Annotated in this window: 100 protein-coding genes, 2 tRNA genes and 1 riboswitch (2 of these 103 only partly in view); of the genes, 57 read left to right on the forward strand and 45 right to left on the reverse strand. The window is 73.2% G+C overall.

Annotated features, from left to right (window positions below):
* The 5 genes from ACFZAU_RS11420 to ACFZAU_RS11440 all read left to right on the forward strand — a co-directional run.
* On the forward strand, positions 1-184 hold the 3' portion of the coding sequence (locus ACFZAU_RS11420) for a DEAD/DEAH box helicase (protein WP_500551947.1). The gene continues 1,892 nt to the left of window position 1, outside the view; only the last 184 of its 2,076 coding nucleotides appear in the window; its start codon lies off the left edge, out of view; the stop codon is at positions 182-184.
* A 202-nt stretch (positions 185-386) separates the two neighbouring features.
* Entirely contained in the window at positions 387-1,934 is a 1,548-nt protein-coding gene (locus ACFZAU_RS11425) for an amino acid permease (protein WP_500551948.1), read from the forward strand.
* Between the two features lie 90 nt (positions 1,935-2,024).
* Positions 2,025-2,097 (forward strand) — tRNA-Lys (locus ACFZAU_RS11430).
* A 1,191-nt stretch (positions 2,098-3,288) separates the two neighbouring features.
* Positions 3,289-3,450, forward strand: a complete 162-nt coding sequence (locus ACFZAU_RS11435; RefSeq protein WP_500551949.1) for a hypothetical protein — start codon at positions 3,289-3,291, stop codon at positions 3,448-3,450.
* A gap of 602 nt (positions 3,451-4,052) precedes the next feature.
* Complete coding sequence (locus ACFZAU_RS11440; RefSeq protein ID WP_500551950.1) at positions 4,053-4,301, forward strand: GntR family transcriptional regulator; 249 nt, start codon at positions 4,053-4,055, stop codon at positions 4,299-4,301.
* A 218-nt stretch (positions 4,302-4,519) separates the two neighbouring features.
* Here the strand turns inward: ACFZAU_RS11440 and ACFZAU_RS11445 are convergent, their stop codons facing one another.
* The 5 genes from ACFZAU_RS11445 to ACFZAU_RS11465 all read right to left on the reverse strand — a co-directional run bounded on the left by ACFZAU_RS11445 (position 4,520) and on the right by ACFZAU_RS11465 (position 9,571).
* The gene (locus ACFZAU_RS11445) at positions 4,520-4,837 is read right to left on the reverse strand and encodes a hypothetical protein (protein WP_500551951.1); all 318 of its coding nucleotides are present in this window, start codon (positions 4,835-4,837) and stop codon (positions 4,520-4,522) included.
* Positions 4,838-5,675: 838 nt separating this feature from the next.
* Positions 5,676-6,107 carry a DUF7144 family membrane protein gene (locus ACFZAU_RS11450; RefSeq protein ID WP_500551952.1) on the reverse strand — a complete coding sequence of 144 codons (432 nt, stop codon included), beginning with the start codon at positions 6,105-6,107 and terminating at the stop codon, positions 5,676-5,678.
* A 230-nt stretch (positions 6,108-6,337) separates the two neighbouring features.
* Positions 6,338-6,790 (reverse strand): hypothetical protein, encoded by a 453-nt coding sequence (locus ACFZAU_RS11455; protein WP_500551953.1) that lies wholly within the window; start codon positions 6,788-6,790, stop codon positions 6,338-6,340.
* Between the two features lie 170 nt (positions 6,791-6,960).
* Positions 6,961-8,871, reverse strand: a complete 1,911-nt coding sequence (locus ACFZAU_RS11460) for a SpoIIE family protein phosphatase (protein ID WP_500551954.1) — start codon at positions 8,869-8,871, stop codon at positions 6,961-6,963.
* Between the two features lie 19 nt (positions 8,872-8,890).
* Positions 8,891-9,571, reverse strand: coding sequence for a class I SAM-dependent DNA methyltransferase (locus ACFZAU_RS11465; protein WP_499599654.1), 681 nt, complete (start codon positions 9,569-9,571; stop codon positions 8,891-8,893).
* A gap of 307 nt (positions 9,572-9,878) precedes the next feature.
* Between ACFZAU_RS11465 and ACFZAU_RS11470 the strand changes: the two genes are divergently transcribed.
* The gene (locus tag ACFZAU_RS11470; RefSeq protein ID WP_500551955.1) at positions 9,879-11,819 is read left to right on the forward strand and encodes a hypothetical protein; all 1,941 of its coding nucleotides are present in this window, start codon (positions 9,879-9,881) and stop codon (positions 11,817-11,819) included.
* 12 nt (positions 11,820-11,831) lie between these two features.
* Here the strand turns inward: ACFZAU_RS11470 and ACFZAU_RS11475 are convergent, their stop codons facing one another.
* A complete protein-coding gene (locus ACFZAU_RS11475) occupies positions 11,832-12,998 on the reverse strand; it encodes an Ig-like domain-containing protein (protein WP_500551956.1) in 1,167 nt (388 codons plus the stop codon).
* Positions 12,999-13,457: 459 nt separating this feature from the next.
* Here ACFZAU_RS11475 and ACFZAU_RS11480 point away from each other — a divergent pair, with 459 nt between their 5' ends.
* The gene (locus tag ACFZAU_RS11480) at positions 13,458-15,836 is read left to right on the forward strand and encodes a DUF8508 domain-containing protein (RefSeq protein WP_500552083.1); all 2,379 of its coding nucleotides are present in this window, start codon (positions 13,458-13,460) and stop codon (positions 15,834-15,836) included.
* 57 nt (positions 15,837-15,893) lie between these two features.
* On the opposite strand, the gene ACFZAU_RS11485 is transcribed toward ACFZAU_RS11480, so the two are convergent.
* From ACFZAU_RS11485 to ACFZAU_RS11495, 3 genes are all read right to left on the reverse strand, one after another.
* A complete protein-coding gene (locus tag ACFZAU_RS11485; RefSeq protein ID WP_500551957.1) occupies positions 15,894-16,778 on the reverse strand; it encodes a helix-turn-helix transcriptional regulator in 885 nt (294 codons plus the stop codon).
* A 107-nt stretch (positions 16,779-16,885) separates the two neighbouring features.
* Entirely contained in the window at positions 16,886-17,590 is a 705-nt protein-coding gene (locus tag ACFZAU_RS11490; protein ID WP_500551958.1) for a hypothetical protein, read from the reverse strand.
* Between the two features lie 35 nt (positions 17,591-17,625).
* The gene (locus ACFZAU_RS11495; RefSeq protein ID WP_500463870.1) at positions 17,626-17,787 is read right to left on the reverse strand and encodes a hypothetical protein; all 162 of its coding nucleotides are present in this window, start codon (positions 17,785-17,787) and stop codon (positions 17,626-17,628) included.
* A 193-nt stretch (positions 17,788-17,980) separates the two neighbouring features.
* Here ACFZAU_RS11495 and ACFZAU_RS11500 point away from each other — a divergent pair, with 193 nt between their 5' ends.
* The 4 genes from ACFZAU_RS11500 (at position 17,981) to ACFZAU_RS11515 (ending at position 23,949) form a co-directional block, all read left to right on the forward strand.
* A complete protein-coding gene (locus ACFZAU_RS11500; protein WP_500551959.1) occupies positions 17,981-18,349 on the forward strand; it encodes an effector-associated constant component EACC1 in 369 nt (122 codons plus the stop codon).
* A gap of 37 nt (positions 18,350-18,386) precedes the next feature.
* Positions 18,387-20,870, forward strand: coding sequence for a caspase, EACC1-associated type (locus ACFZAU_RS11505; protein WP_500551960.1), 2,484 nt, complete (start codon positions 18,387-18,389; stop codon positions 20,868-20,870).
* A complete protein-coding gene (locus tag ACFZAU_RS11510) occupies positions 20,867-22,300 on the forward strand; it encodes an extracellular solute-binding protein (RefSeq protein ID WP_500551961.1) in 1,434 nt (477 codons plus the stop codon). Before ACFZAU_RS11505 ends, ACFZAU_RS11510 begins: the two co-directional genes overlap by 4 nt.
* A 217-nt stretch (positions 22,301-22,517) precedes the next feature.
* Positions 22,518-22,657: riboswitch (cyclic di-AMP (ydaO/yuaA leader) on the forward strand.
* Positions 22,658-22,842: 185 nt separating this feature from the next.
* Positions 22,843-23,949, forward strand: coding sequence for a M23 family metallopeptidase (locus ACFZAU_RS11515; protein WP_500552084.1), 1,107 nt, complete (start codon positions 22,843-22,845; stop codon positions 23,947-23,949).
* 121 nt (positions 23,950-24,070) lie between these two features.
* Here the strand turns inward: ACFZAU_RS11515 and ACFZAU_RS11520 are convergent, their stop codons facing one another.
* Positions 24,071-24,352: a hypothetical protein gene (locus tag ACFZAU_RS11520; protein ID WP_500551962.1), complete on the reverse strand. Its 282-nt coding sequence runs from the start codon at positions 24,350-24,352 to the stop codon at positions 24,071-24,073.
* Between the two features lie 123 nt (positions 24,353-24,475).
* Positions 24,476-25,240, reverse strand: a complete 765-nt coding sequence (locus ACFZAU_RS11525; RefSeq protein WP_499599667.1) for a DUF6227 family protein — start codon at positions 25,238-25,240, stop codon at positions 24,476-24,478.
* Positions 25,241-25,401: 161 nt separating this feature from the next.
* On the opposite strand from ACFZAU_RS11525, the gene ACFZAU_RS11530 reads away from it, so the two are divergent.
* Positions 25,402-26,271 (forward strand): PfkB family carbohydrate kinase, encoded by an 870-nt coding sequence (locus ACFZAU_RS11530; protein ID WP_500551963.1) that lies wholly within the window; start codon positions 25,402-25,404, stop codon positions 26,269-26,271.
* Between the two features lie 41 nt (positions 26,272-26,312).
* Here the strand turns inward: ACFZAU_RS11530 and ACFZAU_RS11535 are convergent, their stop codons facing one another.
* The 3 genes from ACFZAU_RS11535 to ACFZAU_RS11545 all read right to left on the reverse strand — a co-directional run bounded on the left by ACFZAU_RS11535 (position 26,313) and on the right by ACFZAU_RS11545 (position 30,361).
* Positions 26,313-26,543, reverse strand: coding sequence for a hypothetical protein (locus ACFZAU_RS11535; protein ID WP_500551964.1), 231 nt, complete (start codon positions 26,541-26,543; stop codon positions 26,313-26,315).
* 15 nt (positions 26,544-26,558) lie between these two features.
* A complete protein-coding gene (locus tag ACFZAU_RS11540; RefSeq protein WP_500551965.1) occupies positions 26,559-27,071 on the reverse strand; it encodes a hypothetical protein in 513 nt (170 codons plus the stop codon).
* Between the two features lie 152 nt (positions 27,072-27,223).
* Positions 27,224-30,361, reverse strand: a complete 3,138-nt coding sequence (locus ACFZAU_RS11545; RefSeq protein WP_500551966.1) for a DEAD/DEAH box helicase — start codon at positions 30,359-30,361, stop codon at positions 27,224-27,226.
* Between the two features lie 107 nt (positions 30,362-30,468).
* Here ACFZAU_RS11545 and ACFZAU_RS11550 point away from each other — a divergent pair, with 107 nt between their 5' ends.
* Together ACFZAU_RS11550 and ACFZAU_RS11555 are read left to right on the forward strand one after the other, a co-directional pair.
* Positions 30,469-30,852 (forward strand): hypothetical protein, encoded by a 384-nt coding sequence (locus ACFZAU_RS11550; protein WP_500551967.1) that lies wholly within the window; start codon positions 30,469-30,471, stop codon positions 30,850-30,852.
* Positions 30,853-30,877: 25 nt separating this feature from the next.
* Positions 30,878-31,096: a DUF2277 domain-containing protein gene (locus tag ACFZAU_RS11555; RefSeq protein ID WP_499599676.1), complete on the forward strand. Its 219-nt coding sequence runs from the start codon at positions 30,878-30,880 to the stop codon at positions 31,094-31,096.
* A 189-nt stretch (positions 31,097-31,285) separates the two neighbouring features.
* On the opposite strand, the gene ACFZAU_RS11560 is transcribed toward ACFZAU_RS11555, so the two are convergent.
* The 7 genes from ACFZAU_RS11560 to ACFZAU_RS11590 all read right to left on the reverse strand — a co-directional run bounded on the left by ACFZAU_RS11560 (position 31,286) and on the right by ACFZAU_RS11590 (position 40,131).
* Positions 31,286-33,301: a DUF6114 domain-containing protein gene (locus tag ACFZAU_RS11560; RefSeq protein WP_500551968.1), complete on the reverse strand. Its 2,016-nt coding sequence runs from the start codon at positions 33,299-33,301 to the stop codon at positions 31,286-31,288.
* A 20-nt stretch (positions 33,302-33,321) separates the two neighbouring features.
* Entirely contained in the window at positions 33,322-33,978 is a 657-nt protein-coding gene (locus tag ACFZAU_RS11565) for a DUF6230 family protein (RefSeq protein ID WP_500551969.1), read from the reverse strand.
* 86 nt (positions 33,979-34,064) lie between these two features.
* The gene (locus tag ACFZAU_RS11570) at positions 34,065-34,718 is read right to left on the reverse strand and encodes a DUF6230 family protein (RefSeq protein WP_500551970.1); all 654 of its coding nucleotides are present in this window, start codon (positions 34,716-34,718) and stop codon (positions 34,065-34,067) included.
* A 41-nt stretch (positions 34,719-34,759) separates the two neighbouring features.
* Positions 34,760-36,334: a PrsW family intramembrane metalloprotease gene (locus tag ACFZAU_RS11575; protein ID WP_500551971.1), complete on the reverse strand. Its 1,575-nt coding sequence runs from the start codon at positions 36,332-36,334 to the stop codon at positions 34,760-34,762.
* 67 nt (positions 36,335-36,401) lie between these two features.
* Positions 36,402-37,160, reverse strand: a complete 759-nt coding sequence (trmB, locus tag ACFZAU_RS11580) for a tRNA (guanosine(46)-N7)-methyltransferase TrmB (protein WP_499599681.1) — start codon at positions 37,158-37,160, stop codon at positions 36,402-36,404.
* A 12-nt stretch (positions 37,161-37,172) separates the two neighbouring features.
* A complete protein-coding gene (gene lhgD / locus ACFZAU_RS11585; protein ID WP_500551972.1) occupies positions 37,173-38,402 on the reverse strand; it encodes an L-2-hydroxyglutarate dehydrogenase in 1,230 nt (409 codons plus the stop codon).
* A 316-nt stretch (positions 38,403-38,718) separates the two neighbouring features.
* On the reverse strand, positions 38,719-40,131 hold the full coding sequence (locus ACFZAU_RS11590) for an NsdA family TPR-like regulatory protein (RefSeq protein WP_018558441.1): 1,413 nt from the start codon (positions 40,129-40,131) through the stop codon (positions 38,719-38,721).
* A gap of 773 nt (positions 40,132-40,904) precedes the next feature.
* Between ACFZAU_RS11590 and ACFZAU_RS11595 the strand changes: the two genes are divergently transcribed.
* From ACFZAU_RS11595 to ACFZAU_RS11620, 6 genes are all read left to right on the forward strand, one after another.
* Positions 40,905-42,938 carry an asparagine synthase-related protein gene (locus tag ACFZAU_RS11595; RefSeq protein WP_500551973.1) on the forward strand — a complete coding sequence of 678 codons (2,034 nt, stop codon included), beginning with the start codon at positions 40,905-40,907 and terminating at the stop codon, positions 42,936-42,938.
* 171 nt (positions 42,939-43,109) lie between these two features.
* Positions 43,110-43,754 carry a hypothetical protein gene (locus ACFZAU_RS11600; RefSeq protein WP_500551974.1) on the forward strand — a complete coding sequence of 215 codons (645 nt, stop codon included), beginning with the start codon at positions 43,110-43,112 and terminating at the stop codon, positions 43,752-43,754.
* Positions 43,755-43,966: 212 nt separating this feature from the next.
* Positions 43,967-45,178 (forward strand): DNA polymerase III subunit delta', encoded by a 1,212-nt coding sequence (locus ACFZAU_RS11605; RefSeq protein ID WP_499599687.1) that lies wholly within the window; start codon positions 43,967-43,969, stop codon positions 45,176-45,178.
* A gap of 277 nt (positions 45,179-45,455) precedes the next feature.
* Entirely contained in the window at positions 45,456-46,481 is a 1,026-nt protein-coding gene (locus ACFZAU_RS11610; RefSeq protein WP_500551975.1) for an alpha/beta hydrolase, read from the forward strand.
* Positions 46,482-46,583: 102 nt separating this feature from the next.
* Positions 46,584-48,155 (forward strand): alpha/beta hydrolase, encoded by a 1,572-nt coding sequence (locus ACFZAU_RS11615; protein WP_499599689.1) that lies wholly within the window; start codon positions 46,584-46,586, stop codon positions 48,153-48,155.
* Positions 48,156-48,279: 124 nt separating this feature from the next.
* Positions 48,280-48,353, forward strand: a tRNA-Thr gene (locus ACFZAU_RS11620).
* Between the two features lie 60 nt (positions 48,354-48,413).
* Here ACFZAU_RS11620 and ACFZAU_RS11625 read toward each other — a convergent pair.
* A complete protein-coding gene (locus ACFZAU_RS11625; protein ID WP_500551976.1) occupies positions 48,414-48,716 on the reverse strand; it encodes a hypothetical protein in 303 nt (100 codons plus the stop codon).
* Between the two features lie 103 nt (positions 48,717-48,819).
* Here ACFZAU_RS11625 and ACFZAU_RS11630 point away from each other — a divergent pair, with 103 nt between their 5' ends.
* Complete coding sequence (locus tag ACFZAU_RS11630) at positions 48,820-48,987, forward strand: hypothetical protein (RefSeq protein ID WP_500551977.1); 168 nt, start codon at positions 48,820-48,822, stop codon at positions 48,985-48,987.
* Between the two features lie 175 nt (positions 48,988-49,162).
* On the opposite strand, the gene ACFZAU_RS11635 is transcribed toward ACFZAU_RS11630, so the two are convergent.
* Together ACFZAU_RS11635 and ACFZAU_RS11640 are read right to left on the reverse strand one after the other, a co-directional pair.
* Positions 49,163-49,885 (reverse strand): hypothetical protein, encoded by a 723-nt coding sequence (locus ACFZAU_RS11635; protein WP_500551978.1) that lies wholly within the window; start codon positions 49,883-49,885, stop codon positions 49,163-49,165.
* 1,328 nt (positions 49,886-51,213) lie between these two features.
* Positions 51,214-51,684, reverse strand: coding sequence for a GNAT family N-acetyltransferase (locus tag ACFZAU_RS11640; RefSeq protein WP_500551979.1), 471 nt, complete (start codon positions 51,682-51,684; stop codon positions 51,214-51,216).
* 128 nt (positions 51,685-51,812) lie between these two features.
* Here ACFZAU_RS11640 and ACFZAU_RS11645 point away from each other — a divergent pair, with 128 nt between their 5' ends.
* From ACFZAU_RS11645 to gdhA, 5 genes are all read left to right on the forward strand, one after another.
* Positions 51,813-52,550 carry an SDR family NAD(P)-dependent oxidoreductase gene (locus ACFZAU_RS11645; RefSeq protein WP_500551980.1) on the forward strand — a complete coding sequence of 246 codons (738 nt, stop codon included), beginning with the start codon at positions 51,813-51,815 and terminating at the stop codon, positions 52,548-52,550.
* A 62-nt stretch (positions 52,551-52,612) separates the two neighbouring features.
* A complete protein-coding gene (locus ACFZAU_RS11650) occupies positions 52,613-53,455 on the forward strand; it encodes a class I SAM-dependent methyltransferase (protein WP_500551981.1) in 843 nt (280 codons plus the stop codon).
* 127 nt (positions 53,456-53,582) lie between these two features.
* Positions 53,583-54,125 carry an RNA polymerase sigma factor gene (locus ACFZAU_RS11655; RefSeq protein ID WP_500551982.1) on the forward strand — a complete coding sequence of 181 codons (543 nt, stop codon included), beginning with the start codon at positions 53,583-53,585 and terminating at the stop codon, positions 54,123-54,125.
* Entirely contained in the window at positions 54,122-54,634 is a 513-nt protein-coding gene (locus ACFZAU_RS11660) for a hypothetical protein (protein WP_500551983.1), read from the forward strand. The genes ACFZAU_RS11655 and ACFZAU_RS11660 overlap by 4 nt, the downstream gene beginning before the upstream one ends.
* 277 nt (positions 54,635-54,911) lie before the next feature.
* The gene (gene gdhA / locus ACFZAU_RS11665) at positions 54,912-56,258 is read left to right on the forward strand and encodes an NADP-specific glutamate dehydrogenase (protein ID WP_500551984.1); all 1,347 of its coding nucleotides are present in this window, start codon (positions 54,912-54,914) and stop codon (positions 56,256-56,258) included.
* Positions 56,259-56,342: 84 nt separating this feature from the next.
* On the opposite strand, the gene ACFZAU_RS11670 is transcribed toward gdhA, so the two are convergent.
* On the reverse strand, positions 56,343-56,873 hold the full coding sequence (locus ACFZAU_RS11670) for a TerD family protein (RefSeq protein ID WP_500551985.1): 531 nt from the start codon (positions 56,871-56,873) through the stop codon (positions 56,343-56,345).
* A gap of 224 nt (positions 56,874-57,097) precedes the next feature.
* Here ACFZAU_RS11670 and ACFZAU_RS11675 point away from each other — a divergent pair, with 224 nt between their 5' ends.
* The 5 genes from ACFZAU_RS11675 (at position 57,098) to ACFZAU_RS11695 (ending at position 62,314) form a co-directional block, all read left to right on the forward strand.
* Complete coding sequence (locus ACFZAU_RS11675) at positions 57,098-57,616, forward strand: SigE family RNA polymerase sigma factor (protein ID WP_500551986.1); 519 nt, start codon at positions 57,098-57,100, stop codon at positions 57,614-57,616.
* A gap of 68 nt (positions 57,617-57,684) precedes the next feature.
* Positions 57,685-58,518 (forward strand): hypothetical protein, encoded by an 834-nt coding sequence (locus tag ACFZAU_RS11680; RefSeq protein WP_500551987.1) that lies wholly within the window; start codon positions 57,685-57,687, stop codon positions 58,516-58,518.
* A 1,452-nt stretch (positions 58,519-59,970) separates the two neighbouring features.
* Complete coding sequence (gene rho / locus ACFZAU_RS11685; RefSeq protein WP_500551988.1) at positions 59,971-61,110, forward strand: transcription termination factor Rho; 1,140 nt, start codon at positions 59,971-59,973, stop codon at positions 61,108-61,110.
* Between the two features lie 26 nt (positions 61,111-61,136).
* On the forward strand, positions 61,137-61,802 hold the full coding sequence (locus tag ACFZAU_RS11690; RefSeq protein ID WP_500551989.1) for a histone deacetylase: 666 nt from the start codon (positions 61,137-61,139) through the stop codon (positions 61,800-61,802).
* 104 nt (positions 61,803-61,906) lie between these two features.
* Positions 61,907-62,314 carry an STAS domain-containing protein gene (locus tag ACFZAU_RS11695; protein ID WP_500551990.1) on the forward strand — a complete coding sequence of 136 codons (408 nt, stop codon included), beginning with the start codon at positions 61,907-61,909 and terminating at the stop codon, positions 62,312-62,314.
* Here the strand turns inward: ACFZAU_RS11695 and ACFZAU_RS11700 are convergent.
* On the reverse strand, positions 62,216-63,202 hold the full coding sequence (locus ACFZAU_RS11700; protein ID WP_500551991.1) for a sigma-70 family RNA polymerase sigma factor: 987 nt from the start codon (positions 63,200-63,202) through the stop codon (positions 62,216-62,218). The two genes, ACFZAU_RS11695 and ACFZAU_RS11700, sit on opposite strands and share 99 nt — an antisense overlap.
* A gap of 94 nt (positions 63,203-63,296) precedes the next feature.
* On the opposite strand from ACFZAU_RS11700, the gene ACFZAU_RS11705 reads away from it, so the two are divergent.
* Positions 63,297-63,701, forward strand: coding sequence for a VOC family protein (locus ACFZAU_RS11705; RefSeq protein ID WP_500461212.1), 405 nt, complete (start codon positions 63,297-63,299; stop codon positions 63,699-63,701).
* A gap of 45 nt (positions 63,702-63,746) precedes the next feature.
* Here the strand turns inward: ACFZAU_RS11705 and ACFZAU_RS11710 are convergent, their stop codons facing one another.
* Both ACFZAU_RS11710 and ACFZAU_RS11715 read right to left on the reverse strand, forming a co-directional pair.
* Positions 63,747-66,194 (reverse strand): SpoIIE family protein phosphatase, encoded by a 2,448-nt coding sequence (locus ACFZAU_RS11710; RefSeq protein ID WP_500551992.1) that lies wholly within the window; start codon positions 66,192-66,194, stop codon positions 63,747-63,749.
* A gap of 132 nt (positions 66,195-66,326) precedes the next feature.
* A complete protein-coding gene (locus ACFZAU_RS11715; RefSeq protein ID WP_500551993.1) occupies positions 66,327-67,106 on the reverse strand; it encodes an SDR family NAD(P)-dependent oxidoreductase in 780 nt (259 codons plus the stop codon).
* An 822-nt stretch (positions 67,107-67,928) separates the two neighbouring features.
* Between ACFZAU_RS11715 and ACFZAU_RS11720 the strand changes: the two genes are divergently transcribed.
* The 6 genes from ACFZAU_RS11720 (at position 67,929) to ACFZAU_RS11745 (ending at position 73,936) form a co-directional block, all read left to right on the forward strand.
* Positions 67,929-69,503 (forward strand): ATP-binding protein, encoded by a 1,575-nt coding sequence (locus ACFZAU_RS11720; protein WP_500551994.1) that lies wholly within the window; start codon positions 67,929-67,931, stop codon positions 69,501-69,503.
* Positions 69,504-69,526: 23 nt separating this feature from the next.
* On the forward strand, positions 69,527-69,913 hold the full coding sequence (locus ACFZAU_RS11725) for a roadblock/LC7 domain-containing protein (protein WP_499600269.1): 387 nt from the start codon (positions 69,527-69,529) through the stop codon (positions 69,911-69,913).
* Positions 69,910-70,269 carry a DUF742 domain-containing protein gene (locus ACFZAU_RS11730; RefSeq protein ID WP_499599721.1) on the forward strand — a complete coding sequence of 120 codons (360 nt, stop codon included), beginning with the start codon at positions 69,910-69,912 and terminating at the stop codon, positions 70,267-70,269. The genes ACFZAU_RS11725 and ACFZAU_RS11730 overlap by 4 nt, the downstream gene beginning before the upstream one ends.
* Entirely contained in the window at positions 70,250-70,873 is a 624-nt protein-coding gene (locus ACFZAU_RS11735; protein ID WP_499599722.1) for a GTP-binding protein, read from the forward strand. The genes ACFZAU_RS11730 and ACFZAU_RS11735 overlap by 20 nt, the downstream gene beginning before the upstream one ends.
* 30 nt (positions 70,874-70,903) lie before the next feature.
* Positions 70,904-72,367, forward strand: coding sequence for a cytochrome P450 (locus ACFZAU_RS11740; RefSeq protein WP_500551995.1), 1,464 nt, complete (start codon positions 70,904-70,906; stop codon positions 72,365-72,367).
* A 498-nt stretch (positions 72,368-72,865) separates the two neighbouring features.
* Entirely contained in the window at positions 72,866-73,936 is a 1,071-nt protein-coding gene (locus ACFZAU_RS11745) for a terpene synthase family protein (protein WP_500551996.1), read from the forward strand.
* 48 nt (positions 73,937-73,984) lie between these two features.
* Here ACFZAU_RS11745 and ACFZAU_RS11750 read toward each other — a convergent pair whose 3' ends face one another.
* Positions 73,985-74,158, reverse strand: a complete 174-nt coding sequence (locus tag ACFZAU_RS11750; RefSeq protein ID WP_500551997.1) for a hypothetical protein — start codon at positions 74,156-74,158, stop codon at positions 73,985-73,987.
* A 238-nt stretch (positions 74,159-74,396) separates the two neighbouring features.
* On the opposite strand from ACFZAU_RS11750, the gene ACFZAU_RS11755 reads away from it, so the two are divergent.
* A complete protein-coding gene (locus tag ACFZAU_RS11755) occupies positions 74,397-74,831 on the forward strand; it encodes a GNAT family N-acetyltransferase (protein WP_500551998.1) in 435 nt (144 codons plus the stop codon).
* A gap of 27 nt (positions 74,832-74,858) precedes the next feature.
* On the opposite strand, the gene ACFZAU_RS11760 is transcribed toward ACFZAU_RS11755, so the two are convergent.
* The 4 genes from ACFZAU_RS11760 to ACFZAU_RS11775 form a co-directional block, all read right to left on the reverse strand.
* Positions 74,859-76,091 (reverse strand): S8 family peptidase, encoded by a 1,233-nt coding sequence (locus tag ACFZAU_RS11760; protein WP_500551999.1) that lies wholly within the window; start codon positions 76,089-76,091, stop codon positions 74,859-74,861.
* Between the two features lie 46 nt (positions 76,092-76,137).
* Entirely contained in the window at positions 76,138-77,298 is a 1,161-nt protein-coding gene (locus tag ACFZAU_RS11765; RefSeq protein WP_500461197.1) for a glycosyltransferase 87 family protein, read from the reverse strand.
* Positions 77,295-78,608 (reverse strand): polyprenol phosphomannose-dependent alpha 1,6 mannosyltransferase MptB, encoded by a 1,314-nt coding sequence (mptB, locus tag ACFZAU_RS11770; protein ID WP_500552085.1) that lies wholly within the window; start codon positions 78,606-78,608, stop codon positions 77,295-77,297. Before mptB ends, ACFZAU_RS11765 begins: the two co-directional genes overlap by 4 nt.
* A gap of 162 nt (positions 78,609-78,770) precedes the next feature.
* Positions 78,771-79,577, reverse strand: a complete 807-nt coding sequence (locus ACFZAU_RS11775; RefSeq protein ID WP_500552000.1) for an alpha/beta fold hydrolase — start codon at positions 79,575-79,577, stop codon at positions 78,771-78,773.
* Between the two features lie 79 nt (positions 79,578-79,656).
* On the opposite strand from ACFZAU_RS11775, the gene ACFZAU_RS11780 reads away from it, so the two are divergent.
* The gene (locus ACFZAU_RS11780; protein WP_500552001.1) at positions 79,657-80,841 is read left to right on the forward strand and encodes a DUF2786 domain-containing protein; all 1,185 of its coding nucleotides are present in this window, start codon (positions 79,657-79,659) and stop codon (positions 80,839-80,841) included.
* Between the two features lie 671 nt (positions 80,842-81,512).
* Here the strand turns inward: ACFZAU_RS11780 and ACFZAU_RS11785 are convergent.
* The 4 genes from ACFZAU_RS11785 to ACFZAU_RS11800 all read right to left on the reverse strand — a co-directional run bounded on the left by ACFZAU_RS11785 (position 81,513) and on the right by ACFZAU_RS11800 (position 85,522).
* Positions 81,513-82,025: a pyridoxamine 5'-phosphate oxidase family protein gene (locus tag ACFZAU_RS11785; protein ID WP_500552002.1), complete on the reverse strand. Its 513-nt coding sequence runs from the start codon at positions 82,023-82,025 to the stop codon at positions 81,513-81,515.
* Between the two features lie 18 nt (positions 82,026-82,043).
* Complete coding sequence (locus ACFZAU_RS11790) at positions 82,044-83,570, reverse strand: vWA domain-containing protein (RefSeq protein ID WP_500552003.1); 1,527 nt, start codon at positions 83,568-83,570, stop codon at positions 82,044-82,046.
* Between the two features lie 98 nt (positions 83,571-83,668).
* Positions 83,669-84,271 carry a DinB family protein gene (locus tag ACFZAU_RS11795; protein ID WP_500552004.1) on the reverse strand — a complete coding sequence of 201 codons (603 nt, stop codon included), beginning with the start codon at positions 84,269-84,271 and terminating at the stop codon, positions 83,669-83,671.
* A 30-nt stretch (positions 84,272-84,301) separates the two neighbouring features.
* Positions 84,302-85,522 carry an APC family permease gene (locus tag ACFZAU_RS11800; protein ID WP_500552005.1) on the reverse strand — a complete coding sequence of 407 codons (1,221 nt, stop codon included), beginning with the start codon at positions 85,520-85,522 and terminating at the stop codon, positions 84,302-84,304.
* A 154-nt stretch (positions 85,523-85,676) separates the two neighbouring features.
* Here ACFZAU_RS11800 and ACFZAU_RS11805 point away from each other — a divergent pair, with 154 nt between their 5' ends.
* Positions 85,677-86,576, forward strand: a complete 900-nt coding sequence (locus tag ACFZAU_RS11805) for an alpha/beta fold hydrolase (protein ID WP_500552006.1) — start codon at positions 85,677-85,679, stop codon at positions 86,574-86,576.
* A gap of 103 nt (positions 86,577-86,679) precedes the next feature.
* Here the strand turns inward: ACFZAU_RS11805 and ACFZAU_RS11810 are convergent, their stop codons facing one another.
* Both ACFZAU_RS11810 and ACFZAU_RS11815 read right to left on the reverse strand, forming a co-directional pair.
* Positions 86,680-87,708 carry a rod shape-determining protein gene (locus ACFZAU_RS11810; protein ID WP_499599746.1) on the reverse strand — a complete coding sequence of 343 codons (1,029 nt, stop codon included), beginning with the start codon at positions 87,706-87,708 and terminating at the stop codon, positions 86,680-86,682.
* Positions 87,709-87,824: 116 nt separating this feature from the next.
* A complete protein-coding gene (locus ACFZAU_RS11815; RefSeq protein WP_500552007.1) occupies positions 87,825-89,552 on the reverse strand; it encodes a SpoIIE family protein phosphatase in 1,728 nt (575 codons plus the stop codon).
* Between the two features lie 118 nt (positions 89,553-89,670).
* Here ACFZAU_RS11815 and ACFZAU_RS11820 point away from each other — a divergent pair, with 118 nt between their 5' ends.
* Positions 89,671-90,729 carry a M23 family metallopeptidase gene (locus tag ACFZAU_RS11820; RefSeq protein WP_500552008.1) on the forward strand — a complete coding sequence of 353 codons (1,059 nt, stop codon included), beginning with the start codon at positions 89,671-89,673 and terminating at the stop codon, positions 90,727-90,729.
* Between the two features lie 4 nt (positions 90,730-90,733).
* Here the strand turns inward: ACFZAU_RS11820 and ACFZAU_RS11825 are convergent, their stop codons facing one another.
* The 3 genes from ACFZAU_RS11825 to leuE form a co-directional block, all read right to left on the reverse strand.
* Positions 90,734-91,732: a cation diffusion facilitator family transporter gene (locus ACFZAU_RS11825; protein ID WP_500552009.1), complete on the reverse strand. Its 999-nt coding sequence runs from the start codon at positions 91,730-91,732 to the stop codon at positions 90,734-90,736.
* Between the two features lie 28 nt (positions 91,733-91,760).
* On the reverse strand, positions 91,761-93,215 hold the full coding sequence (gene gad / locus ACFZAU_RS11830; protein ID WP_500552010.1) for a glutamate decarboxylase: 1,455 nt from the start codon (positions 93,213-93,215) through the stop codon (positions 91,761-91,763).
* Positions 93,216-93,318: 103 nt separating this feature from the next.
* Positions 93,319-93,978 carry a leucine efflux protein LeuE gene (gene leuE, locus ACFZAU_RS11835; protein WP_500552011.1) on the reverse strand — a complete coding sequence of 220 codons (660 nt, stop codon included), beginning with the start codon at positions 93,976-93,978 and terminating at the stop codon, positions 93,319-93,321.
* Positions 93,979-94,032: 54 nt separating this feature from the next.
* Between leuE and ACFZAU_RS11840 the strand changes: the two genes are divergently transcribed.
* Positions 94,033-94,806, forward strand: a complete 774-nt coding sequence (locus ACFZAU_RS11840; protein ID WP_500552012.1) for a MerR family transcriptional regulator — start codon at positions 94,033-94,035, stop codon at positions 94,804-94,806.
* Here the strand turns inward: ACFZAU_RS11840 and ACFZAU_RS11845 are convergent.
* Both ACFZAU_RS11845 and ACFZAU_RS11850 read right to left on the reverse strand, forming a co-directional pair.
* Complete coding sequence (locus ACFZAU_RS11845) at positions 94,787-95,158, reverse strand: YbjQ family protein (protein ID WP_499599758.1); 372 nt, start codon at positions 95,156-95,158, stop codon at positions 94,787-94,789. The genes ACFZAU_RS11840 and ACFZAU_RS11845 overlap by 20 nt on opposite strands.
* A gap of 38 nt (positions 95,159-95,196) precedes the next feature.
* Positions 95,197-96,543 carry an ABC transporter ATP-binding protein gene (locus tag ACFZAU_RS11850; RefSeq protein ID WP_500552013.1) on the reverse strand — a complete coding sequence of 449 codons (1,347 nt, stop codon included), beginning with the start codon at positions 96,541-96,543 and terminating at the stop codon, positions 95,197-95,199.
* A 139-nt stretch (positions 96,544-96,682) separates the two neighbouring features.
* On the opposite strand from ACFZAU_RS11850, the gene ACFZAU_RS11855 reads away from it, so the two are divergent.
* From ACFZAU_RS11855 to ACFZAU_RS11865, 3 genes are all read left to right on the forward strand, one after another.
* Entirely contained in the window at positions 96,683-97,426 is a 744-nt protein-coding gene (locus tag ACFZAU_RS11855; RefSeq protein WP_500552014.1) for a DedA family protein, read from the forward strand.
* A gap of 289 nt (positions 97,427-97,715) precedes the next feature.
* Positions 97,716-99,323: a threonine/serine exporter family protein gene (locus tag ACFZAU_RS11860; RefSeq protein ID WP_500552015.1), complete on the forward strand. Its 1,608-nt coding sequence runs from the start codon at positions 97,716-97,718 to the stop codon at positions 99,321-99,323.
* A gap of 163 nt (positions 99,324-99,486) precedes the next feature.
* Positions 99,487-100,860 (forward strand): wax ester/triacylglycerol synthase family O-acyltransferase, encoded by a 1,374-nt coding sequence (locus tag ACFZAU_RS11865; protein ID WP_500552016.1) that lies wholly within the window; start codon positions 99,487-99,489, stop codon positions 100,858-100,860.
* Between the two features lie 75 nt (positions 100,861-100,935).
* Here ACFZAU_RS11865 and ACFZAU_RS11870 read toward each other — a convergent pair whose 3' ends face one another.
* Positions 100,936-101,430 (reverse strand): inorganic diphosphatase, encoded by a 495-nt coding sequence (locus ACFZAU_RS11870; protein ID WP_431959297.1) that lies wholly within the window; start codon positions 101,428-101,430, stop codon positions 100,936-100,938.
* 142 nt (positions 101,431-101,572) lie between these two features.
* Here ACFZAU_RS11870 and dacB point away from each other — a divergent pair, with 142 nt between their 5' ends.
* The 11 genes from dacB to folK form a co-directional block, all read left to right on the forward strand.
* The gene (gene dacB, locus ACFZAU_RS11875) at positions 101,573-102,982 is read left to right on the forward strand and encodes a D-alanyl-D-alanine carboxypeptidase/D-alanyl-D-alanine endopeptidase (protein ID WP_500552017.1); all 1,410 of its coding nucleotides are present in this window, start codon (positions 101,573-101,575) and stop codon (positions 102,980-102,982) included.
* 79 nt (positions 102,983-103,061) lie between these two features.
* On the forward strand, positions 103,062-104,240 hold the full coding sequence (locus ACFZAU_RS11880; RefSeq protein WP_500552018.1) for a zinc-dependent metalloprotease: 1,179 nt from the start codon (positions 103,062-103,064) through the stop codon (positions 104,238-104,240).
* 178 nt (positions 104,241-104,418) lie between these two features.
* Positions 104,419-105,405, forward strand: a complete 987-nt coding sequence (tilS, locus tag ACFZAU_RS11885; RefSeq protein WP_499599771.1) for a tRNA lysidine(34) synthetase TilS — start codon at positions 104,419-104,421, stop codon at positions 105,403-105,405.
* Positions 105,406-105,441: 36 nt separating this feature from the next.
* Positions 105,442-105,981 carry a phosphoribosyltransferase gene (hpt, locus tag ACFZAU_RS11890; protein WP_499516875.1) on the forward strand — a complete coding sequence of 180 codons (540 nt, stop codon included), beginning with the start codon at positions 105,442-105,444 and terminating at the stop codon, positions 105,979-105,981.
* A gap of 192 nt (positions 105,982-106,173) precedes the next feature.
* Complete coding sequence (gene ftsH, locus ACFZAU_RS11895) at positions 106,174-108,225, forward strand: ATP-dependent zinc metalloprotease FtsH (RefSeq protein ID WP_499599772.1); 2,052 nt, start codon at positions 106,174-106,176, stop codon at positions 108,223-108,225.
* 133 nt (positions 108,226-108,358) lie between these two features.
* The gene (gene folE, locus ACFZAU_RS11900; protein WP_500552019.1) at positions 108,359-108,967 is read left to right on the forward strand and encodes a GTP cyclohydrolase I FolE; all 609 of its coding nucleotides are present in this window, start codon (positions 108,359-108,361) and stop codon (positions 108,965-108,967) included.
* Between the two features lie 225 nt (positions 108,968-109,192).
* Entirely contained in the window at positions 109,193-110,878 is a 1,686-nt protein-coding gene (locus ACFZAU_RS11905) for a phosphatidylglycerol lysyltransferase domain-containing protein (RefSeq protein WP_500552086.1), read from the forward strand.
* 23 nt (positions 110,879-110,901) lie between these two features.
* The gene (gene folP, locus ACFZAU_RS11910; protein ID WP_500552020.1) at positions 110,902-111,756 is read left to right on the forward strand and encodes a dihydropteroate synthase; all 855 of its coding nucleotides are present in this window, start codon (positions 110,902-110,904) and stop codon (positions 111,754-111,756) included.
* Positions 111,753-112,238 (forward strand): nuclear transport factor 2 family protein, encoded by a 486-nt coding sequence (locus ACFZAU_RS11915; protein ID WP_499599779.1) that lies wholly within the window; start codon positions 111,753-111,755, stop codon positions 112,236-112,238. The genes folP and ACFZAU_RS11915 overlap by 4 nt, the downstream gene beginning before the upstream one ends.
* Before the next feature lie 226 nt (positions 112,239-112,464).
* Positions 112,465-112,824: a dihydroneopterin aldolase gene (gene folB, locus ACFZAU_RS11920; protein ID WP_500461164.1), complete on the forward strand. Its 360-nt coding sequence runs from the start codon at positions 112,465-112,467 to the stop codon at positions 112,822-112,824.
* Positions 112,821-113,200, forward strand: the 5' portion of a protein-coding gene (folK, locus tag ACFZAU_RS11925) for a 2-amino-4-hydroxy-6-hydroxymethyldihydropteridine diphosphokinase (protein WP_500552021.1). It continues 211 nt past the right edge of the window; 380 of the gene's 591 nt are visible here — the first part of the coding sequence; it begins with the start codon at positions 112,821-112,823; its stop codon lies off the right edge, out of view. The genes folB and folK overlap by 4 nt, the downstream gene beginning before the upstream one ends.

The raw sequence follows: 113,200 nt of genomic DNA on the forward strand, positions 1-113,200 counted from the left end.
CCGCGACCGTCACTTCGGTGGCGACCGCCCCGTCAACCGGGACCGCCGCGACGACCGCCCGGCGTTCAACCGTGACCGCGACGCCAACGACCGCCGCCCGTACGGCCGTCGTGACGACCACCGCCCCAGCGGCGGCGGCTTCGACCGCCGCACGGACAAGCCGCGCTGGAAGCGCAACGGCTGACGCCCGCTGAACAGTTGAACGACCCGGAGCCCGGCAGCACTTCGCTGCCGGGCTCCCGTCGTTCCTCAGCCCGCCGCACGCCGGGCCGGGGGCGTCCGTTCCGGCCAACGAGTTCCCTGTGACCCCGGTCACGGGAGTTTCCGTCCACTTCCGGACAGGACGTGACGCATGCCGTGCCCTCCGCGGGGGAATCGCTGGGGGCATGACAATTCCAAAAGAACCGGGTGAGGCCGCGGGGCCCCCGGGCGAGGTCTCCGACGAGGAACGCCTCCGCCAACTCGGCTACACCCAGGTGCTGGCCCGCCGGATGTCCGCGTTCTCCAACTTCGCGGTCTCCTTCACCATCATCTCGGTCCTCTCCGGCTGCCTGACCCTCTACGCGTTCGGCATGAACACCGGCGGCCCCGCCGTGATCACCTGGGGGTGGCTGGCCGTCGGCCTCATGACGCTGGTCGTCGGTCTGGCGATGGCCGAGATCTGCTCCTCGTACCCCACCTCCGCCGGCCTGTACTACTGGGCCCACCGGCTCGCCCCGCCGCGCAGTGCCGCCGCCTGGGCCTGGTTCGCGGGCTGGTTCAACGTGCTCGGCCAGGTCGCCGTGACCGCCGGCATCGACTTCGGCGCCGCCAGCTTCCTCAACGCCTACCTGGACCTGCAGTTCGGCTTCAGCAGCACCCCGGGCCACACGATCGTGCTCTTCGCGGCGATCCTGGTGCTGCACGGACTGCTCAACACCTTCGGCGTCCGCATCGTCGCGCTCCTCAACGACATCAGCGTCTGGTGGCACGTGCTCGGCGTCGGCCTGATCGTCGGCGCGCTCGCGTTCGTGCCGGACCGGCACCAGTCGACGTCGTTCGTCTTCACCCACTTCGTCAACAACACCGGCTGGGGCAGCAGCTTCTACGTGGTCCTGCTCGGCCTGCTGATGGCGCAGTACACCTTCACCGGCTACGACGCCTCCGCGCACATGACCGAGGAGACCCACGACGCCGCCACCGCCGGGCCGCGCGGCATCGTCCGCTCCATCTGGATCTCCTGGATCGCCGGCTTCGTGCTGCTGCTCGGCTTCACGTACGCGATCCGCTCCTACGACCAGGTCCTCGACACGCCGACAGGTGTCCCCCCGGCGCAGATCCTCATCGACGGCCTCGGCGACGTCGGCGGCAAGCTCCTGCTGCTCGTCGTCATCGGCGCCCAGCTCTTCTGCGGGATGGCCTCCGTCACCGCCAACAGCCGCATGATCTACGCCTTCTCGCGGGACGGGGCGCTGCCCCTCTCCTCGGTCTGGCACCGCATCAACCCGCGCACCAAGACCCCCACCAACGCCGTCTGGCTGGCCGCCCTGGGCGCGCTCGTCCTCGGCCTGCCGTACCTGATCAACCTGACCGCGTACGCCGCCGTGACCTCCATCGCGGTCATCGGCCTCTACATCGCGTACGTCATCCCGACCTTCCTGCGGCTGGGCAAGGGCGACGACTTCGAGCGCGGCCCCTGGCACCTCGGCCGTTGGTCCCGCCCGATCGGGGTGGTCGCCGTGTCCTGGGTCGTCTTCATCACCGTGCTCTTCATGCTGCCCCAGGTGAGCCCGGTCACGGTCGACACGTTCAACTACGCGCCGATCGCCGTCCTGGTCGTCCTCGGCTTCGCGGCGACGTGGTGGTTCGTCTCCGCCCGCCACTGGTTCCTCCGCGACCGGGGTCCCGCCTCCGCCGAGGTTCCCGTACCCGCCCCGGCCGACACCCCCGGCTGACCGGTCCCGCCCGCCCGCCGGCGCCGGCCGCGCCGCACGGGCCGAATGCGCTCGGAGCCACGGCCGCCGTCCGGCTATGCTGCGGGGTGCGGGCCGTTAGCTCAATTGGCAGAGCAGTGGACTTTTAATCCATTGGTTGTGGGTTCGAGTCCCACACGGCCTACCCGCAGGCGGTTGGTCTCGCCACCGCTGTCCTGCGTGAATGCGGCCCCACCGGTCTCGACCGATGGGGCCGCAGCCCGTTCTTCGGCCTCGAAGATCGAGTGCTGGCCCGCTGCCGGCCCGAAGTGCCGACGATCACGTCTTGCCCAACTCGCTTCACCCGGGACATGGGTGAGCCCCCACCGCGGGGGACGGTGGGGGCTCGACCGTCACCGTTTGCGACTCCGCCGGGAAGCGTCGCAACCTGAGAGTGCGACCCCGTCAAAGCGGAACGAGATTCAGCCCTCACCCGGGCGGGGCCGCTCATGCGCCCGCCCGGCCGTCCAGGGCCATCTTCGGCTGGGCGGCCTCACGGACGCGGCCCCGTCGATCCTGCCGCACACAGACGACGGGGCCGCTTGGCGCAGGGAAGGGCCCCGCGTCGCCAGCGGGGCCCGGTGCTGTGAGCTGACAGCGGCACGAGCCTAGGTGCGCGCAGGCGTCACCGGGGAGCGACGCGCCACAAAGCGCCGGAGTGGCGCGCCCGTCACCCGGCTGCTCGGTTCGACTGGTAGTCGCTGCATCGGTCGGGGCACGCTAGACGGCGCGCTTGTGGTCGTCCACCCCCCGAGACACCGCGAGCAAGAGAAGGGCCCCTGTCGCGGCGAAGCGACAGAGGCCCTTCTCATTTCGACCGCTCACCGGAGGCGGTCTGGAGGACCATCCGACTCACAGCCTCAGAGTGCGCGTGCGCCATCCAAGACCGGCACGCATCCTGAGACAGCGGTCCCGCCCAGGGCACTCCCGCCCGCCCCGTGGCGGGACCGTCCGGCTGGCTTCCGCTCTCTGGCTGGTGGTGGGGCCTCGCCAGGACCTGGCCGCAGGCGCATGCTGGGGGTGTGGCCCTGTCGACCGCTCGCCCGAAAGCTGCCCCCAGGGCAGGGCCGCACATGCGCCCGCCCGGCCATGCGAGATGGTCCACGCGGCTGGCCGGACGGGCTCGGAGTCGTGGTCCTGCCGAACGTCCTCCCCCTCATCTCGGCGGGACCGCACAAGCGTCCGCCCGGCTGGGCGTGTGTGTAATCCGTGAGGCCCGGGCCTCAGTCGGGCGGGCTCCAGACTTGGGGAGCGCCAGACATTGTCATGCTCACGGGTTGCCCGTTGCCCCCGCCTGGGAAGTGTGTACTGAGCAGCCATCGACAGGGGAGGGCTAGTGACCGACGAGCAGAAGATCCGCGCCGCGGCATTACAGGCGGCGGCCACGGCCATGGCTGGCACCCGGGCCAAGGACGACAAGGAATCGCCCACTACCTACGCCAATCGCGTCAAGACCCTCGCCAAGGCTTTCGAGCCGTACATCAAGGGAAGGGCCTAAGCGAGCGGCCGCTCAAGGGCATGATGAAGCCCCCACCGCCGGGGTGCGGTGGGGGCCCAAGCCATCGACCTCCCGAGTCGCTTCGCCGTCGGAGGCCGGCGGCAGCTCTACAGGGAGTACATGCGTGCACGCGCGGTGCCCTCCCGGCGTCGGCACGCCCTGGTGTCTGCGCACAGGACGAAGATGCCGCCCGGGCCGGAGCCGGACTCAACCAGGTAGGACCGGCCGTCCACGGTCTCCTTCTGGCAACGGGCGCAGGTGCCGGAGACGCGCTCCTCAGGGGCCCCGCTCACGGCCTGCCAGCCCGGGCAGCGCATTGAGCCTGTCGGGAGGCGCACGCGGGGCACGCTGCGAGGTGATCCAGGTAGGCGCGGTGGGTGGTGTGGACAACCCCTTCAAGCCGTCGTAGTTGGGCGGCTACGCGCGGGGCGTGCTGTGCGGCACCGTGAGCCATGTCGACCCCTTCCCGGTCGGCCACGCCTCGGGGCCGTTGACGCGGCCGCCGAAGGCTTTCTCGTCCTTCGACCTTACCGCGCCTTACCGCGCCTTGCTGAGGGTTGCTGCGGTCGCGCGGCATGGCGCGGGAACCTACGGTCGCGAGCATGGGACCGGATCTTGATCGCACGCGCGCGGTGTGGAAGCAGGTCGTGGCGCTCGTCATCGACCGCATCAAGGACGGCACCTATCCGCCCGGCAGTCGCGTCCCGTCCACGCTGGAGCTGGCGACCGAGCTGGGCATCGCCACGTCGACGAGCCAGAAGGCGCTCGCTCACCTGCGCAACGAGGGCTGGCTACGCGGCGAGACCGGCATCGGAACGTTCGTCGCCGATCAGCCGCCGGCCGATGGCTGATCGTCTGGCCGAATGCGATCCAGTCGCCCCGGCATGATCCCCATAGCGTTGCCCCGACCCAGAACCGCACACAACGGGAGGGCGCATGAGCGACATCGGATGGCCGTCGGCCGACATTCAGTGGGGCTACGACATTCAGTGGTAGACCCCTGAACGCACGAGAGCGCCCCCTGCCCGACCCGTGATGGGCCAGGCAGGGGGCGCTTCGTTGTGGGGGGTCAGGCGATGCGGTGCAGGCGGAGCCAGGATCCGGCGCGCAGGATGGTCGGGGTGGCGGACAGGACGGTCTGTGCCCAGCGGAGGCGGAGCGTTCCGGCTGTGCCGCTGGTGCGAACGACGCCGCGGTCGGCGTCCGCATCCACGTACATGTCGAGGGCGTGCACGGCGTTCGTCGCCATGGACAGCGCCAGGTGCTCGTCATCCTGCAGCGCGGTCACGCTGATGGCCTGCTCGTCCGCGGTCTTGTGGACGGCGCGGGTGCGGCCGACGACGTCCGCCGTACTGGACAGAAAGTTGTTCGTGGGCGCGCTGCGCACGATTGAGCTGTTGAAGGAACTCAGTTGAGGGGGACGGCTTGTACCCCCACAGTTGCGTGGGTCAGGGTGACCCCCCGCAAACGGCAAGTCCGTACCAAGGCTGGCGTGAGATCATCCGCCGATGTCAGCAACTCACTGGATGGGTTCGGCGGTCTACTCCGCGGGCGGGATTCTCGGTCTCGTCGTTGCGGCCGCCGAGGTGAAGCGACGCCAATGGCTCCCTGCTATTCGGTCCCTGCTTGTCGTAGCAGGTGCGGCCTGCATGGCTGCCAGTGATAGGGACCATGCGAGCCCTGGCACGCTTGCCGCGACCATTCTCTTCGCAGCGGGCATCGGCCTCACGGTGTATCTCCCGTGAACCGACCGCGACTTCACAGGCTGATCGGGCAGTCCTCGCACAGGCGGCGGCGCCCCCTCGAACGGTGAGGGCCGGCGCTCGCCACAAGCGCCGGCCCTCTGCTCTCCGCACCCAAGAAGCCACTGATGGATGGGACCTTCAGCGTAGCGGCGGGCGGTGACAACGGGGCGTCTCGGCGTAGCGTCGTGGTGTTGGTGAAGGCCACCTGACCTGCGGGTTCGGGGCCTTTCTACTGGCCCACTGCCGGCCCGAACGCCAACCAAGGGGAGCCGACGGCAGCCCACTGGGGCGTGACGAAGGGTGGTTATCCACCCCTCCGGAACTGGGCTTACGGCAAGTCCGGTCTACGGGAGCCGATCCGGACGTCATCCGGACAGGGCCGCTCGGTCTTCCGCCCGGTGGGCGAGGCGTCGGCCGGCCCGAGGGGCGGGCGATCACGTACGTGGCGAGCGGCGGCCCTCGCAGGGTCCGGCTCCCGGTTCACACGCCGCCGCTGGTCCCGACGTGGAACCTCGTCAGCGCGAACACGATGATGAGGTCGAGCACCATCACGGGAATGGCCCATGCGGGGTAGTAGGGAACGAACATGAACTGGGTGATCAGGCTGATCCCGGCCGCTGCCGCACCCGCCCCGCGACCCCAGCTCTTGTTCGTCAGGGCTCCCGCGGCGGCGGCGACGAGCACCACGCCGACGACGAGGTGGATCACGCCCCACGTGGTCAGGTCGAACCGGTAGGCGTACCGGGACGAGGAGAAGAACAGCGAATCCTTCGCGATGCCGCATGCGCCCATGAGGACGCTGAGCGTTCCGCTGAGCAGGAGCAGGGCCCCGGCGACCTGGGACGCCGTGTTCGGCGTCCCGCTGCCGCCGGGCCTCCCAGGACCTCGCTGTGCGTCGGGTGTCGCTGTCATGGCCGCTGCCTGCCTTCCTGTGCGGCGCGGTCACCGGCGCACCCTGTCCGTGCGGAGGCGGCCGCGCTTCTCCGTCAGCATCGCCACAACTCTTCGATGCCGCGACCGCAGCCGCTCGCCGGTGGGGCGCCCGTCACCCGTATGCCGCGCCCCGTGCGGCATGGCGGGGCCCCCGTCCGGAGTACGTCCGGACGGGGGCCCGTGGTGTTCCGGGAGGCCCGGCGGCGGGGTCAGGCGCCGCAGAACTTCAGGCTCTTCAGGGCGTCGTTGATGGCCTTGCCCTGGGCCTCGGTGAGCTCGTTGCCGTGGTACGTGAAGCGCCGGCTCGCCTCGGCGTCCGCCTGGGGGTCGTTGCTGTTGATGGCCGCGCACTGCTGGCGGGCGGCCTCGACGGCCTTGTCGGGGTCCTTGGCGAAGTCGGGGTTGATGGCCTGCAGGGCCGCGATGAGGGCGGTCCGCTCGGCTCCCGTGGGAGCGGACGGGATGCCGCTGGCGGTCAGGGCGTCGCCCTGGTCGGTCAGGGTGTGGTCCTCGTCCGTCTGGTCGGTCTTGGCCACCGGGGACTGCGAGGACGCGGCGGTCTCGGGTGCGGTGGCGGTGGTGTCGGCGGAGGAGCCGCATCCGCTGAGGGTCAGGCTGGTGACGGCGATCAGCAGGGCGCTTGCGGCGATGTGAGTGCGCATGCCCGGATTATTACGGTTCGCCCCGCCTTATGTGGCGGAGGCGGTACGCGGCACGGCTGTGACATCCGCGCGGCCCGCCCGGATGGGTGTGCCGCCGCGCGACGTACGGCCACCGGACCCAAGTCGTCCGCTCCGGAGCGGTGATGACGGGCCGCCACCGCCGCCCGCCGCTACGCCGGGTTCGTGCCCCGTCGGCGGGCCTCGTCGGGGATGGGGAGTTCGAACCAGACGACCTTGCCCGTGCCCAGGCGGCGGGCACCCCAGTGGTCGGCGAGGTGGTCGACGACGTACAGGCCGCGGCCGTTCTCCTCCTCCGCTCCGGCCCGGCGCACCCGGGGGACCAGGGGCGAGTCGTCGCCGACCTCGCAGCGCAGCACGTCGGTGCGGAGCAGGCGCAGGGTGATGGGTCGGGAGGCGAAGCGGACGGCGTTGGTGACCACCTCGCTGACGAGCAGTTCGGTCGTCTCCAGCATCGGGTCCAGGCCCCAGCGGTGCAGGGCGCGGCGGGTCAGCCGGCGGGCCCGGCAGGCGGTCTCGGGCTGCGGGGCGAGGTACCAGTAGGCGACGCTGTGCGTGGGGAAGCCGTCGAAGCGGGCGGCGAGCAGGGCGATGTCGTCGTCGCGGGAACCCCCGGGCCCGAGGTCGCCGAGCGCCTGGTCGCACAGCGCCTCCAGGGGCGGCGGGACGAGGTCGCGGCCGGGGGTCTGGACGCGGGCGAGCAGGTTCTCGACCCCGGTCCAGATGTCGTGGCCGCGGGACTCCACCAGGCCGTCGGTGTAGAGGAACAGCGTGGCCCCGGTGGGCGCGGGCATCTCCACCGTCTCGAAGTCGACCCCGCCGACGCCGATCGGCGCGCCCGCGGGCACGGGCAGCACCTCGCCCTTGCCGCCGGGGAGCAGGACGACCGGCGGCAGATGGCCGGCGTTGGCGATCAGCAGCCGGTGCGAGATGGGGTCGTAGACCGCGTACAGGCAGGTGGCGATGTGCTCGATGCCCAGGCGCTGCGCCTGTTCGTCGAGGTGGTGCAGGACCTCGTCCGGCGGCAGGTCGAGCCCGGCGAGGGCCTGCACGCTGGTGCGCAGCTGGCCCATGATCGCGGCGGAGGTCATCGAGTGGCCCATCACGTCGCCGACGACGAGCGCGACGCGGCTGCCGGGCAGCGGGATGGCGTCGTACCAGTCGCCGCCCACCCGCGCGGTCTCCGAGGCGGGCAGGTAGCGGGTGGCCAGCCGCACCCCGGTGGGCTCGGGGAGGGAGGCCGGGAGCATGGTGCGCTGCAGCGCGTCGGCGACGGACGCCTCGTGCCCGTACATCAGCGCCTTGTGGGCGCCGAGCGCGGTGTGGGTCGCCAGTTGCGAGGCGACCAGCAGGTCGTCGGCGGTGAAGGGGGGCCGCTCCGGGCGGCGCAGCAGGGTGAGGGTGCCCATGAGGCGGTTGCGGCCGTGCAGCGGGGCGATGATCAGACGGCGGCCGGGCGGCAGCGTCCCGGGCGGGCCGGACACCGGGCCGAGCAGCTCCCTGACGGCGGGGGCGATGCCCGGGGCGTCGCCGAAGACCGGGCGGCCTTCCCTGAGCAGCCGGGTGAGCCGGCCGGTGGTGCTGAGCCGCACGCACTCCGACACCCCGTTCCGGCCCGGGCGGTTGACGCACCGCAGCGCGATCTGCGGCGGCTCCGGCGCCGCGGCCTCCGCGTCCGGCGACGGCAGCGGCGGGTGCGCCGGGGGCGGCGGCTCCGGGGTGCGCCGCTGCGTGGGGTGCAGGTGCAGGACCACGGCGTCCGCCGGGTCCGGGCCGCCCTCCAGCCCCTCCCCGGTCAGCAAGGGATCGTGCAGATGGACGAAGATCACGTCGGCGAAGGCCGGTACGGCCGCCGCGTCCAGCTCGCGCAGCGTCTCGTCCAGGTCCATGCCTGCGGCGATGCGCCGCGTCGCCGCGTCGAGGTAGCGCAGCCGGTCGGTCTGCGGCTGCCCGGGCGCGCGCGGCGCGTCCGCGTCGCGGGGCCAGGTGGCGTGCCGCGCGGGCGGTTCCGCCCCGCCCCCGGCCGGGCCGGGGTCCTCGCCGGGGGTGCGGTGCGGCGCCACGTCCCGGTCCCGTCCCGACTCAGCCGATCCGCCGGCAGCACAGGAAGACCTGTTCCTCCGGCGGTACGTCGCTGAAGGCCGGGGCGTAGGTGTACGAGAACTCCTTGACGATCTCGAAGCCGCCCGACTCGATGACGTGCAGCAACTCCTCCCGGAGGTAGCCGGAGACGCGGATGGTGCAGCCGAGGAACGGGATGGAGAAGTCGTCCACGTCGGCCTCCACCATCGACAGCGCGAACAGCCCGCCCGGGAGCAGGAGATGGTGGATCGTGCGGAGGGCGTGCGGGATCTCGGCGCGCGGCAGCATCAGCAGGGAGAAGAAGGCCGCGACGGCGTCGAAGCGCCCGAGTGCGACCGGGCCGCCGGGGTAGAGGTCGGCGACGTCCAGCTGGTGGAAGGTGGCGTCCGGGACGTACGTACGGGCGAGTTCGATCATGCCCTCGGAGAGGTCGACGCCGACGACGTCGAACGCCGCGTCGCTGAGCTGCCGGGCGGTCGGGAGTCCGGTGCCGCAGCCGAGGTCCAGCACCCGGGACCCGGGCGGCAGGGTGTCCACGAGCCACAGTCCGGCGGAGAACTGCCCCTCCTTGTGCGGGAACGCCTCGTCGTAACGGTCACCGATGGCGTCGAAGGCCTCGGCCTGGCCGCTCCGGTCAGGCCGGCCGCTCTGGTAACCGCGCCAGACGGTCCTGTCGATCACGAAGACATCCCTTTCGTGCCCCCCTCCAATTATCCCGTGGAGTCCTTCCGACGCCTCTCGATGACAGCCGTCCCTCTGGCCACGGGGAACACGGCAGTCAGGCAGGGCATCAGGGTCACCCGGGGCGTCCGGGTCGTCTCTCTCCGTGCGCGGGCGGGGCCGCCGTGGCCCCCGTTACGGACGGGGCGCGTGCGCCGGGGTGTTCCGCGCCCGTATCGTGGGGCCACCGCGAGCACGCCGGCCCGGGGCCGCTCCGCCGCGCGTACGCCGCCGACGCCCACCGCACTTGCCAGGAACCGGACCTCATATGACCGCACCCTCCTTGCACAGCACCGCCGACATCGCCTCCCTCCCCGCGGAGGCGCGCGACGACCTGCGCGCCTACGCGGAGCTCGGCGGCTTCACGCTGACGACCGACACCCATGCCTGGTACGCCGCCGCGGACACCGTCGCCGGCCCCGAGGAGGCCCGCGCCGCCTCCACCGTCCTCGCGGAACTGCGCGGCCGTGACCTGCCCGCGCTGCGCGCCACCGCGCTCCGCCTGGAGGAGGCCGAGGCCCTGGGCATCGACGCCCCCCGCACGGTGGCCGAGAGCGGCCGGGCCGTGTCCCTGCTGCTGCGGGTACGGCTGACGCTGCGCACGCTGAACGCCGACGTGTACGACGTGGCCGAGGGCGAGCTGGACGAGTACGTCGCCGCCACCGCGAGCGGCGCCTGGCGCCGGGACCGCGGCGTGAAGGTCACCTGGCTGCGCCGCCGGTCGCTGCGCGGACGCGTCCGCGGGCTGGCCACCGGACGGCCGCGGCGCGACGCCGTGCACACCGCCCTGGCCTCCGCGGCCGCCGAGCGCAACGACTGGGCCGCCCTCGGCGGCACCGGCCGCCCGGCCGTCCCCACCGACGCGGACTTCCTCGACGACGCCTCCCGCGCCGCCGAGGCCGCCGGCACCGGGCTCACCGAGCTGGGCCGCCTCCTGCGGCCCGAGGCCGCGCTGGACACCCTCCCCTTCGCCGAGCTCGCGGAGCTCCTCGACCGCCTCGCCGCGGACGAGGGCACGCTGTACCGGCTGCCCAACCTCAAGGCCACCCGGGCCCGGCTGGAGGAGCAGGGCCTCGGCGCGGTGCTCGCGGAGCTGACGGAGCGCCGGGCGGACACGGCCGAGGTCGTCGCGCTGCTGGGCGAGGCGGAGACCCCGGAGGCCCCGGTCGCGGAGACCCCTGTCGCGGAGACCCCGGTCGTCCCCGAGCCGCGCACGACGGCGGAGGGGGACGCGGAGCCGGAAGCGGAGTCCGTGGTCGAGGCGGAAGCCGTCGAGCCCGAGCCGGTCGTGGAGCCGGAGGAGCCTGCGGCCGAGGCCGTTCCCGCTGAGGCGGAGGCTGTGGTGGCTGAGGCTGCCGCACCTGCTGCTGAGTCGGAGCCGGTTGTCGAGGCGGAGGCCCCGGTCGAGTCCGAGGCGGTCGCGGAGGCGGTTGCCGAGGAGGTCGTCGAGGCGGAGCCCGTGCAGGAACCGGCGGTTGAGGCCGAGCCCGAGTCGGTCGTGGAGCCGGAGGCAGTTTCTGCGGAGGCCGAGGCCTCCGTCGCGGAGACCGCGCACGAGCCCGCTGCGGAGCCGGTTGCCGAGGAGGTCGTCGAGGCGGAGCCCGTGCAGGAACCGGCCGTTGAGGCCGCGGCCGAGGCCGTTCCTGCTGAGGCGGAGCCGGTGGCTGAGGCTGCCGCACCTGCTGCTGAGTCGGAGCCGGTTGTCGAGGCGGAGGCCCTGGTCGAGGCCGAGGCCGTTCCCGCTGAGGCGGAGCCGGTGGTTGAGGCTGACGCACCTGCTGCCGAGCCTGAGCCGGTTGCTGAGGCCGAGTCGGTCGTTGCGCCGGAGGAGCCCCCCGCGGAGGCCCCCGTCGAGGCCGAGGAGGTTCCCGTCGAGGAGCCCGTGCAGGAACCGGCCGTTGAGGCCGAGGCCCCGGACGAAGCCGCTCCCGCTCAGGCCGAGCCGGTGGCGGAGGCTGACGCACCCGTCGCTGAGTCCGAGCCTGAGCCCGAGGGGCGGCCGGAGAGGCCGGCGGTCACGCCGGGGAAGGCCGTGACGGCGTATTCGGCGGAGGAACTGACCGCGCTGGTGCGGTGGATCGACGGCGACGGCGAGAAGCGGTCGGACGACGAACTGCTGCGTGCCGCGATGAAGGAGCTGGGCTTCGCCCGGCTGGGCCCGCGCATCAAGGAGGCCCTCGGCACGGCCGTGGCCGAGGCGCGCGGCTGACGGGGCCGCGCGTCAGCCGGCGCGCGGCAGGGGCTTGGCGACGACCCGCACCAGGACGGTGCGGGTCGTCGCGTTCCGGCAGGCGTCGGTGATGGTCGCGGTGAACGCGTCGGTGCCGGAGAAGTCCTCGTGCGGGGTGTAGGAGAAGAGGCCGTTGGCCTGCTGGACGAGGACGCCCCGCGCGGGTTCGCTGTGGGCGGTGACGGCCGTCCCGTTCCCGGTGACGTCCTCGAGGACGTCACCGGTGGCGTGGCCGTGCGGGCCGGACGTGACGCGGAGCCGCCCCGGCACGAGGACGGGCCGGGCGACGACGTAGACGCGGTGCGCGGCGCGGTCGGAGACGTAGAGCCGTCCGCCGGGGGCGAGGGCGGTGCCCCACGGGCGCTTCAGGGGGGTGGCCCCGGAGGAGCGGGCGCGGGGTGGGGGGTAGAGGAGGGAGCCGTCCTCCGTGACCGCGAGTCCGTGGACGTCGCCGGGGGCGAGCCGGGCGGCGCCGGGTACGGGGGTGACCCGGCCGTCGTGGTCGATGCGCCGGACGCGGCCGTCGACGACGGCGTAGACGTCGCCGGCGCGGTCGGCGGCCAGGGCGCCGACGGTGGCGCCGGGGAAGTAGCGGGCCGGGGCCTTGCCGCCGGGTGGGATCCGCCGCAGTCCGCCGGCCGGGCCGCCCGAGACGTACACGGAGCGGTCGCCGCCGACGGCGACGGCGTCGTGCCGGCCGGCCTCGGCGAGCAGCGTGGTGGCGCCGTGGCCGTCGGCGCGTACGGAGACGGCCTTGCCCTCGCCGGAGACGTAGACCGTGCCGTCCCGGCCGACCGCGAGGCCGTACGGGGCGAAGTCGGTGGTCGCGAAGGTCGTGATGACGGGGGCGGCGCCGGCCTTGCCCGCCGTGACGCGGCGGACGGCGCGGTTGCCGGAGTCGGCGATGTAGAGGCGGCCCGCGCTGTCGGTGGCGAGTCCGGCCGGGTCGCGCAGGGCGGCCGTGGTGGCGGCGGCCCCGTCGCCGCCGCGGCCGGGCTTGCCGCTGCCGGCGTAGGCGACCGGGGCGCATCCGGCGGCGGGGGCCGCCGGGGCGGCGGTGCCCGGGGCCGGGGTGAGCAGGACGGCGGCCGCCGCCAGCAGGGCCGCGGCGAGGGGCGGCCGGTGGCGGCGGCCGGGCCGTCCGAGGGGTGGGCGCACGTCGGGCTCCGCGGGATGAGGTGGGGCGACCGGTACTGACGGGACGTCACCAATGTGGCAACCCCGGCCCGTCCCGGCGCGCCGGGTGACCCATCGGGGGGTCGCCCGAACGGTGGCGGCCGGTTGCGGGGGTGCCCTCTGAACCCGTCTCCTCCGTCGACGGCGGCCGGCGGCCCACGGGCCGTCACGCGCCCAGGTGAGGTGAGGGGGCGTGGGCGGCCCCGGCCGGAGGTGCCGGTGCACGGGGGGCCGCCGCGGGCTCGCGTGTCGTGGTCACGCCAGGGCGAACTCGCAGAATTAACCTCATCGCCCTTGTCATGTGTCTTTCTACGCGCGTAACTTGAGCCGGTCCGCCGTGCGCTGCCCGTCGTCGACGGGTTGTTGGACCCGATAGGAGAAACCCTCGTGCCGATCGCCAGACCGAGCCGACACCGCAACCGCGCCGCGGCGCTCGCGCTCATATCGACCGGAATCGCCGCGTCCGTCGTCCTGACCGGGCTGCCCGCCGCCCACGCGACCCCCTCCAGCGGGGCGGTCGTCGCCGAGGTGTACGGCGGCGGCGGCAACTCCGGCGCGACGCTGACCAACGACTTCGTGGAGCTCGCGAACGCCGGTTCGGCCGCGTACGACCTGGCCGGCTACAGCGTGCAGTACCTGCCCGGTACGCCGTCCGCCGCCTCCAAGTGGCAGGCGACCACGCTGACCGGTGCGATCGCCCCCGGCGGCCGCTACCTCGTGTCGGAGTCCGCGGGGACCGGCGGCACCACGCCGCTGCCCGCCGCCGACGCCAGCGGCTCCATCGCAATGAGCGCGACCAGCGGCACCATCGCCCTGGTCAACGGCACCACGCCGCTCACCTGCATCACCGCCGCGGACTGCGCGGCCGACCCGCGCGTGGTCGACCTCGTCGGCTTCGGCAGCGCGGTCGTGCGCGAGGGCAGCGGCCCCGTCGCCGGCGCGAGCAACACCGCCTCCGTTGCCCGCGGCACGTCCCTGGCCGACACCGACGACAACGCCGCCGACCTCACCGCCGGTGCGCCGACCCCGGTCAACGCCGCCGGCCAGACCCCGGGCGGCGGCACCACGGACCCGGATCCCGACCCCGAGCCGACCGAGCCCGGCACCACCCGCGTCCACGACATCCAGGGCACCACCCGGGTCTCCCCGCTCAAGGGCCAGACCGTCACCCGGGTCCCCGGCATCGTCACCGGCGTGCGCACCACCGGTTCCAAGGGCTACTGGATCCAGGATCCAGAGGCCGACGCCGACGCCCGCACCAGCGAGGCCGTGTTCGTCTACACCGGCTCCGTCACGCCCACCGTCGCCGTCGGCGACAAGGTGCTGGTGACCGGCAAGGTCTCCGAGTACTACCCGAGCACCGGCAGTCAGTCGGTCACCGAGGTCACCGGCCCGACCACCACCGTGCTCTCGGCCGGCAACGCCCTGCCCGCCCCCGTCACGCTGGGCGCGTCCACCGTCCCGGCCGCTTACGCGCCGGACGCCGGCGGCGGCAGCATCGAGGGCCTGGCGCTCGACCCGGCCCACTACGCGCTGGACTTCTACGAGGCCCACGAGGGCGAGCTGGCGCGGTTCGCCAAGGCCCGCGTCGTCGGCGGCACGACCGCGTTCCACGAGGTCTGGGTGACGGTGAAGCCCACCGAGAACCCCACCCGGCGCGGCGGCACGGTCTACGGCTCGTACGCCCAGCCCAACACCGGCCGCATCAAGGTCATGTCGATCGGCGCGGGCGTCGACGTCCCGACCGCCGACGTCGGTGACGAGCTGACCGGCACCACCACCGGCCCGATCGACTACGACGGCTTCGGCGGCTACAACCTCCAGGCCACGCAGCTCGGATCGCTGGTGGACAAGGGTCTCAAGCGCGAGGTGACCCGCAGGCAGAAGGGCGGCGAGCTCGCGGTCGCCACGTACAACGTGGAGAACCTCGACCCCAGCGACCCGGCCGACAAGTTCGCGCGGCTCGCCGACGGCGTCGTCACCAACCTCTCCTCGCCCGACATCGTGGCGCTGGAGGAGATCCAGGACGACAACGGCGCCACCGACGACGGCACCGTCACCGCCGGCCAGACCCTGCGGAAGTTCACGGACGCCATCGTCGCGGCCGGCGGCCCCCGCTACAGCTGGCGCTCGGTCGACCCGACGAACGACACCGACGGCGGCGAGCCCGGCGGCAACATCCGCCAGGTCTTCCTCTTCGACCCGCACCGCGTGCAGTTCACCGACCGCGCCGGCGGCGACGCCACCACCGCGGTCAAGGCGGTCAAGACCCGCAAGGGCGCCGAGCTGTCGGTCTCCCCCGGCCGGATCAACCCGGGCAGCGAGGCGTGGAACGCCAGCCGCAAGCCGCTGGTCGGCGAGTTCCGCTTCCACGGCAAGCCGGTCTTCGTCATCGCCAACCACTTCAACTCCAAGGGCGGCGACCAGCCGCTGCACAGCGTCAACCAGCAGCCGGTGCGCAGCTCCGAGACCCAGCGGAAGCTGCAGGCCACCGAGGTCAACACCTTCGTGAAGTCGCTGCTCGCGGCCGACCGCGACGCCAACGTCGTGGTCCTCGGCGACCTCAACGACTACGAGTTCTCCGGCACGGTGTCCACCCTCACCTCGGGCGGCGTGCTGAAGGACCTGCTGACGACGCTGCCGCAGTCGGAGCGCTACACCTACGTCTACGAGGGCAACTCGCAGTCGCTGGACCACATCCTGCTCAGCCCGGCGCTGCGCCGCTTCGACTACGACGTGGTGCACATCAACGCGGAGTTCGCCGACCAGGCGAGCGACCACGACCCGCAGATCGTCCGCATCAAGCCGGACGGCTGCTGAGGCACGCACCCCCGACGAGGGCGGCACCGGCGCGACGCCGGTGCCGCCCTCGCGGCGTCACCGGGGGTCGGGCTCCGGGTCGGGGAAGCCGCTGGCGGGCGCGTCGGATCCGGTCCAGGCGGCCAGCAGTTGCAGGGCCGCCTCCGAGGTGGAGCCGGGCTCGGCGGTGTGGATGCACACCAACTGGTCGCCGTCGCCGGCGAAGAGCACGTGCTCGTACGACAGGGTGAGGTCGCCGACGACGGGGTGGTGGTAGAGCTTCACCCCGTGCGACCTCTGCCGCACGTTGTGGTCGGCCCACCAGGCCCGGAACTCGGCGCTCTTGATGGTCAGCTCGCCGACCAGCTCGGTCAGCCCCGGGTCGTCCGGGTGGCGCGCCGCGTCCAGCCGCAGGGCGGCGACCGTCTCGGCGGCGTGCTTGTCCCACTCCCGGTGCAGGTCGCGGGCCGCGTCGTCGAGGAACATGAAGCGGGCGAGGTTGCGGTCGCGCAGCGGCAGCGCGTCGAAGTCGGTGAGCAGCGTGCGGGCCAGCCGGTTCGCGGCCAGTACGTCGGTGCGGCGGCCGACGACGAGGACGGGGGTGCGGTCGCCCAGCAGGTCCAGCACGCGGTAGACCTCAGGGCGCACCCGCTGCGGCCGCAGCGGCCTGCGGCGGGCCGGGGTGCGGTGCCGCGCCAGCTCGAAGAGGTGGGCGCGCTCGGCGGCGTCCAGCCGCAGGGCCCGGGCGACGGCGTCCAGCACCGCCTCCGAGACATTCTGGTGCCTGCCCTGCTCCAAACGGGTGTAGTAGTCGGTGCTCACCCCGGCCAGCCGCGCCAGCTCCTCCCGCCGCAACCCCGGCACACGGCGCGGCGCACCGGTGACGGTGATGCCGGCGTCCTGCGGGCTCAGCCGGTTCCTGCGGGCCCGCAGGAAGTCCCTGAGCTCGGCGTTGTGCTCCATGTGTTCCAGTATGGGCGGCCGATCATGGGGCGGCCCGGCGCGGCCGGAGGGGCTGGCGGCGACGGGGCCGGAGGGGTCCGCGGCCGCCCGGTCGGGGGTGCTCTCGGCTACCCGGCGGGAGGGCTCTCCTCCAGGCCGTCCAGCCGTTCCAGCCGCTCCTGGAAGCGGTCCAGCAGTTGCCTGAGCCGGTCCGCCTCCGCGAGCAGTTCCTCGCGCAGCGGCTCGTCGCGCCGCGCATCCTTCCGCGGCGGCCGCCCATGCCTCGCGTCCTCATGCCCCGGCAGCCGCGGCCCGGCGGCGCCCGGTGCGGGCGGTTCCCCGGTCACGTTCACCCAGGGGCCGGCCAGCCGCGCGAAATCCGCCGGCCGCAGCACCCACAGCCCCGCCGCGCAGTGCCGGCAGACCGCCGTCAGCCCGTGCCAGCCCGGCAGCCCGGTGCCGTCGCGCACGAAGACCCGGGCGGCCCGCCCGCAGCGGCAGGCGCCCATGCGCACGGTGCGCACCCGCTGCCGGGCGTAGCGCGTGCCGCGCTCGTACCGGGTGTACGCGCCCAGCACGCTCACCTGCAGCACCACCGCGTCCCGGCAGTCCGTCGCGCAGGTCAGGGCCTGCGCCTCGGCGGCCGTGTGCAGGCAGTAGAAGCCGCAGTCGCAGCCGCGCGCCGGGCTGCGGTGCCGCCGCCCGTAGCCGCACACGGCGTCGCCGAGGGCGCCGTACACGATCCGCCCGCCCAGCGACACGCCCCGGAAGCCCACGCGGGCGCCGTCGTGCGCCAGCAGCGGGAAGGCCAGCTTGTACCCCGTCGGGGGCACCGCCGGCCGTTCCTCGGGCAGCCGGCGGCCGAACCTCACCGCGCCGCGGCCTCGGCGGGCCCCGCCGCGCGGACCTCGACGGTGTCCGGGGCCCGGTCCCCGGGGGCCGCCTCCTCGTCCACGAGCCGCTCCATGCCCGCGAGCTCCTCGTCCGTCTCCTCCGCGTAGCCGTTCGCCAGTGCCCTGCCCAGCTTCATGACGGCCTCCAAGATCGGGCGAATCCCCCGTACGGGGGGTACTCGGGCATCATGCCGCACCGGGCCGCCGCCGGGGTAGGGCACGTCGGGCGCGCCCGCGCCGCCGCGACTTCCTGCCCGGTACACACAACTCCGTGCACGAGCCGTGTGAATGACGGTACGTCAGCGTAGGCTGGGAATGAGGGGAGGCGTCATGGACACGTACGTGACCATCGAGCTGGACGGCGGCAAGGACGCGGCGGAGGACCTGCGCAGACTGGAGGTCTGGCTGCGGGCCGACGAGGAGCTGGCGCCGCTGGTCGTCCGCAGGGAGCGGCCCGCCGACGAGAGCATGGGCGTCGCCTACGACCTGATCCTGATGATCCTCCAGGAGACCCTGCAGGCCACCGCGCTCACGCTGTTCCGCGCCCTGCGCAACCACCTGCGCAACCAGCCCGGCGACTCGCTCAGCGTCACCGTCCGCGCGGGGGACGTGGAGTGCGTCCTCACCGCTAGGGACGCCCTGACGCGCGGCGAGCTGGAGGCGATGGCGGCCCGCATCCGCCAGACGCTGGAGAACTAGATCCGGAGGAAGACGGCCCTGGGGAGGTCCGGCGGGCATGCCGTACGAACCGTTCGCGTCCCGGTCGCGGGCGGTCCTGATCGGGGTGTCCCAGTACGAACACGCCCGTGACTTCTCCAACATCCCCTCCGCCAGGGCCAACGTGGCCCGGCTGCGCGCCGCGCTCGTCTCCGGCGGGCTCGGCCGGTTCATCCCGCGCACCGTGGAGACCCTCGACGAGCCGCGCACCCGCGACCGCGCGCTGCGGCTGATCGGCACCGCCGCCGCCCAGGCCCAGGACCTGCTGCTGGTCCACTTCACCGGGCACGGGTACGTCGACCTGGGCAGCGGGGAACCCGAGCTGTACCTGATGACCCGGGAGTCCACCAAGGACGGCGCCCGCCTCGACGGCATCCCGTACCGCGACCTGCTGCGGCTGCTCGCCTCCTCGCGCGCCGAGCGCGTCGTCCTCGTCCTGGACTGCTGCTACTCCGGCAACGCCGGCCTGGTGCCGCTGCCGGAGCGGCCGTTCTCCCTGATCACGTCCTCGGCCGTCGGCTCGCGCATCCACAAGGGCGACGGCATCGACCCGACGCCCTTCACCGGAGCCCTGGTCCGGGTGCTGACCGAGGGCACCGACCCGTACGACCCGGTCACCGTGCAGCGCCTCGGGGTCCGCCTGCACGAACTGGCCGCCGAGTACGCGGCCACGCTCGACGAGCGCGCGGACTACGACCCCTGGTTCCCGACCGAGCGCTCCAGCAACAGCGCCGGCGACACCGTCCTGTCGCAGGCCCGGCTCACCCCGCGGCCCGCCCGCGGGACCCGCTGGCTCGCGCCGCTGCGCCGGCTCGCCCAGTACGCCGGCTTCACCTGGACGTGGACGGCGGGCCCCCACCAGCCGCTCTGGCACCGGGCGGTCGGCATCGGCGCCGCCCTGGCCCTGCTAGCGGGCGGCGTCACCGGCTGGACGTGGGCGCACCGCCCGGCACCGCTGTGCCCCGCACCGCTCGAACTGCGGGTGCTCACCTCGCCGGAGACGCGCGCCGCGCTCACCTCCGTGCTGGACGCCTTCCAGGACAGCGAGGACGCCGGCCCCACCGCCTCGCTCGGCGGCCGGCCCGAAGGCTGCGGCCAGATCAACACCACCGTCTACGCGGCGCCCACCGACCGCACCATCGCCGCCTTCCGCGCCTCCGCCGCCTGGGCCGAGCCGGAACGCGCCTGCGAGGACGAGGACGCCGGCGAGTGCGCGATGCCGCTGCGGGACGTCGGACCGCACCCCGACGTGTGGATACCGGCAGCCGGCACCGCCCTCACCCAGGTCCAGGCCGAGACCCGCCGCCCCGAGAGCGTCGTCGCCCTCGGCCGGCCGGTCACCCTCGCGCACTCCCCGGCCGTCGTCGCCGCGACCACCTCGCTGGAGGGCGTCGGGCGCACCGGCAGCACCGCGCAGCAACTCGTCGACGCCGCCCACGCGCAGGACGTGGTCGTCCGCAGCGCGGAACCGCACTCCTCGGACGCCGCCCTCGACCAGCTGCTGCACCTGGCACCCGGCACCCGGATCACCACCGACGCCGTGCCCCCGGCGGACGACCGGGCCCTGGCCTGCTCGGCCCGCACCTGGCTGGTCGAGCGGCGCGGCACCCAACAGGCCCTGCTCACGGCGGAGTCCACCCTGGCCGCCCTCGTCACCCCGGCCCTGGAGTCCCATCCGCCCTGCCTGGGCGACCAGTCGGACCCCTACACCGCCTACTACCCCTCCGACGTGCCGCCCCTCGACCTCACCCTCGTACCGGTGAGCTGGGAGACCGGCCGGGCCGACCGCGCCGACCGCGCCGAGGCGGTGCACCGGCTCGCCGCATGGCTCGGCTCCCGCCCGGGGCAGCGGGCGCTGGCCGCGCAGGGCTTCCGTACGGACGTCAGCGGGACGGCCGAGGCCGGCGACACCCCGCTGGACAGCGCGATCTTCGTCGCCGACCCGCGGGCGGGCGGCGGGCCGCCGACCCGGAAGGACATCGAGGCCGCGCTGCGGGACCACGGCGAGGCCGCGGGCACCCGGCGCGACGTCCTCTTCGCCGTCGACGTCTCCAGTTCCTCCTACTCCGGCGCCAACGTCCCCGTCGTGCGCGCCGTGCTGGCCCGCGCCTCCGGCTACCGGTACGGCATCGCCGCGGTGCCCGGCCGCACCCTCCTGCCGCTGGGACCCAACGACGCCGCCGCGCGGGACGCCGCGATCCGGGCGCTGGCACCGGTCGAGCGGGACGCCCCCGTGGCCGCCGCCCTGCGCCAGTGGTCGCGCGCCCTCGCGGACTCCCCCGGGACCCTGATCGTCCTCATCACCGACGACGAGGACAGCGCCCGCGAGGAGCCGCCCGCCGTGGACGTCCCCGTGCTGGTGGTCTCGCTGGAGAGCTACGGCTGCTCGCTGCGCTTCAACAAGGCGGTGACCGAGGATGGCGGGGCGTGCCTGGCCGCCACGCAGGACCTGCCGAACCGGGTCGCGGAGACCATCACCCGCCTCACCTCGGGAGGGTCATGACGGCCGTGAGGGTCACCGGGTCCACCGGGGTCATACGGGTCACGAGGCTTGGGGGAGCCGCGCGCTGCCGGCGCCGCCGCACCCTGGGCGTCGTGCTCCTGCTGGCCACCGCCCTCGCCACCCTCGCCACCGCCGCCTGCGGAGGTCCCCGCCCCGCGCCGGCCCCGGGGCCCGACCGCTCCCGGCCGCTGATCGTCGCCAGCGACGCCGACCTCACCGCCGGCGGGCGACCCGGCGTCCGCCGCGCCCTGGTCGACGAGTGGAACCGGGCCAACCCGGACCGGCCGGCCCGGCTCGTCGAGCTCCCCTCCGCCTCCGACGAGCAGCGCAGCGAGCTGATCGGCGCCTTCCAGTCCGGCACCGCCGCGTACGACGTGGTCAACCTCGACATCAGCTGGATCCCCGAGTTCGCCGACAGCGGCCTGCTGCGACCGCTCGACCCCGCCCTCGTCGACGGGGACTTCCTGCGCCAGGCCGCGGACGCCGGCCGCTGGAAGGGCCGCACGTACGCGGTGCCCTTCAACACCGACGTCGGACTGCTCTACTACCGCACCGACGACCTCGCCAAGGCCGGCCGGCGCCCCGCCGACCTGCGCGGCTACGCCAAGATGGGCGACCTCCTCGCCGACGTCCGCCCGCTCGGCCACGCCGCCTACACCACCCAACTGCGCGCGTACGAGGGCCTGACGGTCAACACCCTGGAGACCTTCTGGACCGCGGGCGTCGAACTCGTCGACGGCGACGGCCGCTACACCGGCACCGAGGACGGGCTGCGCGAGGGCCTGGACGAGCTCGGCCGGCTGGGCGCCGCCAACAACCTCAACCCGGAGTCCCTGGAGGCCGACGAGTCGGTCACCCTCGCCCAGTTCACCGAGGGGCAGAGCGTGCTGATGCGCAACTGGCCGTACGCCTACAACCGGCTGGACGCCGCGCTCGCCCCCGGCGTCCGCTTCGGCGTGGCCCGGCTCCCCGGCGTCGCCGCCCTCGGCGGGCAGAGCCTGGGCGTCGCGGCCACCAGCGACCGCCCCGGCGACGCAGCGGACCTGATCCGCTTCCTGACCGGACGCAGCGCCCAACATGCCCTGCTCAGAGCGGGTTTCGCCCCTGCGCGGCGCTCAGCATACGGAGCCGGGGATGTCAACTGTGACGATCCTCACGACCCCCGTGCCTGGTTCTACGACCGCCCCGCGGGCCGCGGCTCCGAGCCCTCCCCCTCACCCGCCGCCGCGACCCCCGGGTACACGACCCTGCTGTGGTGCGCGCTGCAGGCCGCCAGGGCCCGTCCGGCGACCGCGCACTACGTCACGTTCACCCGGGTCCTGCAGCGTGAGGTGCACGGAATGCTCGCGGCACACCGCTCCACCGACGCCACGGCGGAGCGTCTGGACGGCCGTCTGGGGCGCGCGCTCGGCGGCCGGGGTCCGGGGTGACCATCACTGCCCGTGAGCGCGGCACTCCCTTCCGCATAACGACTGATGCACACTCACATTTCCCGTAGGTCACGGCAGTCACGGCGCAATGTCCGGTTCCGTCCTGTCCATCCCCATAGATTCCCGTCATGAACTCGCTTGAGTGGCTTGGAATTGGCGGGCGCCTCTATTAACGTTCGATAACGCAGCGCGGTCGTCCCGCCGCCGTCAGGGCGGCGCCGTGCGCTTGCCGAATCCCGTCCGCGGGAACCGGGGAACCACTTCCTGGGGTGAATCGGGGGCCTTCCGAGGTCCTCGTAGGAGACCTTCCTGCTCCGAACCCGTCAGCTAACCCGGTAGGCGAGAAGGAAGGAAAGGAGCGCGCCCGCGTGGCGTCGAACGAGCCTGCCCTGATACCCGGACAGCAACAGGGGTCCGCGACCGCGTACTCCGAGTGGGACACCGCCGAGTGGAACATCGCCGCCGGCTGGAATCCCCCGGCAGCCGAGCAGGCACCGCCGACGAAGAACGCGATCGACGGCTGGGACACCGGGCAGTGGAACATGGCCGCCGGCTGGCTCGCCGCGGCGGCAGCCGAGGAGACGGCCTCCCACGACGCAGGCGCCGTTGCCGACGCCACCGTCGCGCAGCACGAGACCGCCGGGCACGAGGCCTACGAGCCCGCCGCCCCCGCCCAGCCGCGCCACGAGGACATCGAGGCCTTCGACGCCTTCGGGAACACCCGCGACATCGAGGCCGCGCCCTACGAGGGCCCGGACGCCGAGCCGTGGGACCCCTCCGAGGAGTCCGCCGGCCCCCTGCGCGGCCGCCACCGCGTCGCCAAGCAGCGCTCCCTGGGCCGCGGTTCGGCGGTCTTCGGCGTCGCGGCCGTGGCCGTGCTCGGCGTCGGCGGGGTCGCCACCGCCGAGGGCAAGAACCCGCTCCCGGTCTCCCTCCCGCACCTGCCCGACGCGTCCCAGCTGCCCGGCATCGGCGCGCTCGTCGAGGACGACAGCGCCCCCGAGGCCAAGCCCGTCGCCGAGGCCCTGAGCCCCGACGCGGGCGAGGCGCTGCGCAACCGCATCCTCGACCAGGCCCAGCAGCAGCGGAACGCCGCCGACAAGGCCGCCAGGACCGCCGCGCAGCAGGAGGCGTCGGCCAAGGCCGCCAAGTCCGCCGCGCAGGAGCGGGTGCGGGCCGAGGCCGCCGCCAAGAAGAAGGCCGCGGCGGAGGCAGCGAAGAAGCTGGAGGCCGAGCGCCTGGCCGAGCTCGCCAAGAGCTTCGTCAAGCCGGTCTCCTCGTACACGCTGACCGCCGGGTTCGGTGAGTCCAGCTCGCTGTGGGCCAACACCCACACCGGCCAGGACTTCGCCGCCCCGACCGGCACCCCGGTCAAGGCCATCCACAGCGGCACCATCACCGAGGCGGGCTGGGCCGGTTCGTACGGCTACCGCATCATCCTGACCCTCGACGACGGCACCGAGCTCTGGTACTGCCACCTCTCCTCGATGATCGTCACCTCCGGCAAGGTCAGCACCGGCGACACCATCGGCCGCGTCGGCGCCACGGGCAACGTCACCGGCCCGCACCTGCACCTCGAGGTGCGCCCCGGCGGCGGCGACCCGATCGGCCCGATGGGCTGGCTGCGCAGCAAGGGCCTCACGGTCTGAGGCGACCGGTCGTGCGACCGGCCGGCCGGCCGCGTACGACCGCACCGACTCCGGCGGTCCTGGTGACTCCCCCCGTCAACCAGGGCCGCCGGTCCTTTTCGAGGCGACGTCCCCGCCGCCGCTACGGGACGACGAAGTTGTAGATCTCCGAGATCCGGGGCGGTCCGGTCGGCTCCGGGAAGCCGGACTCCTTGGCGGCGGGCATCATGATCTCCATAAAGGCCTCGAGCGCCTGCGCGGACTGCCAGACGTTCACCAGCCGCAGCCCCTCGTTGGTGATCACGGCGGCGTGGGAGAGCAGCCCGGACGGCGGATGCTCGGGCCCGAACCCCGCGCGGTGGTTCGCCTCCTCGTACTGCAGGGCCGTCACACCGGGGAACTCGACCTCCGCCAGGACCGGCATGGGAACCTCCCGCCTCCCAACGACACGCCTACGCCCCAATTTCCTCCGGCTGCCCCCCGGCCGCAATCCGGAACGCGGCCGGGGACAGGGTCAGAACGGGGCGGGCGCGCGGTGAACGCGTGGTCACAGCGCCTCCAGCCGTACGTCCGCCGAGTCGCAGGCCGCCGTCTCGTCGGCGTAGACCTCGCACACCGGCCGCCCGTCGGGGGTCATCGTGTGCTCGACCTCCCAGAGGCTGATCTCCTCGCCGGTCTCCAGCAGGAAGGCGTGCTCGTACAACGTCCAGCCGGCGACCCGGCCGGTGCCGATCCGGGTGTGCCGGCCGGTGACGTACGCGATGTCGTGGCCCACCGCCGAACCCAGCCGGCTGCGCAGGTCCTCGCCGGGCACGTCCGTGTTCTCGGCCCGCCGCAGCACCCGCCACGCGTGCTCGGCGGAGTGCTGCTCCGTGTACTGCCGGGGCCCGGGCGTCAGATCCATCGCCAGCTGCGGCAGCCGTGCCAGCCAGTCCGCCGCCTCCGCCTCCAGCTCCTCCGGGGAGGGCTCGCCGAAGCGCGCGTCGATCGTGTGCTGGGCGACGGCCAGCGTGTCCGGGTCCGAGTACACCTCGTACAGCGGCTCGTCGCCGTCGGGGCCGGTGTTGTGCTCGATCTCCCACAGCAGCTGCGTACTGCCGTCGGCCAGCAGGAACGTGTGCCGCAACGTCCTGCGGCTCAGCCTGCGCGGCGGGCCCTTGCGCTGGCGGAAGGACGCCAGCTCCGTGCAGCCCATCAGCGCGGTCGCCAGCCGTCCCAGCACGTGGTCGTCGACGTCGAAGGCGTTCTGCGCCCTGGCCAGCACCACCTCGACGTCCGCCGGACCCGCCCCACCTGGTCGCGCGTTCCCCATGCGGTCCTCCTGCTCACGGCATTCCCCGCGCACCATTGCGAGCACTCAGCGTAGTGGCATCGACGCGCTGCGCGTCGGGTCTCCCGGAAAAATGGTGCACCCCCACCCGTAGGAGGCGCGTAAAACGCGAAACGCACGCCCCCTGCTGCCACTATGCGCCCATGCGCGCACTCTTCGTAGGCCTCTGCACCCTCGATGTCATCACCCTCGTCGACCACGTCCCGGCCCCGAACGAGAAACTCACCGCCCGCACCCAGACCGTCGCCGCCGGCGGCCCCGCGACGGGAGCCGCGGCCACCTTCGCCCACCTCGGCGGGGAAGCCGTCCTGCTCACCGCATTCGGGGGCCACCCCCTCGCCGGCGCGATCGACGCCGACCTCACGGCCCTCGGCGTCGACGTCATCAACCTCACCGCGGACTCCCCCGAACCCCCCGCGGTCTCCACGATCCTGGTCACCGCCGCCACCGGCGAGCGCGCCGTCGCCTCCACCAACGCGGCCTCAGGGACGTCCGTCTCCCCGCCCGGGGACCTCTCCGTGCTGGTCGGCGACGCCGACGTCGTCCTCGTCGACGCGCACCACCCCGCCCTCGCCGTCCCCGCCGCCCGGCTCGCCCGCGCCGCCGGGGTCCCCACCCTCCTGGACGCGGGCAGCTGGCGTCCCGCGACGCCCACCCTGCTCCCCTACGTCGACGTCGCCGTCTGCTCCGCCGACTTCCACCCCCCGGGCACCACCACCCCGGCCGAGGCCCTGGCGTTCCTCCACGACGCGGGCGTGCGGTGGACCGCCGTCACCCGGGGGCCGTCCCCCATCCTCCGGCCCGACGGGCAGATCCCCGTCCCCGCCGTCAGCCCCGTCGTCGACACCCTCGGCGCCGGAGACGTCCTCCACGGCGCCCTCGCCCACCACCTCGCCGCCCACGTCACGATCCGCCTCACCCCGCCCGCCTTCGACGCAGCCCTCGCCTTCGCAGCAGGCATCGCGTCCCGCTCCTGCACCTCCTTCGGCACGCGCACCTGGATGCGCGCCTGAGGGGCCCGGGGGGCGGGGGTGTCTGGTTGTCCCGGGTTGAGTCAGGGGCGCTCTCGCCCCTTCGTCTTGTTGGCGATCAGGGCGAACAGGACCGCTCCGACACCCAGCACGAGCCAGCCGACCGCCGACTCGGACACGGTCATCTGGGTTTGTTTGGGCAGCAGCGACAAGCCGCCGAGAACCATGAACATCGCGAACATGTAGCTGAGCCCGGCCATCAGCAGCCAGCGCAGCAGTCGGCTCGCCCGTACGTTCGGCGACTTATCGGTCATGGGGTTCCGCCTCGCTCATTTGACGATGTTGTGGCACTGGGTTCCGCGCTTCTGCCCGCTTGTGAAGAAGTCCGCGCATGCTTTCCCGTAGTGCTTCAACGTCCGCCTAGAGTCATCGACACGCCCTACGGACTTCATGAAAGTGCACGAGTGGTGCATGGGACCCCGCCGAATGAGGTATGTCTTGCCCTCGGTGTCGGCGTAGCGCCAATCGATCCGCCAGTTGCACCACTTTCCGCCTGCGGAGTCCGCGCCGAAGATGTCCTGTACGGAGGCTTCTTCCCTCGTGATGCTCAGGCCGCTGCCCTTGATGATGTGACCGATCGTCGCGCCCGGAGCGCAGAGCTCCATACCCTTCACGTCAAAGCAGAAGCTGCCCACCTTGCCGTATCCCACAGCGGTGGCCGAAGCCGGGGAAGCGGCGGCCACCAGAGCGGTTACTGCCGTCGACGTCAAAGCGACCCACTGCCTAGCCCGCCCCGCGAAAGGGCGCCGAGCAGGGAAGGTGCGGACTTCATTGCGGCTCATTTGGCACTCCGATGCTTGCTGCCTACGTACGCATCGGAGAACGCCACCTTCCCCCGACGCGATACGTGGTGTTGCGTTCCGGTGACACAAGGTCGCTCGGGGGAGTGGTGCAGGAACCTTCAAGCATCAGTTTTGCAACAGGAGTTGGCCCCTTAACCTGCGGCGATGGCCGAGTAGGTCCAGACGTCCGCGGGCAGTTCGTGCTGGAGGCGCCAGACGATGCCCATGGGGTTGCTGCCCTTGTGCTCGACGTAGTTCGCCGGGCCGAGGAGCATCCAGGGCTGGGGGCCGCCGATGTCCGTCTTCTTGTAGCGGCGGACGAAGAGCAGGACGTGACTGCCGCGTGCTCGGTGCTGCTGGTAGCGGAGCCCCGTCGGGGACGAGCTGGACGTCTGGTTCTGGGACTCCCAGTGGAACTCGGTCTCGTTGCGGGCGTAGTCGTGATAGCGCGTCTGCGGGGAGAAGTCCTTCTCGTCCTTCTCCAGCGTGATGAACAGCGCGTCCGTCCCTATCGACTCGCACCACTTCACGCCTTCCCGGAAGTGCCCGGGCAGGAAGCCGCCCAGTGCGGACTGCCGAAGGGCCGGGAGGATCTCCTCGCGGCTGTAGGAGGCGTGGATGGTCAAGGGCAGTTCGCCGAGTGGCCCGTCGAGCGGGATGGGGACGTGGTCGGTGCGGTCCAGGCCGTGGGCGAGGACCTGGCGGAGTTCGTCGCGGACGTGCGGCTGGGCGCGGAGGGCGTCCAGGCCGTCCTGGTAGGTGGGGAAGCCGTTGCCCAGGGGCCACAGGGAGAAGAAGAGCATGCGGGCGTAGTCCTGCCCGCGCGGGCCGAGTTCGTCGTACGTGGAGGCTTCGTCGGCCAGGACCCGCTGGTACGCGGCGATCCGCGCCGGGTCGTCGACGTGGAGGAACGTCGGGACGCGCTTGAGGAGGGCGGCTTCGCCCTCGGGGTGTGCGGTGGGCAGCAGTCCGGCCCGGCGGAGCAGGCCGGTCCAGGAGTTGCCGCCGCGGTAGATCTCCTTGATCTCGCGGCGGCTCTCCGCGAGGTACTCCGCCAGTGTGGGGCTCGCGTACGCGCTGACCTCGCGCGCCAGCTGGGTGACGTTGACGTTGATCTGGCTGCGGATGTTGTCGATGACAAGTTCCTTGGCCTTGGGCTCAAGGATGATCTGGCAGCCGGACGGGAGCTGGGGGAAGTCGTGCTCGATGTTGCTCAGCAGCCGGTTGCGCGTGAAGTTGGTGAGCGCGCGGAACTGCTCCTCGAAGCGGAACTCCTTGCGGTGTTGCCCGATGAAGTCCAGGACCGTGAGGACGGCCTTGCCTTCGCTGCGGCGCAGGCCGCGTCCCAGCTGCTGCAGGAACACCGTGGCGCTGGACGTGGGCCGCAGGAGCAGCAGTGTGTCGACGTCGGGGATGTCCAGTCCCTCGTTGAAGAGGTCGACGGAGAAGAGGATCTGCAGGGTCCCGGCCCGCAACTCTTCGAGGGCTGCCTTCCGCTCGTCCCGGGGCGTCTCGCCCGACAGGGCCTTGGCCCTGAGGCCGGCCCGGCAGAAGAAGTCGGCCATGAACTCGGCGTGCGCCACGGTGACGCAGAACCCCAGTGCCCGCATGGAGCCGGGGTCGGTGACCTTGTCGCGGACGGCTTGGACGACGAGTCGCGCGCGAGCGTCGTTGCCGGTGAAGAGGTTGTCCAGCCCGGTGCGGTCGTAGGCGCCCGCCTTCCACGCGACCGCGCCCATGTCGGTGTTGTCGGTGATGCCGAAGTAGTGGAAGGGGCTCAGGAGGTCGTTCTCCAGGGCTTCCCACAGCCGCATCTCGGCCGCGATGCGGCCGTCGAAGAAGTCGTCCTGGACCTTGCGGCCGTCCATCCGCTCGGGGGTCGCCGTGAGGCCCAGCAACTCCCGCGGGGCGAAGTGGTCGATGATCTTCCGGTAGGTGGGGGAGACACCGTGGTGGAACTCGTCGATCACGACGACGTCGAAGTGGTCGGGTGCGAAGCGGTCGAGCGACTGGGCGTTGAGGGACTGGACGCTCGCGAAGACGTGCGTCCAGTTGTCCGGGATCTCGCCGCCGACCAGGAGTTCTCCGAAGTTCGCGTCGACGAGCACGTCCTGGTAGGTGCGCAGGGACTGTTCGAGGATCTCCTTGCGGTGGGCGACGAAGAGCAGCTTCAGGTCGCCGCCGAGCTTCGCCCGAAGGTGCTTGTAGTCGAGGGCGGCCATGACCGTCTTGCCCGTCCCCGTGGCGGCCACGAGGAGGTTCCGGTGCCTGTCGTGGACCTCGCGTTCCACTTCGAGCCGTTCCAGCATGTCGCGCTGGTGCGGGTAGGGGCGGACCTCGAGTCCCGAGAGGCTGAGTCTGCGTCCGCTGCCCGCTGTGTTGCCACCGCTCGCGGTGGCGAGCGCCTCGTCGAGCCGGTGGGCGTCCCTGTCGGGGTCGTACGACTCGAACGCCGCCTCGCTCCAGTAGGCGTCGAACGTCGCCTCGAACTTCCGCAGGACGCTGGGGGTGGCGACCGACGACAGCCGCACGTTCCACTCCAGGCCGTCCAGGAGGGCTGCCTTGGAGAGGTTGGAGCTTCCCACGTACGCCGTGTCGTAGCCGGTGTTGCGGCGGAAGAGCCACGCTTTGGCGTGCAGTCGGGTGGATCGAAGCTCGTAGTTGACCTTCACCTCGGCGTTGAACTCACGGACGAGACGGTCCAGGGCGCGTCGTTCGGTGGCGCCGACGTACGTCGTGGTGATGACGCGGATGGGCACGCCCCGCTCGTGGGCCGCTCGGAGGGACTGTTCCAGGACCCGCAGGCCGTGCCATTTGACGAAGGCGCAGAGCAGATCGACGCGGTCCGCGGTGGCCAGTTCGGCACGGAGTTCGTAGCCGAGGCTGGGATCCTCAGGGGAGTTGGTGATCAGTGCGGTCTCGGAGAGCGGGGTTGCCGGGCGGATCGCGTAGACCCCTTCGGCTTCCTGTTCGGCGAGCGCCAGCAGTTGCCGCGGCCCTTCGGAGATGAGGTCCGTCGCCTGCCGGGCGCCCTCGATGGAGTTCATCGACCCGAGGATGAGGTTGGCGGCGACCACCTGCTCTGCCGGCGTCAGCCCCGCGAGGACGCGTTCGACGGTGCCCGCGATGTGCCGGGACAGCACGTGCGGTGCCGACTCGGTGCCGACGACCTCGTCGACGGCGCTCCATCCGTCGGCCCCCAGGGTCTTGATGCGCTCTTCGAGGCTGTCGGTGATGAGCCTCTCGTACAGCCCGGAGACGGGATCGAGGTCGTGGTTCGGATTCGTCACGTAGGCCCCCCTGAGGCGAATCGGCGTGATCCAGTTCTAACAGGAGTGACTGACACGTGTGGCGCGCAGTGCGCGACGCGCGCGTCCCGCGGGCGGAGCATGGGCCCATGAGGGAGAGCGAGACGCCGGTCACGGATGGGTTCGAGCAGGCGATGGAGGCGTTGCGGAGGGCGCCGTACGGGGAGGTGGACGAGGCGTTGTGGGAGGTGGAGGGGAGCGTGCTGCGGGAGGCGCGGGGGCACTTGGAGGCGTGGGAGCACGTGGTGCGGGGGCTGGAGGCGGGGCGGTCGACGGCGCGGGGGGAACTGGTGTGCCGGGACGGGGTGGCGGGGCTGGTGCGGAGGCTGCCGGGGCCGGTCGCGGAGCTGTTCGGGGAGTCGCTGGGGGAGGTGGACGGCCGGTACATCGAGCTGACGGTGGAGGACGCGGCCGCTCCGGGCGGCGAAGGGGGCTGGTGGTGGGGCCGGCGGCCGCGTACCGGGTGGGCCTGACAGTGGTCGCGGGCACACTGGAGCCATGTGCCGAAGCATCAAGACCCTGCGCCCGCCGATGACGCCCGAGGTCGGCGAAGAGGACATCCGGGCCGCGGCCCTGCAGTACGTGCGGAAGATCTCCGGGTTCCGTGCGCCGGCCGCGCACAACCGGGAGGCCTTCGAGGAGGCGGTGGACGCCGTGGCGGCGGCCACGCGTGAGCTGCTGGCCGGGATCCAGGTGCGGGGTCAGCGGACTTCGTAGCCCTGGCGGGTGGTCGGCGGGCGGTTCCCCGTGGCGGCGTGACGACGAGTCGTCGTCTGGTGACGGTAGGTTATGGCCTGCTCGAACCAGTCCACCGCTGCACTGAGGTGTGCCATGTCCGTTGTCCGTAGGGCCCTCGTTGTCACCGCTCTGACCGCCGTGCTGCTGGCCAGCGCCGTCGTGTGCCAGTCAGCGGAGTGACGCCCGCACCTGCTGGTGCAGACCGGGGATCGTCAGCCGGTCCGCGGTCAGGAGGTGGTTGTACGCCACGACCTGCGTGAAGAAGACCGGGATGGGGATCGTCAGCCCCGGCGGCAGCGGGGGCGGCATGTCCGGGGTGAAGGTGACCGGGAGCAGGCCGAGGAGGTTGCCGCTCAGGACGCGGGTGAGCAGGACGACCGGCCGCCCGGTGGCGGTCGTGGTGCTCCAGGGCCTCGCGTCCGACTCGAATTCGCCTTGGCACGGGGCCCACGGCGGCGGCTCGGGGGAGACGTGGCCGACGCCGGGCAACCCCATGTCCAGCAGCGGCAGCCCGGTCCCGGGCAGGCCGTGGAAGGGCGGCGTCCAGTCGCGGCCGCGGCGGCGGGCGCAGGCGGGGGAGAGCAGCGCCGCGGTCTGGCGCAGGCTCGCGATGTCGGCGCGCCAGGCGGTGAAGACCAGGACGCGTTCGGCGCCGGCGCGCGTGGGGACGGCGGTGATGCCCCGGTACGTCAGCCCCGTCAGCACCAGCAGCGGCGTGCGCACGCGGAACGGCTGCTCGGCGGTGATCACGCGGTCGCGGTAGCGGCCCGCGCCGATCGACAGGTCCAGGGAGACCTTCGGCAGGCACCAGGGCGAGTCGGGGGTGCCCAGGCGGATGCGGGCGGGGAGCAGGGAGAGCGGTTCGTCCATGCCGCCGTCCGAGGGGCGGCGCGGGACGATCAGGTCCAGCAGCGAGTCGGGGCTGACCTTGTTGCCGGACAACAGACCGGTGGACGGCGCGGGCACCTCGGTCCGTGTACGGCGGTGGGACGCGCCGTCGCGGGGGGCGGGCGGCGCGTACGGGCCGGCGCCCGTCCGTCCCGGCGCGGGGGCCTGCGCCGACGGGTGCTTGCCCCGCAGCCCCAGCAGGTCGCCCACCGCGCCGAGCAGTCCGCCCGAGGGCTGCTGGGGTGCCGCGCGCTGGGACGGTACGGGGCTCGGGCCGGCGCCCTTGGGGGTGCCGCCCGGCGTGACGTCGAGCGAGCCGCGGACGGGGAGCGGCGCCTGCGCCTCGACGCCGACGTGGAGGCCGCCCGCGCCCCGGTTCCTGGCCTTGCCGGTGGCCGAGCCGGAGCCGGAGCCGGACCCGGAGCCGGAGCCCGAGCCCGTGCCGTGCACGGTGGGGTTGCGGGAGTGGTAGAGGCCGTCCAGTACGTCGCACACGGCCTCGCCCGCGCTGCGGTAGCCCTCGGCGGACGTGGCGGTGCCGTCGCCCTTGGAGGCACCGGCGTCGTGGGCCACGGCCATCGGCGCCATTGGGTGCAGTCCGCCGGCGAGCAGCGCCCCGCCGACCGGGAGGGCGCCGATGGCCCGCAGCCGTACGGCCCGGTTGCGCGCGGCGGGGCGGACCGAGGGGCGTACGGCCGGGCGCACGGCCGGCGGGACCGTCGCCGTACGGGTGCTCACGGCGTCCCCGTCGGAACCCGCGGCGGTGGGCGGCGCCGGTTCCGTACCGCCTGCGGGGGCCGCCGGCGGCGGGGCCGGGGTGCCCGCCGGCGTACCGGCCTGGGGGGCGGCCGTCCCCGGCCCCGAGGTGTTGCCGCGCCCGCCGCCGCCCCAGTCGGGCACCGGCCGGGAGCGCCTGCCGCGGCCCCCGTCGCCGTCCCCGTCCGGCACCCAGCTGACGGCCATCGCCCCGCCGATGACGCCCAGCATGAAGCCGATCAGGAACCCGCCGAAGTTGGACAGCACGAGCGAGGCGACGGAGAAGACCAGGGTCGCGATGCCGGCGAAGGCGCGGTGGTGCGGGGCGAGCCACAGGGTGAGGCCCAGGACGACCAGGAAGACGCCCATGAGCAGGCCGGAGACGCCGGCGATGCCCTCGTGGATCAGGAGCGAGAGCGGGGCGAGCGGGATGGAGAGGATCTCCACCCCGGCGAGCAGGGTCCACACGCCTGCCCAGAAGGGACGGCTGCGGCGCCAGGCGCGGAAGCGGGACCGGAGGGCTCCGGTGCGGATCAGCATGCGGGTCACGGTGGCCCGTCCTAGAAGCAGGAGTGGTCGCCGCGCAGCACCTGCACGTGCAGGTCCGGCAGCCGGAAGGTGGCCGCGCTGACCGACCTGTTCGTCTGCCGCAGGTCGCGCACGCGGATGCTCGTGGCCTGCTGGGCGAAGGCCCCGGGCGGACCCTGGACGCCGGGGACCTGATCCACCGTCGAGGCGTCCTGGCCGATGTGGATGTTCTTGAAGACGGCGTCGCCCTTGATGTCGTGGGCGTCCGCGATGAGGCGGTCGGCGCTCGCCGGGTCCGCGGTCAGCCGCAGCGTGACCGGGCCGATCACCGGCACCGGCTGGACGACGGACTGGCACAGGTCGTGCAGGGTGGCCCGGCGGATGGCGGACAGCGCCTCCGGGTAGACCGCGTCACGGCCCCGGTCGAGGACGCCGAACTGCACGAAGCCGTCGCCCTCCAGGAGGGAGGAGGAGATCTGGAAGCTCTCGCCGGCGACGGTGAAGGAGTTGGCCGAGACGCCGAAGGACGCGGCGAGCGCGCCACTGGCCAGGCTCGCGACGACGGCGCCCGCGGCCGCGACGGTCGGCACCATGACGAGGGCGAGCCGCTTCCAGCTGGTGCGGCCGGAGGCGGCGACGGCGGCCTGGGACACGGCGGGCCGGGACCCGGTGGGCTCGGTGGTCAGCACGTCCCGTCAACCGTGGGACAGTCTGATCGGTCGCTCGGTGGCGGTCCGTAATCACCCCGATGGTCGTACGCACTCGCCCATTCGGGTCAGAAGCAGGGGTGGGCGCCCTTCTCGACCGTCATGTGCAGGCCGTTCAGCCGGAACGTGGCCGCGCTGACGGACCTGGTGGTCTGCCGCAGGTGGTCGATGGTGACGCTCTCGGCCTGCTGCCCGGGGGCGCCGGCCGGGCCCTTGGCCCGGCCCTCGGCGTCCGTCTGCGAGGCGTCCACGCCGATCCGGATGTCGTGGAACTCGGCGTCGCCCATCAGGTCGTCGGAGTCGACGATCAGCTGCTCGGCGTGGACGGGCCGGTCGCCGCCACCCGCCTTGATCAGCAGGGTGACCTGGCCGAAGCCGGGGACGGAGCCGACCACGGACTGGCACAGGTTGTGCAGCTCGGCGGAGCTGATGGCGGAGACCGCCTGCGGGATGTCGCCCCTGGCAGTGTGGTCGATGGTCACGTACTGGGTGAAGCCGGTGCCGGTCAGGCGGTCGGCGGCGATCTGGATGCTCTGGCCGGACAGGGCGGTCGTGGCCGGTGAGAGCGCCAGGGAGACGGGCACCACGCCGGCGCCCGCGCCGACCGCCACGGCGGTGGAGACGGCGAGGACCGGTATGAGGACGACGGCCGTGCGCGTCCAGCTCGTGCGGCCGGACGGACGGCCGTCGCGACGGCTCGTACCTCGTGTCAGCGGGCTCACTCGGTCATTGCAACCCCGGCCGTGGGGCCCGGCAAGCGGACTCAGCGGTGACGGCCGCCCGGGGGGTCCTGGTACGGGGCGGCCTGCGGGTACCACCCCTGCTGCGGCGGCACCTGCGGTTGTCGCGGGCCCCACCGCTGCGGGTACGCCCCCGGCTGCTGCTGGGGCCACGGCTGGGCCTGGGGCCAGGGTTGGGGCTGCGGCCACGCCTGGGGCGCATGCGGCGCTTGGGGCTGCGGCCAGGGCTGCCCGTACGGCTGGACCTGCGGGTACGGACCGTACGGCGCACCGGGCGCCGCCCACGGGTACACGGGCGGGAACGCGGGCCGGAGGGCGTGGGCCGCATGGGTGAGCGCGGGCTGCGCGACGGCCTTGCGCTCCCACAGGTGGTGCAGCAGCTCCTGCTCCCGGGCCTGGAAGTCCGTGCCGGCGGCCCCGCGGTCGGCGCGGGCGCGCAGGAAGGCGAGCGAGGTCGCGAAGGACACGTACTCGCGGACGGTACGGGCGGCCTGCTTGCCCTGCGCGTGGCGGGCGGCGGAGCGGGCGAGGCCGCGGCCCCGCATGGAGCCGATGGCGGCGGGCTCGGGCAGGCTCAGCCAGCCGGCCATGGCGTACAGCGGCAGCTGGGTGCGGATCGTCCTCAGCTCGTTCGAGCGGGACCAGATCGCGAGCCAGACCAGCAGGCCGAAGAGGGGGATCATCACCGTCGCGTAGACGGCGAGGAAGCCGAGCGGGCTGAACGAGGCGGAGCCGTTCCAGGTGCCGTGCAGCACCATCGCGAGCAGCCAGCCGCCCAGCGGGGCCAGCCAGCGGCGGGCCTGGCCGGGGCGGGAGGTGGCGGCGATGGCGAAGCCGATGCCGGTGAGCGAGGTGAACAGCGGGTGCGCGAAGGGCGTCATCACGATCCGCACGACGAACATGGCCGCGGTGGTGCCGATGCCGCCGTCGGTCCCGTACGCCTGGTCCTCGGCGAAGCCGGAGCCCAGGTAGAGGATGTTCTCGGTGAACGCGAAGCCGGTGGCGGTCAGCCCGGCTATGACGACGCCGTCGACGAGCCCGGTGAAGTCGCGGCGGCGGAAGAGGAAGAGCAGCAGGACGGCGGCGCCCTTGGCGCTCTCCTCCACGACGGGGGCGACGAAGGTGGCGCCCCAGATGTCGCTCTGCGAGTCGCTGGCGGTGAAGGTCGTCGCGAGCAGTTCGGTCGCGTACTCGTTGGCGAGGATGGCGACCAGCGTGGCGGCGCACGCGCCCCAGGCGAAGGCGAAGACCGCGTCGCGCAGCGGGGTCGGCTCCACCCGGTCCAGCCACAGGAAGGCGCCGCCGAGGATGGGGACCGGCAGGACCGCGAGGAGCAGCCCGACGAGGAAGCCCTCGGTGCCGGTCTGCCGGCGCACCAGCGCCAGGATGATCACCCCGCACAGCGCCAGTACGGAGAAGAGCGCCACCAGCCGGAACGTCCGGTTCTCCCAGAAGTGCCGGCGCGGCTTGTAGCGCCACTGCCCGGGCGCGGGCAGCGCGAACGGGGGTTGCTGCTGGTGTTCCGGATACTCGGGTACGGCGGGTTGTGCTGCCGGGCCCGGCAGGGGCGAGTCGGGCGAATGCGAGTACGAGGACACCCGATGACCTTACGGGGCGGTGACCGCGCGGCGCGATGGTGTTGCCGATTACCGCACGGCCGGACGTTCACCCGCGCTCGAAGACCAGGTCGTGGACGACGTGGCCCTTCGCGATCCCCTGGCGCTCGAACTTGGTCATCGGGCGGAACGCGGGGCGTGGCTCGGCGTAGCCGCTGGTCGTGGCGTAGGCGTTCGACAGGCCGGGCTCGGCCGTCAGCACCTCCAGCATCTGCTCGGCGTACGGCTCCCAGTCGGTCGCGCAGTGCACGGTCGCGCCGGGCCGCAGCCGGGACACGGCCAGGGCCAGGAACTCCGGCTGGATCATGCGGCGCTTGTGGTGCCGGGCCTTGGGCCAGGGGTCGGGGAAGTAGACCCGCAGGCCGGCCAGCGAGCCCGGGGCCAGCATGTCGCGCAGCAGGACGACGGCGTCGCCGTTGGCGACCCGGACGTTGCGCAGGCCCTCGCGCTCGGCGAGGTGGACGAGGTTGCCCTGGCCGGGGGTGTGCACGTCCGCGGCGAGGATGCCGGTGCCGGGGTCGGCGGCGGCCATCGCGGCGGTGGCGTCGCCCATGCCGAAGCCGATCTCCAGGACCACCGGGCGGTCCGGGGCGAGGCCGGCGTCGGCGAACAGCTTGTCCAGGTCGAGCGGCGTGCCGTCGATGTCGACGCCCCAGTCCGCCCAGCGCCGTTCCAGCGCGGCCCGCTGGCCGTGGGTGACCCGGCCGCGACGCGGGTGGAAGGTGCGGATGCGCTGCTCGGTGTGCGCGTTCGGATGCGGGTGGGAGGCGGGGCCGCCGGGGAAGTGGGGGGTGCGGGGCTTCGACATGATGCGTCGATTTTACGTACGCCCCAGCACCGCCAGTGCCCTGCGGGCGACCTCCCGGCCGATCGGCAGCGAGGCCGTCGCGGCGGGCGAGGGCGCGTTCAGCACGTGGACGAAGGGCCCGTCGCCCGCGATGAGGAAGTCGTCGACGAGCGTCCCGTCGCGCAGCACGGCCTGCGCCCGCACCCCGGCCGCCGCGGGCACCAGGTCGTCGGCGGTCACCTCGGGCAGCAGCCGGCGCACGGACTCCACGAAGGCCCGCTTCGACAGCGACCGGTGGATCTCCCCGGCCTCGTACCGCCAGTGACGTCGGGCGATCCGCCAGGTGCCGGGGAACGCGGCCGTCTCGACGAGGTCGAGCGGGCGGAGGGTGCGCCGCCGGTAGCCCTCGCGGGCGAGCGCCGGGACGGCGTTCGGGCCGACGTGTACGGAGCCGTCGACGCCGCGGGTCAGGTGGACGCCGAGGAAGGGGAACGCGGGGTCGGGGACGGGGTAGACCAGGCCGCGGACGAGGCCGGCGCGGGCGGGACGCAGCTGGTGGTACTCGCCGCGGAACGGCACGATGCGCACGCCCGCGACGTCCGGGTCCGCGGCACCGGTCATGCGGGCGACGCGGTCGCAGTACAGGCCCGCGCAGTTCACCAGCGCCCCGGCCCGCACCGGCGGACCGTCGTGGGGCTCGACGACCACGGTCCGCCCGTCGCGGTGGAGGGCCCGGACCTCCGTGCCGTAGGCGATGCGGGCCTCGCCGCGGCCGCCCTCGGTGACGTGGCGGGCCATGGCGGCGGCGACCGCGGTGAAGTCGCAGACCCCGGTCGTGCCGACGTGGATCGCCGCCAGGCCGCGTACGTGCGGCTCGCGCTCGGTGATCTGGGCCGGGCCGAGCTCCCGTACGGGGATGTCGTTCTGCCGCCCCCGCTGGACGAGGGCGTGCAGCCGGGGCAGCTCGTCCCGCTCCGTGGCGACGATCAGCTTGCCCGTCACGTCGTGCGGGATGTCGTTGCCGGCGCAGAACTTCACCATCTCGGCGGCGCCCTGCGTCGCGTACCGCGCCTTGAGGGAGCCGGGGCGGTAGTAGATGCCGCTGTGGATCACGCCGCTGTTGTGGCCGGTCTGGTGCTGCGCGGGGCCGTCCTCCTTGTCCAGGACCAGGACGGACGTGCCGGGGGAGGTACGGGTGATCGCGTACGCGGTCGCGAGGCCGACGATGCCGGCGCCGATGACGACGACGTCCGCGGTGTCCATGCGCGTGGTCACCTCCCGCGTAAGGCTTGGCCCGTCCGGGCCGTCTGCAAACCTGCGGGCGGCGCGGTTGTGGGGCCGGTGGGTGGGTGCGGGTTCGTCTCGCGCCCTTCGGGCGCACAGCGGCAACGAGACCGGCACCAGACGAACAACCGGCCCCGCTCCGGCGCCTGAACCCCAGCCGCCCACCGGGCCGCACACTGCACACAAGGCAGGCCCCCCACCCTCCCATCCGCAGCCGGCATCTTTGCGCCCGCAGGGCGCGAGACGGCGCGGCAGCCGAAAATTACCGGCAGGGCGCGCCGCCCGCCCCCACGGGCTACGCCGGGGCCGCCAGGAGGGGGCGTGCCCGCTCGCGCAGCTCCGCGACGCGCGGCTCGTTGCCGTACGGCTCCAGCCGGTGCAGGAGGTCCCGGACGTACTCCGTCGTCCGGGCCGAAGAGATCCGCCCGGCGACCTCGACCGCCTTGACCCCCGCCGCGCAGGCCGCGTCCAGGTTGCCGGACTCGAGCTCCGCGACCGCCGAGACGACGAGCCGCAGCCCGTGCGACCGGACGAACTCCTCCGTGGGCCGGGCGAGCGCCGTCTCCGTGAAGCGGCGCACCTGCCCGGGTACGCGCAGGTCGCGGTAGCACTCGGCGGCGTCCGCGGCGAGCCGGTCGTAGGAGTAGAAGCCGAGCCAGGGCGGGTCGGCGTCGCCGTCGCGGGCGCGGTCGAGCCAGGACTCGGCGGCGGCCAGGGCCGTGGCGCAGGCGGCGCTCTCGCCGGCCTTGGCGTGGGCGCGGGCCTCGACGAGGTGGAAGAAGGACATGGTGCGCGCGGTGGCGAGGCCCCGGTTGCGCTCCAGGGCGGCCTGGGCGAGGTCCACGCCCTCGTCGGCGAAGCCGCGGTAGGTGGCCTGCAGCGACATCGATGCCAGGACGTACCCGCCGAGGGGGACGTCGGCAGCGGCGCGGGCGAGCCGCAGGGCCTGGATGTAGTACCGCTGGGCGGCCTCCTGCTGGCCGGTGTCGAAGGCCATCCACCCGGCGAGGCGGGTGAGTTCGGCGGTGGCCCCGAACAATGAGCGGCCGACCTCGTCGCTGTACGAGCCGAGCAGCAGCGGGGCCGCCTCGACCCGAAGGCACTCGGGGACCATCCCCGAACGCCAGTCGCCGCCGCCGTACTTGGAGTCCCAGCGCCGGGCGTCCTCGGCGGCCTCGCGGAGCTTGGCGACGTCGGAGTGGCCGACGTGGTGCGTGCCCGGGGCGGGGTCCTCGCGGGCGACGCGGGCGTCGGCCGGGGTTATCAGCCAGCGGGAGGCGGGCGTGACGTAGGCGCTGACCGCGAAGGAGCCGGCGAGGCTCTGCCAGATGCCGCCGCCGCCCGGGCCGCGCCGGCCGGGGTCGAGCTTCCACAGGTCGGTGGCGGACTTGACGGCCTCCCCGACGTCGCGCGGGAAGGCGAGGCCCACCTCGGGCGCGGGGTCGGCGTCGGCGAGGCCGATCTCGTGCAGCGGCACGGGGCGGCCGAGCTTGCTGCCGATGGCCGCCGCGATGAGGTGCGGGGCGGCGCCCTGCGGCACCATGCCCTTGGTGACCCAGCGGGCGACGGAGGTCTTGTCGTACCGCAGGGTCAGACCGCGCTGGGCGCCGAGGTCGTTGACCCTGCGGGCGAGTCCCGCGTTGCTGATGCCGGCCAGGGCGAGAAGGGTGCCGAGTTTCTCGTTGGGCCCTCGGGGTTCTTTGGTCATGACCACTACCACCTCTCGCCGTAAGCGCGAGGGCCGCGTACGCCTGCCACGCCTGTCACACCCTCTCGACGCACAACAACGGCTGGCCCGGCGCCTTTTGTGGAGGCGTGCCGGGGCCCGCCGCAGCCCGTCACCGGGCATGCGCCGTACCCCGAGCGGCCGGGACCATCGCTTCTCGGGTGAACCCAGCGTAGTTCGCCGTATCCCGCCCGTTAAGAGCTGTTGTCCCGGATGGCGAGATTCCTGCCCTGATTGCGGCCTGGCGACTCCTGCTTGTGGCGCGTGCTACCGGCGTATGCGGCTGTGCGCCCATCCGCGCGCTCTGTGCCGGTTCGGGCGGTAGGGGTTCCATGGTGGGGTGGGTTGGCCCGCGGCTCTCATGTGCGGCTATGGGGGGTAGTGGCGGGTCAGGGGGCTCCGCCACCACAATCCCCGCGGGTGGCGGACCGGTCCGGGAGGTGCGCCACGCCTCCCGGACCGCGACCCCCACACGTCGCACAACGGACGAATGCGGGCTCCCCGGACATTGACCGGAAAATGACGTTTGAAATCCGGTGGCCCGTTCCAAGTGACCTTGATCAGGGGGGAGTTGGGCCGAACCGGCCCGCGCCGGACCGCGCGTGACGCGCGGTCCGGCGCTCAACCATGTCCTCATGCGCCTCTTTGTGCGCCGCTCCGTGGCAGCATGTTCCTCGGACGGGGCGGCAGTTCGGCCTGCCGCGGGGCCGGTCGGCCACGGTGGCCCACGTTGTCCACAACCTGTGGAGGCGGCGATGCGGTGGTTGGTGGGGTGGAGTAGCGCTGCCGTGGGACAGGTTCCCGGCGTGCGCGCCGACCGCACCCTGCAGCCCGTCGGCGCCCAGCTCCTGTGGGGCGACCCCGATCCGCTGTGGATGGTCGGCGACTGGCGCCCCGACGAGGTGCGGATCGTCCACGCCGAGAACGGCTCGGTGGCACGGCTGGCCGTGCTGGGCCGTTGCGCCGCCTCCGACGCCGACCTGCGGGTCGGGCTGTTCGCGGCGCGCGGCGGGGCGCTGCGCCACCTGACCGCCTGGGCCGGCAGCTACACGTGCGTCCTGCAGATCGGCCGCCGCATCACGGTGCTGGGCGATCTCGCGGGCGCCCGGCCGGTGTTCCACACCCAGTGGGCGCGGGGCACGGCGTACGGGACGGCCGCGCTGCCGCTGGCCGACCTCACCGAGGCCGCCCTGGACGTGACCTACCTGGCGGCGCTGCTGGCCTGCCCCGACTCCCCCGAGGCGCTGGGCGAGGGCACCCCGTACGCCGGGGTGCGCCGGGTGCCGCCCGGGCACGCGCTCATCATGCGCGACGGGGTGCCCGAGGTCAGCGGCTACGAGCCCAGAGCCTCCCTCGCCGTCGCCGGCACCCCGGCGGCCTCCGCCGACCCGGACCGGGCGATCGCCGGGATACGGGACGCGCTGGTGGACGCCGTCCGGACGCGGCTCGCGCAGCCCCGCTTCGTACCCGACCCCGGGGAGGACCCGGCGCCGGGCATCGGCGCCGACCTGTCCGGGGGCAGCGCCTCCTCCACGCTCGCCCTGCTCGCCGCCGGGCTGCCGGGGATGCCGGGCACCCCGCTCGGGCACGGCTCCGCGGCGGGACAGCGCCTGCTGGCGGTGACCTTCAACGACCTGGCCACGGGCAGCGTCCAGGCGCGCGAGGCGGAGCTGGAGCGCGCCCGCAGCATGGCCGCCGACCCCCGGCTGCACCACGTCGTCGTGCCGGGCGGGCCGGAGTCCCTGCCGTACGCCGACCTGGAGAGCGGGCCGCTCACGGACGAGCCGGGGCCCTCGCTCATCACCGCGGAACGGCACCGGCGGCGCCTCGCGGCGGGCGGCGCCGACCACTTCGTCGGGCACGGTGCACGGCAGGTGCTGGATGCCCATCCGGCGCGGCTGGCCGACCTGTTGATGGACCGGCGGCGGCGCGGCCTGCTGCGTCCTGTCACGGCCCTGGCGCGTGCGGACGGGCCCTCCGGGCGTTCGGTGTTCGTGCCCTTCACCGTGTACCGGGCGGCGCGGCGGCTGGCCCGCACCGGCTACCGGCAGGGTGTCGAGGACGCCGCGGCACGGCTGCTGGCCAGGCGCTTCGAGGAGCACGGGGGCGCGCTGGCCGCGTCCCTGGCGGCCCTCACCTGGTGCCGGCCGGGACCGGCGGCGCGCTGGCTGACCGGCGAGGCGCTGGCCGAAGTATCGGTTCGGCTGCAGGAGGCGGCGGCCCGGCCGGGCACGACGGTGGAGCGCCCCGGTGAGCGCCGGGCACGCGCCGCGCTCGCCCGGCACGCCGCCGACCACCGGGTCTTCGAGCAGGCCGCCGAGGTGCGCAGCCAGCGGCTCCACGCGCCCTTCCTGGACAACCAGGTGGTGCGGGCCTGCCGTGCGCTGCCCGAGACGCTGCGCGTCCAGCCCGGTGCGCGCGCCACGATCCTGCGCTCGGTCCTGGCGGGCGCGGGCATCCGCGAACTGCCGCCCGGCTGGGGCGCCAACTCCCACGTCTCGACCGCCGTCGCCGTCCGCGCGGGCCTGCGGTCGGCCGTCGACGACCTGCTCGACCTCTTCGAGGCCCCGCTGCTCGCGGACGCCGGGCTCGTCGAGGCCCGCGTCGTACGGGCCGCCCTGCGCGCGGCGGCGGTGGGCGAACCGGTGCCCGTCGACGGCCTCACCGACCTGGTCGCCACGGAGGTCTGGCTGCGCCGCCTGCTGGCGCGGCGCGGCTCCTGCTGGACGGGCACGGAGGTGCCGGAACAACGCGCGGTCGCGAGCGGGGTGCAGCGGCTGTCGCTGTAGGCGGGCGGCACCGGCTGTCGCAACTGCCCCGTGCATAAGCCAATTCGGCGGCGTGCGCGCCCCATGTGTGCGCTGCCCGGGGGGATATGGACGCCGTTGCTCCACATATGTCGGCGGCTGGAAATGGACCCCGGCGCAGCCCTCCGCGCGGGTCTCCGGGACACTTTGAGCATGCGCATCCGTACCACGGTGGCGGCCCTCGCCGCCGCTGCCGCCGCGGCGGCCCTCCTGGGCCTGGCCGCGAACGCCTCCGGCGCGCCCGCCGACCGGCCCGGGGTCCGCCTCTACGACGAGGCACTGGGCAGGACGCGGGAAGCCGGCGCCACGGTGTGCACCTTCTACTTCAGGGCCGAGGGCTTCGGCCCCGACCAGCCGGTCAACTGGACGGTCTCGTACGCGCGGGGCGAGGACGCGGTCGTCGGCACGCTGGTCACCGGGAGCGCGGGCACCGGGAGCAGCGACCGCGTCGTGCTCGCCGACGGCGCCTACCGGTTCCGGTGGGCCGGTTCCGACGCGAAGCCGCAGCCCTTCACCGTGGCCTGCCCGGCCGGGACGGCGACGCCGTCGCCGGGCGGCGCGTCCGCGGCCCCGTCCGCGGGGGCCGTGCCCGCGGTGAGCGCGGCGGCGTCCGCCGGGCCGGGCACGGGCCTGCCGGCCGCGGGGCTCACGTCCGCGTCGACCTCCACCGGCCCCTCCGACGTCACGGCCGGCGTGGCCTCCGCGCTGGCCGCGCTGGGCATCGCCGCGATCGCGGCGCTCGTCATGCTCCGGCGGCGTCCCGTCGCACCGCGCCGCCACCGCCGCGTCTCCGGCTGACGCCGCGAACCGGGGTCGTGCGTCCGGCCCGGTTCAGTGCGCGCGGGTCCGTTGCGCCCGCGGCGGGCGGGAAAGAACCCCGCCCGCAAGCACAAACGACCCGTACACGGACAACCGGCCCGCCCCGCAGGGCCCCGTGTCGGTGGCGTGCCCGACAATGGTGGGGCCGGGAAACGCAGAGGGCGGCGGGCACCACAGGACGGGCGGACGCGATGGCGGTATGGGACGACCTGGTCGGCCAGGACCGGGTGACGGAGCAGTTGGCCGCCGCCGCGCGGGACGCCGACGCCTTCGTGACGGCGGCAGCCGCCGGCAACGCGCTGCCGACCGCGTCGAAGATGACGCACGCCTGGCTGTTCACGGGCCCGCCCGGCGCCGGCCGGGACACCGCCGCCCGCGCCTTCGCCGCCGCGCTGCAGTGCGTGAGCCCGGACCGGGCGCTCGGCGGCGCGCCGGGCTGCGGCTTCTGCGACGGCTGCCACACGACCCTGGTCGGTACGCACGCCGACGTCGAGCTGGTCCGCACCGACCTGCTCTCCATCGGCGTCAAGGACACCCGCGACCTCGTCCGTCGTTCCTCGCTCTCGCCCGCCTCCGGCCGCTGGCAGGTGATCGTGCTGGAGGACGCCGACCGCCTCACCGAGGGCGCCGGGAACGTGCTGCTGAAGGCCGTGGAGGAGCCCGCGCCACGGACGGTGTGGCTGCTGTGCGCGCCGTCCATCGAGGACGTGCTGCCGACGATCCGCTCGCGCTGCCGGCACCTGGTGCTGCGCACCCCGCCCGTGGAGGCCGTGGCCGACGTGCTGGTCCGGCGCGACGGCATCGACCCCGTGATCGCCGAGGCCGCCGCGCGCGCCACCCAGGGCCACATCGACCGGGCCCGCCGGCTCGCCACCGACGAGGCGGCCCGCAGCCGCCGCGCGGCCGTGCTGCGGCTGCCGCTGCGCGTGGACGACGTCGGGGGCTGCCTCAAGGCCGCGCAGGAGCTGGTGGACGCGGCGACGGAGGACGCCAAGCAGGTCTCCGAGGAGATGGACGGCAAGGAGACGGAGGAACTGCGCGCGGCGCTCGGCGCGGCCGCCGGGGCGGGCAGCCGTATGCCGCGCGGCACGGCGGGCGTGATGAAGGAGCTCGCGGACCGGCAGAAGCGCCGGTCCACCCGTACCCAGCGCGACACGCTCGACCTGGCCCTGACCGACCTGGCGGGCTTCTACCGGGACGTGCTGGCCGTGCAGGTCGGCACGTCGGTCGCGATCGCGAACATCGAGGCGCGGGACGCCGTCGAGCGGATCGCGGCCGGGTCGCGCCCGGAGAACACCCTGCGTCGCATCGAGGCCGTGCTCGCCTGCCGCGAGGCCCTGGACCGGAACGTCGCGCCGCTGCTGGCCGTCGAGGCGATGACGCTGGCCCTGCGCGCGGGCTGACCACCGGCGTACGGGAGGGATCACCGGCGCGCGGGACGGGCCGCGCGGAGCCGCCCGCGCGCCCTTGATCATCCGGCGGACGGGTGATCGTTTGCGGTGCCCGCGCGTCGCCGCTCCCCGGTGCGCCCGGCCTTGCCGCAGGCTGGCGTGCGGTGCCCCCGGCCGCTGTCCCCGCGGGGGTGATCCCAGCGCACGGGATGCGCTTCCCCCTGCCTCCGGCGTGGGTGCCCACCCGTGCCCGAAGCGCCCTCGGGGACGTCCCGAGGTGGTGCCGCACGTGCCCGAGGTGGCCGAGGTCGTCGTTCTGTACGCGCTGCTGACTGTGGCCGGGGCCGTCGCGGTGGTGCTCGCCCGCTCGGCACTGCGGCACTGGTGGGAGCAGCGTGCGGGCCGCGCGTACGAACTGCCCGTGGAGCGCGCCGGCACCCTGCTGCGCGGGGCCGGGTCGGGCCTGGCCGCCGCGGTGGCGATCACGCTGGGGGTCTGCTTGGCGCCCGGGTCCGGGGCCCCGTCGCTCTCGCCGCCCCGCCAGGTCACCGCCGCCGGGCCGTCGCCGTCCCGGCCGTCGTCACCGCCGCGGCCTCGCCCCCGGCCGGTGCCGTCCGACCCCGTGGACGCGGGGCTGGTGCCGCCGCGCACGCTCGGTCACCCGGCCGGGGGTACGCTCCAGGAGTTGTCCGACGGCACGCGGGTCTGGCTGCCCCCGCAGTACGACTACCCGGACTCGGCGGGCGTCTACTTCCCCCTGGTCGTGGCCCACATCGACCCCGCGGACCCGGATCTGTTCGCCGGTTTCGCCGCCCAGTCGCTGCGCGGCGTCGCCGACCCCTTCGTGGTGGTGCTGCCCGCCAGTTGCGACGCCGGTCCGGGCGCCGGCCCCGCCTCCGTCCCGGACGCGGTCGCCCGGCTCTACCGCGTCCTGCCGGGCCGTCCCGCGCGGGCGCTGCTGGGCGCCGACGGGGACGCGGCCTGCGTCGTACGGCAGCAGCTGACCGATCCCCGGGGCTTCGCGACGGCGATCGGCGTCTCGGGCGGCTACGAGGGGATCGACCGGTCCGGCCCGCCGCCGTACTCCTACGCCGGCGGCGGCTACGCCGGGCGTGACATGCCGCGCCCCGCGCTGCTGCTCGCCGTACCCTCCGGAGAGGAGGACGCGCGGCGCTCGGCGCTCGCCCTGCGCGGGCGGGTGCGCGGCGTGTCCGCCGAGGTCCGGGTGCTGGACGGCATCGGCCCGCGGCGGCGGCTCTTCGCCCTCGTCGCCGGGTACGCGACCGAGAAGCTCGACGGCCCGGACCGTCCCTGACGGCGCGGGCGGGAATCACCCGTACGAGGACTGTGGACGACGGTTCGCCACCGGTCGTACGGATACGCTCCAGATCATCACCACGAGGGAACCGAGGCTCCGATGCACACCCCGCGCCTGCTCCGTACCTCCGGCACCGTCCTCGCCGTCGCCGGGCTGATGCTGTCCGCGTGCACCACCGGTGGCAACACCCACAGCGCCGCCGCGTCGTCCCCGGCGGGCTCGCTCGGCGGGCCGCCGCCCTCGGGCGCGGCCGCCGACGCCTACGGCAACCTCCGGCCGTACTACGAGCAGCGCCTGTCCTGGGGCGACTGCAAGGACATGCCGGGCATGCAGTGCGCCACGATGCGGGTCCCCCTCGACTACGCGCACCCGTCGGAAGCGACCGACCTCAAGCTCGCCGTCTCCCGGAAGCGGGCCGAGGACGGCGGCAAGCGACTCGGCACCCTGCTGGTCAACCCGGGCGGCCCCGGCGGCTCCGCCATCGACTACCTGCAGTACGCGGCCTTCGGCTACCCGTCGCCGGTCACCTCGCGCTACGACATGGCCGCCATCGACCCGCGCGGCGTGGCCCGCAGCGAGCCCGTCGAGTGCCTCAGCGACAGCCAGATGGACGCCTTCGCGGCGACCGACGTCACCCCGGACGACGGCGCGGAGGTCAACGCCCTGGTCGCCGCCGACAAGAAGTTCGCCGACGGCTGCGAGCAGCGCTCCGCCAAGCTGCTCAAGCACGTCAGCACGGTGGAGTCCGCCCGCGACATGGACGTCTTCCGCGCCCTCGTCGGCGACCGCAAGCTCAACTACGTCGGCAAGTCCTACGGCACCTTCCTGGGCGCCACCTACGCCGAGCTCTTCCCGGACAAGGTCGGGCGGCTCGTCCTCGACGGCGCCGTCGACCCCTCGATCTCCGCCCTCGACGCGAGCCGCGGCCAGGCCTCGGGCTTCGAGACCGCCTTCGACGCCTTCGCCGCGGACTGCATCACCCACCGCGACTGCCCGCTCGGCACCCAGAGCACCGCCGACGCCGGGCACCGCCTCGACGCCCTCTTCAAGCAGCTGGACGGCAAGCCGCTCGGCACCGGCAGCTCCCGCAAGCTGACGGAGGCGCTGGGCACGACCGGCGTGATCGCCGCGATGTACGACGAGTCGATGTGGCCGACCCTGCGGTCCGCGCTCACCAAGGCGAACAAGGGCGACGGGAGCGGCCTGCTCACGCTCTCCGACACGTACTACGAGCGCAGCGACAGCGGGCACTACGACAACCTGATGTACGCCAACGCCGCCGTGAACTGCCTCGACCTGCCGCCGGCCCTGTCCGGGCCGCAGGCCGCCGAGCAGTCCGTGTCCGCCTTCACCGCCGAGTCCCCGCACTTCGGCAAGAACCTGGCGTGGTCCAGCCTGATCTGCGCCTACTGGGCCGTCCCGCCGACCGGCAAGCCCCACCGCATCGAGGCCACCGGCGCCGACCCCATCCTCGTCGTCGGCACCACCCGTGACCCGGCCACGCCGTACGCCTGGGCCAAGTCCCTCGCCGGCCAGCTCGACTCCGGCGTGCTGCTCACCTACAACGGCGACGGCCACACGGCGTACGCCCGCGGGAGCAACTGCATCGACGCGGCGGTCAACCGCTACCTCCTCGACGGCACGCCCCCGGTCGACGGCAAGAGCTGCTGACCCCCGAGGGCCCCGGCCGACCCCGGCCGCACGTCGGCGGACCCCGGCCGCACCCTGGTCAGGGGCCCCTCGAGAACTGTGTAGACTTGTGCCCGCTGCGGATGCCAAGCTGTCCCGGCAGCCTGCCGCCTTAGCTCAGTTGGCCAGAGCGACGCACTCGTAATGCGTAGGTCAAGGGTTCGATTCCCTTAGGCGGCTCAGAGAAAGGCCAGGTCAGACATTGTCTGGCCTGGTTTTTTCTTGCTAAGGCATGACGCGTCACGCGGCTGGACCTTCTAGACCTTCCTCCGGTGTGGTGTTGGCGTCGGTTTGGGGCAAGTCGACATCGCCCAGTGCGGGCGGCAGGTCTGGCGAGGTGACTCCCTTGTCGCGGGTGTCGCGGCGGAGGTTGTACTCGGCAGAGATGGCAGGCTCGGCGTAGTCGGTCCGATTGCGTTCGCCTTCTTCCTGCTGAGCGCGGCCGGTGGCCGTCTTCCCTGTGAACCTTGCCGGTTCTTCTTCAAGCGCGACGAGCGCGGTGCAAACGAGGTTGGCATGAAGCTTGAATTTGCTCTGGAGCATCGATGAGACCACCTCGACCTCCCCTGGCAATGTGACAGCGCAGACCAGCTCGCTAGTTGCCAAGCTGTGGAACTACTGCAACGTCCCACGTGACAATGGCCAATTGGCCATCGAATACGTCGAGCAGAGCTCCCCTCCCGAGGCAATCGCCCAGGAGATCGTGGAGGACCTCCATGCCGTCCTCGGCGAGGCATTGGGCGGCGAGGTCAAGCCGGAAGTTGCGGCCGAGGAGGTCATCACGACACCTGTCGCCTTTCCCGTGGGAACCTGACGTCCCATCGGGAACGGAAACCGCAACGGGTGTCTCGCATGCTGGGTCAGGCGACAGTGGATGTGGGTTCGGCTCACCCGGATCGAGGCAGGTCGATCCCGAAACGGACGGATTGGCTACGCATAAGTTTGCCGCCATGGCGATACCCAGTTCAGTGAGCCGTGGGCCAAGAGCGTCAGTCTGGTAGATGGCGTCCAACGTGCCCAACGACGATCACCTTGTCGCTCTCGTCAAGGTACCAATAGATGCGAAGGCATTGATCAGGGCCAGTAGACTCGTCGACTTTGAGGTGTGGTTCCATGGCAACCAAATTGTCCTTATATTTCACTTCATAATGGCGCTTGTGTCGGCGATCGCGTACTGCGGGATTCTTTGCGGAATATCCGTAGCCGAGATCTGTGAAGAACTCTCCGAAGGGCTTCCCGAGAGTTCCGTCGCCCCACCTGCGACCGGCTTCGGCAACGTCCAGGAGGGCCCTGCGCAGCTTCTCCGGATCCTTGTATTCGGAGAACTTCTTAATGCTGGCATCGGCGCTAGGAAGAAAGACGAGATCGTCGCCGATTTCTGACTTTGCGCGTTGATAAGCCTCGGCCACCGAAAGGGCCGATACATCTGTATAAATTGGCGCGGCTGATTGCGCATTTTCTGTGGCAGGTTTAGTTGAGTACTGACTTATCAGTGCGTATTGCTCGCGCATTGCAGCCACATCTGTCATTGCGGCGGCAAGATCTTCCTTGAGATCGTCTCGTTCCTCCCGCAGCCCGCGCAACTCGGCATCGGTGGTTTCGATGTATTCGTGAACCCAATCTGGGATCTCGCCGCTCTCGGAAAGGGTTTTCCGGCGTGCCGCTCGCATCCAGCCAAGAGCAGGATTCTCGGGAACCGACGCGGCGCTCACCGAGCCCAGCCATCGCCTCAGTTCATCGATTAGCGCCTCATCGTCCTCTAGTAGGCGGTTGGGTGTCCAATACTTGTGTTCGTATGGGTTTGCGTCGGCCTTAAATTTTGGCCAATAGAGGCGAACTGCCCCCTGCCATGCGGAGCGCTCTGCCCCTACTCTGTCGGTCAATGCGCGTGCAGCAAGATGAGTTGAGAGGTGTACAACATGGGCGAGCCCAGATAGTTCCCGAGCCAACTTCCTCAAGTCGACGAGCGGCTGTCCGGTCGAAGGATAATTTGTGGCAACGACAACTGGAAGTGCACGTCGATCGTCTGTCAGCCATTCGACGAACTCGGGAATGTCGCCCGTGCGAAGAGTTGCGTGCGTCGGCTTTGTGGGTCGACCCGAATCGGATACCTCGAATTCTCGCAATAGAGTACGAACGATTGCCGGCGCGGAGAATTGATAGTTGGGCCTTCTGAGCTGGAAGCTATGGCTCCGCTGTTGGAGACCGATCCGTATCGTCGCGCAGGCGCCCTCGTCTTGCGATGCGAGAGCCAGGCTCAAGGTCCATCGCACTGAAGGGTCGTCTGTGCCGGGAAAGTGCCACAAGCAGCTCCAGCCGGACGAGCCCCCCTCGGCGGGGTCGTAGCGACTAACGGCCACTGTGTGTCCGCCGCTAGCCTCGTGCTGCCCCGCGCTGAGGAGCTCGGGGGTGAGGTGGGTCGGTCGGCTGACCCATTCGCGGATCAGCCTCTCGGCTCGGTGGAGAGTGTCCCCTGAGGACTCTTCATGGCCGGTCAGTAGGAGCTGACACGCATAGAGCTCGCGCATTCTGCCTCTTTCGGACAATTTGAATCTAATCCGACATTGACATGTGGCGAGCTTCTCGCTCGCTCTCTCATATCAAGTACCAAGTGTGGAGGAGCCCGCAAGCCCCAATCGCGTCCCGGAGAGGCTCTTTTTGAATTGTCTTCGCACGCACAGCCGGAATTGGCTGAGCGGTGTGCTGCGAGAGGCCGAGGAGCGGCCGCCGTTGAGTGAGTGCTGGCGTGAGCAGAACTGGGTAGTGCTGAGGTTGATCTGGCGTCGTGGTGATCACGGTCGGACGCCTCTGATCAGGGAAAACGAGATTCAAACGGTGCGGTGCCACCGGGGATGATCTTATGGGCCCTCACAATGCGTAGGTCAAAGGTTCGATTCCCTTCGGCTTTTCGCGTACTGCGACGGCTCGGGGCAAGGGCGACGAGGCCGAGCGGCACCTTGGAGGGAAGGGCTGCCAAAGCCCCCACGCCCCCGGCCCGTTGTCCGCGCGGCGTTGCCGGGCGTCCGGTCGGCGCGGTCGTTCACGTGTCGCGGGCCTGGTGAGGGGTCCGGTTCGCGTCGCGGCGGTAGGTGTAGAGGATGAAGCCCTGGTGGAACCGGCCGAGTTTGTCGTACAGCGCGCGGGCCGGGGCGTCCTCAAGGGTGTTCCAGTAGAGGCCGGGTGAGTCGTGCTGCTCGGCGTCCCGTGCGACCCACTCGATCAGCGCCGTGGCGACACCGCGCCGTCGGACGTCCGGGTCCACGAACAGGTCCGCCAGGTAGCACTTCCCGGCGTACCAGACGCTGGCGTGGAACAGGTAGTGCGCGATGCCGACCATCTCGCCGTCCAGCCGGGCCGCGATCCCGCGTATCCGCTCGTCGTCGATCAGGCGCCGCCAGGTGCGTGCGTAGCTGTCGTCGTCCCTTTCGACCCCGAAGTACGTGTCCTTGCCGCGGGCCAGTGCCTCCCAGCGGGTGCGGTCCGACGCGGTCAGGAAGCCGATCTCCACCATGGCGCCCATCCTGCCCCGCGGGCGCCCTGGTGACTCCGTCCGCGCTTTGACCGGACCCACGGGTCCGGTTACGGTGAAAGGTAATCGGACCCATGGGTCCGTTTAGTCTCGTACGTAGGAGGAGCGCGATGATCGACAATCCGACGGCCCTGGTCACCGGTGCCAACAAGGGGCTGGGCCGGGAGACCGCCCGCCGGCTCGCCGCCCGGGGGGCGACCGTCCTGCTGGGCAGTCGCGACCTGCGGCGGGGCGAGGCCGCCGCCGCCGAACTGGCCGCCGGGGGCCTGCGGGTCCTCCCCGTCCAGCTGGACGTCACCGACGTGGACGGCGTCGAGCGGGTCGCCGCACGCATACGTGAGGAGTTCGGGCGGCTCGACATCCTGGTGAACAACGCCGGCGGGATCGTCGAGTCCCCCGCGCTGAGCACCACGGCGGCGGACCTGCGGGCCACTTACGAGACCAATGTCTTCGGCGTGGTCACGGTCACGCACGCGATGCTGCCGCTGCTGGCCGCCTCGGCCGCCGCGCGCGTCGTCAACGTATCCAGCACCACCGCGTCGCTGACGGTGACCAGTGAGCCGGGCACCCTCTACGCCGACGCCGACCACATCCTGCCCTACGCGTCCTCGAAGGCCGCGCTGAACATGCTCACCGTCCAGTACGCCCAGGCGTTCCGGCGGGAGCCGGCGTACGCGCACGTGAAGATCAACTCGGCCTCGCCCGGGCTCACCGCCACCGACCTCACGCACAACGCCGGCTCCCGGACGGTCGAGCAGGGGGCCGTGATCATCGTGGAGCTGGCCACGCTCCCCGACGACGGACCCAGCGGCGGCTACTTCAGCGAGGACGGCCCCGCCCCCTGGTAGGGCCCCGCCCCTGGTCAGGGACGACCCGCCCGGACGGCCGTCGCGCGCAGTACGTTCGTCCCATGGGCAACCCGATCGTGAACCTGGACCAGTCCGACGCGTGGAACGGGTACGAGGGCCGCCACTGGGCGACGTACCCCGAGCGGTACGACGCGCTCAACGACGCGGTGAACGACCACCTGCTCGACGACCTCCCGGTCGTGGCGGGCAGCCGGGTGCTGGACGTGGGCTGCGGGACCGGGCGCGTGGCGCGCCTCGCCGGCCGTCGCGGCGCCACGGCGCTCGGCGTGGACCTGTCGGAGCCGATGCTGCGCGAGGCGGTCGCCGCCGCGGAGCGGGAGGGCCTCGCCGGCGTCGCCTTCGTCCGGGGCGACGCACAGGTGCACCGGTTCCCCCCGGAGGGCTTCGACGCGGTCGTGAGCCGCTTCGGGGTGATGTTCTTCGCCGACCCCGTCGCCGCGTTCGCCAACCTCCGGCGTGCGCTGCGTCCCGGCGGGCGGCTGGCCTTCGTGGCCTCGCGCGGCCACCAGGCCATGGACCAGACGAAGATCTACCGGGCGATCGGGACCGTGGTGCCCGTGCCCGACTTCGCCGGTGACACCGGGCCGGCCTCCTTCGCCGACCCCCGGCACACAGAGAAGGTCCTGACCGGTGCGGGCTTCGCCGGGGTGACCTCGACGGCGGTGGACGTCCCGCAGGTCTGGGGGAGGGACGCCGAGGACGCGGCCGACTTCCTCATGGGCTGGGGGCCCGTGCAGTACTGGCTCCGCGAGGGCGGGGCCGACGAGGCGGCCCGCTCCCGTGCCCGGGACGCCGCCCTGGACGCCTTCCGCGACTTCACGACCGCGGACGGCGAGGTCGTGCTGACCGCCCGCCTCTGGCTCGTGACCGCGGAGCGCCCCTGAGCCGCCGCCGGCCCCCTGGCGGTGTGACCTCCGCCTCGTCGCACCCATCCCCGGCCCGGGCCTGTAATCGTCCGCGCCCGGCCGGACATTCCCCAGTGAAAGCCTGTTCAGGGAGGGAAGGGTGCGCATGACGGCACGTGAGGGTCCGCGAGGGCACGAGATGGTGGAAGAGTGGTACGAGGCCCACGCCGACCGGGTGATGGGCTACCTGATGCACCGCACGGATCGCGAGACCGCGCAGGACGTGCTCTCCGAGACCTTCCTGCTGGCCTGGCGCAAGCAGCGGTCCGTACCGGACGACGCGTTGCCCTGGCTGCTGGCGGCGGCACGCCGGCTGCTCGCCAACCGGGTGCGGTCGGACGTACGGCGGCAGGCGCTCGCGGAGCGGATGTCCGCGGTGATGGACCGTGCTCCGCAGGAGGTCTTCGAGGACCGCATAGGCGACCGCGAGCACGTGTTCCGGGTGCTGATGGCGCTGTCCGAGGGCGATCGCGAAGTGCTGCTGCTCACCGGCTGGTACGACCTGAGCGCGCAGCAGGCGGCCAAGGCCCTGGGCTGCACCAGGGCGGCGTACACGCTGCGGCTCCACCGGGCCCGCAAGAGGTTCCGCGCGGCCCTGGAGCGTCGTCCCGCACCCTTCACCCCGCTCGATTCGGAGGTACACGCATGACGAACGACCCTGTCCTGGACGCCGTCCGGGAGTTGCGTCCGCAGGGGGCCGAGGGCTGGACGAGGTCGGACGCCGGACGGCAGACGCTGCGCTCCGTGCTGGACCAGGCCGCGACGCCGCGGGCCACCGGACGGCGGTCGCTGCGGGTCGCCGTGGCCGGCGGTGCGGCCGTGGTCGCGCTGGCCGGGGGCGGTGTCGTGGCTGTCGCCGGGGGGATGCCGTGGGGTGAGGACGCCGGCGGGAAGATGATGTGCGCCCGGACACTGGCGCGTGGCGCCGACCTCTCCGGTCTGCCGTCGGACGCGGTCAAGGAGTTCGATCCGAAGGACCCGGGCGCGGTGTGCGCCGGGCGCTGGAAGGAGATGTGGGGGCCGTCCGAGCCCGTCCCCACGTCCTTCGCCGCCTGCTACTACCCCGGCGGCGCCGGCAAGGTCGTCTGGCCCGCCGACGGCCTCGGCCAGGACCAGGCCTGCGCCCGCATCGGGGCCCGGCCCATCCCCGCGGGATAGCCCGCGGCGGGCCTGGGGCCCGCGACGCCCGAGGGGGCTCCGCGGCGACCGACGCGGAGCCCCCTCGCACCCCGTGGCCCGGGAGCCGGGAACGCGACGACGGTGAGTCGCCGGGTGGACTCTCCGGGAGTCGCTCCGGACGTTTTTCCGGATGTCGCGGACATTCGTCCCTCTCCTGACACATGGCCTCTTCCCCTCCGTACTCGTTGACACGGCAACGGCCGGACGCGGCGCCACGGCGCCGCGTCCGGGACTCAGGAAACGAGGGAAGGCGCGCATGAACGTCAGTGCTCACATCGAGGCCGTCTACGCGGACGTCTGCCGGCGCGACGCCGGTGAGACGGAGTTCCACCAGGCGGTGGGGGAGGTGCTGCGCTCACTGGCGCCGGCGCTGGAGCGGCACCCGGAGTACCTGGACACCCGGATCGCGGAGCGGATGTGCGAGCCGGAACGGCAGGTGATCTTCCGGGTGCCGTGGGTGGACGACCAGGGCCGCGTGCGGGTCAACCGGGGCTTCCGGGTGGAGTTCAGCAGCGCGCTCGGCCCGTACAAGGGGGGTCTGCGCTTCCACCCGAGCGTCGACCTCGGCATCGTGAAGTTCCTCGGCTTCGAGCAGATCTTCAAGAACGCGCTGACCGGCCTCGCCATCGGCGGCGGCAAGGGCGGCTCCGACTTCGACCCCAAGGGCCGCTCCGACGGCGAGGTCATGCGCTTCTGCCAGTCGTTCATGACCGAGCTGCACCGGCACGTCGGCGAGCACACCGACGTGCCGGCCGGGGACATCGGCGTGGGCGGCCGGGAGATCGGCTACCTCTTCGGCCAGTACAAGCGGATCACCAACCGCTTCGAGGCGGGGGTCCTGACCGGCAAGGGCGTCGCCTGGGGCGGCTCCCACGCCCGTACCGAGGCGACGGGCTACGGGACGGTGTACTTCGCCGCCGAGATGCTGGCCACCCGCGGGCAGGACTTCGAAGGGCGCCGGGCGGTGGTCTCCGGCTCGGGCAACGTCGCCGTCTACGCGATCGAGAAGGTGCACGCGCTGGGCGGCTCGGTGGTGGCCTGCTCGGACTCCGGCGGCTACGTCGTCGACGAGGACGGCATCGACCTGGAACTGCTCAAGGAGATCAAGGAGGTGCGCCGGGCGCGGCTGTCGGCGTACGCGGAGGCCAAGCCCTCGGCGCGGTACTCCGAGCGCGGCTCGGTCTTCGACGTGCCCTGCGACGTCGCGCTGCCCTGCGCCACGCAGAACGAGCTGGACGGGCAGGACGCCGGGACGCTGGTGAAGAACGGCGTGCTGGCCGTCGCCGAGGGCGCGAACATGCCGTGCACCCCGGAGGCGATCGAGGTGTTCCGGGAGGCGGGCGTCCTCTTCGGCCCGGGCAAGGCCGCCAACGCGGGCGGCGTGGCGACGTCGGCGCTGGAGATGCAGCAGAACGCGTCCCGTGAGCGGTGGACCTTCGAGGAGACCGAGGCCCGCCTCGCGCAGGTCATGCGCGACGTCCACACCCACTGCCGGGCCACCGCCGCGGCGTACGGCGGCACGCCGGAGGACTACGTCCTCGGCGCCAACGTCACCGGCTTCCTGAGCGTGGCCGAGGCGATGACGGCGCAGGGCGTCGTCTAGGGCTTGCCCCAGGCCGCGCCCTCCACGCGCCGGTGCCCTCCCGCGCGGCACGCGGGAGGGCACCGGCGTGCCCGGGGGCGGTGATCAGGAGGTGCCGCCGCCCATCACACGGGGGAAGGCCGCCGGGTCGGTGTCGTAGCCGTGGACGCCGGGCCTGAAGCGCCACTCGCCGGTGTCACCGCGGCGGAACTCCCCGACGGTGGCCGCCGTCGCGGCGGCCACCTCGCCGAGGTCGGAGGCGGCGAGGTCGGTGTGGCCCTCGACCACGCGCACGCCCGTCCCCGCGACGTCGCCGAAGGTCATCCGGCCGTCGCGCTGCTGCACCACCACGCCGACGACGACCCGCTGGTAGGCGGCGCCGAGGCGGTCCAGCTCCAGGGTCATGACCTCGTCGAAGCCCAGCCCCTTGCCGGTCTTGCTGTCGCGGTTGAGCGTGATGGTGCCGTCCGGGGAGCGGCTGTCGAAGTGGACGAGGTACACCGGGGCGCCCTGCGGGTCGGCGGCGCTGTAGGTCGCCGCGACTATGTCCAGGTCGCTGGCGGGCGCGCCGGCGGGACTGGGGTCCCATTTGAGCCGGACCTCGACCTTGGCGATGCCCTTGGTGACGCTGCTCACAGGCTGGCTCCCCTTGCTTCCGGCTGGTCGGGTGCGGCTGTCACGGAGAACGCCCTTTCGTCTGCGGTCAGTTGGGGGACGACCGCGCGCCGCGCGTCCGTCCGAGGCGGCAACGAACGAGGGCGATCCCGGATTCCTGGCAACCGAACCGGTGTCCCACCCGGTTCGAGCGGATGTGAGGCTGCTCGGAGCACGGACAGGGACGCGATGGCAAGGACACCACGGTGAGGGATGCGGAGACGGACTTCGAGGAGTTCGTCGCCGCGCGCGGGCCGCGGTTGCTGCGGGTCGCCTGGCTGCTGACCGGCGACACGCACCTGGCGGAGGACCTGCTGCAGACCGTCCTGGCCAAGGTCTGGCCGAAGTGGCGGAACATATCCGGGGAGAACCCGGAGGCGTACGTGCGCAGGGCCCTGGTGAACACGGCCTCCTCCTGGTGGCAGCGCCGCTGGCGCGGCGAGCTGCCGCACGGCGAGGTGCCGGACACGGTGGCGACGGCGGCGGAGGACCCCTTCGCCTCGGTCGACCTGGAGCAGTCGCTCGCGGTACTGATACGCCGGCTGCCGGCGCGGCAGCGGGCGGTGGTCGTGCTGCGCTACTTCGAGGACCTGAGCGTCGACGAGACCGCCGAGGTGCTCGGCTGCCGGCCCGGCACGGTGAAGAGCCAGGCGGCCAAGGCGCTGACCATGCTGCGGGGGCAGCTCGCGGCCGTGCCGAGCCTGGCGAGGGGCGGTGAGCGGTGAGCGGTGTGAACGCGGAGCGTGAGCCCGGGGGCGGGCGGGCGCGGGGGCGTGAGCGCGAGCCCGAGTTTGTGCGTGAGGCCGAGTCGGAGGAGGAGTGGGAGCTCAGCGTGCTGCTGGAGCGCGTCGTGCCGCGGACACCCGCGCCCCAGGACCGGATGACGCAGATCAGGCGGCGCGTGCGGCGGCGCAGGAGGCGCCGGGTCGCCGCGGGGGCGGTCGCCGTGCTCGGGGGTGCCACCGCGGCGGCGGTGGTGGCCGCCGCGCTGCTGGGGCCCGCGGATCCGGTGGCGCCCCGGGGGCAGCGCATCCTCCCCGCCGCGTCGCCCACCCGTTCGGCCGGCCCGGGCCCGACGTCGGCGCCGACGCCGACGCCGGCGCTTGACGCGGGTGCGGCGGGGGGTGCGGCGGCGGGGGGTACGGACTCGGTGTACGCGTACGTCACCCTGGACGCACTGTCCGGGCTGGGGCTCAAGCTGCCCGGCACGGGCTGGAGGTCGCTCGTGACCGCTGCCCCGGACGGTCTGGTGGTCGGCTTCGTCGGCGCGCAGCCGCTGCGGGAGCGGGATGGGTGCACCAAGTCGGAGATGGTCGCGTACTCGGCCTGCCCGCCTGTGGACGCGGTCGCCGAGGGTGGGGTGCTGATCGCTTTCCGGCAGATGGAGGCGCCCGCGAGCAGCAAGTTCGGGCCGGGGCGGTTCGTGGTGAAGGGGCTGACGGAGGCGAGCGGGGGGTGCCGGGCGCTCGGCGGGCGGAACGAGCTGACGGCGTGGGGGGAGGACCCGGACGCCACGTCCTCCGTCGGGCTCATGGTCAGGGCGTGCTTCAGCCGTCCGACGAAGGGCGCGGTGGATGCGGTCGTCGCGAGTTTGCGGGGGGCGAGTTACGCGGCGCCGTCCCGCTAACGCCTCCGGCTGCGCCGCGCCGCCCGGTTGTTGCGTGCGGGTTGTTTGCGCCTGCGGCGGGCTGTTCGCCCTCCCTCCCTCCCCCAGCCTTCGGCCGGGGGGACCCCCATCCGGCACGGTCGGTGCGGGTCTCGCACGTTGTGTTGGGGTCGGGGCCGCGCCGGCGCACTCCCCCAACCTTCGGCCGGGGGGACCCCCAGAACGCTCGCGGTTTACGTCTACATCCTTGGGCACCGCACTTAACCGCTCGTCTCCCCCAGCCTTCGGCCGGGGGGAGCACCCCGCCACACCCCCTCCCGTCGTATGCGCGCACAACGGCCGGCGGGGGGGTCAGATAGGCGTGCAGGGGTACCCGGAACCGCCCTCTGACCCCCACGGCCCCACGGTTCCAGCCCCGCATCATTCGGCACCGGGTCCGCCGCCCGTCCGTTCCAGCCTTCGGCCAGGAGGACCCCGCCACGCCCCAGTCTCTTTGCGCGGGCGCATGACGGCCGGTGGGGGCATGGAGGTAGCCCGCGGTTGCCCCGAGCCGCTCTCTGCCTCCACGGCCCCGCGGTTCCAGCCCGCATCGTTCGCCACTGGGTCCGCCGCCCGTCCGTCCCAGCCTTCGGCCAGGGGGAGCACCCCGCCGTACCCCCTCGGCGGGTGTGGGCACACAACGGCCGGTAGGGGTATGAGGGCAGCCCGGGGTTGCCCCGAGTCGCTCGCTGACCCCGCGGCCCCGTGGTTCAGGCCCGCATCGTTCGGCACCGGGTCCGCCGCCCGTCTTCTCCTGCTTTCGGCCAGGGGGAGCACCCCGTCATGTCCCCTTCCCCTTGTGCGGGCGCAGGGTGTCTCGTTGGGGGTGCGTCGGACAGGTGCGGTGCCCACGGAGTGCCTTCTGACCTCCCACCGGCCGTTGGTCGCCACGGATACGGAGGGGGTGGGGGAGTTGGGGGCACCCCCGGCCGAAGGCTGGGGGAGGGTGGGCGTTCTGGACGCTGACGTGTATTTGATGTGCGGCATCCCGGGTGACCAAGCGCAGGTGCCCGTGCACATAAATATGCGGTACAGAATGCCCACCCCGGAGGCCCCGCCCCCGGCTCACCCAGTCACAGTGCGCAGGCCCGCACCAACCGAGCTGGATGGGGGTCCCCCCGGCCGAAGGCTGGGGGAGGGAGGGCGGGTGGGCGAACCCCCAACCGCAACCACCGTGGCGCCGCACGCGACAACCCGGCGGCACAAAGGCGGGCCCGGGTGTTACATTGCAAGGGCACGACTGTGCGCCCCGTTTGGCGCCGGTGCTTCCGCGCGACCGCTCAACGGTCCGCTCCCGCAGCTCGCTGCGGTCGATGTTCCCGTTCGCCCGCGCCCCGCGCCCGCGAACTCCCCCGAGGCTCGAGCCTCTTCTGCCGCGCGTTTCGCCGGCCGGCCGTTCCGCCGCCGTGCGCGCCCTTCCTCCGAGGACCCCGTATGTCCACAACCCTCACCACCCCCGCCCCCACCCCCACCCGAGAACGACTCGTCCCCGTCGCCGGTGTCCTCGACATCGAGGGCGGCCGCGGCTCCCTGCGGACCGCCGGTTACGCGCCGGGGCCGCGGGACGTCACGGTGCCGCCGGAGGTGATCCGGCGGCACGGGCTGCGCAAGGGCGACGCCGTCGAAGGCGTGGCCACGCCCGGCCGTTCGGGTGCCCTCGTGCGGGCCGAACAGATCGGCGGGCGTCCCGCCGAACAGGCCCGCGCACGGCGGCACTTCGCGGACCTGATCCCGCTGCACCCGTCCGAGCGGCTGCGCCTGGAGTGCCCGAGGGGCGGCCTGGCGACCCGGGTCGTCGACCTGCTGGCCCCCGTCGGCAAGGGCCAGCGCGGGCTGATCGTGGCGCCGCCGAAGGCCGGGAAGACCATGCTGCTGCGCCGGCTGGCGGACGCCGTCGCGGACAACCACCCCGAGTGCCATCTGATGGTGGTGCTCCTGGACGAACGGCCCGAGGAGGTCACCGACATGCGGCGGTCGGTGCGCGGCGAGGTCGTCGCCTCGACCTTCGACCGGACCCCCAAGGAGCACATCGCCGTGGCCGAACTGGCCGTCGAGCGGGCCAAGCGGCTCGTGGAGACGGGCCGGGACGTGGTCGTGCTGCTGGACTCCCTCACGCGGCTGTGCCGGGCGCACAACAACGCGGCGTCCTCGGGCGGCCGGACGCTGTCCGGCGGTGTGGACGCGGCGGCGCTGCTCGGCCCGAAGCGGCTGTTCGGTTCGGCGCGGCTCGCGGAGGAGGGCGGTTCCCTGACCATCCTGGCCACCGCGCTGGTCGACACCGGGTCGCGGGCGGACGACTACTTCTTCGAGGAGCTGAAGAGCACCGGCAACATGGAACTGCGCCTGGACCGCGGGCTCGCCGACCGCCGGGTGTTCCCGGCCGTGGACGTGGCCCCCTCGGGGACCCGGCGCGAGGAACTGCTGCTCAGCCCCGCCGAGCTGACCGCCGCCCGCGGGCTGCGCCGGGCCCTGCGCGGCGCGGGGAGCTTCGAGACGCTGCTGGAGCGGCTGCGGGCGACCCCGGACAACGCCGCCTTCCTGCGGCAGATCCGCGGCACGGTGCCGGCCGCCTGACCCCGCGGCGGCCGCATCATGGAGCGGTGACCACACCGCAGAGCGTGGGGCCCCGGGGTACGGGCCGGCGGGACCGGCCGCCCGGATTCGTCTGGTACGCGGCGTACGGCTCCAACACCCACCTGGTGCGCCTCAACAGCTACCTGGCCGGCGGGGTGCCGCCCGGGGGCGGCCGGGAGTACCCGGGCTGCCGGGACGCGCGGCCGCCGTTGCGGTCGGTGCCGCTGGAACTGCCGGGGCGGATGTACTTCGCGACGCGGTCGCCGGTCTGGTCGGGCGGGCGGGCCTTCTACGACGGCGACGTGCCGTCCGGCGAGGTGCGCGCCCGGGCCCATCTGCTGACGGTCGGCCAGTTCTCGGACATCGCGGCCCAGGAGATGTACCGCTCGCCGGGTGCCGACCTCGACCTCGGCGAGGTGCTGCGGCACGGCAGGGCCCGGCTGGGCGACGGACGGTACGAGACGCTGCTGTACCCCGGGGACGTCGACGGGCACCCGGTGCTCACCTTCACCGCGCCCTGGGGCTCCGCCGGGGCCGAGCACGTCAGGCCGTCCGGGAACTACCTGCGGCACATCGTCGAGGGCCTGGCCGAGACGGGCGCCTGGGACCTGCCCGGCATCGCCGCCTACCTCGCGGAGTGCGCGGACGGGGCCTGGGACGCCCGGGAGATCACGGCGCTGCTCGGACGGTGACGCGGGCTCCGATGGATTATGGCCGCGCCGCCGGTCCTAGGGATGTACGGGGGCGTACGGGGAACCGTAGGCCCACGCCCGGAACCCGTCCCAGGAGGTCGCCCATGGCCCGGCCCGCGCCGCCCCCGCCCGCGTCCCGACCGGGCGGTGGGCCCGTCGTGCTCGTCCTGACCGGCAGGCTCGACCGCGCCGGGATCCCGCCGCTGCTGGAGCGGCTGCGGCTCCTGCTGGCGGAGCGGGGCGGCGGCACGGTGCTGTGCGACGTCGGCGGGCTCGACGGCGCACCCGACGCCGTGCTCCTCGACGCCCTCGCCCGGCTGCAGCTCACCGCCCGGCGCCACGGCGGCCGGATCCGGCTGCGGGGCGCCGGGGGCGCGCTGCGGGAACTGCTGGCGCTCACCGGGCTGGACGGGTCAGCGGGCCTCGGGTTCGAGCCGTGCGGGGAGACCGAACAGCGGGAAGAGCCGTTCGGTGTCCAGGAAGGAGTTGAGCCCGGTGATGCGGCCGTCTGATATCTCGATGACCTGGAGCGCCCACGGTTCGTGACCCCCGTCGGGGGCGGGCCGGTACTGCCCGAAACCCGGGGTGCCGTTGGCCGTGACGGGGACCAGTCGTGAACCGCGGCAGCCCGCGCCGATCCCGAGCATCCAGGCCCTGATGTCCGCGGGACCGCGCAGCCACAGGCCGAAGGGCGGCATGGACAGCGTGGCGTCCTCGTGGAGCAGCGAGGTGAGGGCGTCGAGGTCGTAGGACTCGAAGGCCGCGACGTAGCGGCCGAGCAGGGCCCGCTGCTCCTCGTCGAGCGGCCGGGCCGGGTCCGTCATGGCGGGGGCGGCGGTGGCGAGGGTGGCGCGGGCCCGCTGCAGGGCGCTGTTGACCGAGGCGACGGTCGTGTCGAGCAGTTCGGCGACCTCGGCGGCCTTCCAGGCGAGCACCTCCCGCAGGATGAGCACGGCCCGCTGGCGCGGCGCGAGGTGCTGCAGCGCGGCGACGAACGCCAGGCGGACGCTCTCGCGCTGGTCGGCGAGGTCGGCCGGGTCGCCCGTCGAGGGCAGCACGCGGCCGTCGGGGGCGGGGGAGACCCAGGTCGTCTCCGGCAGGGTGCCGGGCAGCGGGCCGTCGGCGGAGCCGGCCGAGGACAGGTCCATCGGGCGGGCGCGGCGCCCGGTGCCGCCCAGGATGTCCAGGCAGGCGTTGGTGGCGATGCGGTACAGCCAGGAGCGGAGGCTGGAGCGCCCCTCGAAGCGGTCGTACGCGCGCCAGGCCCGCACCATCGTGTCCTGGACGGCGTCCTCCGCCTCGAAGGCCGAGCCCAGCATCCGGTAGCAGTAACCGGTCAGCTCCGCGCGGTACTGCTCCAACTCCTGCGCCACGTCCGGGGGTGCAGCGAGATCGGCCATGGTTCTCCTCCGCCTTCCGATGAGTTCCGGAGCGCCCACCGGTCTACTTCAGCACAGCCCACTGACAGTGGGCCCGGAACGGAACGAGGCGACCATGCCGACCCAGATCTTCGTGAACCTCCCCGTGCGGGACCTGCCCAGGTCAAGGGCGTTCTTCGGCGGCCTCGGCTTCTCCTTCGACCCCGCGTTCAGCGACGACAACGCCGCGTGCGTGGTGATCGGCGAGGGCATCTTCGCGATGCTGCTCGTCGAGCCCTTCTTCCGGCGGTTCACCGGGAAGGAGGTCGCCGACGCCACGAAGACCACGGAGGCCATCGTCTGCCTGGGCGTCGAGTCGAGGGGACGTGTGGACGAGCTGGTGGACACGGCCCTGGCCACGGGAGGGTCGCCCTCGAACGAGACCATGGAGCAGGGTCCGATGTACGGCCGCAGCTTCCAGGACCCGGACGGGCACCTGTGGGAGGTCGTCTTCATGGACCTCGCGGCGCCGCAGGACTGACCGCGGGCCCCCGGGCCGGGCGATCACCCCGCGGGGAGGCCGGGATCACCCCGCGGCGGCGTCCGGGATCTCCTGCTCGGCCCAGATCAGCTTGCCGTCCGCGGTGTAGCGGGTGCCCCACCGGCGGGTGAGCTGGGCGACGAGGAAGAGCCCGCGGCCGCCCTCGTCGGTGGTCCTGGCGTGCCGCAGCCGGGGCACGGTGTTGCCGGCGTCGTACACCTCGCAGATGAGCACCGACTGCCGGATCAGCCGCAGCCGGATCGGTCCCGAGGCGTGCCGGATGGCGTTGGTGACGAGTTCGCTGACGACGAGCTCGGTGGTCGTCCGCAGCTCGTCGAGGCCCCACTCGGCCAGCCGGCGCCCGGCCAGCGCCCGGGCCTCGCCGACGACCGCCGGGTCCGCCGGCAGGTCCCAGGCGACGTAGCGGTCCGGGGTGAGCGCGTGCGTACGGGCGACGAGCAGCGCCACGTCGTCGGCGGGCGGACCGGGCGGCAGGTGCTCCAGCACGGCCGAGCACAGGTCCTGCAGCGGCAGCTCCGGATGGGCCAGGGCGCGCGCGAGCCGGGCGAGGCCGGCGTCCACGTCCTCGCCGAAGGTCTCTATCAGGCCGTCGGTGTAGAGGGCGACGACGCTGCCCTCGGCCAGTTCGAGCGCGGCGGCCTCGAAGGGCATGGCGCCCAGGCCGAGCGGCGGTCCCGCGGGCAGCTCGGCGAAGGTGACGCGGCCGCCGGGGTCGACGACGGCCGGCGGCGGATGCCCGGCGCGGGCCATCGTCAGCCGCCGGGTCACCGGGTCGTAGATCGCGTAGAGGCAGGTGGCGCCGGTGAGGGTGGCGGCCATGGACCCGTCGGCGCTCTCCTCCTCGCTGAGCCGCATGACGAGGTCGTCCAGGTGCGCCAGCAGCTCGTCGGGCGGCAGGTCCATGTCGGCGAGGGTGTGGACGGCGGTGCGCAGCCGCCCCATCGTCGCCGCCGCGGTCAGCCCGTGCCCGACGACGTCCCCGACCACCAGCGCGACCCGCGCCCCGGACAGCGGGATGACGTCGAACCAGTCGCCGCCCACGCCGTCCTGGATGTCGGTGGGCAGGTAGCGGAAGGCGACCTCCAGCGCCGCGCCGCCGGCCAGCGTCTGCGGCAGCAGGCTGCGCTGCAGGGTGAGGGCCGCCTCGTGCTCGCGGGTCCAGCGCCGGGCGTTGTCCACGCACACCGCGGCGCGGGCCACGAGTTCCTCGGCGAGCAGCAGGTCGTCGGGCTCGAACGGGTTGGGCCGGCGGTGCCGGACGAAGGTCACCACGCCGAGGACGGTGCCGCGGGCCCGCAGCGGCACCCACATCACCGACCGCATCCCGAACTCGCGGATCTTGGCCGCCCGTGCCGGGTCGTCGGTGAGCCACGACGCCCGGTCGACGGCGATGTCGCCCTCCACCTCGGAGCGGCCGGAGGTCATGCAGCGCACGTGCGGCGAGGTCTCGCCGGCGTTGATCCGCTCGCCGGGCGCGACGACCGACTCCGGGGTGCCCGGGTGCACCGAGCGCATCGCGGCCCGGCACAGCGGCACCCTGCCCAGTCCGCCGCCGGAGGGCGGTTCGCCGCCGCGCAGCACCGGTTCCAGCAGGTCGACGGTGACGAAGTCGGCGAGCCGCGGGACCGACACGTCGGCCAGCTCCTGGGCGGTGCGGGTGACGTCCAGGGTGCTGCCGATGCACGCCCCGGCCTCGTTGAGCAGCGCGAGCCTGGCCCGGGCGTGCCACCGGTCGGTGACGTCCATCGCCATGTAGCAGACGCCCATCGGCCGGCCCTCGGCGTCGTCCATGCGGTAGAAGGAGATGGAGAAGGAGCGCTCGCGGTAGGGGGAGGCGAGCGTCCAGCCCTGGAACTCGTGGTCGATCGCCGGCTCACCGGTCAGCAGCACCTCGCGCATGACGGCCTCCAGCGCCCCGGTGTCCATCCCGGGCAGGGCGTCGGCCAGGTGCATCCCGATGCGGCGGTCGCGCGGCACGCCGCCGAAGTGTTCCAGGGTGTCGTTGAGCCACACGTACCGCAGGTCGGGGCTGAGCACGGCCATGCCGATCGGGGACCGGGTGAGGAAGCCCTCCAGGATGGCGCTGCTCACCGCCCAGGACGGGGTCCTGGCGAGGTCGATCGCGGACACCAGCCAGCGTTGCTGCCCGTCGGGCGCCATCAGGGCGGACACCCGCAGGCCCACCTCGATCCGCCGCCCGTCGCGGTGCCGGGCGGCCACCAGACCGCCCCAGATGTCCTGGTCGCGCCACTGCGCGGCCATCTCGGTGGCCTTGGACGCCTGCTCGGGCGCGGCCAGCAGGAGCGTCGCGGACGTGTGCAGCGCCTCCGCGGCCGAGTAGCCCAGCAGGTGTTCCGCGGCGGCCGTCCAGCCGACGATCGTCCCCGCGCCGTCGATCAGCGCCGACGCGGCGTAGGCCAGGTCGAACGGCGCCTTCGCCGGCGCCGCCGCGCTTCCCTCCGGCGTGACCATGCGGGGTGTCCCCTGTCCGCGGATACGTGTCTCCCATGCTAGGACGTCGCGTCGGCGGGGGCGCCCGCGCCGGAGCGGCCGCGGGGCGGCGTGGCCGGCCGGGGCCCGGGGGGCTCGGGCCAGCGGTTCGCCTCAGGCCAGGGGTTCCGGGGGTGGGCGCGTGGGCGCGGGCCGCAGCGCGTGCAGGCCGCCGTCCACGGGGAGCGCGGTGCCGGTGACGGCGGCGGCGGAGGGCCCGGCCAGGTAGGCGACGGCGTCGGCGACCTGCTGGACGGTGACCAGGCGCCCGCTGGGCTGGCGGGCCTGGAGCGCGGCCCGCTCGGCCGCCGGGTCGGGGGCGGTCGCGATCAGCCGTTCCACCCAGGGCGTGTCGACGGTGCCGGGGGTGACGCAGTTGACCCGGACGCCCTCGGGCAGGTGGTCGGCGGCCATCGCCAGGGTGAGGGCGAGTACGGCGCCTTCGCTGGCCGCGTACAGCGCCTGGCGGGGGAGACCGGCGGTGGCGGTGACCGAGGAGATGTTGACGATCGACGCGTAGGAGGAGCGGCGCAGGTGCGGCAGTGCGGCCCGGCTCGCCCGGACCACGCCGAGGAGGTTGAGCTCCAGCACCCGGCGCCACTCGGCGTCCGGGTTCTCCTCCACGGTGCCGACGGCGCCGGTCCCCGTGTTGTTGACCAGGATGTCCAGGCCGCCCAGGTCCTCCACGGCCCGGTCGACCGCCCACCGCACGGACGCGTCGTCGGCCAGGTCGGCGGCGAGCGCGTGCAGGTGCCCCGGTGCGCGGCCGGGGGCGTGGTCCAGTACGGCGACGCGTGCGCCGCGCGCTGACAGCGTCTCCGCCGTGGCGAGCCCGATCCCGGTGGCGCCGCCGGTGACGATCGCGGCGAGCCCCTGCAGTTCCCGCGCCGTCATCGGGCGTCCTCGGTTCGGGCGTCCCCGGTTCGGGAGGGCACGGTTAGGAACGGCACGGTTAGGCCGTCCCCGGTGCGGGCGTCCGTGTTCCCCGCGCGCGTGACACTGCCCCCCGAACGGGCCGGGCGCAAGTACCCATCACTCTTAAGGGTGAAGCCAATTTTTGCGCCCCCCGTGGGCCCCGCGTGCCGGGCGCGTCGCGTACGGCCGGACGGTGCCCGCCGGGGCCGCCCCGCCCCGTACCCCGGGGCCCGGCCGTACCGTCCGCGCGGACCCTGCGGAGCCGGCCCCTCCGGTTCCACCCCGCGCCTTCGCGCGGCCCCCGCCCGTGCCGTCCGCCACCCCCTCCCACCCGGGCCGCAGCCTGCCCCACGGGGGGCATGTGACGTGCGCAAGCGGCCTTCCGGGGCCCTCGCGTGGGCGTCCCGCACGGCGGGTTCCTGCTCGCTCATGGGGGCCTCCCGGGGCACGGGGACCGGCGTCGGCATCGACCAAGCCATCCCTGGTCAAACAGTTTATATCGGTCATTGCTCATGATCGATTCGTGGCCGCACAGATGGTGCGGGAGTGCCCGGGAGGGGTTTGCGTCGACGCTCGAGAATCGATAACCATACGTCAACCGGCATGTGCCAAAGGCATCATGAGGCGGCATCAGCCACCGAATGGAAGCGGCTATGCTACTTGCGGCTCAGCGTGTTGTAGCAATTACGCCAGGTCAGGCGCACCTCGCCGACCGGTCGCCGATTGCCCAGGTCGCTGAGGCCGCACTCCGCCTGCTCGTGCTGTGTTCGTTCCATGTCTAGCGATCACCTGAGGATGCTGATGGTTCGTGCTGGATCGTCCCCCGGAGACCGCCGGCCCACCGCCACGTCCGCGTGGTTATTGCCGGTCGGCATAGTCGCGGCGGTCACCGCCGTCGCCGTATGGACCGTCCCGTCGGCCGCCCGGGAGGCGGTGCTGTGGTGCGGCGTGACCGCCACGGTGGCCGTGGCCGTCCTCGGGGCCGAGACCGCCCGCAGGGGCACCGCCGTACGGGCGTTGCGCGAGCAACTCGTACGCCGTGAGGAAGAACTGCAGTTCCGGCTCGCCCGCCAGGAGGCGGAGACCGAAAGGCTCGCCCGGGAGCAGCTGCCGAACGCGGTGGCCCGGCTGCAGCGCGGTGAGTTCGTCGCCGACGTGCTCAAGGACATCGACGAGGACTCCGAGGGCCTCACGCCCGGATTCCAGCAGGCCCACCAGCGGATGCTGCACTCGGTGCTGGAGGCGGTCTCCGCGGAGGAGGACGTCCGCGAGTCCTCGCAGCGCGCCTTCGTCAACATCGCCCGCCGCGTGCAGGCCATCGTCCACCAGCAGGCCAGTGACCTGCGGGAGATGGAGGACCGGCACGGCCGCACACCCGAGGTCTTCGGCGACCTGCTCAAGCTCGACCACGGGACCGCCCTTATCGGCCGGCTCGCGGACAGCATCGCGGTCCTCGGCGGCGCCCGCCCCGGACGCCAGTGGCGCCGGGCCGTACCCCTCTTCAGCGTGCTGCGCGGCGCGATGTCGCGCATCACCGACTACACCCGCGTGGAGCTGCACTCCGTGACGGAGGTGGCCGTCGTCGGACCCGCGGTCGAGCCGCTGATCCACGCGGTCGCCGAACTGCTCGACAACGCCACCCGCTACTCGCCGCCGCACACGAGGGTCCACCTCACCGCCGTCGAGGTGCAGTCCGGCATCGCCATCGAGATCGAGGACGGCGGCGTCGGCCTCAGCGAGGAGTCCCGGGCCCGCGCCGAGCGCGCCCTGGCGGAGGCCCAGGCCGGATTCGACCTGGGCGACCTGGGCGAGACACCCCGGCTCGGCCTCGCCGTCGTCGGACGCCTCGCGGCGACCTGGAACTTCCAGGTGTCGCTGCGCTCCTCCGCCTACGGCGGGGTGCGCGCCGTAGTGATCGTCCCGCAGGACGTCATCACCACGGCGGCGAACGCCACGGGCCTGGCGCACGGCATCGGTTCCGTCTCGGGTCCCCGGCCCGTGGTCCCGGACCAGCGCGCTTCCGACCCCCGGACGGCCCCGGCGCCCGCGCCGGCCGTCGCTCCGGGTCCCCGGCCCTCCCTGCCCGCCGCCTCCCCCTCGTGGGCGGAGGACGACGTGCCGCTCGTGCACGAGAGGACCGCGAACGGACTTCCCCAGCGGCGGCGACGTGCTCCGGCCCCGAGTCCCGCCCCCGGTGCACGGACGGGCGCCACGCCCGCCGACGGCTCGGTCACTGCCGCGTCGGACCCGATGCCGGGCAAGGAGTCCGTGCAACCGGGCATGTGGCTGGCTGCCTTCACCAGCGCCGTGTCCGGTGAGAGCACTGCCACCTCCTCTGACAGCAACAGTGACGAAACGTTAGATAAGGGTGAGTAGCCGTGATTCAGCAGCGGGCCAACATGGACTGGATGCTCAAGGACCTGGCGACGGGCGTCCCGGAGACCCGGCACGTCGTGGTGTTGTCCTCGGACGGCCTGCGCATGGCCCAGTACGGCGGCGACACGGACGCGGCCGACCGCCTGGCCGCGGCCTGCGCGGGCCTGCAGAGCCTGGCCGCGGCCATCGCAGGTGAGTTCCCGCACGGCGACGGACGGATGCGGCTGGTCGTCATCGAGGTGGACGGCGGCTTCTTCTACCTCATGGCGGCCGGCGCGGGTGCGTACCTCGCGGTCCTCGCCGACGAGGGCGTCGACGCCGGGCTCATGGGCAATCGGATGCGGGACCTGGTCGCGCGGATCGGCGCACACCTGACCAGTCCTCCGCGCCGGGACGGGCAGGCCGTATGAGCGACGGACCTCCGGAGTGGGACAACGGAAACCCCGAGCGGCTCTACGTGGTGACGGGAGGGCGCAGTGGTTCCTCGGACGGGACCGCCATCGACCTGGTCACCCTGGTACGGGCCCGCTCGGGGCCACCCCCGGGCATGGCGCCCGAACAGGCCGCGATCCTGCGGTTGTGCACCTCTCCCCTGTCCGTCGCCGAGATATCCGCGTACCTGAACCTCCCGGTCAGCGTGGTGACCGTACTTCTCGCGGATCTGCTGGCCGACAAGCGGGTGGAGGCACGACCGCCCATCCCATCCGCACTTCTTCCCGACGCTGCACTGATTGAGGCGGTGATGCATGGACTTGAAAGGCTCTGACGCGATCGGCGTCAGGGGGCCGCGGAGCGAGGACGCTCTGCCGGAATCGGCAACCGCCGCGGTCAAGATAGTGATTGTCGGGGGCTTCGGGGTCGGCAAGACGACCCTGGTCGGATCGGTCAGTGAGATCCGGCCGCTCTCGACCGAGGAGACGATGACCCAGGCCGGCGTGGGCGTCGACGACATCGTCGGCGTGGAACGCAAGACGGCCACCACGGTGGCCATGGACTTCGGCCGCATCAGCATCAACGAGGAACTGGTCCTCTACCTGTTCGGCACACCGGGCCAGCAGCGCTTCTGGTTCCTGTGGAACGGGCTCTTCGAGGGTGCGCTGGGCGCGGTGGTGCTGGTCGACACACGGCGCCTCGAGGTCAGCTTCGACGTGATAGGGCGGCTGGAGGAGCGCGGTACGCCCTTCGTCGTCGCCGTCAATTCCTTCCCGGAGTCGCCGCACCATCCGCTCGACGAGCTGCGGTCCGCCCTGGACCTGCCGGATCACGTTCCCCTGGTGGAGTGCGACGCCCGGTCCCGCAGTTCCGTCCGTGACGTGCTGATGACGCTCATGCGCCATCTCCAGTCCCTCGCCGCCGCATCGGCCCTGTGATCCCTCCCCGCCCGTGATCAGGAGCGTCCCGTGACCACCCCACCCCCCGAATGCCCCGCCCACGGCCTCGGCCCGGGCGCCCTTCGGCGGCTCTACGGCCCCGAGGCCGAAGCCGACCCCATGGCCCTGTACGAGAAGCTCCGTGCCGAATACGGGCCGGTCGCTCCCATCCTCGTGCACGGCGACCTGAACGCCTGGATCATCCTGGGGCACCACGAGAACCTCGAGGCCATGCGGAATCCCTCGCGGTTCTCCCGTGACTCCCGCATCTGGCAGCACTTCCGCGACGGCAACGTCGCCATGGACTCGCCGCTGCTGCCGATGGTCGCCTGGCAGCCGCTGTGCGTCTTCGCCGACGGGGCGGAGCACGAGCGGTTGCGCGGTGCGGTCACCACCAGCATGGGGCGCCTCAACCGCCGTGGCATCCGTCAGCACATCATCCGTTTCTCCAACCAACTGGTCGACGAGTTCTGCCGGTCCGGGGAAGCGGAGCTGGTGACGCAGTTCGCCGAGCAGCTGCCGGTGCTGGTCATGACCCAGCTGCTGGGCATGCCCGAGGAGTACGGGCCGAGGCTGGTGGAGGCGGCCCGTGACCTGATGCGGGGCACCGAGACGGCCCTCGCCAGCAATGACTACGTCCTCGCGACCTGCCGGCAGCTCGTGCAGCGCAAGCGCTCGGACCCGGGTGGCGACCTGACCTCGTGGCTGGTGCGCGACGACGCCGAGCTCACCGATGACGAGATCGCGGAGCACCTGCGGCTGCTCCTCGTGGCCGCCAACGAGCCCACGGTCAACTTCATCACCAGTGCGCTGAAGATGGTTCTGACCGATCCCCGGTTCCGGGCGCACTTGTCCGGTGGGCACATGACGCTGCCCGACGCCCTGGAGCAGGTGCTGTGGGACGAGCCGCCGATGGCGGCCTTCCCCGGTCGCTGGGCGGCCGGGGACACCGAGCTGGGCGGGCAGAAGATCAAGGAAGGCGACATGATCATGCTGGGCATCGCGGCGGGGAACGTCGACCCGCGCGTCCGCCCGGACCTGAGCACGCCGGTGTTCGGCAACCGTTCGCACCTCTCCTTCAGCAGCGGTCCGCACGAGTGCCCCGGGCGGGACATCGCCCGCGCCATCGTGGACACGGGCATCGACACGCTGCTGATGCGCCTGCCCGACCTGCGGCTGGCCGTGCCGGAGGACGAGCTCGAGGCGAGTTCCGCGTGGATGACGCGCCACCTGGTCGCGCTGCCGGCGGAGTTCAGCCCGGGCAAGCCTCTCGGCGACCAGGAGGCCGCGCCCGCTGAGACGCAGGTGCACGAGGAGCCCCGGGTTCCGCAGACGCCGCCGCGGCCGCGGCTGTCGCAGGAGACGTCCACGGTGGGTGCGGAACTGCCGCCGGCGGCTCGGCCTGAGTCCGCCGCCCCGTGGCCCGCGGCCGCGGTTCCGCCGCCCCGCCGTTCCTGGTGGCGCGCGCTGACCGAGCGACTTCGGGGGCGGTAACTCCCGCACCGTGTCTCACTGTGTGACCGGTTCATGACGGGCGCACGGGCGAATGCGCCCGTGCGCCCTTTCGTGCGCCCTCCATGCCGTAAGGCCATCGTGGCCGGTTCGGCCAAGGTCGAGCATCAGGCGCACACGTCTCGCTCATGAACGCAACCGGGATGCGCGTCAACTGTCGCTCCTATGACGCGTTTTAGTCTCTTGACTGCTCCGCCATATGCCGGAGTAATGGTCAGTTGAAAGATCCACTTGTGTTCGATTTCCGCCACCCGTGCGGAGCGTCACAGGTGGAACGGTTGTGACAGCTGACAGTTGAGAGGTGATCGCCGGTGGAGCCCGGGTCCGTCGTTCCGCTGCGGCATCCCCCCGTCGCCCGTCCGGAGCCCGTCAGCAGTGAGGCCGGGTGTCGCCCTTTGTGATTTGGCGCGTTCATGGCAAGGCTGTGCGGAAGGTGGCCGGTCCCGGCCTGCCCTCCCCCAAGCTCGAAGGAGCACGTCCGTGACCACTGTGCCCGCTCTCCAACTGGCTCCCTTCTACTGCCCGATCGCACCCGCCAGCCACCCCCTGGCGGATTTGTTCGACCGGAACACCAACGAGTGGCTCCGTCGTTTCGGTCTCTACGAGGACGAGTCCCAGCGCGAGCGCCTGGAGCACGTCGGTGCGGGCCGTCTCGCCGCCCTCACCTCGCCCTTCGGGACCCAGGAGGTGACGCAGATATCGTCCGACATCGGCATGTGGCTGTTCGCCTTCGACGACGCGCACTGCGACGAGGGGCGGCTCGGGCGCGATCCCGGTGAGCTGAGCCGGGTGTTGATCCGGCTGCTGCGCATCCTGGAGGCCCCTGAACCCCCGCTGTCCCAGGACAGTCCCTACCACTCCTTCGAGGCCGCCTTCCTGGACCTGCGGCTGCGCTTGGGCCGGGTGGCGACCCCCGTCCAGCTGGGCCGCTGGACCGATGCCATGCGCATGTACTTCTTCAGCCAGGTCTGGGAGGCCGCCAACCGGGTCGAGCGCGTGACGCCCGATCTCGACACGTACGCCCTGCTGCGCATCCACAACGGCGCGATGAAGGTCAGCGTCATGATGCTCGACATCGCGGAGGGCTACGAACTGCCGCCGGAGCAGTTGGAGCGCCCGGACGTCCGTGCGCTGACGGAGGCGACCTGCCTGCTGGCCGGGTGGGACAACGACATCCTGTCGTACCGCAAGGAGCATGTGCGTGACGGCGACAACCAGAACCTGCTCGACGTCATCGCGCACGCCGCCGGCAAGCCCGTCCCCGGCATGGTCTCCGAGGCGATGTTCCTTCGCGACCAGATCATGGTCCTGTTCACGACGCTGAGCGCGCAGGTCCACCGCGTCGCCTCGCCCGAGCTGCAGAGGTACGTGACCTCGCTCGGCCACTGGGTCCGGGCGAACCTCGAGTGGGGGACGACCTGCGAGCGCTACCTCAACCCCGAGGACCCGGCCTACCTGCCTACCACCTGGGCGCCGGCGCCGATGCCCGGCAGTGACGCCCCCGTGGACCTACCGGCGATCTCCTGGTGGTGGCGGCAGCTGGAGGGCTGACCTTGCCCACGGGCCCCGCCCGTGGTTCCGGTGCCCTCGTTCCGTCCGTCAGTGGGACGGTACGAGGGCGCCGCCGTTTACGGGCGCGAAGGCGTCGTCGAGGAGGGAGCCGGCCGGGCCGTCGGAGCCCGGGCCGTCGGCCGCGCGGGGGCCGGGGGTCGTGCCGGCCGGGGGTTCCCCGCCGACCGGGTGCTTCTCGCAGGAGCAGGTGGGCTTCAGCATGTCGATCTCTCCCAGCGTGTGAGCCCGGGACCATCGCTCGAGACGCGATGATCCACGGTCGTTTCTTACCAGACCAGGACATTCGCCGCCGTGGCGTTGAGGATTCCCGCGTGACGCCCGGCCCAATCGGCTAGCGTGCCGCGTTCTTCGGCGTGCGGCTGCCCGACTCCGGTGAACGTCACGGCAAGTTGATCCGTACCGGCAGGCGGTGGGCGCCGGCGCCTCCTAGGATCACGCCATGGAACTGACGTTCGTGGACGTGAAGCCTGGTGAACCGGCCATGACCGCTGAAGTCGGCCCCCTGATCAGGGCGTTGAGGCCGGCGATGACCGCCGACGGGTTCGCGGCGTTCGCAGCGGAGGCGCACGGTCAGGGTGTGGTCTTCACGGTGGCGCTGGACGAGCGGGAGCGATACCTGGGGGTGGCCACGCACCGGGTGCTGACCAGCAGCAGGGGGCGGACGCTGCTCGTCGGCGACATGGTCACGGCGCTGGACGCGCGCGGCGCCGGGGTGGGCACGCGGTTGCTGGCGGAGGTGGAGGCCAGGGCCCGGGCGGCGCGCTGCGAGCGGCTGGAACTCGACGCGGGCGTCGCCAACCACGGGGCGCACCGCTTCTACCACGCCCGCCGCATGGCGATCACGGGACTGCACTTCGCGCGGGAGCTCACCTGACGCACCCGTCCGCCGCGCCCGGAACGCTCAGAGGTCGCCGGTGAACGCCACCAGCTTCGGGGTGCCGGTGGGTTCGGGGGTCGTGGTCCGGGTGGCGTGGTCGAGCAGCCACTTCTTCAGCGCCTCGAAGCCGGCGTCCCCGTAGGTGTCCTTGTAGAGCGCGGCGATGCCGGTGACGTGGGGCGCCGCCATCGAGGTGCCGCTCATGACCGCGTAGAGCCCGCCGGGGAAGGCGGATGCGATGTCGACGCCGGGCGCGTTCAGGTTGACGCAGCTGCCGAAGTTGCTGAACGGCGCCCGGTGGTCGGTCCGGTCGGTCGCGGCGACGGTGAACGCCTCCGTGGCGCTCGCCGGGGAGATGACGCAGGAGCTGACGTCGTCGTTGCCGGCCGCGACGACCGGGAAGACCCCGGAGCGGGCCAGCGCGTCCAGGCTCTCGTTCATCGTCGGGGAGTAGAGCCCGCCCAGCGAGATGTTGGCGACGGCGGGCCTCACCGCGTGCCGGGCGACCCAGTTGATGCCCGCGATGATCCCGGAGTTCGGGCCGCGCGCCTCGCAGTCCAGCACGCGCACGGAGACCAGCGAGACCCCCCGGGCGATGCCGGTGTTCTCGCCGCCGACCGTGCCGGCGACGTGGGTGCCGTGGCCCGCGCAGTCGGCGGCGTTGCGGTCGTCGTCCTCCATCTCGTCGATGCCGGCCCGGGCGCGGCCGCCGAACTCGGGGTGGGTGAAGTCGATCCCGCTGTCGATGATGTACGCGGTGACCTTGGCGCCGGTCGCCCGGACCGTGTAGCCGTGCGTGGCCGGGGTCCGGTTGTTCACGCGCTCCAGGCCCCAGAAGCGTCCGGTGCCGCCGGGCGGGGGAGGCGTGCCGCCCGGCAGGCGGCGGCTGGTCGACACCGGGACGCGGTCCTCCGCGGGCAGGGTGACGGTGGTGTCCTGCTCGACGCCGCGTACCGCGGGCAGGGCCCGTACGCGCGCCAGTTGCCGTCCGGTGAGCGGGGCGGCGAAGCCCCGCATCACGCTGTCGTAGACGTGGGCCGGGGTGATCCCGGCGGCCTTCGCGACGGAGGAGGGGTCGCTGCCCGGGGCCAGGGTGACGATGTAGCGGCCGGGGATGGAGTGGGGCGCTCCCGCCCCGAGCAGGGGTGCCAGGGCGGGGGAGTGCGCCTGCGCGGGGGACGTCGCGGGGAGGGCGGCCAGGGCGGGGACGGCGGTCATCAGCACCGCGGCGAACGTCCGGCGCAGGGACACACGCATGCGTCGATCTCCTCGGGGCTCGGCGGACAGCACGGCCGACGGGCCGTCAGCCGGCCCTCTCCCCCACCCTGTCAGCCAGGATCGGACGCGGGCGCGCCCTGGTACGCCATCCGGGACGGGGCGCGACGAGCAGCCCCAGGCCGATCCAGACGTAGGCGCTGCCGCCCACGAGGGCGCCCACGCCGCCGGTGCCGGGGTCGCCCCGCCACAGCCACACGACGCTGCTGCAGAGCAGGACGTAACTGCCGATCGCGGCGGTCACCGTGCCGCGGTTCCGCGACCGCAGCGCCTCGGCGGCCAGCGCGGCCAGCGCCGGGATCAGCCACACCAGGTGGTGCACCCAGGTCACCGGGCTGATCAGGCAGGCCGTCACACCCGTGAGGGCGGCGCCCGTCGCGACGTCGGTCCTGCGCACCTTGTACGCCCACACCGCCAGCACCGCGACGACGGCCACCGCCCACACCCACGTGGGGGCGTCGAGCCGGGCGAAGGTGCCGCGCAGTGACTGGTTGGAGGCGTACGACAGCGAGCCGACGCGGTCGGTGTCCCACATCGCCCGGGTCCAGAAGTCGCGGGACGCGCCCGGGGCGACGGCCGCCGCCAGCAGGGTCGCGCCGAGGGCGGTGGCGGCCGCGGCGAGCCCGGCGCGGCGGTGCCCGGCGAGCAGCAGCCATCCGATGAACAGCGCGGGCGTCAGCTTCACGGCCGCGGCGAGGCCGATGGCGCACCCGGCCCAGCGGCTGCCGCGGCGCAGCAGTTCGGCGTCGGCGAGCACCAGGGTGAGCAGGACGAGGTTGACCTGCCCGAAGGTGAAGGTGTCGTGGACCGGCTCCAGGAGCGCCATCAGGCACCCGGCCAGCACCATCGCGTACCAGGGGGTCCAGCCCTGGCGGCGCACGATCGGCCGGACCGTCCACCACAGGACGGCGCCCGCCGCGCAGATGTTGACCGCGGCGGCGAGGACGACGGCCGAGGGCCAGTTCAGCAGCGTCAGCGGAAGCATGCACAGGGCGGCGAACGGCGGGTAGGTGAAGCCGTACGTGGTGCCGGGGCTGAGGTAGTCGTAGACGCCGACGCCGTCGTACACCCAGGCGTTGACGGTGCCCCAGTACACGCCGAGGTCGAACCAGTGCCGGTGCAGCGGCACGGTCGCCAGGAACAGCGCGGTCGCGGCCACGGCGGCGGCCGCCGTCACGATCCGCTTCATGAGGCGAGCGCGGGACGGACGAGCCGGAACAGCCGCACGGCGGCGAGCGGCAGCAGCGCGAGGGCCGCCCCCGTGGCGGCCAGGGCGATCTGATGGGGTGTCGCGGCGAAGCCGCTGGGCAGCACCGCGAGGGCCAACGCGGCGCTGGCGAGCGCGGCGAGCCGCCGCACCCGGCCGTCCGGGGCGGCCACCGCGAGCGGTACGAGCCCCCACAGCAGGTACCAGGGACGGATCGCCGGCCCCAGCAGCGCCACCGCGAGCAGGCTGATGCCGAGGGCGTAGACCGGCCCGAGCCGCTCGCGGAACAGCCACACGGCGGCTATGACGAGCGCGGCGGCGGCCATGCCGAGCAGCCGCCAGACGTCGGGGGTGCCGATGAACCGGCCCAGGACGTTGACCAGCGACCAGTTGGAGGCGGAGGCGGGCGTGGTGAGCGCGCCGATCCAGCCGTAGCCGACGCCGGTGACGGCGGTGACGGCCACGGTGGCCGCGCCGGCGACCGCCGCCGTGGCCGCCCCGGCGCGCGCCAGGCGCCAGCGGCCCTCCAGTTGTTCGGCCCACAGGCTCGCCACGACCAGCAGTCCGAGGGCGGCGGGTGCCTTGACCAGGGCGGCCAGGGTCACCAGCGCGGCTGCCGGCACCGGGTGGCGGGCCAGCGCCGCGCCCAGGCCGGCGCCGAGCAGGCCGAGCATGACGGCGTCGTTGTGCGCCCCCGCCACCAGGTGCAGCAGTACGAGGGGGTTGAGCGCCCCGAGCCACACGGCCGCGGCCGGGTCCGCGCCGCAGCGGCGGGCGAGCCGCGGCAGCAGGGTCGCCAGCAGGGCCACGCCCAGCAGCGCCAGCGCCCGCATCCCGGTGACCCCGGCGTGTGCTCCGTACCGAGCGAGCGCCAGGAACGCGGGGCCGTACGGCGCGGGGCTGTTCCGCCAGATCGCGGGCACCTCGGCGGCCGCCGTGCCCCCGAGCACGCTCGGGCCGTGCGTGTAGGCGTCGATGCCCGCGTTCACCATCGCGCCCTGCGCCAGGTAGCTGTAGACGTCCCGGCTGAACAGCGGCGGTGCCAGCAGCAGGGGGGCCGCCCACACGGCGAAGGTCGTCAGCAGGGCGCGGATCGACGGCGGCCGCGGCCCGCGCACGATCCGGCCGAGCTGCCACCACGCCGCGACGAGCAGGCCGAGGCCGAAGTACGCCACCAGCAGCCCGGCCGCCGCCTCCCCGTGGGGCAGCGCGATCCCGTCCCGTACCGGAAGCGCCCCCGCGGCCCTGCCGCCGACCGCCAGCGCGGTGGTACCGGCCAGTCCGAGAGCCATCGTGCGAGTCACGCCCGCACGGTCCCATCACCGGATGTCCGCCGGACGACCAGCGGGCGACCGGCGGATGACCGGCCCGGAGGCGCGATGGCCGGTTCGTCGCGGTGCGGGCGGGTTCACCCCCCTCGGGAGCGTGCAGCGCAGGTGAGGGGCGGGGTGGGGTCAGCCGGTCCCGTCGGCGGCGGCCACGATGATCTCGGCGACCCGGCCGGGCTGTTCGAAGAGGACCCCGTGCCCGGCGCGGGGCACCGTGACGAGGGTCAGCGTCGGGCAGGTGTCGAGGTCGTGCCGTTCCTCGTCGGTGAGGCCGATGTTGTCCGCGCTGCCGCGCACGACGACCGCCCGGGCACCGCTGGCGCACAACCGGGTGACGAGGGAGCCGTGCTCGTCGAGGTGGGCGAAGTACTGCCGGAGCGCGGCGCGGCAGAAGGCCGGGTCGTTGTCGCCCATGATCGAGGCGAGGGTGTCGCGGCGCGCGGGCGGCAGGCTGTCGCGGACACCGCGGGGCAGGGTCTTCAGCGCCACGGCCCAGGCCGCCAGGCCCAGTACCGGCACGTGGGCGAGCCGGTCGAGCAGGGCGAGTTCCCTCGCCTCGTCGCCGCGCGAGAAGACGGGCGAGAGCAGCACGAGGGGCCCGGAGAACTCGCCGAGGGCGGCCATCTCGATGGCGACGTTGGCGCCCAGGCTGTGCCCGACCACGACGTCGCAGCCGGTGTCGGCGGCGAGCCGGGCCATGAGGCGGGCGTAGTTCCCGATGGACAGGTCCTCGGGGGCGGGGCTGCGCCCGTGGCCGGGCAGGGTGACGGCCACCAGGCCGAGTCCGGCGTCCGCGGGCGCGGGTTCGGCCATGACGTCGGCGTAGAACTCGGCCGTGCACAGGGCGCCCGGCAGCAGCAGGGCCCGTCGTGCGGCGTCGGGCGGTCCGGCCGTGCGGATGTTCCAGCCCTCGCGCCCGCTGTCGGTGCTCACGGCTCCACACCCTGGCCCGGTACGCACGGCCGCGTGGGCACCGTGCTCCGCCCGTGGCGTGTCGGTGCGATCCTGAACCGTGCGAGATGCGATGACGGTGGTCGAGACGGCGTTCGCCGGTGCCAAAGGTGCGCCGGAGGGGGACGTCGAGACGGCGCTGGACGCCGGGGCGTCGGCCATGGCGGCGGCGGAGGCCGGCTGGGACGAGGTCGGCCGGGCGGTGGCGACCGCGGTGGGCGGGCTGCTGCGGGGCTGCCGGGCCCGCGGCTGGGAGGACGCGGACCTGCTGCGCATGGTGCGCCGTGAACTGCGCCCCGAGCACGTGCGGCTCGCCGGGCGCCTCACCGAGGACGGCGGCGGTGACCCGGCGGGCCTCCTGGGCGCGTACGGGGCGGCCGAGCGGCTGGACCGCTTCACCGTCGCGACGACCGTGCTGGAACTCGTCCGCCTGCTGGGGCGGCTGCCCGGGATCACCCCGGCGGCCGCGCCCGAGGCGGCGTCCGGCGCCACGGGCCATCCGATGCTGCGGCGGATCAGGGCGCTGCTGGCGAAGGCGGAGTCCACGGCCTTCCCGGAGGAGGCGGAGGCGCTGAGCGCGAAGGCCCAGCACCTCATGGCACGGCACAGCGTGGACGAGGCAGTGGTCGCGGGCACCGCTGCGGGCGGCGGCGGGCCCGGCGCGCGGCGGATCGGCGTGGACCGGCCGTACGAGGCGCCGAAGGCGCTGCTGCTCGACGCGGTCGCGGCGGCGAACCGCTGCCGCGCCGTGTGGTCGGCCGAGTTCGGCTTCTCGACGGTGGTGGGCTGGGAGGCCGACCTGGAGGCCGTGGAGGTGCTCTACACCTCCCTGCTGGTGCAGGCCGAGGCGGCCATGCGCGGCGGCGGCGTCCCGGGACCGGCGGCGCGTCGCCCGCGTCGCAAGGGCGGCAGGGGCGGTGGGGGCGGTGGTGGGGGCGGCGACCTGTCGCGGGACTTCCGTGAGTCCTTCCTCATCGCCTACGCGGGCCGGGTCGGCGAACGCCTGGCCACCGCGTCCCGCGACGCGACGGAGGAGGCCGCGCGGGCCACCGGCGCCACGGAGGTCCTCCCGGTCCTGGCCGCCCGTGAGGTCGCCGTCGGCCGCGCCGCCGACGCGATGTTCCCCGACACCCGCACCCAGCGGCTCCGGGGCCGCGACCACGAAGGCTGGGCCCGCGGCACCGCCGCCGCCGACCGTGCCGCCTTCCACGGTCCGGCCGGCCCGTCCAGGCGTCTCCGTGAGTGATGGCGCCGAGCCGCCGCCCGGTTACGCGGACTGCCCTGGTTGTTCGGCTGTCGCGCCGTCTCGCGCCCTGCGGGCGCACAGCGGCTGGCTGCGGAGGGGAGGGTGGGGGGCCTGCCTTGTGTGCAGTGTGCGGCCCGGTGGGCGGCTGGGGTTCAGGCGCAGGAGCGGGGCCGGTTGTTCGTCCGGCTCGGGTCTCGTTGCCGTCCGCGGGTATGGATGGCCGGTGACCACGCCCACTGTTGGTGGGTGGCGCGCCTGCCGTAACCGGCGTCTGCGGGTGCTTCCCCGATCCGACATCGGGCTCTCTTTCGACGGCTATACCGCTGAAAGCGGGCCCGATCTCCGTCCGCGCAAAGATCGGGCTCTGTTCCGACGTCCATACCGCTGAAAGCGGGCGCGATCTCCCGCCGACCGCCCGACAGCACCCCGAAATACCCGCAGTCGCGGGTTACGGCGGGCGCGCCCACCACCGGCAGTAGGCGTGGCAACCGGCCATCTATACCCGCGGACGGCAACGAGACCTCTGCCACCGGAAAGGCAACCCGCTCCGGCGCCTGAACCCCCGCCGACCACCGGGCCGCACACTGCAGAGAGGGCGGGCCCCCCCACCCTCCCATCCGCAGCCGGCGCTTTGCGCCCGAAGGGCGCGAGACGAACCCGCACCCGGTCACCTAGAACAACCAGCGGGTCTGGCTGTAGGTGGTGCCGCGGGCGTAGGCGAAGGCGGTGGTGGGTTCCACCTGGTAGACCAGGGCCTCGTGGCCGTCGCCGACGAAGACCTGGCCGCGTACGTCGAAGTGCCACTCGGAGCCGTACTTGCCCTCGTACGCCTCGGCGATCCGGTGCAGCTGCTTGTCGCTGCGCACGCGGGCCGCCTTGCCCTCGAGCACGATGTCCAGGCCCTCGTCGAGCGCGTTGTTGCCGGTGGTGACGACGATCCGGCGGTTGTGGTCGAGGTTCCTGGCCTTGCGCTCGTCGGCGCCGGTGCAGAAGTGCAGGGCGTCGTCGAGCCAGACCCCGATGAGCGGGGTGACGTGGGGGCGGCCGTCCGGGCGGACGGTGGTCAGCCAGTAGATCTCGGCGCCCGCCAGGTGTTCGCGGGCGTCGTGCCAGGTCGTGGGGGTCGCGCCGGTGCTGCTGTAGCGGGCGTCGAGCTCGGGCTCGGGTTCCTTCTCTTCTGCCATGCCTCCACTGATACTCCATCAGCCCGCGCGCAGCGCGTACGCGCTGTCGACGGCTTCCGCCAGGTCGCGTACCGCCGGGTCCTCGGTGGTCGCGGCCAGGGCGTGCGCGCGGTCGCCGAGTACGGCGAGGCCGGGGGCGCCGGGCAGTTGCTCGTCGCCGGTGTCGTAGGTGCGCAGGGCGTCGGCGAAGTACGCGGCGACCGCGTCCACGCGGAGCCTCGGGGAGGTGCCGGAGTCCCACAGCCGGCCGGCGAGCCGGTCCGCCTCGACGGCGCCGGCGGCCTCGTGCGGGGAGCGGTCGTGCGGGTCGAGCCAGCGTACGGTGGCCGTGGCGACGTGGCCCCGGGCGCCCGCCTTCAGGCGGACGGCGTAGAGCGCGGTGACGGTGTGGCCGGGGCCGACCTCGCCGCCGTCGACCCGGTCGTCGCGGAAGTCCTCGTCGGCGACGGCACGGTTCTCGAAGCCGATCAGGCGGTAGTGCTCGACGGTGTGCGGGTCGAAGGAGACCTGTGCCTTGGCGTCGCGGGCGCGCAGGCCGATGTTGACGGGCAACTGGTCCACGAACAGCGCGCGGGCCTCGGCCGGGGTGGAGACGTACGAGGTGTGGCCGTCGCCCTTGTCGACCAGCCGCTCCATCAGCTCGTCGCCGTACTCGCTGCCGACGCCGACCCCGAAGAGCGCGATGCCGTGCCGCGAGCGGGCCCGGTCGATCCGTTCCAGGAGGGCGTCGGGTTCGGTCTCCCCGGTGTTGGCGAGGGCGTCGGAGAGCAGGACGACCCGGTTGGTGGCCCCGCTCCGGGCGCTCTCCAGGGCCACGTCGTAGCCGCTGCGCAGCCCCGCCTCCAGGTTGGTGGAGTCTTCGGGCGCGAGGCGGTCGACGACGGACAGCGCGTGCTCGCGGGCGCCGCCCGCGCCGAGCCGGGTGGCCGGCAGGGCGACCCGGGCGCGGTCGCTGAAGGTCACGACGGCGAGGGTGTCGTCGTCCCGCAGCTCGCCGACCGCGGCGCGCAGCGCCTTCTGGACGAGGTCGAGACGGCCGGGTTCGCCCATGGAGCCGGAGACGTCCACGACGAAGGTGAGCACGGCCGGGGGCCTGCTCCCCTCTTCCGCGGGGCGTGTGGCGAGGCCCACCCGCAGCAGCGACCAGCCCTCGTCGTCGCCTATGCGGGCGCCGTCGACGGTGACGGAGAAGCCGTCGCCCCTGGGCGCGGGGTAGTCCTGGCGGAAGCTGTTGACGAACTCCTCGGGGCGCACTTGGGAGGGGGAGGGCAGCGAGCCCTGGTCGAGCCGGCGCTTGGCGTAGCCGTACGAGGCGGTGTCGACGTCCAGCGCGAAGGTCGACAGCAGGGACGCGTCCGGCGCCCGGTCCTGACCCCGGTCCTCGTCGGGCTCTCCGCCGTTCCACTGGGGGGCGTCGTCCGCGCCCTGCACGGGCCCGGGCCGCTGCGCGTGGTCGCCGCTGCCCCGGTCCGTGTTCGCGCTGCAGCCCGTGAGCACCGCCCCGGCCGTCAGCGTCGCCAGTACCGCCGCCGTGATCCGACGCATCACCGTCACCACCTCCCCCGGAGGCGCCCCCTGCGCCTTCTGCGACTGTGACGCAGGAAGCCGCGGGCCCGTGGCATCGGGGCCGTTGCGGATGGATCTCAGTCGGGCAACGCCCCTCCGCCCGGTGCGACGTGCCGGGCGCGGTAGAGGTCGCGCAGCAGGGCGGTCTCGGCTCCGTGGTGGATGACCTCGCGGTTGATGTGGAGCACGAGCGCGGCCAGCGGTTCCTTCGCGTACGGGCCCTCCCTCGGACCGCACGGCCGGGCCAGGCCCTCGGCGCCCAGACCGCGCACGCCGTCGCGCCATGCCGCGTAGGCGGCGTCCAGCTGTGCGAGCGCGCCGTCGGCGGTGCCGGAGAACGGGAAGTCCCGTCCGGCGAGGTCGACCGGCGGGCCGCCGAAGTGGGAGGCGGTGCGGGCGCCCAGGACGCCGGTGATGACGTGGCCCAGGCGCCACGCGATCGTCGTCACGGGTCCGGGGTCCGGGGGCGGCCAGGCGAGGTCGAGCCGGAACTCGCCGGTGCCGGCCTCGATCGGGGCCCGGCCGCTGCCGCGCGGGCGGACGCTCCAGCAGTCCGGGACGGGTTCCCAGAGGTACTCGTCGTCGGTGAGGCCGTCCAGGCGCGGGCGCAGCTGGTTCCGCCAGTGCCAGTCCAGCTGGTCGACGAGCAGGACGTTCCAGTCCGGTGCCGCGGAGTCCATGCGCCTCAGCGTAGGCCCGGGCGGGCCGGGTCAGGCGCGGCGGGCGCGTACGGCGTAGAGGCCCGCCCCCGCGGCCAGGACCGCCGCGCCCGCGGCGACGGACGTCCAGGGCAGGGCGAAGGCCAGGACGAGGCAGCCGAGCAGGCCGAGGGCGGGGACGGCGCGCCGCGCGCCGGGGCCCAGGGTCCAGGCGGAGGCGTTGGCGACGGCGTAGTACGCCAGGACGCCGAAGGAGGAGAAGCCGATCGCCCCGCGCAGGTCGGCGGTGGCGGCGAGCAGGGCGACGACGGCGCCGACGGCGAGTTCGGCGTGGTGCGGCACCCCGGTCCTGGGGTGCACCGCGGCCAGGGTGCGGGGCAGGTGGCCGTCGCGGGCCATGGCCAGGGTGGTGCGGGAGACCCCGAGGATCAGCGCGAGCAGGGAGCCGACGGCGGCGACGGCCGCGCCCGCCCGGGTGAGCGGCGCGAGGCCGCCCGCGGCGTCGGCCAGGGGCGCCGTCGAGCCGGCGAGCGCCTGCGGGCCGAGCACCGCGAGGAGCGCGACCGCGACGGCGGTGTAGACGACCAGGGTGATGCCGAGGGCGAGCGGGATCGCGCGGGGGATGGTGCGCGCCGGGTCCCTGACCTCCTCGCCGAGCGTGGCGATCCTGGCGTACCCGGCGAAGGCGAAGAACAGCAGGCCGGCCGCCTGGAGCACGCCGCCCACGCTCGCGTCGGCCCCGATGTCCAGCCGGGCGGCGTCGGCGTCGCCGCCGGTGAACGCGGCGACGACGAAGGCCGCGAGGACCGCGAGGACGACCGCGACGATGCCCCGGGTGAGCCAGGCGGCCTTCTGCACGCCGGCGTAGTTGACGGCGGTGAGCGCCACGACCGCGGCGACGCCGACCGCCCGCTGCTGCTCCGGCCAGACGTACGCGCCGATCGTCAGGGCCATCGCGCCGCAGGAGGCGGTCTTGCCGACGACGAAGGACCAGCCCGCGAGGTGGCCCCAGAAGGGCCCGAGCCGCTCGCGCCCGTAGACGTAGGTCCCGCCCGAGGCGGGGTACAGCGCGGCGAGCCGGGCCGAGGACATGGCGTTGCAGTAGGCGACGACGGCCGCCGCCGCGAGCCCGAGGAGCAGCCCGGACCCGGCGGCGCGGGCGGCCGGGGCGAACGCGGCGAAGACCCCGGCGCCGATCATCGAGCCGAGTCCGACGACGGTGGCGTCGAAGACGCCGAGCCGTCGCTGCAGTATCGCGTTCCCACCGGTCACGGCGGAAACGGTATACCGTCCCACTGCTAGACACGGCGTCAACAAGCTGCCATCGTGGCGCCCGGGAACGGCGACGGAACGACGGTGCGAAGCCACGGCGACGGTCATGCGAAGCCACGGTGACGCGGCGACGCGAAGGCGGAGGGCGGCGGACATGACGCAGCGCTGGGTCACGGTCTCCGACGGGGTGCGGCTGGCGGTGTACGAGCAGGGGGACCCGGCCGGGCCCACGGTGCTGTGCGTGCACGGCTTCCCCGACGATCACGGCGTGTGGGACGGCGTCGCCGGGCTCCTGGCGGCCCGCGGCTTCCACGTCGTGTCGTACGACGTGCGCGGCTCGGGCGCCTCGGACGCCCCGCGCCGCACCCGGGCCTATCGGCTGCCGCGGCTCGCCGCCGACACGACCGCCGTCGCGGACGCGGTCAGCCCGGGCGCCCCGGTCCACCTGCTCGCCCACGACTGGGGGTCGGTGCAGAGCTGGCACACCGTCAGCACGCCGGAACTCGCCCACCGCTACGCCTCGATCACCTCGATCTCCGGCCCCGACCTGGACCACACCGGCCGCTGGTACCGGGCCCAGCTGCGCCGTCCCTCCCCGGCCCGCCTGCTGAAGCTCGCCAGACAGGCGCTGGCCTCGCAGTACGTCGGCTTCTTCCACCTGCCCGGCATCGCAGAGCTCGCCTGCCGCGGCGGCTTCCTGGACGGCGTCATCGCGACCCTGCGGCGCCTGGAGACGGGCGAGGCCCCCGCCGGCTACGGCCCGGGGCTCGCCGCGCGCAACCGCGCCGGGCTCAAGCTCTACCGCGCCAACGTGCTGCCCCGCGTGCTCCGCCCCCGCGTACGGCACGCCGCGCTGCCCGCGGTCGTGCTGGCCCCGTCCAAGGACGTGTTCGTCCTGCCGCCCTGGCAGACGGAGATCACCGACTGGGCGCCCCGGGCCGAGGTCCACCGCGTGGACGGGGGCCACTGGCTGCCCTCCCACCGCCCGGACCTCGTCGCCGGGTACGCCGCCCGCCTCGTCGAGCGCACCGAGAAGGCGGTCCGTCCGCGCTGATCCCCGCCCCGCGCCCGGCGCCGGTGTCGACGTGCGGCTCGGCCGGGACGGGGAGGTGCTCCCCGTCCCGGCTCGTCCTGGGCGTGTGAACCCGGCCGGGTCCCTACACCGACAGCGGGTCGAGCGGCGTCGGGACGGGGTGGCCCTCCATCATGGCGCCGAGCCCGAGGACGGCGCAGACGTCGGGCCGTTCCGCGATGGTGACCGGCATCCCGGTGGCCTGACGGAGCATCATGTCCAGGCCGGGCAGCAGCGCGCTGCCGCCCGCCAGCATGACGCCGCGGTCGGTGAGGTCGGCGACCAGGTCCGGCGGGCACCGCCGGAGCACCTGGCCGATGCCGTCGACCAGCGTCGCCATGGGCATCCGGATCGCCTGCCGTACCGCCTCGGTGTCGACGCGGACCGTGCGGGCGATCCCGCTGGCGACGTCGCGCCCCTGGACCTCGGCGCTGGGCGCGACGGGCCCGGGCGCGGAGAGGGTCTCGTGCAGCGACCGCACCGACTGGCTGGGCAGCAGCAGTTCGTGCGTGTTGCGCAGGTGCTGGACGACGGCGTGGTCGATCGCCTCGCCGCCGACCCCGATGGTCTCCGCGGCGACGATCGAGCCCATCGACATGACGGCGATCTGCGTGGTGCCGGCCCCGGCGAGCATGATCATCGTCGCCTCGGGCTCCTCGACCGGGAGCCCGCACCCGATGGCGGCCGCGACGACGGAGTCCACGAGTTCGACCCGGCGCGAACCGAGGCCGTACATCGTCTCGACGGCGGCCCGCTGGGCCAGCGGACCGCTGCCGTGGGGGGTGCAGACGGCGGCCCGGAGCATCGGCTTGCGCCGCCAGGCCTTGCGCAGCTGACCGCCCAGCAGGTGACGGAGCATGCGCTGGGCCATCTCGATGTCGACGACCATCCCGGCCTGGATGGGGCGGACCACGCGGATGTGCTCGGGCGTGCGGCCGGTCATCTTCTCGGCCAGCGAGCCGACCGCGATGAGGGCACCGCTGTGCGCGTTGACGGCGGCCACGCTCGGCTCGTCCACGACGAGTCCCTGGTGCTTGAGGTAGACACGGGTGCGCGACGCCCCGAGGTCGACGGCAACGGAGCAACGACGCAGATGCGCCAGACTGACGGTCACGGCAGATCCTCCCCGAGGGGCCGGTTCCCGGGACCGCCCCTGCGGCGGCCCGTCTGATCATCGTGCGGGCGCAAGTCGAGATCCGCCTGTTGTGGTACTCCGAGCGGTTGATCCGCCTATCGCACGACCCGTGCCGCGAGGACCGCGATGTCGTCGTCCGCCGGTTCCACGACCAGCAGGGACAGGACCCGGTCGACCAGTCCGCCCAGATCACCGTCGGGGTGCAGACGCAACCCGGCGAGCCGGTCGAGCGAGGCGTCGATGTCCTCCCCGCGCCGTTCCACGAGGCCGTCGGTGTACAGCAGCAGGACGTCACCGGGCCGGCAGGGGGCCGGGACGGCCTCGTAGCCCCCGTGGCCGGTGCCCAGCGGCGGGCCGACCGGCACGTCGACGATGCGCACCGTGCCGTCCGCCCGGATGACGGCGGGCGGCAGGTGTCCGGCGCTGGAGAAGGTGCACTTGTCGCGTGCCGGGTCGACGAGGGCCAGCAGGCAGCTCGCCGGACGGCCCGACTCCGTCTGGGAGATGAGGGTGTCCAGCCGGCGCAGGATGCGGTGCGGCGGCAGGTCGGCCGCCGCCACGAACCGCAGCATCGAGCGGTACTGGCTCATGTCCACCGAGGCCTCGACCCCGTGCCCCATGACGTCGCCCATGGCCAGCAGGGTGCGCCCGTAGGACAGCCGTACGGTGTCGTACCAGTCGCCGCCCACCAGCGCCGTGCTGCCGGCCGGTTGGTAGCGGAACGCGGCCTCCACGGAGGGGTGCGGGGAGCCCGGCTCGGACATCAGGGCGCGCTGCAACTCCAGGGCGATGCCGTGCTCGTGGGTGTAGCGGCGGGCGTTGTCGAGGTAGATCGCGGCCCGCCGGACGATGTCCTGGACGGTCTCGGTGTCCCGTTCGGTGAAGCCCGGGGACTCGCCGCAACGGACCAGGGTCACCGTGCCGATGGGCTCGCCGCGCGCCGCGAGCGGCACGACGAGCGCCGAGTGGACGCCCACCGAGCGGAAGGCGGCCATCCGTTCGCGGGCCGACCCGCCGCGGCCCAGGGCGTCGTCGTCGAAGAGGTTCTGCACCACCGGGCCGCCGGACTGCAGGCAGCGCGGGATGCTCGTGCCCGACGGGTACTCGACGTACTCCCCGGGCTCGCCGAAGGCCTTGACCTGCTCGCGCAGGTTCGGCAGCGCCGCCATGGCGGCCCGGCGCAGCCGCAGCACACCGCGGTTGTAGGGGGTGGCGCGCTCGGTGGGGAAGACCTCGACGGTGGCGATGTCGGCGAGCAGCGGCACGAGGAACCCGGCGAGTTCGGCGCAGGTCTCGTCCATCTCGAGGGTGGTGCCGATGGAGGTGGCGGCGCGGTCCAGGATGGCCAGCCGCTCCCGGGCGCGTTCCAGTTCCCGCTGGTGCTGGCGGGAGGCGCTGACCTCCAGCACGATCCCGACCAGGCCCAGCACCGTGCCGTCCGCCGCGTGCAGCCGGTGGTACGCGCCCTGCCAGTAGCGCCGGCCCGCCTCGGACCCGGTGTGGGTGCGGCCGCTGGAGGGCACCTCGCGGGACTTGCCGTCGGACAGGACCTGGCGCAGCGCCTCCTCGCCGGCGTCGTCCAGGTCCGGCAGGACCTCGGTGATCCGGCGGCCCAGGTGCTCCTCGGCGGGCAGGCCGTTCATCCGGGCGAGGGCGGGATTGACGTAGACGTAGCGCAGTTGCGGGTCGTAGATGCCCACGCCCGCCGGCGTGCCGTCCAGCACCTGCCGCAGGACCGTGTGGTCCGGCGGTGACCAGCCGCCGGGCTCACCGTCACCGCTCACCCGGTCACCCTCCTGTCCGCCGAGTGTGCCCGTTCCCATGATCGGGCGGTCCTCCGCCGGGCGCACGCCCGGATGCGGTCACCCCGCCGGGTGGCCCGGGACCGGCGGGGGCGTGTCGTCCCGGCACCGCGGTGACCGGGCCCGAAAGGATCGGGCGATGCGATGGAGGACGGCGGCCGCGGCCCTCTGCCTGCTGCTGACCGCCTCGCCGGCGGTGGCCGGCGAGCGCCCCGAACCGCGACCCGGCCCGCCGGCCCGGGTGGAGCGGCTGTACGCGGAGGCGGCCCGCGCGGTGCGGGCGCACGAGGACGCGGAGCGGGCGGTCCGCCGCAAGCGCGCCGACCTGCGGCTGCTGCACCGCGCGGCGGCGGTGGAGCGGCGCCGGCTGGACGTGCTGCGGGACCGGATCGGGGCGATGGCGCGCAGCGAGTACCGCAACGGGGGGCTGGGGCCGTCCGCGCGGCTGCTGCTGACCGGGCGGCCCGACCGGCTGCTGGAGGGCGCGACGCTGGCCCGGCAGGGCGACCACGCGCAGGCGGCGCTGCTGGCGGAGCGGATGCTCGCCGAGCGGCGGCTGGCGGCCGACACCGAGGCCGTCGACCGGACGCTGAGGGTGCTGGCCCGCGAGGCCCGCCGCAAGGACGCGCTGCGCCGGGGCATCGAGGAGCGGCTGTTGCGCGCCAGGGCCCGGCTCTCCGCCCGCGACCTGGCGCTCATGGCGCACGAGGGCCTCTCGGCGGACTGCCCCCGCGACGTTCCCCCGGCCCCGCCCCGGTCGTCGGCCGCGTCGCGCCGCCACGGTGCCCCGCACTGGGTGCGCCCCGTCGCGCACTACACGCTCACCGCCGGCTACGACGCCGCGGGGGCGCACTGGGCGCACCGCCACACCGGCCAGGACTTCGCGGTGCCGCCGGGCACCCCGGTCCGTGCGGTGGGCGACGGCACGGTGGTGGTGGCCGCGTGCGGCGACGGCTTCGGCAACCAGATCGTCGTCCGGCACGACGACGGCTACTGCACGCACTACGCCCACCTGTCCGTCCTGGAGGTGGTCCCCGGCCGGCGGGTGCGGGCGGGCGAGCGGATCGGCCTGTCCGGCAACTCCGGCAACTCCACCGGGCCGCACCTGCACTTCGAGGTCCGCGTCACGCCGCAGATGGGCTCCGCCGTCCCCCCGCTGCCCTGGCTGGCGCGGCACGGCGTGCGCATCGGCCGCTGAGCGGTCAGCCCCCGCCCTCGCGCTCGCCCGCCTCGGCGCGCAGCGCCTGCCGCAGCCGGTGGGCGGCGCGGCGGTCCTCGTCGGAGGCGTCGGTGACGTCCAGGAAGATCTGGTCCAGTTCGGGGAACTCCCCGGCCAGCGAGCGCTTGATGCGGACCGCGGCCTCCTCCACCGTCTCGCTGTCGATGCCCTCGGTCAGGTCGACCCTGGCGGCCAGCAGCACCGAGTCGATGCCGAGGCGCATCGTCAGCAGCGCGGTGATGGTGTCGATCTCCGGCTGCCGGATCAGCAGTTCGTGCGCCCGCTGCCGCAGCCTGGGGTCGGCGGCCTCGCCGATGAGGGTGTCCCGGCAGTCCTTGCCGAGCCGGTAGGCGACGTACATCAGCAGGGCGGCGATCGCCAGGGACGCGTACGCCTCCCAGGTCCGGTCGCCGGTGGTCCAGTGCAGCACGACGCCGGCGAGGGCGAGCAGCACGCCGAACACCGCGGCGCTGTCCTCGGCGAGCACGGTGCGCAGGGTGGGGTCCTCGCCCTCGCGCAGTTCGGTGCGGAAGGGGCGGTCGTGCTCGCGGGCCCCGGAGCGCACCTGCACAAGTGCCCTGACCAGGGAGGTCCCCTCGGCGAGCAGGGAGACGACCAGGACGGCCGCCGCGATCACGAAGGCCCGGGTGGTGTGCGGCTCGCTCTCGTGGAACGCGTTCACACCCTGGTAGAAGGAGAAGCAGCCGCCCATCACGAAGATCCCCACGGCGGCGAGCAGCGACCAGAACCAGCGCTCCTTGCCGTAGCCGAACGGGTGCCGTGCGTCCGGACTGCGCCTGCTGCGGCGCAGCGCGGCCAGCAGGAACACCTCGTTGAGCGTGTCGGCCACCGAGTGCGCCGCCTCCGAGAGCAGCGCCGGTGACGTGGTGAGCAGCCCGCCGACCGCCTTCGCCACGGCGATCACCAGGTTCGCGACGAGGGCCACGAAGACGGTCGCCTTGGTCTGCTTGTCCTTCCCCATGGGGAGCGTGTGCCCCGCGACGCGCCGCTCAGTGGTGGAAGGCGGTGGGTGCCTCGCCGGGCGGGTGGAGCGGGTGGTCCTGGGCGCGCAGCTGCGGGAGGTAGCGCTCCAGGTCGGCGAGGAAGAGGTCGGCGAGGTCCTCGGAGAAGCCGTTGCGGACGACGATGCGCAGCACCGCCAGGTCCTCGCGGTCCGCCGGGTAGGTGTACGCGGGCACCAGCCAGCCGCGCTCGCGCATCCGCCGGGAGACGTCGAAGACGTCGTACGCGGTGACGTGGTCGGCGGTGGTGAAGGCGAAGACGGGGAGCTGGTCGCCGCGGGTGATCAGTCGGAAGTCACCGCACTCCTCGATCCGCGAGGCCAGGTAGGTGGCCACGTCACGGGCGGTCTGCTGGACGGTGCGGTAGCCGTCCCGGCCCAGCCGCAGGAACGTGTAGTACTGCGCGACGACCTGGGCGCCCGGCCGGGAGAAGTTGAGGGCAAAGGTCGGCATGTCGCCGCCGAGGTAGTTGACCCGGAAGACCAGTTCCTCGGGCAGCGCCTCGAGGTCCCGCCACAGCGCCCAGCCGACGCCGGGGTAGACCAGCCCGTACTTGTGGCCGGAGGTGTTGATCGAGGCCACCCGGGGCAGCCGGAAGTCCCAGACCAGGTCCTCGTCGAGGAAGGGGGCGATCATGCCCCCGGAGGCCCCGTCGACGTGGACGGGGATGTCGAGCCCGGTCCGTTCCTGCAGGGCGTCGAGGGCGGCGCAGATCTCGGCCACCGGCTCGTAGGACCCGTCGAAGGTCGAGCCGAGGACGGCCACGACCCCGATGGTGTTCTCGTCGCACATCGCGACGGCGGTGTCCGGCTCCAGGTGCAGCCGGTCGCCCTCCATCGGCACCAGGCGCGGCTCGACCTCCCAGAAGTTGCAGAACTTCTCCCAGCAGACCTGGACGTTGGCGCCCATGACCAGGTTGGGCCTGGCGCCGTCCGGGTGGCGGTCGCCGGACCGCCTCGGCCAGCGGCGCTTGCCGGACGCGCCGCCGGAGCGGTCGGCGGCGCGCTTGGTCCAGCGGCGCTTGAAGGCCATCCCGGCGAGCATGCAGGCCTCGGAGGAGCCGGTGGTCGAGCAGCCGATGGCGCTCTCCGGGTCGGGGGCGTGCCACAGGTCGGCGAGCATCGACACGCAGCGCCGCTCCAGTTCGGCGGTGCGCGGGTACTCGTCCTTGTCGATCATGTTCTTGTCGAGGCACTCGCCCATCAGCACCCCGGCCTCGGGCTCCATCCACGTGGTGACGAAGGTGGCCAGGTTGAGCCGGGCGTTGCCGTCGAGCATCAGCTCGTCGTGGACGAGCTGGTACGCAGTGGCGGGCGCCATGGGGCCGTCGGGCAGCCGGTGCTTCGGTGGTGCCGCGCGCATCCCGGCGACCGGGTCGGCCCCCGCGTAGAAGGGGTTCACGGCGAGCTTCGGCAGGCCTTCGGCGCCTTTGTGAAGCGACATACCGGAACGATAAGGGTTAAATCGGTCACCGGCAGGTCGGCGAGCGGCGGCCGGCGGCCCGGCCCGGGGGGCCCGGACCGCCGGCTCCGGCCGGGGGCGCCGGTCAGCCGGCCGAGGACAGCGACAACTTCGCCGCGAAGCCCAGGAAGAGCGCCGCGGCACCCGAGGTCAGCCCCGCCGCCAGGCGCTTGCGGCGGCGGAACTGGGCGGCCAGGTACGTGCCGCCGAAGATCAGCAGCGTCAGGTAGCAGAAGCTGAAGACCTGGGCGATGGTGCCCAGCGCCAGGAAGGACAGCGCGGGGTGGGCGTAGCCCGGGTCCACGAACTGCACGAAGAAGGAGATGAAGAAGAGGATCGCCTTGGGGTTGAGCAGGCTTATCACCAGCGCGCGCCGGAAGGGCTGTTCGGCGTCCGCCACCTCCTCGGCCGCGGCGGCCACCGCCGCCGGCTCCACGCTCCGGGACCGCCACATGCCCCAGGCGGCCCGCGCCATGCCGAAGGCGATCCACGCCAGGTAGCCGGCGCCCGCGTACTTGACGACGCCGAAGAGCACGGCGTTGGCCTTGAGCAGCCCGGCCACGCCCGCCGCCGAGGCGGTCATCAGCACGGTGTCGCCGAGGAAGACGCCCAGGGCCGCGCGGTACGCCGTCCGGACGCCGCGGCGCGCCGCGACGGAGAGCGTGTACAGCGAGTTCGGCCCGGGCAGCAGCACGATCAGTACGGTGCCCAGCACGTACGTCGACAGGTCGGTGATTCCCAGCATGCGCACCAATATGGCACTTGCACCTCACGTGGCGTGAGGCCGGAGGGTGTGGTCATGAACACGAGCACGGGCTACCCGGTCGGGCAGGTGGCGGGCTTCGCCGGCGTGACCGTCCGGACGCTGCACCACTACGACGAGATCGGACTGCTCTCGCCCAGCGCCCGCAGCCACGCGGGTCACCGGCGCTACAGCGACACCGACCTCGACCGGCTGCAGCAGATCCTCTTCTACCGGGAGCTCGGCTTCCCCCTGGAGCAGGTGGCGGCCCTCCTCGACGACCCGGACGCGGACCCGCGGGAGCACCTGCGGCGCCAGCACGAACTGCTGACGGCGCGGATCGGGAAGCTGACGGAGATGGCCGACGCCGTCCAACGAGCCATGGAGGCACGCACGATGGGCATCAACCTCACGCCCGAGGAGAAGTTCGAGGTCTTCGGGGAGTACGACCCCGAGCAGCACGCCGAGGAGACCCGGCAGCGCTGGGGCAACACCGAGGCGTACGAGCAGTCGCAGAGCCGGGCCGCCTCGTACACCAAGGAGGACTGGCTGCGGATCAAGGCCGAGCAGGAGGACTGGGGAGCCCGGCTGGTCGCGCTCCGCGGATCCGGCGCCCCGGCCGACGGCGAGGCCGCAATGGACCTGGCCGAGGAGCACCGGCAGTTCATCGTGGACCACTACTACGACTGCGGTTACGAGATCCACACCGGGCTCGCCCGGATGTACCTGGACGACCCGCGCTTCAACGCCTTCTACGAGGCGATCGCGCCGGGCACCGCCCGGTACGTCCACGACGCGATCATGGCCAACGCTAGGCGTGCCGGGGCGTGATCACCGCAGCGGTGCCGTAGGCGCACACCTCGGTGCCGACGTCGGCGGCCTCGCTGACGTCGAAGCGCATCATCAGCACCGCGTTGGCGCCGCGCGACTGCGCCTGCTCCACCAGCCGCTCCATCGCCTCGGTGCGGGTCTGGGCCAGGGTCTTGGTGAGTCCCTTCAGCTCGCCGCCGATCAGGGACTTCAGGCCCGCGCCGATCTGGCTGCCCAGGTGGCGGGAGCGCACGGTGAGGCCGAAGACCTCACCGATCACCCGCTCGATCCGGTAGCCCGGCACGTCGTTCGTGGTGACCACCAGGACGGCGGACCGGGGCGACTGTCCGCCGCCGTACTCGTCGATACCCATACCGGCATCGTCGTCCCGCCGCCGCCGTCCCGCGCGGTTCAGTACTCCAGGTGCGGTGCCCGCTCGGGGGCGGGGCAGATTCGGTGGCCCGCGTGGTCGAAGACGTACAGGTGCGCCAGGTCGACCAGCAGCGGCACGTGCTGTCCGGCGCGCAGCCGCAGGTCGGGCCCGGTGCGCACCACCAGGTCCCCGCCCCCGGTGGCGGGGCCGGTCTCCGGCCGCGGTGCCGGACGGTCCAGCACGGCCGTCCGTCCCTGGCCCGAGACCCGCGCGGCGGCCTTCTGCACCAGCCGGCCGAGGCCGGCCGTGCCGCCCTGCCGGGACGCCGCCCGGGAGCGCTGCCGCGCGCCGCCCGGCCGTGCGGACTCCAGCTCGGGCACGACGGCCGGCCGTGCGCCGGTGTCCAGGTGCACCAGCGACTCGTGGCCCTGGTACTCCACGTGCTCCACGACGCCGCTGAGCACCACCTCCCCGGGCCGGGCGCCGCTCGGCCGGTCGATGCGCACGGCCTCCGAGCGCAGGCCGACGATGACCGGCCGGCCCTGCTGGATGCGGAGCATCTGGTGGTCCCGGGTCAGCGGCTGCGGGAGGACGAGCCGCTGCCGCCCCAGGTCGATCCACATCCCGCCGTCCAGCGCGGCGACCACGGTCGCCTCCATGAGGTTGATCCGCGGGGTGCCGATGAAGGCGGCGACGAACACGTTCTGCGGCAGGTGGTACGCCTCCCGCGGGGTGCTCACCTGCTGCAGCACCCCGCTGCGCATGATCGCCACGCGGTCGCCCAGCGACATCGCCTCGGCCTGGTCGTGCGTGACGTACACGGTCGTCACGCCCATGCCCCGGGTCAGCCGGGCGATCTCGGCGCGCAGGTGCGAGCGGAGCTTGGCGTCGAGGTTGGACAGCGGCTCGTCCATCAGGAAGACGGACGGGTGCCGCGAGATGGCCCGGCCCATGGCGACCCGCTGCCGCTCGCCGCCGGACAGCTGCCCCGGGTAGCGGTCGAGGATGTCCTCGATGCCGAGCGTCCGCGCGGTCTCGGCGACCCGGGGCCCGGTGTCCTGCCCGGGCATCTCGAAGCGCAGCGGGAATCCGATGTTCTCCCGGCTGGTCATGCTCGGGTACAGGGCGAAGTTCTGGAAGACCATGGCCATCCGCCGGTCGCCCGGCCCCAGGTCGTTGGCGTACTCGCCGTCCAGCAGCAGCTCACCGGAGGTGATGTCCTCCAGCCCCGCGATCATGCGCAGCACCGTGGACTTGCCGCAGCCCGAGGGGCCGAGCAGCACCAGGAACTCGCCGGGGGCGATGTCCAGGGAGAAGCGGTCCACGGCGCGCACGCCGCGGGCGTAGGTCTTCGAGACGTCGTGCAGTGAGATGGCGCGAGTCATGTGGGTTCCGCCGGATCATGATGATTCAGGAGTGACGGGCGACTTGCGGTGTTGCACGGTAAAACGCTTGGGAGGAACGTAGCCGAGCGTTCCCGGGCTGGGAACGGTTCGGTCGCGACCGCGTTGATACTTTTGGCGCGTGACGACTATCGCCCTGGGCCCGCAATGGCTCGACCCCGATTACCTCATCTCGTCAGCGGGCCTGATCGGCCTGCTGGCGATCGTCTTCGCCGAGTCGGGTCTGCTCATCGGCTTCTTCCTGCCGGGTGACTCCCTGCTCTTCACCGGCGGCCTGCTGGTCGCGGGCGGCAAGCTCGACTATCCGATCTGGCTGGTCTGCGTGCTGGTCTGGATCGCGGCCGTCGCCGGCGACCAGGTGGGCTACCTCTTCGGCCGCAAGGTCGGTCCCTCGCTCTTCCGGCGCCCGGACTCCCGGCTCTTCAAGCAGGAGAACGTCGAGAAGGCCCACGACTTCTTCGAGCGGCACGGTGCCAAGTCGATCGTGCTCGCCCGCTTCGTCCCGATCGTGCGGACCTTCACGCCGGTCATCGCCGGCGTCAGCCGCATGAACTACCGCGTCTTCGTGACGTACAACGTCATCGGCGGCCTGCTGTGGGGCGTCGGTGTCACGCTGCTCGGCTACTGGCTGGGGCAGATCGCCTTCGTCCACGAGCACATCGAGCTGATCCTCATCGCGATCGTGCTGCTCTCGGTCGTCCCGATCGCCATCGAGTTCCTGCGGGCCCGCTCGGCCTCCCGGAAGGCGGCGCCGCTGCCCGGGGCGGACGCGTACGACGCCGGGGCCGCGGACGCCGACGGAGACGCCGGCCAGCCGCCGCTCCAGCGCGGCAACGGCGGGCGCCACCGCGCGAACCGCCGTTAGCCGACGGAGGGAGTGGGCAGTCGTCCCGCTGTGCCGAGGCCTGTCGTCACATGAGCGGCGGCCGCCCGGAGGGCGGGCCCCACGGCGTCTGGTGCGGTGCATCGCAAGGCGGAGGATCGTCCTCGTAGTGGGCTACTCGGACGATTCGACAACGCAGCGAGGTGCCGTGCCAGGCGCTGTGGGGCAGGCGCGCATGTGACGACAGGCCGAGGGGGGAGGGTGTCCGCACCCTCCCCCCTCGGCGCACCCCCCGGCACCCGTAGCGATCACGCGCCGAAAGGAGGATCCCGTGGCGCATCCCAAGGAGCCCGAGCAGCAGCAGCCCGGCGGTTCGGAGTTCACGCCGCCCCTGGGCGTCGAGCTGCCCAGGCCGGAACCGCAGGGTTCCGCCTTCTCCCGCCCCGGGACGCGGACCTCCCCGCAGCTGTCCCACCCGGCCTTCACGCCCCCCGAGGGCATCCCGGTCGTCAGCCTCTCCAAGGAGACCCCCTGGCCCGACCGGATGCGCACGATGCTGCGCATGCCCGTCGGGGAGCGCCCGGCCCCCGAGCAGCCCGCCCGGCGGCCGGAGGCGGAGGCCGGCCCGCCGGTGCCGCGCGTGCTGGACCTGACGCTGCGCATCGGTGAGCTGCTGCTCGCCGGCGGCGAGGGCGCCGAGGACGTGGAGGCCGCGATGCTCGGCGTGGCCCACGCCTACGGTCTGGGCCGGGTCGAGCCGACCGTGACGTTCACGCTGCTGGGCATCTCCTACCAGCCCTCGCTGGTGGACGCCCCGGTCACCGCCAACCGCACGGTGCGCCGCCGGGCCACCGACTACACCCGCCTCGCGGCCGTCTTCCGGCTGATCAACGACATCACCGCGGCCGACCTCACCCTGGAGGACGCCTACCGGCGGCTCGCCGAGATCCGCCGCAACCGGCACCCGTACCCGGGCTGGCTGCTCACCGTGGCGGCCGGGCTCCTGGCGGGCGCGGCGAGCATGCTGGTCGGCGGCGGCGGTCCGCTGGTCTTCGCGATCGCCGCGCTGGGCGCCATGCTGGGCGACCGGCTGGCCTGGCTCTGCGCCGGGCGCGGGCTGCCGGAGTTCTACCAGTTCGTCGCCGCGGCGATGCCGGCCGCCGTGATGGGCGTGCTGGTCGCCCGGTTCGGCCAGCACCTGCCCGGTACGAGCACCCTGCAGGCCTCGGCGGTCATCACCGGTGGCCTCTTCGCCCTGATCCCGGGACGGGCCCTGGTCGCGGCCGTCCAGGACGGCCTGACGGGCTTCTACATCACCGCCTCCGCGCGCCTGCTGGAGGTGATGTACCTCTTCACCGGCATCGTCGTCGGCGTGACGCTGATCCTCTACGCGGGGGTCAGCCTGGGTGCCGTGCTCGACCCCGACCAGGCCTTCCGGGCGTACGAGAACCCGCCGGTGCAACTGGTCGCGGCGATGGTGCTGAGCCTCGCCTTCGCCGTGCTGCTGCAGTGCGAGCGCGGCGTGCTGGTGGTCGCCGCGCTCAACGGCGGGGTCGCCTGGACGGTCTACGCGGCGCTGCACCAGGAGGGCATCGGCATCGGCATGTCACCGGTCGCGGCCACCGCCGTCGCCGCCGGCCTGGTGGGCCTCTTCGGCCAGGTGCTGGCCCGCTACCGGCACGCCTCCGCGCTGCCGTACGTCACGGCGGCCATCGGCCCGCTGCTTCCGGGCTCCGCGACGTACTTCGGGCTCCTCGGGCTGACCCGCGGTCACCTGGACCAGGGATTCGCCTCGCTGACGAAGGCGGCGGCGCTGGCGCTGGCCGTGGCCATCGGGGTGAACCTGGGAGGCGAGATCGCGCGGTTGTTCATCAAGCTGCCCGGTGGCGCCGACCAGGCACGACGCCGCGCGGCGGCCAAGCGCACCCGCGGTTTCTGAGCCTTCCGGACCCCGCCGCCTCGCCGTCGGGCGGTCGTACGGGCAACCTGATGTTAACTGTCCGTATCGCGGTCGTAGTTGACTGTAATCGGTTTTAGGGGTTTCACTTCACCAACTGGAGTCCGTTCCGGGGCAAACCCCGACCTTTCGGAGGCATGGAGCCTTGGCTGACGAGCACCTGAGCCCGCTGGACCTCGCGTTCTGGAACCTGGACTCGCCGGGCCACCCCATGCACCTGGGAGCGGTGGCCGTCTTCGACCGCGACCCGGAGCGCCCGGTCGACGCCGACGGGCTCGCCGCGCTGCTCACCGCCCGTGCCGAGGCCGTCCCGCGGATGCGGCAGCGCGTGAAGGACGTCTGGTACGGCGTCGGGGGCGCCGCCTGGGCGGTCGACGAGCACTTCGACGCGCGGTACCACGTCCACGCCGTACGTCGTGCCGACGCCACGGCCGCCGTCGCCGAGCTGATGTCCCGGCCCATGGACCGCCACCGGCCGCCGTGGGAGGTCTACGTCATCGAGGGCGCCCCCGACGCGCCCTTCTCCGTCCTGGTCAAGCTGCACCACGCCCTCGCCGACGGGCTGCGCGCCGTGGAGTTCGGCGCCGCGCTGCTCGACCAGGGGGCCCGCACCCCGGCGGCCGCGCCGCAGCGCTCCGCCGTCGAGGCCGCCGTACCGGCCCAGGTCCGGGGGCCCGGCATCCACCTGCCCGCGCTGCCGCTGCCCGATCCCCGGCAGGTCGTCGCCTCCCTGCCGGACCGGGTGCGCGAGGCCGGGCGCGCCCTGGGCATCGGCTCGGCCGTGCTGCGCGCCTCCCTCGACCCCGGCGGGCCCGCCGCGCTGGGCGCGGTCTGGACGCCCGGCGGCGCCGAACGCCGCTTCGCCACCGCCTCCCTCGACGTCGACGACCTGCACCAGGTCCGCAAGACCAGCGGCGGCACCGTCAACGACGTCGTCATGGCCGTCGTGGCCGGCGCGCTGCGGCGCTGGATGGAGGCCCGCGGCGACGACCCGGCGGGCCCGGGGCCGCGCGCCCTGATCCCCGTGGCGCGGCGCCGCCGCCGGGGTGTGCGCGGCGGCCGGGGCAATCGCATCTCCGGCTACCTGCTGCGGCTGCCGGTCGGCGAGCCCGACCCGCTCGCCCGGCTGCGCGACGTGCGCGCGGGCATGGACCGCAACAAGGACGCCGGCCCCGACACCGGCCCGGGCGCCGTCGCCCTGCTGGCCGACAGCGTGCCGCCGCTCGCGCACCGCTTCGCCGCCCCGCTGCTCGCCGCCTCCGCGCGACTGCTGTTCGACGTGCTGGTCACCAACGTGCCGATGCTCGACGTGCCGCTCACCCTGGACGGCTGCCGCATGACGGAGCTCTACCCGATCGCCCCGCTCGCCCGCGGCCAGTCCCTCGCGGTCGCCTGCTCCACGTACCGCCGCCGGGTCCACATCGGGCTGCTCGCGGACGCGCGGTCGCTGCCGGACGCCGACACGCTCGCCGCCGCCCTGCACGGCGCGCTGGCCGAGCTCCTCGACGCCTGCGGATGAGGCCGCCGCGGACGCGTGAGGGCGGCGCGCCCCGGCAGGGAGCGCGCCGCCCTCACGTAGGCGGGAGCCGGCGGGTCAGTGACCGCCGTGCTCCTTCAGGCGCTTGTAGGACGCCTCGATCTCGGCCTCGGCCTCGGCGCGGCCCACCCAGTTGGCGCCCTCGACGGACTTGCCGGGCTCCAGGTCCTTGTAGACCTCGAAGAAGTGCTGGATCTCCAGGCGGTCGAACTCGGAGACGTGGTGAATGTCACGCAGGTGCTCGACCCGCGGGTCCGAGGCGGGCACGCACAGCAGCTTGTCGTCGCCGCCGGCCTCGTCCGTCATGCGGAACATGCCGATCGCGCGGCAGCGCACGATGACGCCGGGGAAGGTCGGCTCGTCGAGCAGCACCAGGGCGTCCAGCGGGTCGCCGTCCTCGCCCAGGGTGTTCTCCACGAAGCCGTAGTCGGCCGGGTAGACCGTCGAGGTGAACAGGTGCCGGTCCAGGCGGATACGACCGGTCTCGTGGTCCACCTCGTACTTGTTGCGGGAACCCTTCGGGATCTCGATCGTTACGTCGAACTCGAGCACAGCCTGTCCTCCATGATCAGCACATACTTCTGGTGATTAAGTGTCTCCCACGCTTGTGTGTGGTCGCGAAAGGGGCTGGTCCGGGGTGCCCGTTCCGAAGAACTGGCAGGTGGTGGCAGGGTCGGCTGCCGCAGGATTTGCCGTGGCGCTGACGGCCGTGGCCGCAGCGGGACCGTGGGAGTCAGGTCAGCGTACGGCCGAACGGGCGATCGCCGCCTCCCGGGAGGGCCAGGGGAAGCAGGCGCGTCCCCACAAGAAGGGCGGCGCGGGAGGCCACAAGGGGGCGGTCGCGCCCGTGCCGCCCGCCGCCCCGGAGGTGCTCAGCGCCGTGTCCGGGACGCAGGGGGCGCCGCTGCCCACCACCTCCGGACTGGCCGGGCGGCTCGGCCCGTTGCTGCACGACCGCGCGCTCGGCACCCTGACGACGGGCGCCGTCGTCGACGCCGTCTCGGGCCGGAAGGTCTGGGGGCAGGGCCCCGCCACGGCGGCCGTCCCCGCCTCCACCACCAAGGTCGCCACGGCCGTCGCGGCCCTCTCGCTCCTCGGGCCCGACCACCGGCTCACCACCTCCGTGGTCGCCGCCGGCAAGGACCGCGTCGTGCTCGTCGGCGGCGGCGACCCCACCCTCACCGCCCGCGCCGAGCCCGGCGGCGGCTGGACCGCGGCCTCCCTGCGCACCCTCGCCTCCGACACCGCCCGCGCGCTGCGCGCCAAGGGCGTCCGCTCGGTGAAGCTCACGTACGACACCTCGCTCTTCACCGGGCCCGCCGTCCACCCCATCGGGCACAACGAGAACATCGCGCCCGTCACCGCCCTGATGGCCGACGAGGGCCGCAGCGACGGCAAGAGCGTCAAGGGCCCGGTGGCCCGCCACTGGGACCCGGCGGCCAAGGCGGCGGCGGCCTTCGCGGACCTGCTGCGCAAGCGCGGCGTCAAGGTCGACGGCGCGGTGAAGGCCGGCAAGGCGCCCTCGCGCGCGCACGCGGCCGACCGGCTGGCGGAGGTGCGGTCCGCGCCCCTCGCCGACCTGGTCGAGCGCATGCTGACCAACAGCGACAACGACATCGCCGAGGCGCTGGCCCGGCACACCGCCCTCGCCGCGGACCGTCCGGGGTCCTTCTCCGGCGGCGCCGAGGCCGTCCGCTCGGCACTGCGCGAGCTCGGGCTCCCGCTCAAGGGGGCCCGCTTCACCGACGGCAGCGGGCTCAACCGCGCCGACCACCTCACGGCGGAGCAACTGGCGCGGATGCTGGCCCTGGCGGCCGATCCCGACCACCCCGAGCTGCGCCCCGTCCTCACCGGGCTGCCCGTCGCCGGCTTCACCGGGTCCCTGCGGGAACGCTTCACCACGGCGGGCGGGGGCGCCGGGCTCGTCCGCGCCAAGACGGGGACGCTCACCGGGGTCAACGCCCTCGCCGGGACCGTGGTGGACGCGGACGGCCGGCTGCTGACGTTCGCCTTCCTGACCAACGGCACGACCGACACCGTGGCCGCGCAGTCCGCCCTCGACCGCCTCGCCGCGGAACTCGCCACGTGCGGCTGCCGCACGTAGCGGCTGCGGGGAGTGTTCGTTGCCCGTGCCCCCGCGAGGAACGCTCCCGGGGAAGGGGACAAGCACGTACCGTGAAGGAATGACGAGCATCGGTGGTGCGGAGATGGTCGACTGGAACCTCGCGGTCGCGACCGCGACCCGCTTCGTGCGGCCCGGCCCCGAGGTGAGCCGGGACGAGGCACGCGCGGTCGTGGCGGAACTGCGGCGGCACGCAAAGGAGTCGGAGGCGCACGTCCGGGCGTTCACCAGGATGTTCGGCGACCAGGAGGACCCGGCCGACACCGGGACCCCGGTGCTGATCGTGGACCGCCCGGGGTGGATCAAGGCGAACGTCGCCGGCTTCCGCGAGGTGCTGAAGCCGCTGCTGGACAAGATGCAGGCCCGCAAGCCGGGCGGCCCCGGCGGTGCCGTGCTGGGCACCGTCGGCGGGAAGGTGACCGGGGTCGAGGTCGGGATGCTGCTGAGCTTCCTGGCCTCGCGCGTACTGGGCCAGTACGAGACCTTCGCCCCCGCGAGCCGTGACATGCCCGCCGGTCCCGCGGCGCCCGGGCCGGGCGAGCCGCGCACCGGGCGGCTCCTGCTGGTGGCCCCCAACATCGTCCACGTGGAGCGCGAACTCGACGTGGACCCGCACGACTTCCGGCTGTGGGTGTGCCTCCACGAGGAGACCCACCGCACCCAGTTCACGGCCGTGCCGTGGCTGCGGGACCACATCGAGCAGGAGATCCAGGCCTTCCTCGGCGAGACGGAGATCGACCCGTCGACGCTGATCGAGCGGCTGCGCGAGGCCTTCCAGGCGTTCTCCTCCGGCAGCCGCCCGGACGCGGAGGAGGCGTCGGTCGACGCCGACGGCGACGAGGGCCGCAGCCTGATCGACCTGGTGCAGACGCCGAACCAGCGGGAGATCCTGGGCCGGCTGACCGCGGTGATGTCCCTGCTGGAGGGGCACGCCGACTTCGTGATGGACGGCGTGGGCCCGGACGTCGTGCCCTCCGTGGCGGAGATCCGCGAGAAGTTCCAGCGCCGCCGTCAGAGCGGCGCGGGGCGGCTGGACATGGCGCTGCGCAAGCTGCTGGGGCTGGACGCCAAGCTGCGGCAGTACCGTGACGGCGAGCGTTTCGTGCGGGCCGTGGTGGACGATGCCGGGATGGAGGGCTTCAACCGGATCTGGACCTCGCCCAACACCCTGCCCACCAAGCAGGAGATCGCCAAACCCGCGGACTGGGTGGCACGGGTGCACGGGCGGAGCGAAACCTGAGTCGACCCGGGGCACAGCAGGCCCCGGGGGCCTCCCGGTTCACCCGTCCGAGGGACCGTGGGCGCAGGGTAAGCGTGCGATGCTCGAGTATCGCACGCTGTCTGTCACCATCTAGCTACCCTGCGTCATCTTCTCCGTCCCGACGCCTCCCCCAGCCTCTCCAGGAGGGAAACCGGACATGGGTCCCCACCCCGCGGTCGCGGCGATACGCCTGGCGGTCCGCCGCGTACTCCAGGACGTCCTGACCGACCACCCCGGCGGCAGCCCGCTCGTGCTGGCCGCCTGCAGCGGCGGAGCCGACTCGATGGCCCTCGCCACCGCCCTCGTCTTCGAAGCGCCCAAGCTCGGCGTCCGGGCCGGCGCCGTCACCGTCGACCACGGCCTGCAGGACGGCTCGGACGCCCGCGCCGTCGACGTCGCCGACCGCCTGCGCGGCCTCGGCCTCGACCCGGTCGACGCCGTCGCGGTCACCGTGGGCCGGCAGGGCGGCCCGGAGGCCGCCGCGCGCGACGCCCGGTACGCGGCGCTCGACTCCGCCGCGGAGCGGGCCGGCGCCGCCGCCGTGCTGCTCGGCCACACCCGCGACGACCAAGCCGAAACGGTGCTGCTCGGGCTGGCCCGCGGCTCCGGCATCCGGTCGCTGTCCGGCATGCCCGCGGTCAACGGCCGCTACCGCCGCCCCTTCCTGCTGCTGGACCGGGACACCGTGCGCAAGGCCTGCCTCGTGCAGGGCATCGACGTGTGGGAGGACCCGCACAACCACGACCCCGCCTACACCCGCTCCCGGGTCCGCCACGAGGCGCTGCCGGTGCTGGAGAAGTCCCTGGGCAAGGGCGTCGTGGAGGCGCTGGCCCGTACCGCCCAGCTCTCCCGGGACGACGCCGACGCCCTCGACCAATGGGCGGCGCAGGCCGAGCGGACGGCCGCCGACGCCGACGGCGGGCTGGACGTCGCCCGGCTGCTGACCCTCCCCGCCGCCGTGCGCCGCCGGGTGCTGCGCCGGGCGGCCGTCGCGGCGGGCTCACCCGCCGGTTCGCTCTTCGCCCGGCACATCGAGGAGACCGACCGCCTGCTCACCGGGTGGCGGGGGCAGAAACCGCTCAACCTACCCGGCGGCGTCGTCGTCGGCCGGCGGAATGGCAGACTGTTCTTCCAGGCCCTGTAGACCGAGCCGGAAGTTGTGCGGGTGAACGAGAACGACATGGGCACCGACCTCGAGAAGGTGCTCATCTCCAAGCAAGAGATCGACGCCAAGCTGGCGGAGCTGGCTGCGCAGATCGACAAGGACTACGAGGGCAAGGATTTGCTGATCGTCGGCGTCCTGAAGGGCGCCGTCATGGTGATGGCGGACCTCGCGCGGTCCCTGTCCTCCCAGGTCACCATGGACTGGATGGCGGTGTCCTCGTACGGCGCGGGCACCAAGTCCTCCGGTGTCGTGCGGATCCTCAAGGACCTGGACACCGACATCGCCGGCCGGGACGTCCTGATCGTCGAGGACATCATCGACTCCGGTCTGACGCTGTCCTGGCTGATCAGCAACCTCGGCTCGCGCCGTCCGGCCTCGCTGGAGGTCTGCACGCTGCTGCGCAAGCCGGACGCGGCCAAGGTGGAGATCGACGTGAAGTACGTCGGCTTCGACATCCCCAACGAGTTCGTGGTCGGATACGGTCTGGACTTCGCGGAGAAGTACCGGAACCTGCCGTTCATCGGCACCCTTGCGCCGCACGTGTACGGCGGCTGAGGCTCCGGGAACCCCGACGCCCTCCTCCGCGTTGGAGGGTGGTAACGCTGTTTGTTTACGGTCTCCGGCGACTTCGGGTGACAATGCTGGGGTACCGTCCGAAGGTCGGTTCATACACCGGATGCACCGGCGGCCCCCAGGCCGCGGTGCCTCACTGTGGCAGGAGGGACGGGGCGTGATCGCCCCGCATGGATGGACGTGAAGCGCTATTTCCGTGGGCCAGTCATGTGGATCGTGCTGGCTGTCCTCGCCGTGGTCGTTTTGATGCAGGTCGTCGGCTCGTCCGGTGGCTACAAGACGGTGGACACCGGCCAGGCCATTGAGGCCATCAACAGCAACCAGGCCAAGTCCGCCGAGCTGACCACCGGCGACGAGAACACGATCAAGGTCGAGCTCAAGGACGGCGCCAAGGTAGGCGGCGAGGACCTGGGCTCCAAGATCAAGGCGAGCTACATCGGCGACCAGGGCGTCGACGTGGCCAAGATCCTTCAGGCCAAGGTCGACGACGGCAACAAGACCACGCTGCCCGACGGCTACACCGTGGCGCCCTCGAAGCAGAACGCCTTCGTCGGCATCCTGCTGTCGTTGCTGCCCTTCGTCCTCATCGTCGTGGTCTTCCTGTTCCTGATGAATCAGATGCAGGGCGGCGGCTCCCGGGTGATGAACTTCGGGAAGTCCAAGGCCAAGCTGATCACCAAGGACACCCCGAAGACCACCTTCGCGGACGTCGCGGGCTCGGACGAGGCCGTCGAGGAGCTCCAGGAGATCAAGGAGTTCCTGCAGGAGCCGGCGAAGTTCCAGGCCGTGGGCGCCAAGATCCCCAAGGGCGTGCTGCTCTACGGCCCGCCCGGAACGGGCAAGACCCTGCTCGCGCGCGCCGTCGCCGGCGAGGCGGGCGTCCCGTTCTACTCGATCTCGGGTTCCGACTTCGTCGAGATGTTCGTGGGTGTCGGCGCCTCGCGTGTCCGCGACCTGTTCGAGCAGGCCAAGGCGAACGCCCCGGCGATCGTCTTCGTCGACGAGATCGACGCCGTCGGCCGGCACCGCGGCGCGGGCCTCGGCGGCGGTCACGACGAGCGCGAGCAGACGCTGAACCAGCTGCTCGTCGAGATGGACGGCTTCGACGTCAAGGGCGGCGTGATCCTGATCGCCGCCACCAACCGCCCGGACATCCTGGACCCGGCGCTGCTGCGCCCGGGCCGTTTCGACCGGCAGATCGCCGTCGACCGCCCCGACCTGCAGGGCCGCCTGGAGATCCTCAAGGTCCATCAGAAGGGCAAGCCGGTCGCCCCGGACGTCGACCTCAAGGCCGTCGCCCGCCGCACCCCCGGTTTCACCGGTGCGGACCTGGCGAACGTCCTCAACGAGGCGGCGCTGCTCACCGCGCGCAGCGACAAGAAGCTGGTCGACAACGCGATGCTGGACGAGGCCATCGACCGCGTCGTGGCCGGCCCGCAGAAGCGCACCCGGATCATGTCCGACAAGGAGAAGAAGATCACGGCGTACCACGAGGGCGGTCACGCCCTGGTCGCCGCGGCTTCTCCGAACAGCGACCCGGTGCACAAGATCACGATCCTGTCGCGTGGCCGGGCCCTCGGCTACACGATGGTCCTGCCGGACGAGGACAAGTACTCCACCACCCGCAACGAGATGCTCGACCGGCTCGCCATGACCATGGGCGGCCGGGCGGCGGAGGAGCTGGTCTTCCACGACCCGACCACGGGTGCCGCGGACGACATCGAGAAGGCCACCACCACGGCCCGCGCGATGGTGACGCAGTACGGCATGACCGAGCGACTGGGCGCGATCAAGTTCGGGACGAGCGACGGGGAGCCCTTCCTCGGCCGTGAGATGTCCCACCAGCGCGACTACTCGGAAGAGGTCGCCGGGCTGGTCGACGAAGAGGTCAAGAAGCTCATCGAGACCGCGCACAACGAGGCGTGGGAGATCCTGGTCGAGAACCGCGACGTCCTCGACAACCTGGTTCTGGCCCTCCTGGACAAGGAGACGCTGAACAAGGAGGAGCTCGCGGAGATCTTCAAGCCGATCGTCAAGCGCCCGCCGCGTCCGGCCTGGACGGGTTCCTCGCGGCGTACGCCGTCGACCCGCCCGCCGGTGCTCTCGCCGCGTGAGCTCGCCCTGACCAACGGCACCCAGCCGACGGCCAACGGCAGCGCCACCGCGTCGCTGAGCAAGCCCGCCGAGACGGTGGAGCTCCCCGAGGAGCCCAACCCCGAGGCCTGACACCTCGGACGTGGCCTTGGTCACGGACATCGGAATGCGTGCCGCGCCCCCCAGGTTTCCTATCCTGGGGGGCGCTGCGTTTCCGCGGTTCCCGCGGCACACGCATCCGGTACGCAAGAGGAACGAGGCACACATGACCGACCCGGTGACCCTTGAGGGCAACCTGCGCCCCGTCGGTGAGTTCGACGAGAAGCGTGCCGAGAACGCGGTCCGTGAGCTGCTGATCGCGGTCGGCGAGGACCCCGACCGTGAGGGGCTGCGGGAGACGCCCGCGCGGGTGGCCAGGGCGTACCGGGAGATCTTCGCCGGGCTCTACCAGGAGCCCGAGGACGTCCTGACGACCACCTTCGACCTCGGCCACGACGAGATGGTGCTGGTCAAGGACATCGAGGTGCTGTCGAGCTGCGAGCACCACCTGGTGCCGTTCGTGGGCGTCGCCCACGTCGGCTACATCCCCTCGACGGACGGCAAGATCACCGGTCTGTCGAAGCTGGCCCGGCTGGTCGACGTCTTCGCCCGCCGCCCGCAGGTGCAGGAGCGGCTGACCACGCAGATCGCCGACTCGCTCATGCGGATACTCGAACCGCGCGGCGTGATCGTGGTCATCGAGTGCGAGCACATGTGCATGACGATGCGCGGGGTCCGCAAGCCCGGCGCGAAGACCATCACCTCGGCGGTGCGGGGCCAGCTGCGCGACTCCGCGACCCGCGCCGAGGCGATGAGCCTGATCATGGCCAAGTGACCTGAGGGGCCGCGGCCCCCCGGCCGTCCCGGCCTATGTGCCCGTTCCCCGCCCGGCGACGGAACCCGCACGGCGGAGTTCACGTCCTACAGGGCGCAAATCTCCGACGAGAGCGGGGCGTGCGGGGTGATCCGCACCGCCGGGGCGTGGTGAGCGATGTCTGTCGTGGCAGAGGAAGATCCCGCCGTCCGGGTTCCCCGGGACAGGGTGCGGCTCCCGTGGGCGATGCCGGCCTCCGCCGCGCCCCGCGTGGTGGGGACGGCCTGCGCGCTGGTGGGGCTGCTCGACCTCGCCGCGGCGGTGTTCCCCGGCTTCCGGCACAGCCGGATGCACGTGCTCGCCGGCGTCGTCCCGGGGACGGTCACCTCGGTGGCCGCGGCGGCCGGCGTGGTCACCGGCATCCTGATGCTGATGCTGGCGCACGCCCTCAAGCGGGGGAAGAAGCGTGCCTGGCGGGCGGCCGTGCTGCTGCTGCCGGTGGCCGCGGTGGCGCAGGTGCTGCACCGGCACTCGCTGGGCGGGGCCCTGCTGTCGACGGTCCTGCTGACCCTGCTGATCCGGTACCGGACGGAGTTCTCGGCGCTCGGCGACCCGCACACCCGGCTGCGGGCGGTCGCGGCCTTCGCGGGGCTGGGCGGGCTCAGCCTGGTGGTGGGGCTGGCCGTCGTCAGCGCCCACCCGGCGGCGGGGACGGGCGACCCGACGTGGGCGCAGCGGTTCACCGAGGTGCTGTACGGGCTGTTCGGCTTCGACGGGCCGGTCGGCTACGCCACCGGCCAGGCGTCCGACGTCGTCGCGTACTCGCTGGGCGGGCTGGGCTTCCTGACCGTCGCCACCACCGCCTACCTGGCGCTCCGCCCGGCCCACCCGGTCGCCGAGCTGACGGCCGCGGACGAGGAGCGCCTGCGGGCGCTGCTGCGGCGCCACGGGGCCCGCGACTCCCTCGGGCACTTCGCGCTGCGCCGGGACAAGAGCGTGGTCTTCTCGCCGAGCGGCAAGGCGGCGGTCTGCTACCGCGTGGTCTCGGGGGTGATGCTGGCCAGTGGTGACCCGATCGGCGACGTGGAGGCCTGGCCCGGGGCGATACAGCGCTTCATGGCCGAGGCCCGGGCGCACGCCTGGATCCCGGCGGTGATGGGCTGCAGCGAGACCGGCGGCGAGGTGTGGACCCGGGAGACCGGTCTCGACGCCCTGGAGCTGGGCGACGAGGCCGTCGTGGAGACCTCCTGCTTCTCGCTGTCGGGGCGGGCGATGCGCAACGTGCGGCAGATGGTCAAGCGCACCGAGCGCGCCGGCTACGTGTGCCGGGTGCGGCGGGTGGCGGAACTGGGCGAGGAGGAACGCGAGGCGGTCCGCCGCGCGGCCGACGCCTGGCGCGGTACGGACACCGAGCGGGGCTTCTCCATGGCGCTGGGCCGCTTCGGCGACCCGGCGGACGAGGAGTGCGTGGTGGTGACGGCGCACGACGCGCAGGACGCGCTGCGGGCGGTGCTGCACTTCGTGCCCTGGGGCGAGGACGGCATGTCGCTCGACCTGATGCGACGGGACCGGTCCGCCGACCCCGGGCTCAACGAGCTGCTGATCGTGGCCGCGCTGGGCGAGGCGCCGCGACTGGACGTGCGGCGGGTCTCGTTGAACTTCGCGATGTTCCGGTCGGCGCTGGCCCGCGGGGAGCGGCTCGGCGCGGGGCCGGTGCTGCGGAGCTGGCGGGGGCTGCTGGTCTTCCTGTCGCGGTGGTTCCAGATCGAGTCGCTGTACCGGTTCAACGCCAAGTTCCAGCCGGAGTGGCTGCCGCGGTTCCTGGTCTTCCGGGCCACCGGCGACCTGCCCCGGATCGGCCTGGCCGCCATGCGCGCCGAGGGATTCGTCACCCTGGCCCTGCCCGCGTGGGCCTCCCGGCGCCTGCGGTGACCACCCCGTTCTAGGCTGAGCCCATGGGTACGATGCGCGGCCACGTGGCCGGATTGCCGTCCTGGGACCGGTGCGCGGTCATGGGCGTGGTGAACGTCACGCCGGACTCGTTCTCCGACGGCGGCGAGTGGTTCGACACCGAGCTCGCGGTCAAGCACGGCCTGGACCTCGTGGCGGCCGGTGCCGACCTGGTGGACGTGGGCGGTGAGTCGACCCGGCCGGGCGCGGCGCGGGTGGACGAGGCGGAGGAGCTGCGCAGGGTGGTCCCGGTCGTCCGCGAGCTGACCAGGGCCGGGGTCGTGGTGAGCGTGGACACGATGCGGGCCGTGGTCGCGGAGAAGGCCGTGGAGGCGGGCGCGGTCCTGGTCAACGACGTGAGCGGCGGCCAGGCGGACCCGGCGATGATCCCCGTCGTCGCGGCGACGGGCAGCCCGTTCATCGTGATGCACTGGCGGGGCCAGAGCATCGACATGAACAACCGGGCGGTCTACGGAGACGTCGTGGCCGAGGTCACCGACGAGCTACGGCGCAGCTTCGACCACGCGGTGGCGGGCGGCGTCGACCCGGAGCGGATCGTCCTCGACCCGGGCCTGGGCTTCGCGAAGAACGCCGAGCACGACCTGACCCTGATCGCCCACCTCGAGGACCTGCTGGCGCTGGGCCGCCCCCTGCTGATCGCGGCTTCCCGCAAGCGGTTCCTGGGCCGGGTGCTGGCCGGCGAGGGCGGCGATCCGCCCCCGGCCAGGGAGCGTGACGCCGCGACGGCCGCCGTCACCGCCATCGTGGCGGGGCGCGGCGCCTGGGCGGTCCGGGTGCACGAGGTGCACGACAGCGCCGACGCCGTGCGGGTCGCACGGGCACTGGAGGGGGCACGATGACGCCGCGCACGGCCGAGGCCGCACGGGTCGAACAGGCGAACCAGGCGTTCTACGACGCCGTCGAGCGGTCCGACCTGGACGCGCTGGAGGAGCTGGTCCTGACGGGCCCGCTGGCGGAGACGGTGTCCGTCGTGCACCCGGGCTGGCCGGTGCTGCGGGGGCGCCGCGAGGTGATGCGCTCGTACGCCCTGATCATGGCGAACACCGAGTACATCCAGTTCTTCCTGACCGACGTCGAGGTGGCGGTCGACGGTGACACGGCCCTGGTGACCTGCACCGAGAACATCCTCACCGGCGGCCCCGCCGAGGAGGAGGGCGAGATGGGCTCCCTGGTGGGCGGCCTGGTGGTCGCCACGAATGTGTTTCGGCGCACACCGGAGGGCTGGCGGCTGTGGGTGCACCACGGCTCGCCGGTGATGGCCGACGGGATCGACGAGGACGCCGCGGAGGACGCCGACAACGGCGGCGAGGGGTCAGCCTGAGGCCTTCTGACCACCCGTTCGTGCCAAGAAGTGGCAAGAAGTGGTGAAGGCCGGAGTAGGCCGTTCCGTCCCGGGGTAATCGCGGGGCGGTCGCTCGCTCGCTGCCCGGTACTGGGGAGTGTCGGCGGTCGAAGGTAGATTCGAGTGAGGGCGGTGCGGCCCTCCCCTCCCGCTGAGCGGGCGGACCGCGCCCACCCGTCCGTACGTCGACCAGCGGGAGTGAATCGTGGATCGTGTCGCGCTGCGCGGCCTGAAGGCCCGCGGGCACCACGGCGTGTTCGAACACGAGCGCCGCGAGGGCCAGGACTTCTTCGTGGACCTCGTCCTCGGCCTGGACACCGCTCCCGCCGCCGCCACGGACGACCTGACCAGGACCGTGCACTACGGCATCGTGGCCGAGGAGGTCACCGCCGTCGTCGAGGGCGAGCCCGTGGACCTGATCGAGACCTTGGCCCAGCGGATCGCCGACCAGGTGCTCAAGCACGACCTGGTCCAGGAGGTGGAGGTCACCGTGCACAAGCCACAGGCCCCGATCACCGTCCCGTTCACCGATGTGTCCGTCACCATCACCCGGAGGCGCCCGTGAGCTACGACCCCACCGTGCAGCCGGTCCCGGCCTCCGTCGTCGCGCAGGTCGACGCGGCGGACTCGACGCTGCAGAACCCGAAGTTCGCCGTCATCTCGCTGGGCAGCAACCTCGGCAATCGCCTGGAGACGCTGCAGGGCGCCGTGGACGCGCTGGAGGACACCCCGGGCCTGCGGGTGAAGAAGGTCTCCCCGGTGTACGAGACGGAGCCCTGGGGCGTCGAGCCCGGCTCGCAGCCCAACTACTTCAACGCCGTGGTCCTGGTCAGGACGACGCTCCCGCCCTCCTCGCTCCTGGAGCGCGGCCGGGCGATCGAGGACGCCTTCGCCAGGACGCGCACCGAGCGCTGGGGTCCGCGCACCATCGACGTCGACAT

The sequence above is a fragment of the Streptomyces sp. NPDC008238 genome (genome assembly GCF_042956445.1).
GTDB lineage: Bacteria > Actinomycetota > Actinomycetes > Streptomycetales > Streptomycetaceae > Actinacidiphila.

Bases quoted from the DNA above. Each gene is read 5' to 3' on its own strand.
- ACFZAU_RS11425 (WP_500551948.1), top strand. From the start codon at position 387: ATGACAATTCCAAAAGAACCGGGTGAGGCCGCGGGGCCCCCGGGCGAG.
- ACFZAU_RS11440 (WP_500551950.1), top strand. From the start codon at position 4,053: ATGGGACCGGATCTTGATCGCACGCGCGCGGTGTGGAAGCAGGTCGTG.
- ACFZAU_RS11450 (WP_500551952.1), bottom strand. From the start codon at position 6,107: ATGACAGCGACACCCGACGCACAGCGAGGTCCTGGGAGGCCCGGCGGC.
- ACFZAU_RS11455 (WP_500551953.1), bottom strand. From the start codon at position 6,790: ATGCGCACTCACATCGCCGCAAGCGCCCTGCTGATCGCCGTCACCAGC.
- ACFZAU_RS11470 (WP_500551955.1), top strand. From the start codon at position 9,879: ATGACCGCACCCTCCTTGCACAGCACCGCCGACATCGCCTCCCTCCCC.
- ACFZAU_RS11485 (WP_500551957.1), bottom strand. From the start codon at position 16,778: ATGGAGCACAACGCCGAGCTCAGGGACTTCCTGCGGGCCCGCAGGAAC.
- ACFZAU_RS11495 (WP_500463870.1), bottom strand. From the start codon at position 17,787: ATGAAGCTGGGCAGGGCACTGGCGAACGGCTACGCGGAGGAGACGGAC.
- ACFZAU_RS11500 (WP_500551959.1), top strand. From the start codon at position 17,981: ATGGACACGTACGTGACCATCGAGCTGGACGGCGGCAAGGACGCGGCG.
- ACFZAU_RS11505 (WP_500551960.1), top strand. From the start codon at position 18,387: ATGCCGTACGAACCGTTCGCGTCCCGGTCGCGGGCGGTCCTGATCGGG.
- ACFZAU_RS11510 (WP_500551961.1), top strand. From the start codon at position 20,867: ATGACGGCCGTGAGGGTCACCGGGTCCACCGGGGTCATACGGGTCACG.
- ACFZAU_RS11515 (WP_500552084.1), top strand. From the start codon at position 22,843: ATGGCCGCCGGCTGGCTCGCCGCGGCGGCAGCCGAGGAGACGGCCTCC.
- ACFZAU_RS11520 (WP_500551962.1), bottom strand. From the start codon at position 24,352: ATGCCGGTCCTGGCGGAGGTCGAGTTCCCCGGTGTGACGGCCCTGCAG.
- ACFZAU_RS11525 (WP_499599667.1), bottom strand. From the start codon at position 25,240: ATGGGGAACGCGCGACCAGGTGGGGCGGGTCCGGCGGACGTCGAGGTG.
- ACFZAU_RS11530 (WP_500551963.1), top strand. From the start codon at position 25,402: ATGCGCGCACTCTTCGTAGGCCTCTGCACCCTCGATGTCATCACCCTC.
- ACFZAU_RS11535 (WP_500551964.1), bottom strand. From the start codon at position 26,543: ATGACCGATAAGTCGCCGAACGTACGGGCGAGCCGACTGCTGCGCTGG.
- ACFZAU_RS11540 (WP_500551965.1), bottom strand. From the start codon at position 27,071: ATGAGCCGCAATGAAGTCCGCACCTTCCCTGCTCGGCGCCCTTTCGCG.
- ACFZAU_RS11550 (WP_500551967.1), top strand. From the start codon at position 30,469: ATGAGGGAGAGCGAGACGCCGGTCACGGATGGGTTCGAGCAGGCGATG.
- ACFZAU_RS11555 (WP_499599676.1), top strand. From the start codon at position 30,878: ATGTGCCGAAGCATCAAGACCCTGCGCCCGCCGATGACGCCCGAGGTC.
- ACFZAU_RS11560 (WP_500551968.1), bottom strand. From the start codon at position 33,301: ATGCTGATCCGCACCGGAGCCCTCCGGTCCCGCTTCCGCGCCTGGCGC.
- trmB (WP_499599681.1), bottom strand. From the start codon at position 37,160: ATGTCGAAGCCCCGCACCCCCCACTTCCCCGGCGGCCCCGCCTCCCAC.
- lhgD (WP_500551972.1), bottom strand. From the start codon at position 38,402: ATGGACACCGCGGACGTCGTCGTCATCGGCGCCGGCATCGTCGGCCTC.
- ACFZAU_RS11590 (WP_018558441.1), bottom strand. From the start codon at position 40,131: ATGACCAAAGAACCCCGAGGGCCCAACGAGAAACTCGGCACCCTTCTC.
- ACFZAU_RS11595 (WP_500551973.1), top strand. From the start codon at position 40,905: ATGCGGTGGTTGGTGGGGTGGAGTAGCGCTGCCGTGGGACAGGTTCCC.
- ACFZAU_RS11600 (WP_500551974.1), top strand. From the start codon at position 43,110: ATGCGCATCCGTACCACGGTGGCGGCCCTCGCCGCCGCTGCCGCCGCG.
- ACFZAU_RS11605 (WP_499599687.1), top strand. From the start codon at position 43,967: ATGGCGGTATGGGACGACCTGGTCGGCCAGGACCGGGTGACGGAGCAG.
- ACFZAU_RS11615 (WP_499599689.1), top strand. From the start codon at position 46,584: ATGCACACCCCGCGCCTGCTCCGTACCTCCGGCACCGTCCTCGCCGTC.
- ACFZAU_RS11625 (WP_500551976.1), bottom strand. From the start codon at position 48,716: ATGCTCCAGAGCAAATTCAAGCTTCATGCCAACCTCGTTTGCACCGCG.
- ACFZAU_RS11640 (WP_500551979.1), bottom strand. From the start codon at position 51,684: ATGGTGGAGATCGGCTTCCTGACCGCGTCGGACCGCACCCGCTGGGAG.
- ACFZAU_RS11645 (WP_500551980.1), top strand. From the start codon at position 51,813: ATGATCGACAATCCGACGGCCCTGGTCACCGGTGCCAACAAGGGGCTG.
- ACFZAU_RS11650 (WP_500551981.1), top strand. From the start codon at position 52,613: ATGGGCAACCCGATCGTGAACCTGGACCAGTCCGACGCGTGGAACGGG.
- ACFZAU_RS11655 (WP_500551982.1), top strand. From the start codon at position 53,583: ATGACGGCACGTGAGGGTCCGCGAGGGCACGAGATGGTGGAAGAGTGG.
- ACFZAU_RS11660 (WP_500551983.1), top strand. From the start codon at position 54,122: ATGACGAACGACCCTGTCCTGGACGCCGTCCGGGAGTTGCGTCCGCAG.
- gdhA (WP_500551984.1), top strand. From the start codon at position 54,912: ATGAACGTCAGTGCTCACATCGAGGCCGTCTACGCGGACGTCTGCCGG.
- rho (WP_500551988.1), top strand. From the start codon at position 59,971: ATGTCCACAACCCTCACCACCCCCGCCCCCACCCCCACCCGAGAACGA.
- ACFZAU_RS11695 (WP_500551990.1), top strand. From the start codon at position 61,907: ATGGCCCGGCCCGCGCCGCCCCCGCCCGCGTCCCGACCGGGCGGTGGG.
- ACFZAU_RS11700 (WP_500551991.1), bottom strand. From the start codon at position 63,202: ATGGCCGATCTCGCTGCACCCCCGGACGTGGCGCAGGAGTTGGAGCAG.
- ACFZAU_RS11705 (WP_500461212.1), top strand. From the start codon at position 63,297: ATGCCGACCCAGATCTTCGTGAACCTCCCCGTGCGGGACCTGCCCAGG.
- ACFZAU_RS11710 (WP_500551992.1), bottom strand. From the start codon at position 66,194: ATGGTCACGCCGGAGGGAAGCGCGGCGGCGCCGGCGAAGGCGCCGTTC.
- ACFZAU_RS11715 (WP_500551993.1), bottom strand. From the start codon at position 67,106: ATGACGGCGCGGGAACTGCAGGGGCTCGCCGCGATCGTCACCGGCGGC.
- ACFZAU_RS11720 (WP_500551994.1), top strand. From the start codon at position 67,929: ATGGTTCGTGCTGGATCGTCCCCCGGAGACCGCCGGCCCACCGCCACG.
- ACFZAU_RS11725 (WP_499600269.1), top strand. From the start codon at position 69,527: ATGGACTGGATGCTCAAGGACCTGGCGACGGGCGTCCCGGAGACCCGG.
- ACFZAU_RS11730 (WP_499599721.1), top strand. From the start codon at position 69,910: ATGAGCGACGGACCTCCGGAGTGGGACAACGGAAACCCCGAGCGGCTC.
- ACFZAU_RS11735 (WP_499599722.1), top strand. From the start codon at position 70,250: ATGGACTTGAAAGGCTCTGACGCGATCGGCGTCAGGGGGCCGCGGAGC.
- ACFZAU_RS11750 (WP_500551997.1), bottom strand. From the start codon at position 74,158: ATGCTGAAGCCCACCTGCTCCTGCGAGAAGCACCCGGTCGGCGGGGAA.
- ACFZAU_RS11755 (WP_500551998.1), top strand. From the start codon at position 74,397: ATGGAACTGACGTTCGTGGACGTGAAGCCTGGTGAACCGGCCATGACC.
- ACFZAU_RS11760 (WP_500551999.1), bottom strand. From the start codon at position 76,091: ATGCGTGTGTCCCTGCGCCGGACGTTCGCCGCGGTGCTGATGACCGCC.
- ACFZAU_RS11765 (WP_500461197.1), bottom strand. From the start codon at position 77,298: ATGAAGCGGATCGTGACGGCGGCCGCCGCCGTGGCCGCGACCGCGCTG.
- mptB (WP_500552085.1), bottom strand. From the start codon at position 78,608: ATGGCTCTCGGACTGGCCGGTACCACCGCGCTGGCGGTCGGCGGCAGG.
- ACFZAU_RS11785 (WP_500552002.1), bottom strand. From the start codon at position 82,025: ATGGCAGAAGAGAAGGAACCCGAGCCCGAGCTCGACGCCCGCTACAGC.
- ACFZAU_RS11790 (WP_500552003.1), bottom strand. From the start codon at position 83,570: ATGCGTCGGATCACGGCGGCGGTACTGGCGACGCTGACGGCCGGGGCG.
- ACFZAU_RS11795 (WP_500552004.1), bottom strand. From the start codon at position 84,271: ATGGACTCCGCGGCACCGGACTGGAACGTCCTGCTCGTCGACCAGCTG.
- ACFZAU_RS11805 (WP_500552006.1), top strand. From the start codon at position 85,677: ATGACGCAGCGCTGGGTCACGGTCTCCGACGGGGTGCGGCTGGCGGTG.
- ACFZAU_RS11815 (WP_500552007.1), bottom strand. From the start codon at position 89,552: ATGGGAACGGGCACACTCGGCGGACAGGAGGGTGACCGGGTGAGCGGT.
- ACFZAU_RS11820 (WP_500552008.1), top strand. From the start codon at position 89,671: ATGCGATGGAGGACGGCGGCCGCGGCCCTCTGCCTGCTGCTGACCGCC.
- ACFZAU_RS11825 (WP_500552009.1), bottom strand. From the start codon at position 91,732: ATGGGGAAGGACAAGCAGACCAAGGCGACCGTCTTCGTGGCCCTCGTC.
- gad (WP_500552010.1), bottom strand. From the start codon at position 93,215: ATGTCGCTTCACAAAGGCGCCGAAGGCCTGCCGAAGCTCGCCGTGAAC.
- leuE (WP_500552011.1), bottom strand. From the start codon at position 93,978: ATGCTGGGAATCACCGACCTGTCGACGTACGTGCTGGGCACCGTACTG.
- ACFZAU_RS11840 (WP_500552012.1), top strand. From the start codon at position 94,033: ATGAACACGAGCACGGGCTACCCGGTCGGGCAGGTGGCGGGCTTCGCC.
- ACFZAU_RS11845 (WP_499599758.1), bottom strand. From the start codon at position 95,158: ATGGGTATCGACGAGTACGGCGGCGGACAGTCGCCCCGGTCCGCCGTC.
- ACFZAU_RS11850 (WP_500552013.1), bottom strand. From the start codon at position 96,543: ATGACTCGCGCCATCTCACTGCACGACGTCTCGAAGACCTACGCCCGC.
- ACFZAU_RS11880 (WP_500552018.1), top strand. From the start codon at position 103,062: ATGACGAGCATCGGTGGTGCGGAGATGGTCGACTGGAACCTCGCGGTC.
- tilS (WP_499599771.1), top strand. From the start codon at position 104,419: ATGGGTCCCCACCCCGCGGTCGCGGCGATACGCCTGGCGGTCCGCCGC.
- hpt (WP_499516875.1), top strand. From the start codon at position 105,442: ATGGGCACCGACCTCGAGAAGGTGCTCATCTCCAAGCAAGAGATCGAC.
- ftsH (WP_499599772.1), top strand. From the start codon at position 106,174: ATGGACGTGAAGCGCTATTTCCGTGGGCCAGTCATGTGGATCGTGCTG.
- folE (WP_500552019.1), top strand. From the start codon at position 108,359: ATGACCGACCCGGTGACCCTTGAGGGCAACCTGCGCCCCGTCGGTGAG.
- ACFZAU_RS11905 (WP_500552086.1), top strand. From the start codon at position 109,193: ATGCCGGCCTCCGCCGCGCCCCGCGTGGTGGGGACGGCCTGCGCGCTG.
- folP (WP_500552020.1), top strand. From the start codon at position 110,902: ATGGGTACGATGCGCGGCCACGTGGCCGGATTGCCGTCCTGGGACCGG.
- ACFZAU_RS11915 (WP_499599779.1), top strand. From the start codon at position 111,753: ATGACGCCGCGCACGGCCGAGGCCGCACGGGTCGAACAGGCGAACCAG.